The sequence below is a fragment of the Bacillus xiamenensis genome (genome assembly GCF_001857925.1).
GTDB lineage: Bacteria > Bacillota > Bacilli > Bacillales > Bacillaceae > Bacillus > Bacillus xiamenensis.
In genome coordinates this window covers 403701-519043 of the sequence record NZ_CP017786.1, presented here as the reverse complement: position 1 = coordinate 519043, position 115343 = coordinate 403701, and the positions used below count along the sequence as shown (strand labels likewise).

The following is a 115343-nucleotide window of genomic DNA, read 5'->3' as shown; positions in this document are numbered from 1 at the left end:
GATGACCGCAATACGGCTGTCTTGTTTGGAGATGGAGCAGGCGCTGCCGTACTAGGACCAGTGAGCGAAGGAAAAGGAATTCTATCATTTGAGCTTGGAGCCGATGGAAGCGGCGGGAAGCACTTGTACTTAGATGAAAAAGATCATACAATCATGAATGGACGAGAAGTATTTAAATTTGCTGTGAGACAAATGGGTGAATCAAGTGTAAACGTCATCGAAAAAGCTGGACTCTCTAAAGAAGACGTTGACTTCTTAATCCCTCACCAAGCAAATATTCGCATTATGGAAGCAGCACGTGAACGCTTAGAGCTGCCAGTTGAAAAAATGTCGAAGACTGTCCATAAATATGGAAACACATCAGCAGCATCCATTCCAATTTCACTATGTGAAGAAATCGAAGCCGGAAAAATTCATGACGGCGATGTGATTGTAATGGTTGGTTTTGGTGGTGGATTAACGTGGGGCGCAATCGCTATGCGATGGGGCCGATAAAAGAGTGAGGTGCACAAATTAATGGATAAGAAACGGGTAGTTGTTACAGGATTAGGTGCTTTGACACCTCTTGGCAACGATGTAGAGACAACATGGAAAAATGCTGTAGCGGGTGTATCAGGTGTTGGCCCGATTACACGTGTCGATTCAAGCGAATATACCGCAAAAGTAGCTGCAGAACTAAAAGATTTTAACATCGAAGATTACATGGAGAAAAAAGAAGCGAGAAAAATGGCGCGCTTCACACAATATGCAGTCGTTGCTGCTCAAAAGGCTCTAGAAGATTCACGCCTTGAAATTACCGATGAAATCGCACCGCGTGTTGGCGTGTGGGTTGGATCTGGTATTGGCGGACTTGAAACATTTGAAGAGCAGTTCGAAGTGTATTCAAATAAAGGGGCAAGACGCGTAAGTCCTTTCTTTGTCCCAATGATGATTCCAGATATGGCGACAGGCCAAATCTCCATTGCACTTGGCGCAAAAGGGGTTAACTCTTGTACAGTCACAGCGTGTGCAACAGGAACAAACTCCATTGGTGACGCATTTAAAGTCATTCAGCGCGGAGATGCCGATGCGATGATTACAGGCGGAACAGAAGCGCCTTTAACGAAAATGTCGTTTGCTGGCTTTTGCGCGAACAAAGCTCTTTCGACAAATCCTGATCCAAATACAGCAAGCCGTCCATTTGATAAAAACCGTGACGGATTTGTCATGGGTGAGGGAGCGGGGATTGTGGTTCTCGAAGAATTAGAGCATGCGTTAAAACGCGGAGCGACGATTTATGCAGAAATCGTTGGATACGGTTCAACTGGAGACGCATACCATATTACAGCACCTGCTCCAAACGGAGAAGGCGGCGTCCGTGCGATGAAAGAAGCGATTCGTGATGCAGGCTTAAAAGTGGAAGAAATTGATTATATCAATGCCCACGGAACAAGCACGCCGTACAATGATAAATTTGAAACCATGGCGATTAAAGAAGTGTTCGGAGAGCATGCGAATCAGCTTGCGATCAGTTCGACAAAATCAATGACAGGTCACTTACTTGGTGCAGCAGGCGGAGTAGAAGCGATTTTCTCTGTTCTTGCGATCAAAGACAGTGTCATTCCGCCAACAATTAACCTTGAAACACCAGATGAAGAATGTGATCTTGATTATGTAGCAAATGAAGCACGTTCAAAAGAAGTACAAGTTGCTTTGAGTAACTCACTTGGCTTTGGCGGGCATAATGCGACAATTATTTTCAAAAAATACGAAGCGTAATATGCTCTGAGAAGGCGGCGATCTATAAACAGATCGCCGCCTTTTTGCATATGATGAAAATGGAGGTGTTCAGCGGTATGGGTCTGATCAATACACAATATCTCATTGAGCAATCATCATCTTTTCAAGAGCTGGCGGCACGTTTTGTCCCTTATTTTAAAGGAGCATCGAAAAAAGAATGGTCATCTATTCTCACTCATTTACAGCATCACGGGATGGTTCGGTCATGGAATGCCTGCCAGGAAATGATCGACAAGCTCAAAGAAACAGGGTACTTCAAGCTCGTGATGAAAGAATACAAAGCGCTGCAAAAAGAGTGGGAAGGTCCTGATGTTCCTGTCTTTATTTTACCTGTCAATGAGAGCAGTAAAGAGATCAGAGAACAATTTTACTACCAATCCGGTATGGCATTTGACGACAAAATCTTTCTTTTTTTATCCCCGCATACGCCGAAAGAGAGAATTGCTACATTGCTGACACATGAATATCACCATGTATGCAGGTTGCATTTTCTCACGAAAGAAGAAAAAGATTTTACATTCCTTGATACAATCATGATGGAGGGGCTCGCTGAATATGCTGTGTATCATAGGTATGGAGAAAGCTATACAGCAAAGTGGACGACTTTATATGACGAAGCGCAGCTTCAGCGCATGTACAAAAAATGGGTATCCAGTCACCTTGATAAGAAAGTTCAGGACGACGAAAGACTGATACAGAACCTCCTTTATGGAAAAGGGAACTACCCTAAAATGCTTGGGTACGCCACTGGGTTTTATATCGTGAAAAAGTATTTCAGTGAGCACAGAATCAGCGAGGAGTCTATGATTGCAGAGCCTGCCGAAACCTTTTTAAAAGCGATAGAGTCACAATGAGAATAATTCACATAAAAAGTGACATATTACAATTTTACTAAATACTTCTTGATTTCGTCATGACGATGTAATAATATACAAATATAAATTTTGATCATTCTTTCTATTCTGAAAAGGCGGAATCTTTTGATTCGGTTCATTTGATCTATGAAGAAAGGGGCGAATGCATGAGCACACTGCTTGAAGTGCAAAACTTAAAAACATACTTTTTTCGAAAAAAGGAACCAATACCTGCTGTTGATGGCGTTGATTTTCGTATTAAAAAAGGAGAAACAGTCGCCTTAGTCGGTGAGTCTGGGTCTGGTAAAAGTATTACGTCTTTATCCATCATGGGTCTGATTAATGGGACTGGTGGGAAGATTATGGATGGTTCCATTAAGCTTGATGGAAAAGACCTTGTTACATATAGTGAAAAGGAATTGTGCAGTATTCGGGGTAATGATGTATCCATGATTTTTCAGGAACCCATGACCTCACTTAATCCCGTCTTAACCATCGGGGAACAAATAACAGAAATCCTCATTTACCACAAAAAACTTTCAAAAAAAGAAGCGACCAAAAAAGCGATTGACTTGCTGAAGCTTGTAGGTTTTTCCAGGCCAGAACAAATCATCAAAGATTATCCGCACCGTTTATCCGGTGGTATGCGTCAACGAGTAATGATTGCCATTGCGCTAAGCTGTGATCCGAAGCTCCTCATTGCGGATGAACCGACTACTGCTCTTGATGTGACCATACAAGCCCAGGTGCTTACCTTAATGAAAGATTTATGTTCAACCTTTGGTACATCTATTCTTCTCATTACGCACGATTTAGGTGTTGTGTCGGAAGTAGCAGATCGGGTTATTGTCATGTACTGCGGACAGGTTGTTGAAAACGGAACTGTCGAAGAGTTGTTTGATCAGCCGCTTCATCCATACACAGAAGGACTGCTTGAATCCATTCCGGTCATTGACGGAGAGATTCAGCCATTAACGGCGATAAAAGGAAATGTCCCTGCGCCAGATCAGCTTCCGGCTGGCTGCCGCTTTGCTCCTAGATGTCCGAAAGTCATGGATCGTTGCAAAGAAGAATTGCCCAAGCTGAACACATTTGAAAATGGCAGAAGCGTCAGGTGTTTCTTATATGAGGAGGCAAGCCAAACATGACACTTGCTGAAAATCAACCATACATGACAAAACGATCCGAGAAAGAAACCATTCTGGAATTAAAAAATATACGAAAACACTTTCCGATCAAAGCTGGAGTGTTGCAAAAGAAAGTAGGAGCTGTCAAAGCGGTTGACGGCATAGATCTGAAAATTTATAAAGGCGAAACGTTAGGAATCGTTGGGGAGTCTGGATGCGGTAAATCCACATTAGGGCGCACAATGATTCGCTTATATCAGCCAACAGACGGACAAATCCTTTTTAAAGGGCAAGATATTTCACATGTATCTGAATCAAAACTCAGACAATCAACAAGGAAAAACATCCAAATGGTTTTTCAAGATCCCTTTGCATCACTCAACCCTAGAAAAACACTTCGAAGCATCATCAAAGAACCCTACAAAACACATCACTTATATTCCTTAAAAGAAAGAAATGAAAAAGTAGAACAGCTTTTATCCAAAGTTGGCCTTCACCCAAGTTTTGCGAATCGATACCCGCACGAATTCTCCGGCGGGCAAAGGCAGCGGATCGGCATCGCTCGAGCGCTTGCCATGAATCCCGAGATGATCATAGCGGATGAGCCTGTTTCAGCACTTGATGTCTCCATTCAGGCTCAGGTCATTAATTTGATGGAAGAGCTTCAGGAGGAATTTGACCTGACCTATCTATTTATCTCTCACGATCTAAGTGTCGTTCGGCATATTAGCGATAGAGTCGGCGTCATGTATCTCGGCAAAATGATGGAGCTTGCGGATAAGCACAGCCTGTACGACGATCCGCTCCATCCATATACACAGGCGCTTCTATCTTCAGTTCCAGTCACCCGTAAAAAAGGCCAAGTGAAAAGAGAACGGATTATGCTGCAAGGGGATTTACCAAGCCCTGCGAATCCGCCAAAAGGCTGTGTATTTCACACAAGATGTCCGTATGCGAAAGGAGTCTGTAAAGAAAAAGTACCAGAATTTCAACAATTAAAGACGAATCACTTTGTTGCCTGTCACCTCTACGACGCTTAATCAGCTAGTATGATCTCAACTTTGAGAGGGGGGATGAAACGGGCTTCTGTCATCATTTTTAAACAAATAGGGGGAATTGTCTATGAAAGTAAGAAATAGAAAGTCCATTTTGGTCAGTTTACTGCTGATCTTTACACTGATCCTTACTGCTTGCTCTAGTGGAAATAAAACGTCAGGAGACAGTGAAAAGAAATCCACAGGTAAACCGGTACAAGGCGGGGATCTTGTCATCGGTTCAATTGCAGAGCCTACATTATTTAACTCGCTATATTCAACGGATGTAGCAAGTTCTGATATTGAAGAAAGAATTTACAGCTTCTTACTTCAAACAGACGGAAAGCTCAACCCGCAGCTATCGCTGGCAGAAGATATTAAAGAATCTGATGACGGCAAACAGTTTGATGTGACCATTAAAAAAGGCGTGAAGTTTCATGATGGCGAAGAACTGACTGCTGATGATGTTGTGTTTACATACAGCATTCCAATCCATAAGGATTACAATGGGGAGCGTGGATCAGGCTTTGAAGTATTAGAGTCTGTTAAAAAGACTGGAGATTACTCGATCGAATTCAAGCTGAATAAAAAAGATCCATATTTTTATAATGTCACCCTAGGAAGCTATGGCATTTTGCCAAAGCATATTTTAGGTGATGTGCCTGTGAAGGATCTTGGCGAAAATGAATTTAACCGAAAAAATCCAATCGGTTCAGGTCCATTTAAATTTGCCGAGTGGAAAGAAGGAGACTACGTCAAACTAGAAGCATTTGATGATTATTGGGATGGACGTCCTTATCTTGATACGGTCACCATTAAAACCATTCCTGATCAGAATGCAGCCATTGCCCAGCTGTCAGCAGGCGATATTGATTTCTTTGCTGTACCGGGATCAGAACTGCAAACAGTTGAAAAAATCAGCAACGTCAAAATCGAGTCTGATCTAGGATTGAATTATTCCTATATTGGCTGGAATCAGAAAAACGAACTTTTCAAAAGTAAAAAAGTCCGCCAAGCTCTTACACATGCCATTGATCGTCAAACGATTGTTGATCAAGTGTTAGAAGGAGACGGGAAAGTAGCCAACATTCCGGAAAGTCCGCTGTCATGGAACTATCCGAAAAATGAAAATGTCCCGGTTTTTGAATTTGATCAAGAAAAAGCGAAAAAGATGCTGAAAGAAGAAGGCTGGGAAGATACAGATGGGGATGGCTATCTTGATAAGGATGGCAAAAAATTCTCCTTTGTCTTGAAAACGAACCAAGGAAACAAGGTCCGTGAAGATATTGCTGTCGTTGTACAGCAGCAGCTCAAAGAAATTGGCATTGAAGCAAAGCCGCAAATTGTAGAGTTTAGTGCATTAATCGAACAAACCACACCGCCAAAATGGGATTATGATGCTCTATTACTTGGCTGGAGCTTAGCGACATTCCCTGACCAATACAGCATCTTCCATTCAAGTCAATCAGAAAAAGGCTTAAATAACATTTGGTATAAAAATGAAGAAGTCGATAAGCTGCTAGTTGATGCTAAGAACTTGAGTGATCGAAAAGAGTATTCGAAGGCGTATGAAAAAATTTATGAGCTGATTGCAGAGGATCAGCCCTACACGTTCCTTTATTATGCCAACTCACATCGCGCTATGCCATCTAATCTACAAGGCTACTCTTACCACCCAAAAGATGAGTATTACCAAATCGAAAAATGGTGGATTGAACAGTAGATGATGAGTGAAGAAGGGGAGGTTTCTCCCCTTTTTTCATCATAGTATAGCCATCCGATGAAAAAGGAGTTGTGCACATGGTTACATATATCATTAGAAGGACACTTCTTTCCATTCCCATTTTGTTTGGGATAACGATTTTGTCCTTTGCCATTATGAAAGCAGCACCAGGCGATCCGATGTCACTCATGATGGACCCGACTATTAGTGCCGCAGACCGGGAAGCCTTTATTGATAAGTACGGCTTGAATGATCCCGAATATGTGCAGTATATGAAATGGCTTGGCAATATGCTTCAAGGTGACTTTGGCACATCTATTGTAAAAAAAGGAACACCCGTGGCGGATTTGATTTTTGCCCGGCTGCCAAATACCCTCATCCTCATGATCTTTTCTACATTAGTTGCCCTGATTATTGCCATCCCATTTGGTGTTCTTTCAGCAAAACGTCCGTATACGAAGCTTGACTATGGCATTACAGTTACATCATTTATCGGACTGGCTATTCCAAATTTCTGGTTTGGCCTAATCCTCATTATGGTTTTATCTGTGAATCTAGGGTGGTTTCCGACCGGAGGTGTCTCTACCTTAAATGCAGATTTTAATCTATTTGACCGGCTTCATCATATTATTTTACCGGCCTTTGTTTTAGCAACGGCTGATATGGCCGGGCTTACACGTTATACAAGGTCAAGTATGCTTGATGTGATGCGGCAGGACTACATTCGCACGGCAAGAGCGAAAGGATTCAGAGAAAACAAAGTCATCTTCAAGCACGGACTAAGAAATGGTTTGATGCCTGTCATTACGATCTTCGGTCTCATGATTCCATCCTTTATTGGCGGCGCTGTGGTAGTGGAACAAATCTTCACATGGCCGGGTCTTGGAAAACTATTTATCGATTCTGCCTTTTCAAGAGATTACCCTGTGATTATGGCAATGACCGTGATTTCCGCAGTGCTCGTGGTTGTTGGAAACTTAATAGCGGATATTCTCTATGCGATCGTTGATCCGCGTATAGAATATTAGAAGGGAGCTGAAGCACAATTGGCACAACCTAATATGGGGACACCTCCTGTTGATCTCAAATTAAAAGAAGGCCTTCCGCCAAAACCAGAGACGATGCTTCGTTTATTTTGCGAGAAATTTTTCAAAAATAAATTGGCGGTTGTCGGCTCCGCTATTTTATTGGTCATTATCTTTTCGGCTATTTTCGCCCCAGTGATCGCACCTTACGCACCGGAACAGCAAGACTTATTGAAACGGCTACAGCCTCCAAGTGCAGAGCATTTTATGGGAACCGACAAGTTTGGCCGAGATATTTTTTCAAGGGTACTATACGGGGCGAGGGTGTCTTTATTGGTTGGTTTCGTCTCAGTAGTCGGAGCCATTACCATTGGTACCGTCGTTGGGGCGGTAGCGGGCTATTTTAAAGGCTTTGTCGATTCAGTGCTCATGAGAATGGTTGATGTGGTGTTGTCAATTCCAGATATTTTTCTTTTAATCACGCTAGTGACGATTTTTAAACCGGGTATTGATAAATTGATTTTAATCTTTGCATTGACCGGCTGGACAACAACGGCCAGGCTCATCCGCAGTGAGTTCTTATCACTTCGCACAAGAGAATTCGTACTCGCAGCAAGAACGATCGGAACGAAAAACCATGTCATCATCTTTTCGCATATTTTACCGAACTGTATCGGTCCCATTATTGTGTCTGCTACATTAAAAGTCGGTTCTGTCATTTTAGCTGAATCAACGCTTAGCTATCTAGGATTCGGCATCCAGCCTCCAACGGCGAGCTGGGGAAACATGCTTCAAGATGCACAAAATTTCTCCATAATGGTCCAAGCATGGTGGTATCCACTGTTCCCAGGGTTACTGATTCTACTTACCGTTTTATGCTTTAACTTCTTAGGTGATGGACTAAGAGATGCCCTAGATCCTAAAAAATTAAAATAATATGACATACTTAAGTAACAAAAAATGTATATTTATATCAAAAAAGGTTGAAAAAGGAAATTCAATATAGTACCATAGATTTAAAGTAAATAAGAGATTGAGAGGGGAGCTCCTTATTGTCTGCTAAAGTGGAAAAACCAATTTCAGATGATGGTACAAACTTTTTTGGTTTCCAGTATAAAGAGATTTACTCACGTCTTTTATCTCAAAATGTGAATGTGGAAATTGACTTCATTCAAAGAAAAATTCTGCAAAACTATAATCATCCACACATTTTAGATTTTTGTTGTGGACATGGAAGACACCTGCTTCAACTTTGGCAGGCAGGTTTTCAAATAGATGGACTGGATATTAATCAAGATTTTTTGGCGTATATTGAAAAAGAGTCAAATCACCAAGTGACAACATTTTTAGAAGATGGAAGAGACTTTCATCCCCCTAGAACGTATGATGTTGTGCTTAATATGGAAACATCAATTGTCTATATGTCAGATGATGAGAACATGAAAATGCTCAGGTCCATGTATTCATGTTTAAATGAAGGTGGGACATTACTTCTTCACCTTGCAAATCGAGAATTTATAATTAAGTATTTCCATCCACTTATCTGGTTTGGAGACGAAAAGACAGGCTATGCCTTAGAAAAAAGACAGTTAGATATAGTAAACAGCACTATTAAAATAGAACAAACAAGGATAGTGAATGACAAAACAACCAACCATGTCATCAAAATGAGGTTATATAGTGTAGCTGAAATTACAAATATGCTAAAAGATGTTGGTTTTATCGTCAAACATATTTATGGAGATTTTGAAGGTAATTCATATAACGTAGAAGCTCACAACACGATACTTTTATGCACAAAATGAAGCATTAAAGGGGGTGAGTCCTATGAAAACAAACGTTATCATCATCATCACAAAATAATTGACATTTATATTCATTCTGAGAAGTGCGTGTTCTATCACACGCACTTTCTTACGTAAATAGTTCAGAAGAGAAGATAGAGAGGTTGATTTTATTGATCGCTATCCTGAAGAAGCCACAATTCCTTATGTTTTGTATGGCACAATTAATTTCCCGTTTTGGGGACGGTCTTACAACTATTGTCATCCTTTATGTGGTTGGAACTACATCGAATGACCCGTTATTAATTGGATTTGTGTTATTTTGTCAATATTCACCAATGTTTTTCTTTGGCTTAATTGGTGGTGTTGCGGCAGACCGATTTCAAAAACATCATATTATGATTGCAGCCGATTTATTTCGGTCTTTCATATTAATAGGAATGATCTTTAGTTTAAACAATCCAGTGTATGTCATTACCCTCGTTTTTTTATCAGGTATAGGAAGTGCTTTTTTTTATCCAGCGCGCTCCTCGTATATTCCGGTTGTAGTGGGGGAAAAAAATATTTCAGAAGCGATGGGGGTTTCTCAAAGTATTTATTCCGTTATGCAAATTGCGGGTCCTGGAATTGCAGGCCTACTTCTTCTTTTCTTTTCACCGACAGCTCTACTCATTATTGATATTTTTACTTATAGTCTATCCGCATGTTTTATCTTGCTGACGGCTGTACTTGTGAGAAAGAACAATAAAGATGAGGAATCGAGTCCTTCAACTTCTAAAGAAAAACAGTGGACGGCGATCAAGCAAGGATTGAAAGTCGTATTTCAATCAGCACCACTTGCTTTTTTAATCCTTTTATTAACACAAGTCATGTTTATCGCAGGAATTTTTAATACCACATCTAACTCTATTTTGCTACAGGAGTTTCAAGTATCAGGTTTTCATTTTGGGATGATTGAAGCATTTTCGGGAATCGGAGCCGTCATAGGTTCCATTTTAGGTCCTTACTTGCTTGGAAAATTCAAACCTGGTTATATTTTAATGACAACGACGATCTTTATGGGAATTTGGATGATGGTCATCATACCGGTTGAGTTTCTAGAAGCACTGTTTGGGTTACCGCCAGTCTACCTTTGGGTTTTTGGTATCGGCTTAATGAATGCTTTCTTGAATGTGCCGATTAGCAGTTTATTTCTAGGGCTTACTCCAAATGCTTATAGAGGACGTGCAATGTCTATCTTACAAATGTTCTCTAACTTCGGTATCATACTTGGATTAATCATCGCCGGTATTTTTTCTAAATATATTGGTGTTATATGGATTACTGCCATTTCTGGCGGAGTATTGCTTGCTATCAGTTTATTGTCAATGAGGATGAAAGGTTTTGCGGCCTTATTAAATGTAACGAAAAAAAATAAAGACACTTCAACTGCAGCACAGCTTGAAGTTTAATAAAGTTGGAATAATTTCTCTATCCCTTGCCCATACTGTGGACAACAGTTTTTAAAAAGTGAGGGATTGGTTATGTTATTTCTTCATGACGTATGGGTGAATTGGTTTGAAGGGGAAGAGAATGGCTATAATGTATGCCATTTTCATGAGTGGCGCAAGGAGGACAGCGTGGAGCTGTTAGATCAAGTACCTTTACTTAAGGTGCAGAGTCCTTTGTTTGATTACATAGAGAATGATCTATCTGAGCTGCCGAAGACGCTGCTAGAATCTGTTTTTGAGAAATCATATATTCGCAAAAATCATGAACGGCGTAAATTAGAGTATTGCTTTGTGGTCACCGACGGCATTCGCATCATTGCAGTGGATACGATTGGGTATTCCATTCCTGTGAGAAAGAGCCGCTTAATCCCAAGGCAGGAGCAATTGGTGTATGAAATGGTGAAAGATGTGAAGGCGGAGGAATATGAATTTTCAACAGATCACCTTGAGTCGACGAAAGAGTATCATATTTTGTCATTGCCGCCGCAGCATATCAGCGGATTAACGAGAAAAGAAAGACAGCTGAAGCAGCTCATGTTTATGGCGCTTGATCAACTAAAGGGCCTTCAAAACCGGGCGGAAATTGCGTATTGGTATACGGAATGGAATCCGCGTATGTACAACCAGATCAAACGAATGTCTTTCGAGGAAATTTGGAACATGCTTTATAACGAAACCATTGATGGATGGTCAGAAAACCATTTAGCCTTTTGTGAAAAAATGATTAAAGGACAGCCATTTTTCGAAAAGCTTTGGGAAATGGAAAACGAATCAAAAGTCAATTAGGAAAAAGCTTGCAGCGTGTTCAGCTGCAAGCTTTCTTATTTGCGTTTTCTGCCAAGGCCCATCGCATTCTCCATTTTTTTCAGCATTTTGTTTGCCGCGCGGTTTGCTTTTTCAGCACCTTCGTCTAGAATACGGTCAAGCTCGTCTGACTCAATGAGTTCATAGTATCGATCTTGTATCGGTTTTAAAGCATCTATCACAACTTTCGCAAGATCTCCCTTAAACTCACCATAGCCTTTACCTTCGTATTTTTGCTCAAGCTCCGCAATTGATACGTTACCCAATACAGAATAAATTGTCAGCAAGTTGGCAATTCCAGGCTTGTTCTCTTTGTCATATTTGACGACGCCTTCTGAATCAGTCACAGCACTTTTAATTTTCTTTTCAAGCTGCTTTGGTTCATCTAATAAGGTAATGAAGGACTTTTGGTTCGGATCGGATTTGCTCATCTTTTTCGTTGGGTCTGTTAAAGACATAATCCGAGCGCCTTCTTTTGGAATTTTCACTTCAGGTACAGTAAAGATGTCGTTATACTTTCGGTTAAAGCGCTCAGCAAGCGTTCTTGTCAATTCCAGATGCTGCTTTTGATCCTCACCGACAGGGACTAAATCAGTACCGTATAATAAGATATCGCCAGCCATTAATGGCGGATACGTTAACAGACCTGAAACGACAGCTTCTTTCCCGGCGGATTTGTCCTTAAATTGAGTCATTCTTTCTAATTCCCCAATATAAGCGACACATTGAAGCATCCATCCTGCCTGGGCGTGGGCAGGTACCTCTGATTGGATAAACAATGTTGCTTTTTCTGGATCAAGTCCAACTGCCAAATAAAGTGCTGCTAAGCTTCTAATATTTTTGCGAAGGGCTAAGCGATCCTGACTTACTGTAATCGCATGCTGATCGACCACGCAAAAGTAGCCATGATAGTCATGTTGTAAATCAACAAACTGTTTCATTGCGCCAATGTAGTTCCCTAATGTCACAGAACCACTAGGCTGAATGCCTGAAAAAATCGTCTTCTTTGTCATACTAAAACCTCTTTTCTTCAATATAAAAAGGCCCACTCGTCACTTTTCAACAGAAAAGGGACGAATGAACCGCGGTACCACCCTTGTTATTTCAATCAGAAATCACTCAAGACGTTGATATCGGAGACTGCTCCGTCTAAGCCTACTAACTTTAGCAAGTGTTCGGTTAGCTGCTCCAAAGCCCATTCCATACATCCCATTATCTGCTTACACCAGCCGCAGACTCTCTGTAAATGGTGAATCTATGTACTCTTCTTTTTCATCGCAACAGTATGTCTATCTATTATAAAGGATGACCATGAAAAAGTCACGAAGCCTGTATGTGACCTTCTCATCATGTCGTTAGACACTTAAAATTTTAAATAAAAAAGTAACTATCTGTCAGAAATTTTTAAAAAAGGATGATTAATTATATGTATAAAACATTATTCCTGTTGAATTTGTTAAATTGTTTTAATCAATTTACGCTTTAATTTGTTGAAGTAATTGAGACTTTAGTTTATAAAAATCCCTCTTTATCCCCATTTACGTTTTTTAAAAATATGTGAAATTGATATTGCAATAAATTATTCTATTCATTATAATGAATTTGTTCACACGTTTGTGCTAGGCTCTTTACATAGTGAAAATTCAGAAAAAACAAAAGAAATAGAAAGTGAGCCTTTTAGGGACTTTTTTACGCTATTTCTTAAATCTGAATCTCATCTTCTATCGAGACCTTTGGACTAAAAACATATTATAAGGGGGAATACAGTTGAAAAAGCGTTGGTCAGTTGTTACTTTAATGCTTACTTTCACACTTGTATTAAGCGCTTGTGGTTTCAGCGGAAACAAATCAGGCGACAGCACGAGCAGTTCTGGAAAGGCTAAAACAACATTAAATGTGAATATCTCCACTGAGCCTTTTTCTCTACATCCGGGATTGGCAAATGATTCAACTTCAGGAAGTGTCATCCGTCAGACGTTTGAGGGATTAACAAGAATTAACGCTGAAGGTAAGCCAGAAAACGCAATGGCTTCTGATATCAAAACAAGTGCGGATGGTAAAACTTACACATTCACACTTCGTGATGCAAAATGGTCTAATGGTGACACTGTCACAGCAAAAGATTTCGAATATGCTTGGAAGTGGGCATTAGATCCTAAAAATGAATCTCAATATGCTTACCAGCTTTACTATATCAAAGGTGCTGAAGCAGCTAACAAAGGGGAAGCAAAAGTTTCTGATGTTGGCGTTAAAGCAAAAGACGACAAAACGCTTGTAGTTGAGCTAGAGAACCCAACACCGTTCTTTACTGAACTAACTGCATTCTATACGTATATGCCAATCAACCAAAAAGTGGCTGAAAAGAATAAAAACTGGTACACAAATGCTGGTGAAAACTACGTATCTAACGGACCATTCGTTCTTTCTAAATGGAAACATGGCGGTTCTATCACGCTTGAAAAGAACAATGAATACTGGGATAAAGATACTGTAAAACTGAAAAAGATTAACATGTCTATGATCAAAGATACAAACACTGAGCTTAGCATGTTCCAAAAAGGCGAGCTTGACTGGGCTGGTTCTCCAACAGGAAACCTTCCAACTGAGTCTTTACAAAAATTGAAAAAAGATGGCGGTCTTAAAATTCAAACGATCGCTGGTATCTATAACTACAAATTCAACACAGAAGTAAAACCTTTAAACAATGCAAACATCCGTAAGGCCCTTGCATACTCAATCAACCGTCAAGCGATCGTTGATAAAATTACGCAAGGTGAACAAGTTCCAGCGATGGCAATCGTTCCTCCAACAATGGACGGATTCACTGATAACAAAACAGGCTACTTCAAAGATCATGATGTAGCAACTGCTAAAAAACTTCTTGAAAAAGGTTTGAAAGAATTAGGTTATAAGTCAGTTTCTGATCTTCCAACATTGAAACTGTCTTACAACACAGATGAAGCCCACCAAAAGATTGCACAAGCCATTCAAGAAATGTGGAAAAAAGATTTAGGTGTAAAAGTTGAACTTGATAACTCTGAGTGGAACGTTTATATCGATAAACTTCACAGTGGAGATTACCAAATTGGACGTATGGGCTGGTTAGGTGACTTCAACGATCCAGTGAACTTCCTTGAGCTCTATAAAGATAAAGACGGTGGAAACAATGACACTGGATGGGAAAGCAAAGAGTACAAACAATTATTGAATGATTCTGCGAAAGAAACAGACAAAACGAAGCGTGAAGAATTGCTGAAAAAAGCAGAAGAAATCATCATCAACGATATGCCTGTAGCGCCAATCTACTTCTACACTCAGCTTTGGGTACAAGATCCAAAACTAAAAGGTGTAGTAGTATCTGGACTTGGTGATGTTCAATACAAATGGGCACATTTCGAAAAGTAAGAGTTATAGTGTAAGAGATCTACGGCAAGGATCTTAAGGTATATGGAGGATGTCTCTCCATATACCTTTCTTGCTGATTAGAGAAAATGTTGTAAAATCATGGAGGTGCAATTCCGTTGCTTAAATATATCGGTAAGCGATTAATATATATTTTAATCACACTGTTTGTTATTGTAACTGCAACTTTCTTTCTCATGCAGGCAGCACCTGGTGGTCCATTCTCTGGAGAGAAGAAACTTCCTGCTGAAATTGAAGCAAATCTAAACGAGCACTACGGATTGGACAAACCTTTATTTGTTCAATATGTAAGCTACTTAGGTTCAGTTGCAAAATTAGATTTTGGTCCCTCATTTAAATATAAAGGACAAACCGTAAATGACTTAATCAGTTCTGGATTCCCCGTTTCCTTTACCCTCGGAATTGAGGCAATTCTCCTCGCATTAGCATTTGGTGTATTGTTTGGGGTCCTTGCAGCGCTCTATCATAACAAGTGGCAAGACTATACAATTGCCATTTTAACGATCTTTGGAATTTCAGTTCCAAGTTTCATTTTAGCGGCGCTACTACAATATGTTTTTGCATCTGAGGCAAGCTTTTTAGCGATTTTCCCAGTTGCAGGATGGGAGTCTTGGGCAAGCACCGTACTACCTTCTATTGCACTTTCCTTCATGCCAATGGCATTTATCGCTAGACTTGCACGGTCAAGTATGCTTGAAGTACTAAACAGTGACTACATTAGAACGGCTAGAGCAAAAGGTTTAACGAAATCAGCTGTTACGATCAAACACGCCATTCGAAACGCATTGTTACCTGTTATTACATACATGGGACCAATGGCAGCTTCAGTGTTGACAGGTAGTTTTGTCGTGGAGAAGATTTTTGGTATTCCTGGTCTAGGCTCTCACTTTGTTACAAGCATTACAAACCGTGACTACACCGTCATCATGGGTGTCACAGTCTTCTACAGTATTATTCTATTAGTCAGTATTCTAGTCGTTGACGTCCTCTATGGTATTATCGATCCTAGAATTAAACTGACGAAGGCGAAGAAAGGGGTCTAACACATGGAAGAGTTGAAAAAAGATCTATTTGTGCCTGCGACAGCTAACGCAGCGGAATCTGAAAAAATTTCTAAACCTAGTCTATCTTTATGGAAGGATGCCATGCTTCGCTTCCGTGCAAATAAACTTGCAATGGTTGGGCTCGCAATCATCTTGATCATTGTGATTCTGGCGATTTTAGTTCCTATATTCTCCAAATATGATTATTCGACGACTGATTTGCTTAATGCAGACCAGCCGCCTTCAAAAGAACATTGGTTTGGTACTGATGATTTAGGACGAGATATGTTTGTTCGTACATGGGTAGGGGCGAGAATTTCGATCTTTATTGGTCTTGCTGCAGCTGTTCTTGACGTCATCATCGGTATTATTTGGGGAAGTATCGCTGCATTCAAAGGCGGCCGTACAGATGAAGTCATGATGCGTATTGCGGATGTTTTATGGGCAATTCCAACACTATTAATGGTGATTTTAATGATGGTTGTTCTGCCAAAAGGATTATTAACGATTATTCTCGCCATGACAGTCGTAGGCTGGATTAACATGGCACGTATTGTTCGGGGACAAGTTTTACAATTGAAGAGCCAAGAATACGTTCTTGCAGCACAAACATTAGGTGCGAAAACATCTAGACTTTTATTTAAACACTTGATTCCAAACTCAATGGGACCAATTCTTGTCACAATGACATTAACGATTCCTTCTGCTATTTTCACGGAAGCATTCTTAAGCTATCTAGGACTTGGTGTACCAGCTCCCTTAGCCAGCTGGGGAACAATGGCTTCTGACGGAATTCCGGCCATGACGTATTATCCGTGGAGATTATGGTTCCCAGCCGCATTTATCTGTATTACAATGTTTGGTTTTAACGTGGTTGGAGACGGACTAAGAGACGCTTTAGATCCGAAGTTGCGTAAATAAGGAGTGATTAGGATGGAACGTGAACGTATTCTAGAGGTGAAAGACCTTGCAATCTCATTTAAAACATATGGTGGAGAGGTTCAAGCCATTCGTGGTGTGAACTTCCACTTAAATAAAGGCGAAACACTTGCTATTGTAGGTGAATCTGGTTCTGGTAAAAGTGTAACATCACAGGCGATTATGAGATTAATTCCGATGCCGCCAGGATATTTCAAACGTGGAGAAATCTTGTTTGATGGGCAGGATATTGTCAAGAAAACCGAAAAACAAATGCAAACCATTCGAGGAAAAGACATCTCAATGATCTTCCAAGATCCGATGACTTCTTTGAACCCAACCATGAAGGTCGGGAAACAAATTACAGAAGTGCTTTTCAAGCATGAACAAATCTCAAAAGAAGCGGCTGAAAAAAGAGCGATCGAACTTTTAGAGCTTGTTGGGATTCCAATGCCTGAAAAAAGAATCAAACAATACCCGCATGAATTTAGTGGCGGAATGAGACAAAGGGTTGTTATCGCGATGGCACTAGCGGCAGATCCAAAGCTGTTAATTGCTGATGAGCCAACGACTGCGCTTGATGTGACGATCCAGGCGCAAATCTTAGAATTAATGAAAGAAATTCAGCAAAAAGTCGAAACATCCATTATCTTTATTACCCACGATCTAGGTGTTGTGGCCAATGTGGCTGATCGTGTAGCCGTTATGTATGCAGGACAGATTGTGGAGACAGGGACTGTTGATGAAATTTTCTACAATCCAAAGCATCCGTATACATGGGGACTTTTAGCATCTATGCCAAGCCTAGACACAGATGGAGGAGCTGAAGGGAAACTAACAGCGATTCCAGGAACACCACCAGATTTAACAAACCCGCCGAAAGGAGATGCATTTGCACTCCGGAGCGATTATGCAATGAAAATTGACTTTGAACAAGAACCACCAATGTTCAAAGTATCAGATACGCATTATGTGAAATCATGGCTACTTCATCCGAATGCCCCTAAAGTTGAACCGCCTGCTTCTGTAAAGGCGAGAATGCGTGAACTAGAAGGTAGCTACGAAAAACCTGTATTAGTAAAAGAGGGTGAATAGCATGGCAGAAAAACTGTTAGAAATTAAAAATTTAAAGCAGCATTTCCATACAGCAAGAGGAACTGTAAAAGCAGTTGATGGTGTCTCATTCGATATTTACAAAGGTGAAACACTTGGACTTGTAGGGGAATCTGGATGTGGTAAGTCTACAACCGGCCGTTCGATCATCAGGCTTTATGATGCGACAGATGGCGAAGTTCTCTATAAAGGAGAAAGCGTACACGGAAAGAAATCAAGACAAAAAATGCTTGAGTTTAACCGCCAAATGCAGATGATTTTCCAAGACCCTTATGCCTCACTTAACCCTAGAATGACAGTTCTTGATATCATCGCAGAGGGCATTGACATTCATGGTCTTGCGAAAACAAAACAAGCACGTAAAGAGCGTGTGTATCAATTGCTTGAAACGGTTGGTTTGAACAAAGAGCATGCGAATAGATACCCGCATGAATTTTCAGGCGGTCAAAGACAGCGTATTGGAATTGCTCGTGCATTAGCTGTTGAGCCGGATTTCATCATTGCCGATGAGCCAATCTCTGCACTAGATGTGTCCATCCAAGCGCAGGTTGTCAACTTAATGAAAGAACTGCAAGTAGAAAAAGGCTTAACGTATTTATTCATTGCGCATGACCTTTCCATGGTGAAATACATTAGCGATCGTATCGGTGTGATGTATTTTGGGAAATTGGTTGAGCTGGCACCAGCAAATGAATTATACGAAAACCCACTTCATCCTTATACAAAATCATTACTATCTGCGATTCCGCTTCCAGATCCTGATTATGAGCGTAACCGCAAACGGATTAAATACGATCCATCTGTTCATAAAGGAACAAATACGGAATTTCGTGAAGTCAAGCCAGGTCACTTTGTCAGCTGTACTGAGGAAGAATTCAAAGAGATCAAAGCAAAACAATAAGAACAGAGAAGAAGCACTGCGAGGTCAGTGCTTCTTTTTTTATTTTACAAAAAAATAAGTTGATGGTGATTTTTATGTAAAATGAGTAAATCAGGAGGAAATCAAATGTTGTGATGGAAGACGTCTCGCTATTCATGCTTTCACTTTTTTATCGTCACTATGCTTTTTTTCAATGTCTTTTTTAACAAAACCAAACGGAGGAAAGTGGATGATCGAATTTTTGTGCTCATTTGAATCATTTCGTTTTCGGTTGAATTTGCTGTATATCGGCGCACGAATAAACAGAAGGAAGAAGTCCGGCGTATGAAATACCTTTATTTCATCATGTTTCAAATCGCAATGACACTTCTTTTGTTTGTTTGCTTTCAAATGCTCATGAATCGTTCGATATAAAACTTTTTTTGTTTTGTTTGAAAAAAAGTGAAACCACCTATGACATTGCTGCGTCTTACTAGTACAGGCGTTTAAATAGCAGGAAATCGGGAATATCTAAGGAAGTGGTTCTTAACTATATGATAAGGAGCGGATCCATGAATTGGTATGAAAAGCTCAGTGAATACTTCCCGATAGAAGAAATGAAGTCAAAAGAGCATATGGAGGCTTTATTAAAGGAAAGAAGTGATATTTATCATAAGGAAGAAGGACCTCATCATGTGATGATGTACGCTGAATTTGATTCTTTCATCTTTATTGATTATTTATTTGTTTCCAAAGATGCGAGGGGTGAAGGCCTCGGCTCAAAGCTCATTCATAAGCTAAAGCAAAAAAAGAAACCGATCTTACTTGAGGTCGAGCCTGTAGATGATGATGATGCAGATACAGCAAAACGCCTAAAGTTTTACCAAAGAGAGCACTTCAAGCATGCAGAATCAATCGGTTATAAACGAAGGTCACTTGCAACAAATGAAGTGAACCGCATGGAAATTCTTTATTGGTCACCTCTTACAGATAACGAAGAAGAAATGATGGAGGCCATGAGGAAGACGTACGAAAGAATCCATACGTATAAAGATGAAAAATGGTATGGACAATCGTATGAGGATGTTGATGATGTATTGAAGGTCATTGAAAATAGAAAACAAAAAAATATTTTCGATCATCTCGACTAAATGAGAATGTTCAGACATCAAACAGCACCGCAAAATGAATGAAATTGTCTAGTTTTTGTCACAAAAATTGCAAGAAAAACTGTTCACACTTACTTTTTTATAGTATAATCACTATAAAGATTACTTATTTAGAACAATTTTAATTTGAGAATACAGATCAATATTCATTCTACAAATTGAGGAGTGAAGATTTATGGTAACATTATACACATCACCAAGCTGTACATCATGTAGAAAAGCAAGAGCGTGGTTAGAAGAGCACAATATCCCGTATCAAGAGAGAAACATTTTTTCTGAGCCTCTTTCAATCGATGAAATCAAAGAAATTCTTCGAATGACAGAAGACGGTACAGATGAAATTATCTCAACACGTTCGAAAGTATTCCAAAAACTAAATGTCAATGTTGAGACAATGCCGCTTCAACAATTGTATAAACTAATCAATGAGCATCCAGGTCTTTTAAGACGTCCAATTATCTTGGATGAAAAAAGACTGCAAGTTGGGTACAACGAAGATGAAATTAGACGCTTCCTTCCTAGAACGGTTCGTACATTCCAACTTCGAGAAGCTCAGCGACTTGCTAACTAATAGACAAAACGAAAAGCTGCCGATCATTTGGCAGCTTTTTTTATTTGTTTTCAGCGGTTTGTTCATAAAAGAGGCTGGCTAAAATGACGGTCGCTACGGTTAAAAAGGGGAGCAAAAATTCAAGTGTTGCATGCTGAGTCATAAATTCATTCAGTTTCACATCACGGACAATCATTTCTCCACCAGTAAAAGCTAACAGGGCGCTGCCTCCATATAAAAGAAACGGACATTTGATTAGTGCTGCATGAATCAGCTTACTTCCCCAAATAATAATGGGTACTGAAATCATTAAGCCAAAAGCGGTGAGCACCATGTTCCCTTTAGCGGCGCCTGCAACAGCAATCACATTATCAAGTGACATAAAAAGATCGGCAATGACAATGGTTTGAACAGCACGCCAAAGGGAGCCGCTGCTTTTAATCCGAATGGATTCTTTCTTTTGTTCAATTAACAAATTGTATCCTATATAAAGGAGAAAGAGACCGCCGATAAATTGCAAATAAGGGATGGTCAATAAATAAACAGCAGCACCAGTCATCGTAATTCTCATCAGCACTGCCAAAAGTGTGCCGATCCATATCGCTTTATTTCGTTTTTCATTTGATAAGCTTCGACTGGCCATCGCAATGATCAGCGCATTATCTCCACCTAATATGAGGTCTATGCCAATAATCATCAGTAAGGATACGATCCACTCTGCTTCCATCCAGTTCACCTCATTTCACTAAAAGAGCTCGTACCACCAATATATGAGGACAATTCAAATATATGTTTCTGCAAGTTTTCTCTGCAAAAAATGCGTTTTTATTTCTTTTATTCATGTTTTATCATAAAATAGACAGTACAAAGCAATACCTCAATTCTTTAAATGGTTAACATGTAGACGGAACGGGTAAAGTGTAGTAAAGTACTATTAATTGGGAGCTTGTATGTCCCTTCAACATCTTATATAGAAGGGAAGGTTGGCAAAATGGAAATCGAAAGAATAAATGAACATACAGTGAAATTTTATATTTCCTATGGTGATATTGAAGATCGCGGTTTTGACCGTGAAGAGATTTGGTATAATCGCGAGCGCAGTGAAGAGCTGTTTTGGGAAGTAATGGACGAAGTGCACGAAGAAGAAGAATTTGCAGTAGAGGGACCGCTTTGGATTCAAGTACAGGCACTTGATAAAGGTCTTGAAATTGTCGTGACAAAAGCCCAACTTTCTAAAGATGGACAAAAGCTCGAATTGCCGATTCCAGAAGATAAAAAAGATCAAACAGATGAAGAAAGCTTAGACGCACTGCTTGATGATTTTCATAAAGAAGAGCAGGATCAAGAAGAACATAATGAGAAGGATAAAAAACTTCAACTTCAATTCGTGTTGAAAATGGATGATTTTGAAGATTTAATTGCACTTTCTCAATTAAATATGCAGGATTTTACCACAAGTTTATATTCGTTTGAAAACCGTTATTATCTATATGTTGACTTCCACGAGGATTTGTCAGATGAGCAAGTGGAGAATAAGCTTAGCATTTTGCTTGAATATGCTCATGAATCAGTCGTCAGCATCTACAGACTGCAAGAATACGGTCAGCTGATTGTCAAAGAGAATGCGCTTGAAACAATTCAAAAGCACTTCTCGTAACAACAAAAAGTCGATTTCTATAGAGGAATCGACTTTTTTATCTGAATGAATAGGTAAACAAAGTGATCGGCAAGGAGAAAATGAAATGAGAAATGTAGTCAAAGTTCTATTTTTTCTTATCATTACGATAGGTGCTTATTTGATTATCCAAATTTTTGCCGGTGATCTAGCGGTAAGTGTATTAAGTTTCGTCAGTGTTCTATTCACTTTATCGATTATCTTCATCGGATTTGTCATTTTCTTAGAGAACAGGAATCCATCTCAAACGATTACGTGGCTTGTCCTGCTTGGCAGCTTTCCGCTTTTCGGATTTTTATTCTATATCTTCTTTGGACGCAATATTAAAAAGCGCCGCTTGTTTGAAAAGAAAGCGGCATTAGACGAACAGCTTATCCAGGAAGATGAACGTATTCACAGAGAAGCGATTGAAAAAATGACTCATATGGGTGACCATCAGCAGCTTTTATTTAAGCTGGCCCACAGACTTGGACATACCCCTATTACGTATCGTACATCCTCTAAAGTCCTGACCAATGGAGAAGAAACGTTCTCTCATATTTTTGAAGAGATCAAAAAAGCAACTCATCACATTCACCTGGAATATTATATTCTCCGCCATGATGACCTAGGTCAAGAATTAAAGGACATTTTAATCGACAAAGCCAAAAATGGTGTGATTGTCCGCTTTTTATATGACGATGTCGGTAGTTTAAAACTCTCTCGTCAATATATTGCTGACTTAGAAAAAGCGGGCGTTCAGATTGTACCTTTTTTACCGGTAAGACTACCGTTATTAAATAATAAAATCAATTTCCGAAATCACCGGAAAATTGTAGTGATTGATGGAGAAGTAGGCTTTGTTGGCGGGCTTAACATTGGGGACGAATATATGGGCAGAAGCAGACAATATGGATTCTGGCGTGATACCCACCTCATGATTAAAGGGGAGGCCGTTCGCGATTTGCAGCAGATTTTTATGCAAGATTGGTATTATATGACCAATGAAAGATGCTCAGGCGTGGATTATTTTAAAGATTTCAGTCATTTGGAGAGTAGAGCAGAAGGCGTACAAATGATTGCCGGCGGTCCTGATAAACAGTGGGAAGTCATTAAAAATCTCTTTTTCTCCATGATTATCTCTGCCAAAAAGTCAATCTGGATTGCTTCACCTTATTTTGTCCCTGATGATGATATTTTGTCAGCACTAAAAATTGCTGCTTTGAGCGGAGTAGATGTGCGAATTATTGCACCGAAGAATCCAGATAAGCGCATCGTATTCCATGCGTCTCGGTCATATTTCCCTGAACTTCTGGAAGCAGGTGCGAAAATATACGAGTATGATCAAGGCTTCATGCATAGCAAGTTTATTATTGTGGATAGTGAACTAGCGTCAATTGGTACGGCAAACATGGATATGAGAAGTTTTCATCTAAACTTTGAAGTGAATGCATTCCTCTATAAAACAAAAAGTACAGAGAAGCTGGTCAACGACTTCTTAGGTGATTTGGAGCAGTCACATGAAATTGTCCCTGAAGAATTTGCTAAGAGACCTTTGAGGGTGAGGCTGTTTGAATCAACCGCTAGATTATTATCACCACTTTTATAAAAATTGTAAAAATTGTATGATCCCCCTTTCCTAATAGGGGGATTTTTCATTTTCATAAGGAAAAGCTGGTTAATATCAAGTTTTGACATGATAAAATCCCATTTTCGATATTCGCTTTCCTGTAATAGAAAAAGCTATAATACGGTCATCAAATAGCAGGGGGCGAAATAGATGAACGCAGCGATCATGGAAAATGGGAAGCTGATCCGAATTACACATCACCTAACGAAAAGGCGTCTACAGCATGTGAGAGCTACGTGCAAATTTTATTGTCCTGAATGCAGGCAGGAGGTTCAATTAAAGCTTGGTGAACATCGTGTCTATCACTTTGCACATATACAGCTGACAGCGTGTTCTTTAGCTGCTTCAGGCGAAACGGCGTATCATCAGGCGGGGAAGGCTAGGATGAAGGCGTGGCTCATACAGATTGGACTTGATCCGGTATTAGAGAAGTATGTTTCAGAAGTTCAGCAGCGCCCAGATGTGACCGTAACGGAGGGGGATATAAATTATGCAATGGAATTTCAATGTGCGAATATCTCCCAGCAAGAGCTGCATAAAAGAACAGAAGGTCTAAAGAGAGCAGGGTTATATCCCATATGGATCATAGGGGCGAATCGCTTCAAACGGTTGTCCAGCCAGCTTTTTTCTTTCTCCTCCATACATTGGGGGATTTTAAGGCAATCACAGAAAAATAAATTGATTTTTTACTGTCCGATACAACATAGGTTCATCCATCTTGACCAAATTGTCGTGTTTCAGCCAACGAAGATTTGTGCTGCAATAACCGTTAGACCGGCTTCAGCCTATCGTCACCTTACAGCACTCCTGACCGCATCTTCAAGCAAGGATTTATTACATAACCAATGGCTGAGATGCATTCAGCAGTTTAGGCAGAGACCTCCACGCATTTTATCAAATGAGAGCAAGCGTTTGAGACACATTTTTTATGAGCATCATCAAACAGCATTTCCATTTTTACCGGCGGCATTATTTATTCCTCTGACAGAAGCGTATATCTTTGCAAGTCCCGTTTATGTGTGGCAGGGATATCTGTATGATTGGATGATTCGAAAAAAAGGAACAGGCCCAGTGACCATTCAACGTCTAATCAAAGAAATCAATCGTTGTGTGCAGACGAAGGAAGTGAAGCTAAGGTATGCCAATGTCACCATAGAAGAAATCAAAGAAGTGATCATCTCATATGTAAATGGACTTGTGAAGCTAGGGTTTTTATACATGACGAAAGAGGGGCATTATCAAGTAACAGCGAATCAAAAGCCTATACGAACAGCAGCTGAAGCGTTAAAACGAGATGCTTTCTTATTTCATTAGCATGTTTCATGTCCACTTTGATCATGATAAGAAAAAGGTGGTGCTGCTATTGAATAGAAAGAAACGATTTTTTTTGATTTTTTTAGTCTGTTTGGTATTTATTTCTGCATATGATTTGACAAATATAGTTCAAAACAAAGAAGATAAATACAACACCAATTTTTTTCACTTTCCGAAAGGTTGGTTCAACACAACTCATGCAAGGGGGATTCATATGACTTCACAAAGCAAAAACAATCACTTACCAGACAGAAGCGAAGTAAAAGAAGAAAACAAATGGCGTCTCGAAGATATTTTTGAAAGCGTCGATTCATGGAACAAGGAATTCGAAGCTGTAAAAAAAGAGATTCCTAAGCTAGCCCAATTTAAAGGCAAGCTGGCCCACTCCGCTGATGTCCTGTATGAAGCCCTGACATTTCAGGATCAACTTTCTGAAAAACTTGGCAAGCTTTATACATATGCGCACATGAAATATGATGAAGATACCACAAATTCATCGTTTCAGGCTTTAAATGATAAAGCGTCCAATTTATTTACACAATTGTCTAGTACATCTGCTTATATTGTGCCAGAGATTTTATCTATTCAAGAAGATAAGCTGCAACAATTTATTTTAGAAAAAGAAGAACTAAAACTTTATTCTCATGCTCTCGAAGAAATCAATAAAGAGCGTCCACATATTTTGAGTGAGGAGCAAGAAGCTTTATTAGCCGAAGCCTCTGAACCATTATCATCATCATCCACTACGTTTAGTATGTTTAATAATGCAGATATTTCGTTCCCTTCTGTTAAGGATGAAAACGGGGAAGAAAAGAAGATTACGCACGGCAACTTCATCACATTTTTAAACAGTGATGATCGAGAAGTGAGAAAGAATGCCTTTAAAGCTGTTTATAAAACGTATGATCAGTATAAAAACACTCTGGCTTCTACACTTAGCGGCTCGATTAAAAAGGATAATTTTTATGCGAAAGTACGTAATTACAAATCGGCTAGAGAAGCGGCTCTATCACGAAATAGTATTCCTGAGGAAGTGTATGACAATCTAATTGATACAGTTCATCAATATTTACCGTTACTGCACCGCTATATTGAATTGCGTAAAAAGGTATTAAAGCTTGATGAAGTGCACAATTATGACTTGTACACACCGTTAGTAAAAGATGCTGGCATGAAGCTGACTTACGATGAAGCAAAGGATTATATGCTGAAAGGGTTAGCACCATTAGGAGAAGAATATGTTTCAATTTTAAAAGAAGGACTCGACAACCGCTGGGTAGACGTTTATGAGAATAAAGGGAAACGAAGCGGCGCATATTCTTCTGGAAGCTATGGAACAAATCCTTATATCTTAATGAACTGGCAAAATAATATTGATAATTTATTTACATTGGCTCATGAATTTGGTCACTCTGTTCATAGCTACTATACAAGAAAGCATCAGCCATATCCGTACGGAAACTACAGTATTTTTGTAGCTGAAGTGGCTTCTACAACAAATGAAGCGTTACTAGGCGAATACTTGCTCAATAACTTAGAGGATAAAAAGCAACGCTTGTATGTGTTAAATCACTTGTTAGAAGGGTTTAGAGGGACAGTATTCAGACAAACGATGTTTGCTGAGTTTGAGCATCTGATTCATGTGAAAGCGCAAGAAGGGGAAGCATTAACGCCAGAGTTTATGACGAACCTTTATTATGACCTGAATAAGAAGTATTTTGGCGATGGTATGGTTGTGGATAAGGAAATTGGATTAGAATGGACGAGAATCCCTCATTTCTATTACAACTATTATGTGTATCAATATGCGACAGGCTACAGTGCGGCGCAGGCATTAAGCAAGCAAATATTAGAGGAAGGTAAACCTGCGGTGGAGCGTTATACAGACTTCCTGAAAGCAGGCAGCTCCGACTATCCAATCAATGTGCTGAAAAAAGCAGGTGTTGATATGGCATCAAAAGAACCAATTGAGGCAGCATGTCAATTGTTCGAAGAAAAACTAAAAGAAATGGAAGAGCTCATCTCCAAAACTGGTGAGTAACGAGAAGACTTCTGTCAGACGTGTGAGTGTATAGGCTCACCTTTTGGCAGGAGTTTTTTCTTTTCATTAAAAAGTCCCCGCCTGAATTGGCGAGGTTGTACATTCAATGATCAACCTTTAAATCCTTTAAAGGTTTTTCGGTGGTTCATTCGATAAAGTGTAAAGAGAATGGAAGCAAATAAGAGTGGAGACGTCAGATAAAGAGGCAGCATTTTCATTAAGCCTAATAGATTTAAACAAAAACATAAGCCAATGGCAACAAGTCCAATGGTTGTGCTGCGCATGTAGATCCCTCCATTTTTTCGTTACTTTCACTATATGAAAGAGACTGTCCTCTTATGTTTTGTGACAAAAATATGAACATATAGCATATCGGTTGTCATAAGTCGACAAAATTTGATATACTACAGATGTGAAATTAATCACATACAAACATTACCCCTTTGTTTGACCGTGAAAAATTTCTCCCATCCCCTTTGTTGTCGTTAAGACATAGTGAAACCGCGCTTATCCCGGCGCGGTTTCTTCGTACGTAAAAACAGAACAAATGTTCTTTTTAGAGATAAAGAAAAAACATGGGTCAGCACCCATGTTCATTCTCACAGCGGTAAACATCAAAATCTGATTGGTTTTCTCCTTCTTTATAACGCCAAAACATTTCCTGATGTACTTGTACACGTTCTACCTTTTTAGCAAATGCCAGCTTTTTCATTTCTCGTTCAACTTCTTCAAGCGTGAGGTCATATACAACGGCAATTTCCTTTGCTGATGCAAATTGAAAGTAAGCGATAAACCATTCAATTGGTGGTCGTTCTGAAGGTGTTGGTTTTTCGCCAATCATTTCAAAAAGAATTTCCTCGTATATATCATACGAATATGCACCTGAAATCTTTAATCCTTCATCACCATTTACCGTATTAAAAAAGGCGAAAGTGGGAAGCTCAGACACATCCATTTCTGCTGCGATTTTCATATCACATTGGAGCGCTTTGACAGCACTTTGAGAATGGATATCTCGCTGGAACTCCTCGATGTCCAGTCCAGCCGTTTTTGCATTTTCCAGCAAGACTTGTTCATTTGTGACATCCTGCTGATGACAAAAAAGCGATTCTTGAATGAGTCGTAAAAATTTCATTCCGCATTTTCTGCCCTGAAGTTCAGCTGCTTTTAATGCAAGAGAGGCGAGATAAGGTGACGTCACAATTTGTTCAGACAGCATTTGTTCTTTTTTGGTCTGAGTTTTCGTGGCAAATTTCCCCCATGCTTCTGTCAGTAAATGTTTTTTTCTTTTCCGATTCAAGGCATTAATACTAGAACTTGTGACCGTTCGTAAAGTGAAAAAACGGCCATACTTCATTTTTAACTTTTTGATTGATGGCTCTAATAACCAGCAGTCTGGGCTGAGAGGATCAATGAATACATAGATTTCAATCGGTTTTTGAGGATGTCCGTGACAATGTGAGAAATATTGATCGTGCGGATTGCAGCTCAAGATCGTCCATCCTTTTCAGGTGTTTGGTTGACCATATGACGAGCCGTCAAAGAAAGCCGCTCAAATAAAAAGTCACGAATATCGCCGGTTAGTCCTACTTGATCCATTGCATCCTCCATGCATTCAAGCCATGCGTCAGCCCGCTCCTCAGTAATCGGAAAAGGGAGATGTCTCGCCCGTAGCATTGGGTGACCATGCTCCTCCGTATAAAGCGGTGGTCCGCCTAAATATTGAGTTAAGAACTGTTTTTGTTTTCTTGCTGTTTCTTTTAAGTCATCCGGGAAAATAGGATGAAGCAAAGGATGACACTTTACATTTTCATAAAAAGTATCAACAAGTTGCGATAGAAGTTCTTCTCCAACCGCTTCGTAAGGTGCGTTAAACGATTGTACCATGTTGACTACTCCTTTAACTCGTAGCTAATAGGATGGATGACCCTATTGCGAATTTCATTTATTTCAAAAGTGATATTCAGTTTGTTCTATTTTGTTGTTTCTATTCTTGTATATTTATTTTAACAACCTCTACTCAATTCCACAAACAAACCGCTTTGGTCCTTTGGGAATAGTGAGAGGGACAGGTTCCGTGTTCAATTGACCATATCATAACATATTCGGTCAAAAAAGGGTGAAAAGCGACATACAAAAAACCGAAGAGGTTATTCTCTTCGGTTTAAGCGTAATATTGAGCTGTGATTTTCTTTACATAATTCTGTGTTTCTTTAAATGGAGGGATGCCTCCGTATTTATCTACATTTCCTGAGCCTGCGTTATAAGCGGCTAAGGCGAGTGAGACATTTCCGTTATATTTTTGAAGCATTTGTTTTAAATACTTCGTTCCGCCTTCAATGTTTTGGGCCGCATCTAAGGCGTTGTTTACGCCAAGTGATTTAGCAGTAGACGGCATCAGCTGCATCAGTCCAAGTGCACCTGCATGGCTGACAGCATTCGTGCGATAGCCGGATTCTTGCTTGATCACCGCGTGAATCAGCTTCTCCGGAACGCCGTGTTTTTGAGCCATTTGTGACACGATCTGATTAATCTCTTTTGATGAAGAGCCTGAAACAGCTTCTTGAAGCGGCGACGTATAGCTGTTATTTATGACGTTTCCAATACCATTTGCTGTACTCAATTGAGCGTCACTTGCATATAGAGACTGAGCTTGCAGCTGTTCACTGCCTTCCATGGCCGCTAGATATGGGTTTGTGCGTGCATATTGCGTGCTCGGAGTCGTTGCTGTGTCCGTACCCATGAGAGCAGAAATGGAGAGCGGAAGACGAGATAATTCTGATCCGCCTAAAAAATCTTGCAACAGCGATTGGAATGAAGCCTCAGCGCTTGATTCTTGCCCAGTCTGCTGTTGGGTTTGTCCACTATCCGATTGTAACGTTTTGAGTGCTTGCAGCTGCATAAAGGATTGAAGTTGATTGACGTTCATCATGTTCCTCCTTCAAGGAATTCATCTATTCTTTTGTTTTCATTTTTTCTTCATAAAAACGAACGACTTTGTTTTTCGTGTGTCGTACAGGGATCTGAAATTGATGGAGCAACGCTGTGAATGCGGCTTGTCCAATGTCTAAATCGCTCACTTCAAATTCAAGTTCATAGTCCTCTACTGTTAAATATCGGCTGTGATCCAAAACAATTAAGCCCTCTTTGATCATTTTTTCTGCTCTTGACGTTTCAAGTGAACCAAAATACACGATTTGATCCTTTTGAATGTGCAGGTGTTCTAATCTGTCTGCCACTTCACCTTCTGGCAGTTGGAAATGTTCAAGACTAGCGGGAGGTGCAATCGTTTGGTGGGTTTCTAAAAGACCGTTTTCATGCGGTTCCTTTAATGTGAGGACCCACTGCCCGCCTTTTTCTCTCATTCGTAAAGCAGCGAATTTGGATTTTATATCAAATTGTGGTGTATCAAAATAATAGTTGGTTTGAGTGTGGAAATCCTCGTCCTTCAATTGAAAATATTGTTTTAGCTGTTCAAATTCTTCTTTCGTTAATAGTTGCTTGAGTTCTATTTCAATTTCCTGTGCCATTTAGATATCAACCTTTCATTTAGAGGAAATATGATTATTGTACATGAAAAGCTTGTTTTTTTCTTATTTATTCCTTAAAAAGGAGTTAATATGGATGCTGAATGAGGCAAAATGATCAATGAAAAGGAGAAAAACGGTTTTTCTCAAAAAGTTCGGTTTATCAATATTGAACTTGATATGATAAAATAAAGCTGTACTTTGTTGTAAAGGAGATCATGATGCAAAACAGAATTGAAATCACAGAAGCAACTTTAAAAGAAGACAGGCTGATCTTGACGGTTCAGTCAGATGAGCAAATTCAAAAAGCAAAAGCATCAGGGCAAATGCTTGTTGATTCTGATCACTTTGCGTTTGTTTACATACTTGAGACAGAGGAGTCTTTTACGTATCTTATCTTAGGAGAACATACATGGTCTCCATTAAAAGAAGCAATGAATCGTGATATCCCTGTCTATTTGACGGCGGAAGAACAATCGCTGGAGCTCATTCAACTTCATCAGGAATTAAACTATTTAATCGACAATATTAAAGACAATGCCAATTACGGAGATATGGAAGAGAAAGTGAAGAGCACATTCCTCTGAAATAATTAGGTATTTGGAATTGGGGGAAGTTTCATGGACAAAAAACAATGGGATCAATTCCTCGCACCATATAAGCAAGCAGTCGAAGAATTAAAAGTGAAACTAAAAGGCATTCGGAAGCTGTATGAATTTGAGGATGACCATTCACCAGTAGAATTTGTCACAGGCCGAGTGAAACCCGTTGCCAGCATATTAGAAAAGGCAAAGCGTAAAAACATTCCGATGCATGAGATTGAAACGATGCAGGATATTGCTGGGCTTCGCATTATGTGCCAGTTTGTAGAAGATATACAAGTTGTGAAGAAAATGCTTCAATCACGAAAAGACTTTGTGGTTGTAGATAAACGCGACTATATAGCAGAACATAAAGAAAGCGGATACCGCTCGTACCACCTTGTTGTGTTATATCCGCTGCAAACGATTAACGGAGAGAAGCAGCTCCTCGTCGAAATCCAAATCCGTACATTAGCCATGAACTTTTGGGCGACCATCGAGCATTCTCTGAATTATAAATATAGCGGGAATATCCCGGAGAAAGTGAAGCTGCGCCTTCAAAGAGCTTCTGAAGCAGCATCTCGTCTTGACGATGAGATGTCTGAAATTAGAGGCGAAATTCAGGAAGCGCAAGTGGCATTCTCTCGGAAAAAGAAAAATGATGCGTGAGCCTGAGCTAAAACAAATATGATGCTGCCTTCTCATAGCAGCAAGGTGAAAAAGGAGAAGAATTCATGAAATTTGCAGTTTCTTCAAAAGGGAATTCTGTATCTGACACACTCAAAAATAAAATTCAGACCTACCTATTAGATTTTGGGATGGAATTAAATGAAGAGGAACCCGATCTTGTCATTACGGTAGGCGGAGACGGAACCCTTTTATATGCTTTTCACCGGTATAGCAACCGTCTGAATGAAACAGCTTTTGTCGGCGTACATACAGGGCATCTTGGATTTTATGCGGACTGGGTACCGAGTGAAATTGAAAAGCTTGTGTTAGCCATTGCAAAAACACCTTATCATATTGTGGAATATCCGATTCTTGAAGTCATCGTCAGATACAACGATGGCGGCCGGGAAGAAAAATATTTAGCGATGAATGAATGTACGATTAAAAGTATGGAAGGTACGCTTGTGGCAGATGTTGAGATTAGGGGTCAACTTTTTGAAACATTCAGAGGTGACGGTCTTTGTTTGTCTACGCCATCTGGCAGTACGGCTTATAATAAAGCGCTTGGCGGCGCGATTATTCATCCTTCCATTAGAGCCATTCAGCTTGCAGAAATGGCCTCAATCAACAACAGAGTGTTCAGAACGGTTGGCTCACCGCTTATTTTGCCAGACCATCATACGTGTGTGATCAAACCGATTAATGATGTGGATTTTCAGGTGACAATAGATCATTTGTCGCTACTACATAAAGATGTGAAATCCATTCAATGCCGAGTGGCAGACGAGAATGTCCGTTTTGCCCGTTTTAGACCATTTCCTTTTTGGAAAAGGGTGCAAGATTCCTTTATCGGCAAAGGAGAATAAGAAAGAGGTTGTTCTCGCTGGAATACTTTAAGATAAACAAAACCATGACAGCCAAAGAAGAAGGCCGTCTGTTGAAGGACTACTTAATTGATCTTGGCATTTCAAAAAGAATGCTGACAGATATTAAATTTGATGGCGGTGACCTCCTGATTAATGGAGCGCATGTTACCGTGAGATATGAACTGCGGGAGGGCGAGAAGCTCACTATTTTATTTCCTGAGGAAAAAGTGAGTGAAGGGCTAAAGCCCGCGCCGATTCCGCTTGATATTTTATTTGAGGATGAGCATGTGCTTGTGCTGAATAAAAAGCCATATATCCCATCGATTCCTTCTAGAGAGCACCCTGAGCATAGTATTGCGAATGGGCTGCTGCATCATTATGCTAAGCAGTCTGTCCGGCTGACTGTCCATTTGGTGAGCCGACTAGATCGGGATACCTCTGGTGTCATGTTAGTCGCTAAACATCGCTTTGCACACAGCCTTTTATCAAAGGCGCAGAAAAAAGGGGAAGTCAAGCGAACGTACAGAGCGTTTACACATGGCATGATCACGCAAAAGCAAGGGACGATTCGAGCAAAAATTGCTCGAAAAGGGGACAGTATGATTGAACGAATGGTTGATGAGTCTGGTCAGGAGGCCGTGACACATTATACAGTGCGGGCGGTAGACACTCATTTAGACATGTCTGATGTGTCTCTTACCCTTGAGACGGGAAGAACCCATCAAATTCGTGTGCATATGCAATTCCTTGGTCATCCTCTCATTGGAGATACGCTATATGGCGGATCGAGCGAGCGGATAGACAGGCAGGCGCTGCATAGTGAAACCCTTGTCTTTCCGCATCCGATCACAGGGGAGTCCATGACATTTTCGGCTCCTTTGCCAGATGATATGACATCATTGCTTCAGTAAACAAGTAAACCCGGTCACCTGTAATGGTGGACCGGGTTTTTTATGGTGTGAAATGCTGGAACCTTGTTTCATCATAAGGCATAGATGAAGGGACAGAGACAGTCTCAAGCTCAGGATATCTTAGAGCGGATAGCCGGTGGCCAAAGACGCAGCCTGTATCGATGTTAACTGTTCTGCCAACAAACCGGGGTTCTTTTACGGGTGTATGCCCGTATACAATCCAAGGTTTCCCGTGATACTCCTTTGCCCAGTCCTTCCTGACAGGACGCCCATCTGGCCAAGTTTCTCCTGTGACAGCTCCAAATAAAAGATAGGATCGCGTCTGTTTATTCGGTTTTCTTCCAATATCCTTTTCCCTCATCGCTGCGTGTGCAATGATTAGCTCATCTTGAATCAGCACATCATAAAGCGGCGCCTTCTCAAATAACTGCTTAAATTCATGTGATAATTTGGTCTGTTCATGGAGCGGCAGGTTTTTGATTTCGCTTACCGTTGTTTCAATGCCATGCAGTAATTTAACGGGATTTCCTTTCAAATAGCGATAAAGTTTAAAACAATGGTTGCCTGGCACGTAGCGGATCGCTCCCTTGGAATAGGCTTGTATGACAAATCGCATCACGTCTACTGATTGAGGACCTCGGTCTGTTAAATCACCAACAAGGGCTAGTGTTCTCTTATCAGGGTGGACAGGTAGTCCATGTTTGAATTTGTATCCTAGTTTGTGTATGAGGGTAAGCAGCTCTTCGTAGCAGCCGTGGATATCGCCGATGATATCGAATTTCATAAAGGTTCCTCCTGATTTTTTCATCCATTTATCGGATATAAAGAAGTTTGAATTTTAGAAAATATAACGAATGGCTTTCATTTCGTTTGGGCAATTGTTAGAATCAATGCTTTAACGTAAAACTTAAAAATTAAACATGAATGTTAGGAGGCTTTAGCCAATGGAGCATACATCTGTTTCATCACTCGTTGTCGTTATTATTGTAGCCTTTTTCACCCCTATTTTATTGCACCGGTTTAAGCTGACCATTCCGGTCGTTGTCGCCGAAATTATCATGGGGCTCATCATTGGAAAAAGCGGTCTTCAACTAGTTGTTGAACATGACGCATGGCTAGATACATTATCCATGCTAGGGTTTATTTTTCTTATGTTTTTAAGCGGACTTGAAATAGATTTTTCTTCTTTTGAATCTAAGAAGAAAGCACGAGAACTGCCCAATGGTTTAAAAGAACCAAATACATTTAAAGCAGCGACCATTATTTTTCTTGGCGTATTTTGTATTTCCTTTATCCTGTCCTATGCGTTTGTGCTTGCAGGTTTTATCCAAAATGCCTTTTTAATGACGCTTATTATTTCCACGATTTCATTAGGTGTAGTGGTTCCAACTTTAAAAGAGGAAAAGCTGATGCAGACAAATATTGGTCAAATCATTTTGCTTGTGGCTGTCATTGCTGATTTGGTGACGATGATTTTACTTGCTGTGTTTTCCTCCATTTATGGCGATGGAACAGGGAACATGTGGCTGCTCTTATTATTATTTGCTGCGGGTATTCTTCTTTATTTATTTGGCCGAGTATTTAAGACAAAATCCATTTTTCAGTCCATGTCAAAAGGAACGGTGCAAATTGGGACTAGAGCTATCTTTACTCTCATTATAGTCTTAGTTGCCTTATCTGAATCACTCGGTGCTGAAAATATTCTGGGCGCATTTTTAGCTGGTGTGCTTGTGTCTCTTCTTTCGCCTAATAAAGAGATCGTTCAGCAGCTGGACTCATTTGGATACGGATTTTTGATCCCAATCTTTTTTGTGATGGTCGGTGTGGACCTGAATATATGGGCACTCTTTAAAGATCCAACCATTTTGATCATGATTCCACTGCTGTTTATGGCATTATTGCTTAGTAAGCTCGTCCCGATTCTTTATTTGAAAAAATGGTATGACATGAAAAAGGTCGTCGGCGCTGGTTTTTTATTAACCTCGACATTATCTCTTGTCATTGCAGCTGCGACGATTGGTGAGCGGCTTGGTGTCATTGATCATAAAATGTCAGGAGCGCTTATTTTAGTTGCTGTGTTGACGAGTATTTTCACCCCTGTTTGGTTTAAGGCACTATTTAAACAAGAACGTGAAACCAATCATAAAAAGCGTGTGACTTTTATTGGGGCTAATCAGCTGACCTTACCAGTGACACTTGATTTGCATCAGGATGAATATGACATTCGTATTTTGCATGTCTTTCAAGAAAATAAAGAAGCCCTTCTTGCTGACTCGATCTTTGAAGTTGAAGCGATTGAACAATATGACGATGAGACGCTGAGACAGGCAGGGATTGGCCAAGAAGATGTGCTCGTTGTGGCAACAGGCAGTGAAACGAAAAATAAGGAAATTGCTTTATTTGCAAAAGAAGCAGGTGCCAAACAAGTCATTGCCAGTGTGAACAAAGCGGAGACAGAGCTGACATTAAAGGAAGCAGGCATTGATACGTTTTCTAACTTTCTTTCATCTAAAACGGTGCTAAGGGCATTGATTGAAGCACCTGATGCGATTCGTTTGTTAACGAATGAGGATTCTTCTTTGTATCAAATTCAAATGAACAATCATCGGTATCATAATGTCATGCTGAGGGAATTTCCTTTTACCGGCGATTTGGTGTTTGTCCGTATTTTTAGAGGAGTAGACAGTTTAGTACCGCATGGTGATACAACGCTTAGAAGCGGTGACCGCGTGCTTGTGTCGGGCTCTCGGGAGTATGTGGCAGGACTTAGAGCGCAGTTAGAGTTGCAATGAGCCCTTGACCGATGAACAATTCCTGATTAAGATAGAGGTACAACATGATAAGTTTGATCCACTAGGGGAGTCCTTTAAAAGGGCTGAGATAAAAGTGTCGACTTTTAGACCCTCATTACCTGAACAGGTTCATACCTGCGTAGGGAAGTGGTGCGGTGTTTGACTATGCTTTTTACAAATTCCAAACCACTTTCCACGCGGAAAGTGGTTTTTTTATATGGAAAAACAGGAGGAGAGGAACATGACATTTTCAAATGAATGTAAAGAGACAGCAGCGACTTGGTGGAATGGAAGCTTTACACATCCTTTTGTAAAAGGGATCGGAGATGGCACACTTTCACTCGATCGTTTCACCTATTATGTGATGCAGGATTCGTATTATTTAACTCATTTCGCAAAAGTACAGTCGTATGGAGCGGCCATTAGTGAGGACTTACATACGACAGGCAGAATGGCGTATCATGCACAAGGCACGTATGAAGCAGAGCTATCGCTGCATAGAAAATTTACAGAACTGCTTCAGATCTCTGATGAAGCACTCGCCAGCTTTAAGCCTTCTCCAACTGCTTATGCATATACCTCTCATATGTATCGTTCTGTGAAAAGCGGCCGCTTTGAAGAAGTTTTAGCCGCGTTACTGCCGTGTTACTGGCTATATTATGAGGTGGGGGAAAAGCTGAAACAAACAACACCTGACCATCCGATTTATCAAGAGTGGATTTTGACATACGGAGGGGATTGGTTTAAAGAGCTTGTGTTTGAACAGGTCAACCGCTTTGATGAACTCGCGGAAAGAGCGCCAGAACATGTACGGGCCAATATGAAAGAAAATTTTGTGATTTCAAGCTATTACGAGTACCATTTTTGGGAGATGGCGTATGAAAAAGAAACGTGGCAAACAGCATGCTTAGATGGGGTTGGTGCAAATGGAACTCCACGCAGTGACAAATGATTCACTTTCTGTGAGCGAGCTGATCAATCAAATAAAAGCCGTTGAGCCTGAAGTAGACTTTATTCATATACGGGAACGGTCTAAAACAGCAAGTGAGCTTGTTCATCTCGTGAAACAACTCCTTGCAGAAGGCGTTCCGAAAGAGAAGCTTATCATCAATGACCGAGTCGACGTTGCACTGCTCACCAATATTCACCGTGTGCACCTTCCAGGCCACAGCTTTTCGCCAAAGGAATTGAGACAAAAATTTCCTCACTTGCATGCGGGGGTGTCTGTTCATTCGATAGAAGAAGCCAAAGCAGCCGAGAAGAACGGGGCAGAGTATGTCATATTTGGGCACGTATATGCTACCGCATGTAAACCCGGACGAAAGGCGAGAGGCATCAAGCTTGTGGAAGAATTGACTTCTGCGCTGTCCATTCCGGTGGTCGTGATTGGTGGCATAACGCCTGATCGACTGCCAGAATTGATGCATATTGATTTAAAAGGAATAGCGGTCATGTCCGGTATTTTTACTCATCCTCAGCCGCGCAAGATGGCACAAGCATTTTCTCAAAAGCGAAAGGAGAATCCTTATGAACAAGCATTATGACGTTGTGATTATTGGTGGTGGAATCATAGGGATGTCAATCGCCTATCATCTTGCAAAAGCAGGAAAGAAAGCCCTTTTACTTGAGGCAAATGAGGTAGGAAAGCAAACAACGAGTGCGGCCGCTGGTATGCTGGGTGCACATGCTGAAGGAGAAGGTGATGAGGATATTTTCTTTCAAGTAGGGAGAAGAAGTCAGGCTCTATATAAAAAATTAAAAGTCGATCTTCAGCATGAATCGGGCATTGATATACGGGCATCAGCGGGCGGCATTATGAAGGTGGCTTTTACAGAACACGAAAAGCGTGCACTTTGCCGAATGCAGCATCTGCCCACATTTGAATGGCTTGAAGCAAGCAGCGTAAAAAAACGCATCCCTCAAATCACAGATGACATCATAGGAGCAGGCTTGATTGAAGATGATGTGCATGTGGAACCGTATGCGGTATGCAGGGCATTATGGCAGGCGGCTGTTCGGTACGGGGCAGATGTGAAGGAGTTTACGCCTGTTATCGAAGTGAAGACGGGCAAAGAAGCATTGACTGTTAGAACAGCTGGAGGCACATTCACATGTGATCATCTGACTGTAGCAAGTGGTGTATGGTCTGGCCGTTTTTTTGAGGAAATGGGATTCTCGCATTCTCTCTATCCAGTAAAAGGAGAATGCGTGTCTGTGTGGAATAACGGTCCAGCACTTGCACACACCATTTATCATGATCATTGTTATATCGTTCAAAGAGATAGCGGCAAGCTGATCATTGGTGCAACGATGAAGCCGAATGACTGGCAGGCGATTCCGACACTTGGCGGCATTGAAACTGTTATCAAAAAAGCGTCTCAGCTAATGCCATCCATTCAGGAGATGCCAATTGATCAATGCTGGGCAGGTCTTCGTCCAGCGACAAGCGACCGGCATCCCTATATCGGAAGACACCCAGAAGATGAGCGTATTCTTTTTGCGGCTGGACATTACCGAAATGGCATTTTACTTGCGCCCATTACCGGTGAAATCATTCGCGATCTGATAGTAGGCGAGCCTGTCAATGAAGAATGGCTTCATGCGTTTCGTATTGGCCGAAAGGAGGCATTGTTCGTATGAAAATTCAATTGAATGGTAGAATCGTTGACTTTGATAAAGAAAATGGAACGATCTTTGATCTGCTATCAGCCTATCAGCTTGAAAACCGTGTGGTGATCGTCGAAAAGAACCAAGAAATTATAGATAAAGAAGCCTTTCAACAAGTAGAAATTCAACCAAATGATACGATTGAAATCGTTCATTTTGTAGGAGGAGGATGACACAATGCTACACATTGGCGGAAAAACATTCACATCAAGACTATTACTTGGTACAGGAAAGTATCCATCATTTGAGGTTCAAAAAGAAGCGGTCAACGTATCAGAAGCTGAAATTTTGACCTTTGCTGTACGAAGAATGAACATATTTGAACCATCACAGCCCAATTTCTTAGAGCAGCTTGATTTATCAAAATATACATTGCTGCCGAATACAGCAGGGGCAAGTACAGCGGAAGAAGCGGTACGTATTGCCCGTTTAGCGAAGGCTTCTGGATTGTGTGACATGATCAAGGTAGAGGTGATTGGCTGTTCAAGGTCTCTTCTACCAGATCCAGTCGAAACGTTAAAAGCTTCTGAAATGCTATTAGAAGAAGGTTTTATCGTGCTGCCATATACGTCAGATGATGTGGTGCTGGCACGGAAATTAGAAGAACTCGGTGTCCATGCCATTATGCCAGGTGCTTCTCCGATCGGTTCAGGTCAAGGGCTGCTAAACCCTCTGAATCTCTCGTTCATTATCGAGCAGGCGAAGGTGCCAGTCATTATTGATGCTGGTGTAGGCTCTCCGAAGGATGCTGCTTATGCGATGGAATTAGGGGCTGATGCTGTCTTGCTGAATACTGCCGTGTCTGGCGCAAAGGACCCGGTGAAAATGGCAAAAGCGATGAAGCTGGCGATTGAATCGGGAAGACTCGGTTTCGAGGCAGGCCGTATCCCGTTCAAAAACTATGGGACAGCCAGCAGTCCTCAGGAAGGAATGCCAGCGTTTTGAGCACACGTTATTCACGCCAAGAGCTTTTTAGACCGATTGGAACAGATGGGCAAAAGCGGCTAAACGCCTCAAAGGCTGTCATTATTGGCGCAGGGGCACTTGGAACAGCAAGTGCCGAAATGCTCGTTCGTGCCGGCGTAGGATCTGTCACCATTTTGGATAGAGATTATATTGAATGGAGCAACCTGCAGCGTCAGCAGCTTTACACAGAGCAAGATGTTCAAGATCGGCTGCCAAAGGCTGTGGCGGCTGAAAAAAGACTCAAGCAGGTGAACAGTGACGTCCAGGTAAGAGGAATCGTCATCGATGTGACCGCTCAAAATATGGAAAAACTTGTGAGCGGGGCATCCATCATCGTGGACGCAGCGGATAATTTTGAGGTGCGAATGATTGCAAATGATGCGGCCATCAAACAACAAATTCCCTTCCTTTATGGAGCCTGTGTAGCCAGCTATGGTATTCAATTCACTGTTATTCCTGGTGAAACACCATGTTTACACTGCTTGCTTGAGCATTTACCTGCACAAGGCATGACTTGTGATACAGCAGGAATTATTAGTCCAGTTGTGCAGCAGGTGGCGGCATATCAAGTGGCAGATGCACTGAAGTTGTTAACAGGACACGAAATGACTCCGATATTAAGATCGTTTGATTTATGGACAAATGAGCGAGCTGATATACGCTCCGCTGCGTCTTTAAAAAAAGAACAATGTCCAAGCTGCGGTCTTAAGACATATCCATTTCTCTCATATGATCAGAGAGCAAAAGCAGACGTATTATGTGGACGTAATACGGTGCAAATTCGCAGTGCAGCAGGGACACCTCCAGTTTTACATGAAGTAGCCCGTCAGTTAAAGAAAGCAGGAATGGATGTACTAGAAAATCCGTATTTGCTATCCTGTCAAAAGGATGAGTACAAGCTCGTCTTATTCAAAGATGGCAGAGCGCTTGTACATGGTACAAGTGATATTGCCAAAGCGAGAACGATTTACCATCAATGGATTGGCTAATGAGAGGGTGTGATGAAATGACGATTAAAAAGGCGTTAACCATCGCGGGTTCTGATTCTGGCGGCGGTGCAGGCATTCAAGCAGACTTGAAAACCTTTCAGGAGCTCGGTGTGTACGGAATGTCTGCGATCACAGCGATTACAGCGCAAAACACACTTGGCGTTCACGGTATTTATCCACTTTCAACCGAGGCGCTCACAAGTCAAATTGATGCAGTGGCAGAAGACTTATTGCCGGATGCCGTCAAAACAGGGATGCTGTGGAGTGCTGAAATGATCAGCGCCGTCGCTGAAAAAACGGTGCAATATGAGTTCAAGCTGATTGTAGATCCAGTCATGATTGCAAAAGGCGGGGCCTCTTTATTAAATGAAGATGCTGTCTCCGCCATGAAAACACATTTACTGCCTGTCAGTTATGCTGTAACGCCGAATCTTCCTGAGGCAGAAATACTGACAGGCATGCGTATTCAGACGAAAGAGGATCGCTACCGAGCAGCACAACTTCTTTATGAGCTTGGCACGAAATATGTCGTGATCAAAGGCGGTCACGCTCCTTCAGGCGGCCTCATTACAGACCTGTTGTACGATGGAAAAGGCTTTATTGAAGTCACAAATGAACATATTGATACCAAGCATACACACGGCACAGGCTGTACGTTTGCGGCGGCATTAACAGCTGAAATAGCAAAAGGGCGTTCGATGAAGGAAGCCTTTGAAACAGCAGAAACCTTTGTCCATGAGGCAATCAAATATCCTTTGCATATTGGCGCAGGACATGGGCCAACCAACCATTTTGCTTATCAGAAAAACAGGCGTAACACATAAAAGGGGACCGTCTTTACTTGTGAGGACGGTCTCATCGTGTAGACAAACCCTCACATTCGCCCGCAGTCCTGCGCGCTGGTTGCGCACGAAGGTCAAATTCGCTCCGCAAAAGTAGCGGCTATTCCTAGATTTCAAGGGCTTTCACTCACGATGAAAAGAAGACAAAGGGCTAAAAAGAAACTTTCTTTAAGCGGAAATTGTCAATATCTCATGATTTGTGATAAGATTATGATCAGGTACTAATACTATGTCTTGAAAAAATAGGAGGCTTTAATACATATGAAATTTTCTTTAGAAGGCCGTAATATCGTGGTCATGGGTGTTGCTAATAAACGAAGCATTGCATGGGGGATTGCTCGTTCACTTCACGAAGCAGGAGCTCGTTTGATTTTTACTTATGTTGGAGACCGTCTTGCAGAATCTGTTAAAGAGCTTGCAAGCACACTTGAGCGTGATGATTCCATTATTCTTCCTTGTGATGTAACAAGTGATGAAGAGATTGAAAAATGTTTTGCAACGATTAAAGAAAAAGTACAAGTCATCCATGGTGTTGCACATGCGATTGCATTTGCAAACAAAGAAGAGCTTGTTGGTGAATACTTGAATACGAACCGTGAAGGTTTCCTTTTGGCGCACAACATTAGTGCATATTCATTAACAGCTGTTGCAAAAGCAGCACGTCCGTTAATGACAGAAGGCGGAAGCATTGTCACACTTACTTACTTAGGCGGAGAACGTGTCGTATCTAACTACAATGTCATGGGTGTTGCAAAAGCAGCACTTGAAGCAAGTGTGAAATATTTAGCAGCTGATCTAGGAGCAGAAGGTATCCGTGTGAACAGCATTTCTGCTGGTCCGATTCGTACATTATCTGCAAAAGGAATCAGCGGATTTAATACAATCCTTAAGGATATTGAAGAGCGTGCACCGCTTCGCCGTACAACGACTCCAGAGGAAGTCGGCGATACAGCATTGTTCTTATTCAGTGACCTATCCCGCGGCATGACAGGTGAGAATCTTCATGTTGATTCTGGCTTCCATATCATTGCCCGCTAAACGAATACATGACTTGCAGCATACCGATGACGGGTATGCTGTTTTTTTATTTTTCTTCTGATTTGAGGGGTCCGCTCATATATATAAGGAATGAATCATTCGGGAGGGATCAGTATGTCAAATAAAGGTGATGAGAATCAAAAGCCGCTTATGTATATTGTGCAGCCGAGCTATGATGAATCGGCGCCGGCCATGCAAAATATTGTGAGAAAACGAAAGAAGTCAGAAAAACCGCCAGAAAGCAAAAAAAGCACTAAAGAGGAAGCAAGTGAAGAAAGCAGGCAGGAACCTTTATCTCAAGAAGTAGAGCAGAAAAAAGAAGAGCCGCCTGCACCTGAACGACAGGTCATACAGGAATCAGAGCTCTCACAAGAGCGAGAGTCAGTACAAGAACAAGAAAAGCCGCCAGAAGGCGTATTTCATGAATCAAAAGAAGAACCAAAAAGAAAACGAGTGAAAAAACCTTTAAGTCAAATGAACATAGAGGAGAAGGTCGATTTTCTGACAAGTTTGCCGCATAATATGCCAAGAGCCCTTTGTCTGATTGAAGCCGATGGAAAGACATACAGAGGGATTATCATAGAGAGAAAAGACAATACGGTGGTCATCCGTACAGCAGGCGGCGGAAATCCAGTGGAATTAGCGATGGATGATATCTCTTCTATTCATCCGCTTGGTTTTTAATGAACATCAAAAAAGTCCCATAAAGGGACTTTTTTGTTAGCAGCTACGGTTGATGAGACGTGGATTTAAGCACTCGATTGCGCAGAAGCAGTCAAGGTCCACTTCGATGCAATACTTTGATTTTTCTAATCGGAACACATCACATACGGAATCTTTATCTGTAAAATCTAAAATATGACGGTCTTTGTCAAATGCAATAAGCAAGCTGAGTGTTGCGCAGTGATCAGAGATGTGTTCGACTCTGAAAAATGCAGTGCTGAAGCAAGGGCCAGCATCTACTTCTCCGACGTTTCCGAATGCGACAAATGGTTTTGATTTTGATGTAAATAGAACAAACGGGACAGTGTCACCTAATGAATGTGATGGAGAAAGGAGATTGCTGTAACAGCTAGTCGGGCAATCTTCTTCGACGGCATTTTGTAAGTCGTCTATGTTTTCAACAGCCTCTGCTACACAGTTCCATGAATGTTTGCGGCTCATATTCAACCCTCCTATACAAGGAATTTTGTTTGAGTGTTTGAGCACTATCATCATCTACAAGCTTTATTATGTGACTCGCCGGTTTGAAGCATCTAGTTTCAATCAATGCGGAAGCGTCCGCTTTTTTTGGCTGACTGCTCCGCATGATTGATTGTCATTCTTTGAGGAAGGGGATGCTTTCATTCATGACAAGTTAGGTCAACGGACGAGCTGTTTAGCCGTGATGATGATGTTTTTTATCTTTTGTTGGCAGCACTCTGTCTACAAGTTCTGGGTTTAAACATTGGATCGCGCAGAAGCAGTTCAAATCAACCTCGATACAAAAGTCCGTTTTTTCTAACCCAAAGAAGTCAGGGTCGCAAGGGTGACAAACGCTTAACGTATGTCCGTGTACATCGACAGGTCTTAACACAGATAATGTGGCACAGCAGTCATTTAATTTTTCAACCCGGAAGAAGATGGATTCGAAGCATTGGGAATCGTCAACAAATCCTCCAATGTTTCCGAAAGTAGAGAACAATCCGCCCTTTTTATCAAAAAGTAAAAACGGAATCGTATCTTTTCCAGAAACTGTTGGGCTTAATAAATTACTGTAGCAGCTCGTAGGACATTTATCTTCTACAGCTTCCTGCTCTGCTAAAATCTTATCAACCGCATCGCATACACAGTTTTCATCATGTCGGCCATGGTGTTTTCCGCAGCTCATGGATTTCAGCTCCTTTAACAAGGTATTTGACTTTAGTCCTTAACAACATATGTATGCGCCCTCTAGTTGGTGTGGGTAAATGACTATTTATCTTTGTTGTATTTTTATAAAAGGAAAAGCAGAGCTTTTCGCTCTGCTTTTTTTCATTAGAGGATACCGATTGCAATGATCAATGCAGCTAAAACTTGCACGAGTGTTTGAACTGCAACTGCGACATCTGCATCAACTGTAGAAACAACTACATCTCGAGAGTTTTCAATGACAAGTTTTTGACGATTTGCTTGTTTAGTGGTTGTTAATTGTACGAGATCTTGTGCTATTTGATCAGCTAAGTCATTGTCAGCGATTGATAAATTAATAATGGCTACTAAAGCCAGTTGCACCGCTGTTTGAACAGAAACTGCGACTTGAGCATCAACTGAAGAAACGTTGATATCGCAAGAATCTCTAATAATGATGACTTCTTCTGAAATTTGCTTATTTTGCGAAGCTTGCTCTCCACTTTGAAGAACGTTTTCATCGTGATCATAATAATTGTCACCACATACAGGCTTTCTATCATAGTGATTGTGGTGTTCTTGATGAGTACAGTTACGATCAAGAGCTACCCATGAATAAGGTTTTGAATCCATATTTTTTCCTCCTCTCGTTTACTTTATTAAATGCGAAATATCAATTTTGGTTTGAGACAAATATCCTGATATGAGAACCCATTTTTATTAATTGTTGTTTTGCTCAGACTCTCTTCGTTGATGAATACGATGTCTTAATGTGGTTCTTTTTCCACGATTGGCTTTAGAATGAGTTTCTTCTGATTGTTGAGCAGTTTGAGTTTCTTCTTGACGTTTTTTTTCTTTTTGTGATTCAACAAAATCATTTGCTTTCTTTTGAAGATCTTCAACTAACTTCAAAATATTTCTTTTTTGTTCATCATTTAAAGGTCGTCTATTTTCTGCTGTAATGTTGTACTTATTTAAAACATCACTGACAAGCAAACTTGTTAAAGGGTCTACATTTGTATCAATATTGTAATCTTGCTTTTTATTATCTTCAGACAAATTATTTCACCTCTTTCATACGTAATGTTAGAAAAAGAAAGGGTCAAAGAATGCCGGCTTCAATTAAAAGTACATTCAGTGTTTGAGTGAGAATTTGGACGGAGTTCATAATGGATGCATCAGATAATGTAATCGTGACGTTATAACAATTGATGATTTGAATCACTGTTTTCTTTTGAACTGTCACTTGTTGTGCAGCTAAAAGCTGTTCTGTGATGTCTGCAGCCAATTCATCATCTGGTACAAGAATTTGAATTAAAAGAGTAATGATTGTCGTTACGGTCGCTTGAAGGGAGAGTGCGGCTGTTACATCTGTTTTATCAATCGTGACATTTTCGGAATCCTTGATCACAATGAAATCATCATAATTCCTGATTAATTCGTTTAACAGTTGTGTGTATAATAAATCAGCACTTTCTTCAATAGACAATACTTTCACTCCTTTCTTATCTATACATTATTTAATGCAGCAGAGGCTCAAGGTGGAATCAGAAAGCGTGAAAAAGTACAACCCAATTTTATTTCCACTCGATTCATCATGGCGGTCGTTCTTTTTGCATATATAAAGAAAGGACAGAAAAAAGAAGCAAGAAGGAGGTGGAGGTTCACTGAGCGGTGCTATGTCATTTGTGATATTTGCCCTCGCATCCTTTAGGCTGACGAGATTGATCGTGTTTGATACGATTACAGCCCCTTTTCGCCGCCTATTTCATGAAGAGCAAGAAGAGGTAAACGAACAAGGCGAAGTCGAGACCTATATTATCATCAAAGGAAAAGGGCTGCGGTCTTGGATAGGAGAGCTGTTAAGTTGTTATTGGTGTACGGGTATGTGGTGCACTGCTGCTTTACTTGTTATATACATACTTTTTCCTGTCATCAGCGTGTGGCTTCAATTACTATTAGCGATTGCCGCAGCAGCAGGCATTATTGAAGCGGTCGTGTCGAAGCTTGTGAAATAAACAGGCATTCTGATCAGACACGCTTTTAAAAAATGCATATACTAACATGGAATAGGAAAGGAAGGGTTGCGATGAAACCAACTGAAACGCCGTCACATATGCTCCAAGGGTATCCAGCGCAGTCAAACCAACAATCTGTATATACGAAGAAAATCAAGAAGACTGGCTGCGGGTGTGGAAAGAAAAAGAAATATCAATAGTAGAAAAAACAAAAGCCGGATTTATCCGGTTTTTTTGTTGCCCTTTTTTCTAGTTCTGCATATGAAAGAGAGAAGGGGTGACCAGAATGGACGCATTCGAACAATTAATCGGCTCATTGTTCACTAACCCTCATGATGGGAAAGAACAAGCGCACGAAAAGGTTGAAATGGATCTAGCTGATAAAGCCAATGATCTTGAACAGCATTTAAAGGCATTTGGCGACAAGATGGATGCGTTTGCGAAAGAAACAGAGGCATTCATGATGCGTCATGGAGATGCAGCTTACGTCTTTAAACAGCAGAAATGAAAATTCCGCACTTTTTTATGTGATCGTCCAAACCATTTCTTGTATTTTTCATATTTTGAAAGGGAGAAGAGGAGGTGCTTAAATATGAGTTGTTACGGTTACGGTGGCGGTTATTGCGGAGGTTATGGCGGCGGCTACGGCGGCGGTTATGGTTCAACTTTTGTTCTTGTTGTCGTGCTTTTCATCCTTCTAATCATCGTTGGTGCTTCTTTCTTTAACTAAACAGTAAGAAGGTGAGGGAAGCAATGGGGGAGCCTTTTGCTTTCCTTTCTCTTTGATTGAACAACGCGGTAGGATAGGCACATATCTCGCCTATTTTCATATAGTAAGGTGATTACTCCACAACGAGGAGGCAAATGAATGGATAATAAATTTTTTAAAAGCGTGGAAAATAAAACTGGTGTGAATATGAATGACGTCTTTAAGCTTGCAGGATCTTTACAAAATGCTAATTTTAAAGACGAAGCGACCGTTCGAGGTGTCATTAAAAAAGTAGCGCAGCTTGCAAACAAACGTGTACCTAAAGAAATGGAAGACAAAATCGTTCAATCCATTACAAGTGGAAAAGAAAAGCTTGATTTCAATACAATCGCTAAAATGATGAATAACAAAAAATAAACAACAGGCTCTCCACTCAAAGGGGGGCCTGTTGTTTTTGTGCGAATAATTCACGATTTTTCTTTAGAAGAGGGTACAAAAAGCGAGAACGGTGAGCGGTTTTTCCTCTTCTAAAAGATGGAACAGATAGATAGAGGGATTGTTCTGCTCTTGTCATGGCGACGTATAATAAGCGCCGCTCTTCTTCAATGGCTTCTTCATTGCCATTTCTCAGTTCATCAAGCGCAAAATCATGAGGCAAAGCTCCGTCAACCACACTAGTGATGTACACCGTTTGGAATTCAAGTCCCTTTGCGCGGTGGATCGTCATGAGCTGAACGCCGGGTTCCCCTGCTTTTTCCTTTTCAGCAGCTTTCATATGTTCGGCATGTGCGAGAAAGGCTTCAATCGTTTCAAAGCGTTTCGCCGCTGTTTTCACATCACGTACATCATCTGCACCTTTTTCAAGCACATTCGTATCATTGACACGTTTTTTCAAATAATCACCGAGTCCCATCTTTTGTTCAATAAACGCCACAGCTTCAGCCGGTTTTAACGTTCGTAAAGTTTGGAACAAAGGAATGATTGATTGTAGTTTTTTCTGCTGAAACGGCTGGATGTCTGTTAGTTTCCCAAGTGCGTCTACCATCGAACAATCCTCCGTAATAGTCAGCGCCTTCAGTGTATTTAGTGTTTGCTGCTTTAAAAAGAAAACCGGCAGCAGCTGTTTTATTGCAGCGACATCATCTGCATCTTGACTTAGGGAAAGAAAGGCGAGCAGTACCCGAACCATTCGTCTACTATAAAAGGCTCTCACGCCAGCATCGGTCTCATACGGAATCGCCGATTGATGAAGCCTCTCATAAATGGCGCGGCCTCCCGTATTGGTTCTAAACAGGACACAAATATCATTTGGCTTTGCACCGTTTTGCATTTTCTCCTGAATATCTGCCACGATCATGGTCGCTTCCTCTTCCTCGTCATATGGATAAAAGAGCGTCGGAGGAATTTGCTCCACGCGAACGGCTTTTAACGTTTTCTCGTAACGATGCTGGTTCTTTTTAATAATGGCATCTGCACTTGCGACAATCGTATGATGAGAACGGTAATTCGCATGTAAATGGACGATCTCGGCCGAAGGGTAGTCCTGTTTGAAATCAAGAATAAAAGCGGGATGACTTCCTCTAAAGGCATAAATGGCTTGATCATCGTCACCTACACAAAATAGCTGCTCTGATTTTCCGGCCAAAAGCTGGATCAATTGATATTGGACGGGATTAATGTCCTGAAATTCATCAACTAAAATATACTTGAATCGTTCTTGATACCGCTTCAGCAGTTCAGGCTGCTTATTCAGCATGTGTAAGCAGGCGATCGCCATGTCATCAAAGTCAAATTGTTGATTGTCCCTTTTTTGCTGTTCATACGACTGATAGATCGTCCACATGTGCTTTTCCTTTTCATCTTTCAGCTCAGGAAATTCGCCCGGTAAAAAGGCATTTTTCCAATAGCCGATGGATTGCAGCACTTGATCGGTTGGGTAGTCTTTTTCATCCAGTCCTTCATTCATCATCGCTTTCCGAATGTACTGTTCCTTTTGCCAGTCAAACTTGATGAGATGCTGTCCGTTCCATTTGTTCGGATCATCGTGAAGCAGCATTTTATAAAAAAGGCTGTGAAACGTACCTGTCACCACTTGACCCGCCTGTGATGGATGAAGCTGGTACTGCATGCGCAGTCTTTCTTTCATTTCACTGCTTGCTTTTGTGGTGAAGGTCACAAGTAAGATATGGTGAGCTGGAATTTGATGGTGTGAAATCAAATAAGCTGCTCTAGCCGTCAGCACCCTTGTTTTCCCGCTGCCAGCACCAGCCAGCACAAGCATTGGTCCATCTTTGTGTGTGACAGCTTGCAGCTGCGGCGCGCTAAAGGTGATGTGCGGAAAGAGGTCGATGGTATGTACTTGTTCATTCTCTTCTAAATGTAAGGCTTCGCCAAATTGAATAGACCTCGGTTCCTGCCAGTCAAACGTTTCCTTTGTTTCCGAGATGATCTGTTTGCCGGTTGGAAAACGGAAGCCGCCAAGTTCTTTGTAGGATGCATGTTCATCTCGTTCTGCCGGTTGCTTTTCCTCTTGTTGTTCTGCTTTTTCACACAGCTCTTGCTGAGATGTCTGTTTATGAATAAAGGCAGGCTCTTCATGTATATTTAATCTGAAAAAGACGGGTTGTCCGCAATATGGGCAAGATAAGTGCCCTTTTTTTCCCTCATCATGGAGGAATTGATAATGTTCTCTCGAATACGTATGTAATGAGATCGTTCGATCATGTCGTCGTGCGCATTTCAAAGCTAGTCCTCCAGTAGTCAATCAATCTTAAAAAGAAACACAACTAATCATATCAAATGAGGCGTGTTTCAAACAGTCATAATTAGGGAATAGTAGAATAGAAGAGAAGCAAAGGAGGCGTTCTTGATGGGATATATAGCACCGATTCAGCCGGATCTGTATTTTCAATATATCAACCGTCCTGCTCCTCAGGATAAAGAAGACTATGCGAAAGTGACAAAGGTCACGCGCACCTTTCATGACAAGGTATACAGAGAGCTGGAGAAAAAAGAGGACTTAGTGACAGAAGCAGAGACGAAAGTACAGCAAAAAAAGCGGGAACGCTTTGTACGAGATATGTTTATGGAAGAAGGCAAGGGCATTCATATCAATGTCTATATATAAATGACTGCGCTTTCTTCACTAATCGAACGATAATGAATAAAGAAACAGCCAGGACTATGATGCTCTGGCTGTTTCTTTTCGTTAAGCGGATAGCGTTTTTGTCATTTTTACATGTGTGATACCTGCTTCTTCAAACGGTTCAGAAACGACTTTGTAGCCTTTCTTTTCGTAGAAAGGAAGAGCCTGGATTTGTGCATGCATGACAGCTTCTTTCGCTCCATTGGCAATGGCTTCAGATTCTAGTGCTTCTAATAGTTGGTGGCCGAGGCCGAAAGATCGCGCCTCTTTTAATACACAAATCCGTTCAAGCTTTGCCTTAGGACCGTCAATCATCCGCAGTCTAGCAGCAGCCTGCGGCTTATCGTCATCGTTATAAATGACAAAATGAATGGCATCGTCCTCTAATTCATCGATTTCGATCTCTAATGGGACTTCTTGTTCTTTCACGAAAACTTCTTTTCGAACGTAATAGGCATCTTCTCGTTGTGTTTGTGCTTTTGCGATGACTGTATTCAAATGTCTTTAACCCTCTTCTCCTAAAATAAATGTTTCATAAACGGTCCAAGATCCATTTTCTAGCTGATATAACAGGTGGAAGCGGTCAACCGTTTCTTCATGATCAATCTTTCTCAGCTTTAATGTACCAAGTACGTCTGAATGCTCATCATCTGATAATTTTTGAGCCACTGTTACATGCGGAACAAATGCATATTCAGGTTTACCAGCCAGTGGTTCAGTATACAATTTTTCATTTAGAGCCATTAATTCCTCGTTCGGTTCTACTTTCATATAAATGACGTTGTTTACAGGAGCGAATGAACTGAATTTTTTGATACGTAACGTAATAGGAGAAGCATTTTTGGCATACTCACGCAAGGTGGAGACGACCTCAGCTGCTTCTAGATCCGTTAATTCAAAAGGTGTTCTTAATGTTAAATGCGGCGGTATGAGTGCATAGTTCGGATCATAACGTTTCCGATAAGAGTTCGCAATATCTTGCAATTTTTTTGATGGAAATAAAACAACTCCGTATTTCATCATGTTCCCTCCTGATTAAGAAAGTATTTATTATTGTTTATTATAACAAAATTCAGTTGATGAACGAATATGGGAGCATTCTTTTTAACGAAGGTGCAATGAGCGGCTGCCAAAATGTCCATTTATGGTCCCCTTCGAATGTCTCAAATAAATAATCCGCACCAGACTGTTCAAGAAGAGCCTTCAGTTCTTCGTTCGGCTGAATAAAATCAAGCACTTGGCCATCTGTTGTTTTCACAGCCGTTTCTTCTAACCCAATTTGATGGATAATGGCATAATGAGAAAGTGATGCTGATTGTTTGACCGCTTGTAAGACCGACTCATCAACGTAAGGGGACTGCAAAATCAGTCCGCCAAATAACGAAGGATAATCAATGGCTGTCATGAGTGAGATGGTAGCACCGAGTGAATCACCAATAAACGTACGCCCCGATCCGATTTGATACGTTGGAAAGTGTTCATCAATATAAGGGACAAGTTCATTTGCTAAAAAGCGTTTATACGCCTCGAACTTTGTGCCATCTGGATGATACGTATTTCGTCTTTCGGTGACATTTTCATAGGGAACACCAATGATAATCGCGCGTTCCATTTCTTTGTTTTGCATGAGTTCTTCCGCCTGTCTGCCTATTTTACCTAAGCGGAAATAATCATGACCATCTTGGGCAATGATGACATGATATGTATAAAGGGGCGAGTAATTGACTGGTAAATAAATCAGAACGGTCATGTCCGTCCCAAGTTCTTTTGAGTGTAAGGTTTCTTCTTGAATCATTCCTGTTTTCTTCACCATAATCCATTCCTCCAGCTAACCAAATTCATCATAAGTGAAACGTTTCCATTCATTGTAACACGAAAAACAGCGTTGTTCCTATATGCTAACATGCAATCAAATCGGCTGACATTCAATCTAGTGCAAAATACAGAAAATTTTAATTAATCGTTACATTTCCCCTTGAAAAATGAGTTTTAATGCGTTACAGTATTAAGAATTAGAACAGACAGACAACACATTCTTATCGTGAGAGGTGGAGGGACTGGCCCTTTGAAACCTCAGCAACCGGTATGCATCACATGATGTGATGTACCAAGGTGCTAAATCCAGCAAGCAGTTTTTTTGCTTGGAAGATAAGAGGAAGCGATTAAACCCCTTCTTCTTATGAAGAAGGGGTTTTCTGTTTTGAAATCAGATTTTTACTTAGGATGGTGTCAAATGACAGAACATGTGGAAACGAAATTAGCGCAAATTGGAAACCGTAGCGATGAGGCGACTGGCACTGTCAGTCCTCCAGTTTATCTTTCAACAGCATACAGACATAGAGGTATTGGTGAATCAACAGGGTTTGATTATATTCGGACGAAAAACCCAACAAGACAGCTTGTAGAAGATGCGATTGCTTCACTCGAAGAAGGGACGGCCGGTTTTGCCTTCAGTTCGGGAATGGCTGCTATCCAAACGATCATGGCTCTATTTGAAAGCGGAGATGAACTGATTGTGTCATCAGATTTATATGGCGGTACATACCGTTTGTTCGAGAACGAATGGAAAAAGTATGGCCTGCGTTTTCTTTACGATGATTTTTCAGATGAAGACTGTTTACGCTCTAAAATGACGCCAAACACAAAAGCCGTCTTTATTGAAACCCCGACAAATCCACTCATGCAGGAAGCGGATATTCAAAAGGTTGCGAAGATCGCAAAAGAGCATGGCGCTTTGGTCATTGTCGATAACACCTTTTACACACCAGTGTTGCAAAAGCCGATTACGCTTGGAGCGGATATTGTCATTCATAGCGCAACCAAATATTTAGGCGGACATAATGACGTCCTTGCTGGTCTCGTGGTCACAAAAGGAGAGCAGCTTTCTGAAGATATGTTCCAGCATCAAAATGCCATCGGAGCGGTTTTATCTCCATTTGACTCTTGGCTTTTAATGAGAGGAATGAAAACGCTGGCTCTTAGAATGCGCCAGCACGAGGCAAATGCGAAGGAATTAGCTGACTTTCTAAAGCAGCAGCCGGAAATCCAAGATGTTCTTTACCCAGGTAAGGGTGGGATGCTGTCATTCCGTGTTGCCAAAGAGGACTGGGTCAACCCATTTTTAAAGCAGCTGAAAACGATTTGTTTTGCGGAAAGCCTTGGCGGAATTGAAAGCTTTATTACGTATCCAGCGACGCAAACGCACATGGACATCCCAGAAGAGATTCGCATCGCAAACGGTGTGTGTAACAAACTGCTCCGTTTCTCTGTTGGGATTGAGCATGTGGATGACCTGAAAGCAGACCTGAAGCAGGCACTATCAAAAGTGAAAGAGGAGGTACACACGAAATGACCACACACGATTGGACACTCGAAACACAACTCGTTCATAATGCGTTTAAAACAGACCGCTCAACAGGTGCAGTCAGTGTACCGATTCAACATGCATCGACATTTCACCAAAGCAGCTTCGATGAATTTGGTCAATATGACTACTCTCGATCAGGCACTCCTACACGTCAGGCGCTAGAGGATACGATTGCAGCGCTAGAAGGAGGAACGAGAGGGCTTGCCTTTGCGTCAGGTATGGCAGCCATTTCAACTGCTTTTCTTCTGTTATCAAAAGGGGATCATGTTCTTGTCACAAGAGATGTGTACGGGGGAACATTCAGGATGATCACCCAAGTTCTTTCGAGATTTGGCATTGAGCATACCTTTGTGGACATGACAGATTTAAACGAAGTCAAACAAGGCATTCAATCGAATACGAAAGTCATTTACATGGAAACACCGTCAAACCCCACACTAGGGATTACGGATATTGCAGGCGTTGTCCAGCTTGCGAAAGAGCATGACTGTCTAACCTTCTTAGATAATACGTTCTTAACGCCTGCGCTTCAGCGTCCGCTGGATCTTGGTGTTGATATTGTGCTGCACAGTGCAACGAAATTTTTGAGCGGTCACAGTGATGTATTGTCTGGCTTAGCCGTGGTCAAAGACGAGAAGCTGGGAGAAGAACTTTATTCACTGCAAAATTCATTCGGTGCGGTTCTTGGCGTTCAGGATTGCTGGCTTGTGTTAAGGGGATTAAAAACACTTCAAGTCAGATTAGAAAAAGCAAGTCAAACCGCTTTAGAACTGGCTACATTCCTAAAAGAACATCCTGCGGTCAAAAAAGTATATTATCCAGGATTAGATGATCACCCAGGGGCAGACATTCAGCGGAAACAGGCGAGCGGTGCAGGTGCTGTTCTTTCATTTGAACTAGAAAACCAAGCGGCTGTCAAAGAATTGGTCGATGGCGTCACATTACCTGTATTCGCCGTCAGCCTTGGCGCGGTTGAATCCATTCTGTCCTACCCAGCCAAAATGTCCCATGCCGCTATGCCAAAAGAAGAAAGAGAAAAAAGAGGCATTACAGATGGGTTGCTTCGATTAAGTGTAGGCGTCGAAAACGGAGCAGACCTCAAACGGGACTTCAAACAAGCACTCGATCAACTAAAGCCAGCTCTTGTGAACCAGTCATAAAAGTGATTGAAAAGCCGGTACAGATACCGGCTTCAGCGTGTAGACAAACCCTCGCATTCTTTGTCAGTCCTGCGTGCCGGTGCTCACGAATGTCAAATTCGCTCCGCGCCGGTACTCGTCCTTCCTAGATTGCAAAGGTTTTCAGATCACGCTGAAAAGAAGACAAAGGGCTAAAATAAAGATCATTTTAGCCCTTTGTCAACAATCTGAAGCCGCTACAGATACCGCCTTTTCGCTTTTTTGAACAAAACCATTGACGCTCCACCATGATGGTTATATAATAGAGACTGTCAGTAAAAGAAAGCCCAGAACTGATACATAACCCGATTCCGTAGCTCAGCTGGGAGAGCGCTACCTTGACAGGGTAGAGGTCGCTGGTTCGAGCCCAGTCGGAATCATATAAAAAGTCGTTGATACAGAGCCATTCTTGAGATAATCGAGAGTGGCTTTTGTATTTCTAAAAACAAAGAGGTAACAAAAAGGTAACATTGCCATAATAAAATTCACACTGAAAATATAGTGTGGTCAGTCTAAAATTCCATCCATTTGATCAGCTATTTGTTGGCTTGTTGAAGGTAGTTACATGAGCATAAGTTTGAAGTGTTGAAATTAGGGGGATACAAGTGAAGGTTCTTAGATTTGAATATGAGAAAAATAGATTTAAATTACACGCAATGTTTATGGACGATATTTCAGGCATGAGAGATGATGATATTCAAAGAGATATGTTGTTTAAGAGTAAAAATATAGTTAAAGCTGCTTTGGGATTTGATGGTTATTTGGAACAAGAACATTCTTCAACATACGAAGAAACCAATTCAGTGTATTGCTCATATACGTTTTGAAAGGATAACAAGTTAAGAAGGGATTAGAACCTCAGTTAGATGGAGCTAAGAATATGGATTAAGATGAATTAATTAGGGATTTGAAAAGAACCCATGTTATAATAGAAGAAAATGGATGTTGGGGGATTGTCAGTAAATGCTCAAATCAAAGTTAGTTGTTTGGACGTTTATCGTTGTGACTGGATTCTATATGCTGGTGAGTATATGGAACATTGCTGTATTTCCAGATAAGACATGGACAGATTATGCAGGACAGATTCTGATTGTCGTTTTTGGGAGTATGGTGAATGGTTTAATCGCTGCTTTCTTTATGTACGCAGCAGCTATGTTAGTGAAATATATTAATGGTGATAAAGCTTAAATTTGTGGACAGAAATCAGTTTAAAACAGGCGTATAAAAAGGTAACATTTTTTTCGATTTTTAAAAAATACGAAGGAACACCAGAGGATACAGAAGGGTAAATAAAGCTTATACATCAAGGTTTTTTTGTTTTTCTAACAAGGAATCTTTATTCTATTTTTATTTTGGGGCCGAATGGGGGCCGAACTTTTATCCGCCAGGTCGTTTTTGAGTATTTTTGCAGTGTAATCTTCATTTGTTTGTGACATGACCACCAATATCTAATATCTACAGAGGAAGCCTATTTACTGCCAATATTTACGTTAGGCAAATTTAAGAAGAAAAAAGAAAAAAATATCCTGCCAGTCGCCATTCAAGTACATCATGCTGTTTGTGATGGCTTATAGAACATTGTGAAGAGTGGTTAAACGATTCATTGTATATGTCCTGAATGTCAGGAGCGATTTGCAAAAGTTGTTCCCATGAAATTTTAGAAGATAGCATAAAGCAGACTTAAACGAGTCTGCTTTTTTTGTTTTGTGATGAGAATTTAAACGTGTTAAGGAGCTATTCGTGTGTAAATAAGGCATCATGCTTTGTTTCTCAATTATTTTTGCGGTTTCTTTTCGGTGATTCATAAATTCCAATATGTAATAATAAATGTAATATAAGTAAATATATGTAATTAAGGGAGTTTCAGCTTTTAGATCAATTAATTATAGGTGATGAACTACGGAATAATCTTGACCCTTATCAAAAGAGCGGGGCAGACTCTAATGGAGGAAACCAGTGATATTGTCGAATATCCAAAAATGTATACTCATTCAAACTTGATACCATTATATTGAATTAAATGTATATGTATTTACTCTAAAAATGGATTAAAGGTGGTTTACATTATGAAAAAAAGCAATACATTATTACTGTCTTCAATATTTTTAGCTAGCACGATATTCCCTGCAACTGTTTCAGCAACGAATATTGATAAAAATGAAACTGAATGGATAACGATTGCAGAGGATTCTGCCACTGATTCCGTATCACATTCAACTAACAAAACTTTGGCCAAAGCTGACTATGTTACGAATTGGAAACTAAGAAAAACTGGCGGATTGATTGGTGAAATATTTCAATGTAACTACAGCATGTTAACGACAGCGAAATCAAAAGGGAAAATTGATTATATTGAAGCAAAATCACGACTATATGGGGGAGATGGCGGACTTTCCAAAAGCAAAACCGATTCTGCGAAGAAATCTAACTATGCTGGAGCAAATGCTGCCGGTGGCGTAGACGGAGGTTGGGGATGTAAAGGCAAAGCAATCGGAAACTCATTATATAAAGATAGTGGTTATAAAACGGTTAGTCGCCAAAAGACTTTTAACATTTAATAGTGATGATGAGACGTAGAACAAACTTATTCATAACAACTATTATAGTATTACTAGTGACATTTATTTTATTTATCAGACAAGAAAAAATTTCTGATGATAAAGACTATAATGATGAAATGATGGATGTTACTGGTCCAGGAACGGATACCGTTTCATATGGTCTGTATGAACCCGAAGGAAAACTGCTTGATACATTAGATATCGGATTCATTGAAAATAACCAGATGACCAAAGTCCTTTCTTTCTCACATTATATAGACGCAGATAGAAAGTACACGTTACTCTTACTAGCAAATTTTAAGCAGATAGAATTCTCGGCAGATGATCATAGACCAGCTAAATCATACACATTTAAGATGACTAAAGATCAGGTGATTACATTACCAATCAAAGCTGCATTACCAAAAAAGGTTGGGGAAATCGCATTTGTGATCGTTCCTGAAGCAAAGTATCATTTGAAAGACAAAGATATAGATATAGCCACAGGCTTACAAGAAAACTTTATTATGCGATATATCACAAAAAATGCCTCGTCTTACAAGATTGACAGTGAACAACCTCCAACATATAAAACGGATGAATTAACTGGAGAGGAAATTTTCATGGCTTCAGGCAAAATGTCAAATAAAGTGCTATATACTTCTAAAAGCCAAATGCCTGTCTATCTCCAAGTGGATAATTCGAGAGAAAAGAAAATGAATTATGCTTTAGTCGCATTTTCGGAACACGAACAACAAAAAATTGATGGGAAACATGTGCTGCATGTATCTGTAGAAAATGAAAAAACAAATGTTTATAAAATAAAATTGCCAAGAGTTGAAAAGGAGAAAAATTTTCAAGTAATCGCTTTTCCTGCACCTTTTGATCACAGTGCTACATTTGAAGAAGTGAATTTTAGAGGCTATTCTTCTATTAGAACTTTAATCCAACCATAAGAGGCAATTTTGTGTGGATGATTAATTATATTGATTGGGTTTACGGGGAACATTGTGTCGATGCGGCTCCTTTAAAGGAGCTCTTTTTGTTCTTTTTGCGGTATCTTTTCGGTGCTTTGTCAATCCCTGCATGTGATAATAAATGTCATATAAGGGAATTGAGTGGAAGGGGATTAAGTGATGGAGAAAGTTCTTTCTTCACATGTCGGTGTGAAAATAAATGAATGGTATAAGATGATTCGGCAATTTAGTGTTCCAGATGCAGAGATTTTGAAAGCTGAGGTAGAACAAGAAATTGAACGAATGGAAGAAGATCAGGATTTACTCATTTACTATCAATTGATGTGCTTTCGCCATCAGCTTATGCTTGATTATATTAAACCCTCAGAGAAGCGATCTTTATCCATTGCAGACCTAGTCGATAAAATTGAAAATTCAAATCATCAACTTTCTGGAATGTTGCAATACTATAATGCTTTCTTTAGGGGCATGTATGATTTCAGCAGGAAAGAGTACGTACAGGCTATTCAATATTACAAGATTGCTGAAAAGCAACTTGCACTGGTAGTAGACGATATTGAGCAAGCAGAGTTTCATTTCAAAGTGGCCGAAGCATACTACATTATGAAACAAACGCATGTGTCAATGCATCATATTATGAAGGCCTTAGACATCTATAAGCAGCATGAGCAATATAAAGTTCGCCAAATTCAATGCTTAATTGTGATTGCAGGGAATTATGATGATTTCAAGCGATATGAAAAATCATTAGAGCATCTAAATACAGCTTATTCTATAGCTGAAGAGCTAGCCGATAACATGTTAATTGCCAAAATACTCTTAAACATAGGAAATACATATGATCGACAACAAGAGTACGCTGAAGCAATCAAACACTACAGAGAAGTGTTAGACATTATTGCATCACAAAATACTGAGATAAAACCAATCACTTTATTTAGTTTGAGTTGGTCGTTATACAAGTCTAGTCAGCCTGCTGAAGCAGCTTCGCTCGTGGAAGATGGTCTTATGTGCTCCTTAGAGGCAAATGATTGGCTGTGTGTGATGTTATTTAAAGCTTTAAAAGCGATTTACATAGATTCTAATGAGGAAGTTATTCAAGAAGTGCTGGATGCTTTTGAAGAAAAGAAGCTATATGTCTATGTCGAGGCATTTGCTCAAAGTATAGGATTATATTATGAAAAAAAGGGGGACTTTGAAAAAGCTGCCGAATATTATAGAAAGGCCCTTAAAGTTCAAAATGATATTCAAAAAGGAGAGTGTCTGTATGATTATTAAAAGATTACTAGTGATTGTATCCATTTTATTATTGAGTGTTTCAACAGCAGAAACATTGGACATCATTGAAACAAAATCAATTCGAAATACAACAATGGAAGAACATCAAAAAATTGATCGAAATACGACGATGATCGATCGAAATGCAACATCTCAAAATATATAGGCAAAATGAAAACAGACCTTAAGGGGTCTGTTTTTTTATGGAGACGGATTTTTGGTCGCCAGAATGTGGTTAATGTTTAAAGGTTTGGAGGCTTACATTCTAGTCATATGTTAATTGATCATCAACAATACGATACTAATGTCATTGATTGGTCCGAGATAGGAATTGGCAAGATGCTTTAATTCATAAAAAAAGTCCTTCGTTTGTCATTTTCTTTTGTAAAACTCCACTATAAGCTCATTCAAAAAATTTCGATGAGAATAGACTGTACGGAATAGAAAAAATTAAAAAGAAGGAGGCATTTTCTTGGGAAATATCACACAGGATTTATCGGCTCTTGGTTTAAACATCTCGCAAAGTGTAGGTTTTGGACGTAACCAATCATCAAACCCTACTGCAAATTCATCAAAATTTAATAGGCTTTTTGCCGGACTTACACCAGGTACCGCTCTCGATATCGTTGGTGATTCAGGTTATTTGTATGGACCGGGTAGTTTTGTCACTTATGACCAAACGGCGGGCATTGTATTTTTTAATGACCCAACTTCGGCTGGAGGTACTGCAACTAGTCTAATAGATGTGAACAAAATTGAAAGTGTAACATTCACTAGTTAAATATAAAAGACATTCGGTCATGTGTGGATGATTGCCACGGTCATCATCAATTGTTGCAATGAAGCTGCAACACCCTATTTATTTGAGCATGTACAGAACATGTTATCATCATTGAAGAAAAAACATCATTCAGCCTTTTACTGAGTGATGTTTTTTCTTCTATTAATAAACAGTTTAAAAAACATGGGGTTAAGTGTTTTTTACTAAAAGAACAGACTGTTGTCAGTAGAATCAAAGCTTGATACCGTTTCTTCTTCATCACTTCATTCATCAGAATGTCCCCATGCTGTACTTTGACCAGATCAATTTGTAAATGAAGGGTCATGATAGGGGGAGTATTGTGTTATTTATCAAAGGTATCGAGATCACTTTCTTAGATTTTACTGTTCTAATAGATGTAGGTAATGGCTGGGAGACTGCTTTTAGTATCATTGATGCGATAATCATTTTACTCATAACGGGCAGTCTTCCCATTTTCTTTGACATATAAAATGAACTGCTGATAATGGTTATCCAGTCATTGCGGTTGAATGTTTTTCTCAAAAATGAATAAAGATAGACTAGACGCGAATGTGAACATTGATATCAGAATCACTTATGATATGAGGAGGAGCAATTAATGAAAAATCTCTGCCGGGAAGTCTGGATTGAAGTCAATCTTGACGCAATAAAAAGAAATATTGAAGCGATTCAAGCGCATATTCCAAGAAAAAGTAAGATTATGGCTGTAGTGAAAGCGAATGCCTATGGGCATGGTTCAGTGGAGGTAGCTCGCCAAGCATTGGAAAGTGGTGCGACAGAGCTGGCTGTGGCCAGTTTGGAAGAAGGAATTGTATTGCGAAGAGCGAAAGTTGAAGCCCCTATTCTCGTCCTTGGATTTACACCACTAGACTGTGTGAAAAAAGCTGCGGCCTGGAAAATTGATTTATCCGGTCTTCGTGCTGACTGGATCAAACAAGCAAATGAGATCTTAGAGGAAGAAGAAAGTCAGAATCAGCTTGGAATTCATGTCAATGTCGACACAGGGATGGGGCGACTAGGTGTACGAACGAAGGAAGAGCTTTTGGCCGTCGTGGAGGCGCTTGAAAAGAGTGAAAAGCTCAGATGGGATGGAATCTTTACACATTTCTCCAGTGCAGATGAGCCTGACTCCGATTTTACGTTGCTTCAGCATAGCATATTCATTGATTTTCTTCGGTTCTTGAAAAAACAAGGAATCACGCTGCCGACCGTACATATGAACAATACCGCTGCTGCTATTGCGTTTCCTGAATTTAGCGCCGATATGATCCGGCTTGGAATCGGACTTTATGGACTTTATCCCTCGCCGTATATCCAAAGCTTAGACGCTGTTCAATTGGAGCCGGCTCTAAGCTTAAAGGCGAGAATTGCTTTCGTGAAGGAAATGGTCACAGAGCCTCGAACGGTCAGCTATGGCGCTACCTATGTGGCAAAGCCTGATGAAGTGATTGCGACGATACCAATTGGCTACGCGGATGGATACTCACGTGCTTTATCGAACCGAGGATTTATGCTTTTCTGCGGAGAACGAGTGCCGATTGCGGGCCGAGTCACAATGGATATGACCATGATCAGTTTAGGCGACATGAAGGCAAAGCAGGGAGAGGAAGTCGTCATTTACGGCCGTCAAAAAGGCGGAGAAATTTCTGTCGATGAAATTGCCGAAATGCTCAATACGATTAACTATGAAGTCGTCGCCACATTAAGCCGCCGCGTTCCAAGGTTTTACCGCCGAGGTGGACAGATGATTAAAATATCGACACCGGTGATGTATGTGTGAAGGTAAGACCAGCGTGAAAACCCAAAGAGCCCCCTTTATATGGGGTCAGTCCCATAGATCAGTAGCTTTTTATATTTTCACTTAATTGTTAAATTTAGGATGAATGTCATAAAAAACAAGATATTTTTTTGAAAATCTGCTAAACATCCCATAACTACGTCCGATAATAGAATTGTCAGGGTTGATAAGCCCTAGAATAAAGGACTTTTTTCAGACAAGGACGTCTGTCAGGTCCCACATACATGGAGGTAATAGGAAATGAGAATTAACCACAATATCGCAGCACTTAACACATTAAATCGTTTGTCTGCAAACAACAGTGCTAGCCAAAAGAACATGGAGAAACTTTCTTCTGGTCTTAAAATCAACCGTGCAGGAGATGACGCAGCTGGTCTTGCCATCTCTGAAAAAATGCGTGGACAAATCCGCGGATTAGAAATGGCTTCTAAAAACGCACAAGACGGTATCTCTCTTATTCAAACAGCTGAAGGTGCATTGACTGAAACTCATGCAATCCTTCAACGTATGCGTGAACTAACTGTTCAAGCAGGTAACACCGGTACTCAACAAACTGAAGATTTAACTGCTATTAAAGATGAAATGGATGCACTTGTTGAAGAAATTGATGGTATTTCTAATCGTACTGAATTTAACGGAAAAAAATTATTAGATGGTACTGAAACAACTGGATTTACATTCCAAATTGGTGCTAACGCAACTCAAAATATCAATGTTAGTATTAATAGCATGGATGCAACTACTTTAGGCGTAAATAATATTGATGTTGCTGCTGCTGGTTTCAGTTTTGACACAGAAATCGCAAAAATTGATACAGCAATTAAAAGTGTATCATCAGAGCGTTCTAAACTTGGTGCAGTTCAAAACCGTCTAGAGCACACAATCAACAACCTTGGTGCTTCTGGTGAAAACTTAACAGCTGCTGAGTCTCGTATCCGTGACGTTGACATGGCGAAAGAAATGAGTGAGTTCACGAAGAACAACATTCTTTCTCAAGCGTCTCAAGCAATGCTTGCACAAGCGAACCAACAGCCACAAAACGTACTTCAATTACTACGTTAATGAAAGGCCCCTTGATGGGGCTTTTTTTTATGCTGTTTTTTCTTCGCATTTTCTCCAGCTTTATGATTCTTAAATCCCTCTGGTAAATCATGAAAAATGACCTTTAAATTTGGCATACTCTAGCGAAATGATCATAATGAATAAGTCTTTTTCCTTATTTATCCCTTTTTTGTTAAACATATTCCATTAAGGTTCGATAAATGGATTGTAAGGCTTACAAAAAAATTCTAATTCAGAACTTTTGGACATGGATGTCTAATTGGTTCAAACACATGGAGGTCATTTAATATGAGAATTAACCACAATATCGCAGCACTTAACACACTAAACCGTTTGTCTGCAAACAATGGGGCAGGACAAAAGAACATGGAGAAGCTTTCTTCTGGACTTCGTATCAACCGTGCAGGAGATGACGCAGCAGGTCTTGCAATTTCTGAAAAAATGCGTGGACAAATCCGCGGATTAGAAATGGCATCTAAAAACGCACAAGATGGTATTTCTCTTATTCAAACAGCTGAAGGTGCATTAACTGAAACTCATGCGATTCTTCAACGTATGCGTGAATTGACAGTTCAAGCAGGTAACGTTGGTACACAGCAGACTGAGGATTTAACGGCGATTCAAGAAGAACTTACTGCTTTGGTTGATGAAATTGATGGGATTTCTCAGCGTACAGCATTTAACGGAAAGAATCTATTAGATGGTAGTGTAGAGGATGGATTCCAATTCCAAATTGGAGCGAACATTGAGCAAAATATCAACGTAAAGATCGGCAAAATGGACGCTGAAACATTGACTGTCAAAGATATTAAAGTGAATGAAGATGGTTTTGACTTTGACGTTGAAGTAGCAAAAATCGATGCGGCAATCGGAGCAGTATCTAAACAACGTTCAGCACTTGGTGCAGTCCAAAACCGTCTAGAGCACACAATCAACAACCTTGGCGCTTCTGCTGAAAACTTAACAGCTGCTGAGTCTCGTATTCGTGACGTTGACATGGCAAAAGAAATGAGTGAGTTCACGAAGAACAACATTCTTTCTCAAGCGTCTCAAGCCATGCTTGCTCAAGCAAACCAACAGCCACAAAACGTACTTCAATTATTACGTTAATCGAAAAGCCCTTTAGGGGGCTTTTTTTATGTCAATTTGATTTCAGCAACTGGTGTAAATGAAAGTCAGGAACAGCTTCATGGAAGAAAGCTCGATTGAATTCATCATTCTCTTGATCCCACCTCTGCCACCAGCGGGCGATTTCACCAGTGACGTCAGCTTGAATCATGTCTTGCAGCTGCTCTAGGTTGATGATTTTTCTCGGTTCTATTAAGAAAGAATGCATACTGTGATATGCCTGAAGACGTTCAGGCTGTTTTGTTTGAATGGTATATTGTACATAATGATTTAAAAATTCTTGTACAAATGTCAAATGGGGAATAGGTTTTCCTTTTAACTCGACTCCTTCCCATGCCATATCAGCAATTGCACAAAGCCACCAGCCAAGTTCATTGGCATGCTGCATTTGTTGTAAAGTGTTTCTTTCGAAAGAAAAAGACTTATTTTCTTGTGTTTGTTTGAGCATACGCTCAAGTATGTGTGCTTCAAGCGCTGCTTTTGTCATTCCCTGCCCATGAATGGGATCTAATGTACACAAGGCATCACCCATGACCAATAAACCACTTGGCCAATCTTCCATTTGTTCATAGTGGTTTCTCACACAAGCCGGTACTCTAAATCCTTTTGGCTTCGTATAGGGAATTAAATGAGTGATGGCTTCTGCTATAGAAGGGTGGGTGAGTGCAGCGGTCTCTAAATCAAACTGATCCGCGTCCGTTGACGGATAATGTGAGCCGCCAGCTGCCGAGAGAAGAACAGCTGCTAAATCTTGATCTACTCGTTCAAACAGTCCTGTTGGAATCCGCTTATCTGGCTGTCCAACTACGACCATTGGTTCCAGATTCGGTGCCTCAGGTGGTATTTGGTAGTATCTTGTGCTATACCCAAGAGACACGTTTAACTCATCTGTCTGCGGCAAGGTCAGTCCTGCGCTTTTCAACCATTTTGGCAATTTAGACATTCTTCCAGACGTATCTATGACTAAGTCTGCTTTCATTTCATGAATAATTCCTGGTTTTACGCTCCGGTCTTTGACCTGTATTCCTATGACTTGATTCGTTTCTTCCTCAAATTGAAGGGAGATCGCTTCATGTTTTTCTAAAAACTGAACACGTTCCTCACGTAACATTCTTTGCATGAGCACCCACTCTAACATGGCGCGTCTCGTAACAGCGGTTTCTTCTGTATCGGTGAGCGCTAATTCTCCATTTTTAGTAATAAATCGAGATGTTTGATGCAGTGTGTTGAACCCGCCCATTTCAAGTAACTCTTTTGTATAACCGGGAAATAAGCGTTCAAATATTTGCTTGCCTAATGGCAGCATTCTATGTGGATGAAAGGCTTGAGGGGTGCCATGACGATTCTCAGGAGAGTCTGGCAGTTCATCCTTTTCAATGATCAATACTTGAACATAAAACGTTGATAAAACCTTCGCAGCGAGCATTCCTGTCATGCCTCCACCAATGACAATTGCCCGCTCATACTTCATGGATTGTGTCACAACATGCGCCTCCAATGAATACGTAAAATGGTTACATGACCATTTCATCATATGTTGATTCTTTAATTATAGCAAATTTGCGTTTTTTTGAATACAGAAAGGAAATGACATACTTTTTACTCGTAAATATGAAATTTTTTTAAAAAACAGTGATTAAATCAAGAGTAAAGACCGATAAAAATAGTAAGGGGGTAGGTAGAGTGGATATACTACAGAGCATTGTAACAGCAGCACCATATATGATGAAAATATTAAAGAATGAAGTGACGATTGGTATCATTGATCGAGAGAAATTTTTGCTGTATTTGCCATCGAAAGATATTGATTTTCAAATACGTGCAGGAGACCCTATTAAACCAGATGATCAGAATATGAAAAAAGCGCTAAGAGGTGAAACATCAAGTATGTTTGTACCTGAATCGGTGTATGGGACGCCATTAAATGCAATGGGTTTGCCGATTTTTGATGAAAATCAACAAGTCATCGGCGCACTTGCTTTAGGTTTTCCGCTCAAAAATCAATTAGAACTGGAAGCGTATATGCAGTCATTGAATGAGATCATTCAAAGTATTCAAGAAAAGGTACATGTGGTGGCGGCGCATTCAGAGGAGCTCTCTGCTACAAGTGAGGAAATGACCTTACAAACGCAGCAAACACTTGAAAGCTCGAAAAAGACATCAGATATTACAAAAATGATCAAAGGCATCTCTAAACAAACAAGTCTGCTAGGATTGAATGCGTCAATTGAGGCAGCTCGAGCAGGAAAAGAGGGTGCTGGTTTTAGTGTTGTAGCAAGTGAGGTTCAGAAGCTATCAAGTGAAACCTCACGTGCAACAGAAAACATTGAAAGCTCGTTGCAAGGGATTTCCTCTAATATACATACATTACTTGAGAGTATGGACCATATGAAAGGATCATCTTCAGAACAAGCTTTACTTGTGACGGAGTTTAGAGAAATTGTCGATCGATTGACTATGGTTAGCAAAGAAATGAAAGAATTTATGCAAAAGGTGATGTCAACGTAAAAAACGAATCCATAAAGGGTTCGTTTTTTTGATGGCTCGTTATTTTCTGTTTTTCTTGTCAAAGCGATAATCGTATGTTTCACCTTTGACAACGTTTAAAAACTCATGTCCAATTTGAACTAGCTGTGCATTTTTCCATTGGATAAGAGGATCTTTATCAGGGTACTTCCAGTAGATTGTTTTCTTGCGATGGGTTCGTTTGTTTTCAATTTCTGCTCTTACTGCATTCTCCTTTAGCTTTCCTCCACTATGTCGATAAGTGTTAATGACATAGGTTCCATCGGGTGATGACATAGAGCGGATGAATGTTCCATGAGACACGCCTTGAAGAGAGAAGCATTTCCAGTAAATGATTCCAGCGAAGCTAATACATAAGATCATAAGGATGATGGTGGTTTTCTTTTTAAACATGAATTCCTCCAGATATAGGTCGCAATATTTCTAATATATGAGAGAGAATACAACAAGATTCATATAGTCCGAAAGTTCCATTCATTTCAATTATCGGTTATTTTTTCTCGGAATTCAACAGCATAGCCGTAAAAATAAGGAAAATTTAAGGATGCTTTCATAAGGGATAGATGCTTCGAAAACACTTTACAAAAGAATTTGGGATCAGTAGACTTATGCTCATATAGAGGAATGGGGCAGATGAAATGAATCAAATCATAGATACGTATCAAAATTATGAAGAGCTTTCCGCTCATGAAAGAAAAGGGGTGGATTATCAGATTCTTCATGAACGGAAGGGGGACCAGCTTCTGGTCTTGTCACCTCATGCCGGAGGAATTGAATCTGGTGTGAGTGAGCTCATATACGAATTAGCAAGTGATTATTCTATGTATTTATTCGAGGGTCTTAAAGTGAAAGGCAATCATGTCCTTCATATTACGAGCACTCGTTTTGATGAGCCGATTTGTCTTTCACAAGTGCATACACACCATTATACGTTTGCGCTTCACGGCTATGGAGAAACAGACGTGCTTCAAACATTAGTTGGCGGTACTGACAGAGAAAAAGCTGCGGAAACCGTGAGGCGTCTCACAGAAAATGGCTTTCATGCATTGCTTTTATCTGAATCTGATCGTTTTTCTGGAACTCATCCGCAAAATATTAATAATCAATGCCTCACAGGAAAAAGCGTACAAATTGAAATCAGCCAAGCTCAGAGAAGAGCATTCTTTCAAGACTTTAGAAGGAGTCGTCGGCGCGATACACAAAACGAACAATTTTATCAATACACAAATGTACTGAAACAAGTGCTGCGCCTCTATGAATAAACCTCTGATGTCTCGTGTGCTGCCTCCTTTGTTTGATACACGATTTCTTTTTCTGCGACCTTGTCCGCTCTCATTAAATAAGAAGTAAATTCTTTTTGAAATCGAATGCCTGCTCTTCGCTGTTCAAATAGGGCAAGCCGTTTTTCAGCAAAAGCCCACGTGACATGAAATGTTTGGGCGATTTGCAAAGTGGCTTGCTGCCTAAGGTTTGGAAGCTTCATTTGCAGCAGCATAAAAGTTGGAACACAAAAGTGATACATGAATTGTTTTGCTTGAAACTCTTGCAATTCTCGAAAGAGCTTGTGCATTTTGAAGTGATTCCCTGTATGCTTCAGCACATGACAAAGCTCATGGGCAAAATCCTGCCACTGTTCTTCTGGTGATAAGGCTCTGTTTAAAATAATACTGTAGAGACCTTGATGTTTGACCATCATGCTGCCAGTATCCTCGTAGTGTACCCATACATGAAATTCAGCTGCGATCCTATGCATGTCTACATAGGCAGGACCGCTTATTTGCAGTTGAGCGTATAACCGTTTAATATCTTCTTCTAAATGGGTTAAAAAATAAGTCATGTAAAAACCTCCATGCAAACGTATGTTCTATTTTTGCCGTAAAAGAAAAGTCCATATAGGACTAAATGGCTAATAAAGCTATCGCTTACTTTTTATATCGGCTTGTTTTTAACAATTTTAACATAAAATCAAGGAGAATTGGAAGTATTTCCTGTTTTTTTGTTCTCTGCTGTGATAAAACGTCGATTGAATTCAAATTTTACCATAGACTTTTCACGAAAACAAACAAATTTGTCTTACGTTTGCCACCGATTGATGAGCAAGATCAAACATCAATTTAGCAAAAAGGAGTGCAAAGCATGGTACAAATTTATCAAGATTTTATTCCAGTTGGAAACGGAAATCGTCCAGGATACGCCATGACACCGGTGTATGTGACTGTGCATAACACAGCCAATACATCAAAGGGGGCTGACGCAAAAAGTCATGCGGCATATGTCAAACGTTCAACGACAGAGGTGAGCTGGCATTTTACAGTGGATGACCATGAAATTTTTCAGCATCTGCCTTTAAATGAAAATGGCTGGCATGCTGGGGATGGACATGGAGATGGTAATCGGAAATCTATTGGAATTGAAATTTGTGAAAATGAAGATGGAAACTTTCAGCAAGCTGTCAAACATGCCCAATGGCTCATTCAAAAGCTATTAAAAGAACATCATATTCCACTAGCCAATGTGGTCACGCATCAGCATTGGTCAGGAAAAACATGTCCACGCCTGCTGCTGGCTACATGGGATGAATTTAAAAAAGGAATCGAGACTGCAGGTGATCCGGAGACGGTCTTGACGTATGTCGTCAAAAGCGGAGATACGTTAACGAGTATTGCAAAAGCACATGGTGTCACGGTTAGTGATTTGCAGAAATGGAATAACATTAGTGATCCGAACATGATTCGAGTTGGACAGGTTCTCAACATTTATCGAACAGAGGAAAAGCTTACGTACGAACTGCCGGATGGGGTGTTAAAGGTAACATCGCCTCTGACGAAGGGGGAGCATGTACGTCTCGTCCAAAAAGCGCTGGCTGCTTTGTACTTTTATCCTGATAAAACAGCTGTAGATAAAGGAATTGATGGCGTTTATGGGGAAAAAACAGCCAATGCCGTCGCGCGTTTTCAGCTGGTGAATGGTCTGACAAGTGATGGGGTATACGGCCCAAAAACAAAGGAGAAGCTGCTTAAACTGTTAAATCAGTGAGTTTTTCTTTTTGGCTGCTTGAATAACGGCTTCACTTTTTTCATGTAATCGGCTGACGTAGGGGGATGGCTGAAATTCAGCAAACTGAACATATCTCAATTGTTTGATTTTCTTTTTCATGTTGGCACCTCAATCGTTGCAGCAGTTGATTTTATTGTATGCAAGTAGATGTGAAAATGGAATTAGGACGCGGATGAAGTTCCGCGTCCTTTAGTGTGATCAAGCTTTTTTATTTTTATACTCATCTAAGAGCTGTTCATTCTTTTTGAAAATACGCTCAGTATGGGGACTTACCTTGTAATCAGCCATACTAATATGGCGCTTCTTCTTTAAAATCTTAAAAGGGTTTTTCTTGCGATTGTTATTATCCCCTTGAAGTGCGTGGTCCATCTTCATCACCTTCCTCTTCGTCAGGCAAGATTAGGTCATAAATCGTTGTAAGTGAAGTCATTAATAAATAGTCGAATTCAGTGACAATCTCCTCAGAGGTCAGCTTGATCACATAGTGTGCATCTGCTACTGAAAAAGGGATGAGCACCAATTTGCCAAAATCATCGTAATATACTTCCTGTCTGTCAAGCTTTGCTTGAATGAGCGCTCTTTGATCAAGTGTCCTCAGCAGGTCATCCTTTTGCTCCTGCGTATTATATGGACAAAGAACGGCTTGGATATTCATTTTTTCTGCAAAAGAATAGATCAGTCGTTCAATTCCCTCTATATATGCTTCTATACTTCCATAATATACATGGATCGGTTCGTTTTTCAATAGGTATTGGTACGTTTTTAGTTTATTAAGGTAAGAATGAAGAAGATCGTTATTTTGTTCAAGGAGTTGATGAGTGTCCGTCTCAAGTTCATGATTTCCGAGTTTTTTAATATAAGAGCTGAGGAAAATGAAGGCATCAGTTAATGCGAAAAAAACAGCAATAATCAGGTAATGCATCCAATCGGTGAAGATTGAAGAAGGGTCATTCGTCCAGTACACAACGGCACCCGCTACATAAATCCAATACCACGTTTTACGAATGGCAAACATCTTTTCTTTTACTTTTTGCTCAAAGCGCCATACCGCAAATACATACACAGCAAGAGCACCAAGCAATAACCAAACAGTTAATTGAAAAAATAATAGCATGTTCTTCTCTCCCATAGACAGATGAATACTTATTTACTTCTATGGATATGTTTGGAAACCCTGCTTCATGAAAAAACTGTCTATCAGAAAAGGAGCAGACAAATAAAAAAAGACCTGTTAGACAGGTCTTTCAGCGTGTAGACAAACCCTCGCATTCTCCCGCAGTCCTGCGTGCCGGTGCTCACGAATGTCAAATTCGCTCCGCGCCGGTACTCGTCCTTCCTAGACTGCAAAGGTTTTCATGTCACGCTGAAAAGAAGACAAAGGGCTAAAATAAAGATCATTTTAGCCCTTTGTCAACAATCTGAAAAGACCTGTTAGACAGGTCTTTGACATTTACATTAGAGAATCGCGTTTAATACAAAGTATACAAGAGCACCTAGTGTCCCTGAAATCGGTAAAGTAATGACCCAGGTGACAAGCATACGTTTTGCTGTACCCCAGTTCACACCTTTTACTCTGTGCGCAGAACCTACGCCTAGAATAGAAGAGGAGATAACGTGTGTTGTACTAACTGGTAAATGGATAAACGTTGCACCGAAAATAATCGCTGCACCAGTTAAGTCCGCTGATACTCCGTTTACTGGACGAATTTTCATGATTTTTCCGCCGACTGTTTTTATAATCTTCCAGCCGCCAACAGAAGTACCAAGTCCCATTGCAAGTGCACAAGAGAATTGTACCCAGAATGGAATGTCGTCTGTTGTATGAAGATTAGCTGCAATTAAAGCCATCGTGATAATCCCCATTGCTTTTTGCGCATCGTTTGTACCATGGGTATACGATTGAAGTGCAGCAGTTAAAATTTGAACACGTCGGAATTGTTTATTTGTTTTTGCAAGATTGTTGTCTCTGAATATGATTTTAATAATGGTATACACGATATATCCCAATACAAAAGCCAGGATAGGTGAAAGCAAAAGTGCTTGAATGATTTTAATGAATCCCGAATAGTTTAAAGCGCTAAACCCTGCAGAGGCAATAACGGCCCCCGCAATTGAACCGATCAGTGCGTGTGAAGAACTACTCGGAATCCCGTAATACCAAGTAAGCAAGTTCCAAGTAATGGCCGCGATTAAAGCAGCCAAAATGACAACAGAACCGTTTTGAAGTGTAAATGGATCTGCGATGTCCTTTGTAATGGACTTTGCCACACCTGTAAATGTCATTGCTCCTATGAAGTTCATGAACGCTGCCATGATAATAGCATGTCTAGGCTTTAAAGCCTTCGTTGAAACAGAAGTAGCAATGGCATTTGCTGTATCGTGGAATCCGTTAATGAAATCAAAAGCAAGTGCACAAATAACAATAAGTATGGTGAGGATAAGTAAAATGTCCATGTTTAACTAACCCCGTTACGCATTCTTCATAATGATTGTTTCTAGATTGTTGGCAACACTTTGACAGGAATCAGCGATTTCTTCAAGTGTTTCGTATATTTCTTTGTATTGAATGACCTTAATTGGATCTGTTTCTTTTCCAAACAAGTTCTTTAGTGATTTACGATGAAGATTGTCACAATTATGTTCAATCTCTTTGATCTTGATTGCGTGCGGATGAATATCTTTCAAGCGATTATCAGCCAGTAATTCAATTGTGGTTAAAATTTCTTTCGCGCATTCTCTGATGTAGTGGCTGAATTTGTCGATATGTTCGTCAGAGCTTGTAATTGAATAAATTTCTAACGTTGCTGAAAAATGCTCAATTCCATCTAAAACATCATCGAGACTATTCGTCAATTGAAGAATGTCTTCACGTTCAATCGGTGTAATAAAGGCTTTATTCAGCTCTTTGATCATGGTATGAACATGATGATCACCTTTTGTCTCATATTCCTTCAATGTGTCAGAAAATTCTTTCAGAGTGGTTTGATTTGTTACTTTATAGCTAACAAAATACTCAGCAGTTTCATCTAAATTTTTAGCAATCTCCGTTAACAAGACGGAAAACTTGTCTTTTTTCCTTTTTAACATGTAAAAACCCTCCATTGTATAAATGAGACAATGCACACATCAAATAATTATATATTCTTTTGTCGAAAAAAAACAGGTGTAGTCGAAAATTTCTTCACTTTTTCTATTTGATCTTATTCTGACCTAAAGATGACATCTCAACACACCTTTTTCAAAAAGGGAAAAAAGGTGGCTTGTATTCGGCGCCGCTTAAAGCGTTACGAAGCTGAATAAATCAATTTGAAACGTTCGCACACAAGCAGCATATCCTCTTGAAAATCTAATTCATACGGTTTAAGTGCTTCTGTGAAGAATTCTTTATGGACTCTGTACCAATAGTCATAGGATAGATCCCCTTCACCTTCTGCTCTTGCGAATGTTTCAGGGACTTTGTTCATTGGCATCACATCTACAGCTGTGATCTCGATGATGGCTTTTGGTTCTTCCTGACTGTCGAGAATGATTGCGTATTGTCCAGCCTGTGGAAGCGACTCCTGCTCTTTTTCGTAAAAAATATGTCCTGAACAAGTGGCTGTTTTTTTCCCTTGCTGTACAAGCTCAAGCAAGTGATCTGGATCTGCGCCAAATGCCCAAGCGGAAACAGAGGCGTGATCAGGGGCTTTTCCTGATTTTTCTTCCCAATAAGACTCCCAAAATAATGTGCTTTTGTGGTTCATTCTTTTTCCCCCTTTGTGATGAGATTATTATATCGTGGAGTTTCACGATTGGAAATGATATGCCTTTATTCCTACATATTGCGCATGTCATATGATTTGGAAAAATGTATTTCGTTTAGCGAATATAGGATGATAGGATGAAAATTTTTGAAATTTTAGAATAATCTATTGTATTCTGGTCAAGAAGTCGGTAAGGTCAAAGTAAGAATATGGAAGGGGTGTTGTTCGTGAAACGCATTTCTCTAACTGTTTTGTCCATATGTCTGTTTGTTTTCTCGTTTTTCCTGCCGGTCAGCCAAGTCACTGCAAATGAAACTCATGGGAATAAAGTAGCTGTTGGTAAAGATGGAATGGTGGCTACTGCTCATCCGCTGGCATCGGAAATTGGTGCTGATGTGTTGAAAAAAGGTGGGAACGCAGTGGATGCTGCAGTAGCCATCCAATATGCACTGAACGTCACAGAGCCAATGATGTCTGGAATTGGCGGCGGAGGATTTATGATGGTGTATGATGGTAAGACAAAAGAAACATCCATCATCAATAGTAGAGAACGAGCACCACAGGGCGCAACACCTGACATGTTTTTAACAGATGAAGGGAAAGTGATTCCATTTGCTGAGCGGTCCACACATGGGAATGCTGTTGGTGTTCCTGGGACAGTAAAAGGTCTCGAAGCGGCTTTAGATAAGTGGGGTACTCGTTCTATGAAGGAATTGATTGAGCCTTCCATTCAGCTTGCAGAGGATGGATTTGAAATTGATTCTGTTCTGGCAAAAGCGATTGATGATCACCAAGGGAAATTGAAAAAAACGGCCGCAGCGCCAATTTTCCTTCCAAATGATCAGCCGCTCGAAGAAGGAGACCTGCTTGTCCAGCCAGGTCTTGCAAAAACATTTAAACTCATTGCAAAAAAAGGAAGCAAAGCGTTTTATGAAGGAAAAGTAGCAAAAGCACTTGCACATACAGTCCAAGATTTTGGTGGTACGATGACTTCACAAGACATCAAACGTTATGAGGTCGAGACTGACAAGCCAATCTGGGGAGACTATAAAGGATACCAGCTTGCAAGCATGCCTCCACCAAGCTCGGGCGGGGTGTTTATGCTACAAATACTCAAAATACTTGACCACTTTAACCTATCTCAGTATGACCCCAAATCATTCGAAAAATATCATCTGCTTGCTGAAACGATGCACCTCTCCTATGCTGACCGCGCGGCATATGCCGGCGACCCCGAATTCGTAGATGTTCCACTAAAAGGACTATTAGACGACGACTACATTTCAGAAAGAGCCTCTCTCATTCAATTAGATCAAATGAATCGCGACCCGAAAGAAGGAGATCCTTGGGCATATGAGGATGAAAAAAATCCATCCCCAATTGTTCCTCAGCCAGAAGATAAAACCATTGGTGAGACGACCCATTTTACTGTTGCAGATCAGTGGGGAAATGTTGTGTCATTCACAACAACCATTGAACAGTTATTTGGTACAGGGATTCTCGTCCCAGAGTATGGATTTTTCTTAAACAATGAACTAACTGATTTTGATGCAAGACCTGGCGGCGCAAATGAAGTGCAGCCGAATAAACGACCATTATCAAGTATGACACCGACGATCATATTTAAAGATGGAGAGCCTGTTATGACTGTTGGATCACCTGGAGGAACTACCATTATTGCTTCTGTTTCACAAACCATCCTGAATTTGCTTGAATATGACATGGAGCTTCAGGATGCGGTGGAAGAGCCAAGAATTTATACAAACAGCTTAACTTCTTACCGGTATGAAGTAGGTGTCCCTCTCGATGTGAGAACAAAGCTAAATGATTTGGGTCATCAGTTTGGCAGTTCACCTATTGATATAGGAAATGTGCAAGCTTTACTGATTGATCGAAAAGCAGGTACATTTACTGGAGTAGCTGACTCAACGAGAAACGGAACCGCTGTTGGTGTCAATTTAAAGCTGTCTGCAGATCAATAACATTTCCCGGGAAAAGAAGCGCCTCATGATGAGGGCGTTTCTTTTTGCTTGAATAAAAATAAAAACACAGTTGACACCTGTGAATAGTTTGAATAATATATAGACTAACATCAATCATACATAGCTGATCGGACAACCGAAGGCTCTTGGCATTGAAGTACAGGACTACTATGTTCTTCAATTGCTGAGGGCCTTTTTTGCGTATGGAACTTAAAACGGCAAGGTTGGTGTCACATTATTTGAAGGGGAGAGGGATAACGTGAAAAAGTGGAAATGGGTCTTTATCGTGACCACCCTATTCATCATCACGAGTGCTGCATGCTCAAATGCAAATGAAGCCTCAAATCAAAAGGGAAAGATTGAGCTGTTAAATGTGTCATATGATCCTACACGTGAATTGTATCAAGAATACAATCAAGCATTTCAGACTTATTGGAAGGACAAAACCGGTGAGGATGTGACGATTCAGCAGTCTCACGGAGGATCAGGTAAGCAGGGGAGATCCATTATTGATGGACTGGAGGCAGATGTGGCCACACTTGCTCTTGGGTATGACATTGATGCGATTGCAGATCGTGGACTGCTTTCAAAGGATTGGCAAAAGGAATTTCCAAACCAGTCTACACCCTATACGTCTACCATTGTATTTCTTGTGAAAAAAGGGAATCCAAAGAACATCAAAGACTGGGATGACTTAATTAAGCCAGGCGTGTCCATTATTACGCCTAATCCAAAAACGTCAGGCGGTGCAAGATGGAATTATTTAGCCGCATGGGCATATGCCGATAAAACCTTTCATGGAGATGAAGAAAAAACAAAGGATTTTGTGAAAAAGTTATATGAACATGTTGAGGTCCTTGATTCAGGTGCCCGTGGAGCCACCACTACCTTTGTTGAACGCGGCCTTGGTGATGTGTTAATTGCATGGGAAAATGAAGCGTATTTGACGCTGCATGAATTAGGCAAAGACAAATTTGAGATTGTCAGTCCTTCCATTAGTATTCTAGCAGAGCCGCCCGTTGCTGTTGTCGATCAAAATGTGAAACGAAAAGGAACTGAGAAAGTGGCAAAGGCTTATCTGGATTATTTGTATTCTAAAAAAGGGCAGGAAATTGCAGCGAAAAACTATTACCGGCCTAGAAATCAAGAAGTGTTAAACAAATATAAAGACCAGTTTAAAGAGATTGATATGGTGACAATTGATGAAGCCTTTGGCGGTTGGCGAAAGGCGCAGAAAAGATTTTTTGATGATGGCGGATTATTTGATCAAATATATAGCGGACAAAAATAGGGGGCGACGTGATGAAGAAAGCACATGCTGCCGCCAATAAAAGAAAACGTGTATTGCCTGGATTCGGGCTGAGTCTCGGGGTGACACTTGTCTATGTAAGTGCGATTGTCGTGATTCCTTTATCTATGGTATTTATTTGGACGGCTTCATTAGGAGCAGAAGGCATTTGGAACGTCTTTAGTGATGCGCGGGTGCTAAAGTCACTGCAGCTGACGGTTACGACTTCTTTTGCAGCTGCACTCATCAATGCAGGATTCGGTGTACTGATCGCATGGGTTCTCGCGCGGTACTCGTTTCCAGGAAAGAAAATTTTGGATGCATTCATTGACTTGCCGTTTGCACTACCAACGGCAGTTGCTGGTATTGCTCTGACAACTCTTTATTCTCCGAATGGGTGGATCGGTCAATTTTTGCATATGAAGGTGGCGTACACCCCTTTGGGGATTATTTTGGCACTAATTTTTATTGGCATTCCATTTGTCATTAGAACGGTTCAGCCGGTCATAGAGGGGCTTCAGCAGGAGGTGGAAGAGGCTGCGGCCATTCTTGGTGCAACAAGGAAACAGACCTTTTTTCATATACTTTTGCCGGCATTGTTTCCAGCGGTGATGACAGGATTTTCTCTTGCATTTGCAAGAGCCCTCGGTGAATATGGCTCCGTTGTGTTTATTGCTGGAAATATTCCGTTTAAGACTGAAATTACACCACTGATGATCATGTCAAAGCTTGAGCAGTATGATTACCATGGTGCAGCAGCGATTGCTTGTTTGATGCTGCTCCTATCTTTTTTCATCCTGTTATTGATTCATGGTGTGCAGTGGTATGTAGAGCGGAAAAAACAAGTGGAAGTGAGGTGAGTTGATTGGAGAGAGAGCTTAGTAAACAGCAACACATCAAATTTAAAAGCCCTGTGACCGAATCAAAAGCGGTGAAGATCATTTTTGTTGCCATTGTGTATGCCTTTTTGCTGTTGTTTTTACTCATGCCGCTGATTGCCGTGTTTTCAAAGGCTTTTGAGAAAGGGTGGAATTCTTATCTTTTTGCCATTTCACATCCAGATACACTCGCAGCCATTAAATTGACGGTCTTCATTGTGGTCGTCACCTTGCCGCTTCAAATCATTTTTGGGGTTAGTGCTGCATGGCTCATCACAAAATTTAACTTTCGCGGAAAACGGCTGTTAACGACTGTGATCGACCTCCCGTTTGCTGTATCACCTGTTATTGCCGGACTTGTATTTGTGCTTTTATTTGGTTCGAATGGACTGTTAGGACCATGGCTTTTAGCAAACGGATGGAAAGTGATTTACTCTGTGCCAGGCATGATTCTTGCGACCATCTTCGTCACATTTCCTTTTATTGCAAGAGAGTTAATTCCGTTTATGCAAACGGAAGGCATTCATGAGGAGGAAGCATCGCTTACGCTTGGTGCGAACGGGTGGAAGACCTTTTTTCTTGTGACACTTCCGAATATCAAATGGGCCCTTTTTTATGGCGTCATTTTAGCAGGGGCAAGGGCAATTGGTGAGTTTGGTGCAGTGTCGGTTGTTTCAGGTCATATTCGCGGGATGACGAATACGATGCCGCTTCATATAGAAATTTTATACAACGAGTATCAATTTCAAGCTGCTTTTGCCGTAGCTTCGCTCATGGCGTTTGTGGCGGTCATCACATTAATCATCAAACAAATCATTCAGCAGATGGATCACCGGCTTGGCAAGCGTTCAAAATAAATGGAGGGATTAGCCTTGGGGATTACAGCGAAACAAATTTCAAAACGGTTTGGTCAAACGAAGGTCCTGCAAGACGTAGACTTATCAATCGGAAGTGGCGAATTGATTTCTTTATTAGGACCATCGGGATCAGGTAAGACGACTTTATTAAGAATTATTGCAGGCCTTGATTATGCAAATAACGGACAGATTTTATTTGGAGAACAGGATTATACACATATTCCAGTACGGAAGCGGCAGATCGGGTTTGTGTTTCAGCAATATGCTCTTTTTCGAAATATGACGGTATTTGATAATGTTGCATATGGTCTTAAGGTGAAGCCTAGAGGAGAAAGGCTGTCTAAAAAAGACATCAAAGAGCGGGTGCAAGAGCTTCTGAAAGTCGTTCAGTTAACGCAGTATGAGCACCGTTATCCAGAGCAGCTATCAGGCGGACAGAAGCAGCGTGTAGCACTCGCGCGTGCACTTGCCGTCAAACCGAAGGCCCTTCTATTAGATGAACCTTTTGGCGCCTTGGATACAAAGGTAAGAAAAGAATTGAGACATTGGCTGAAAAAAGTTCATCAAGAATTTCAAATGACCACGATTTTTGTCACACATGATCAAGAGGAGGCGTTTGATATTGCTGATCGTGTTGTAGTAATGAATGAAGGCAGAATTGAAAAGATCGGCACAAAGCAAGAAATGGCTGAGCAGACAGACAACCTTTTTGTATCTGAATTTTTAGATATTGGAAGCCATATTTAACAGGAGGATTAGAAGATTTGAAGAAGAGGATGCAGCCATGTCTGCGTCTTTTTTTATAAAAATTTTCCTAGGAACATTGACTTATAATTTCGAATATTATAATATCTTTACAAAGGTAACAGTATTGAACATTTTAAATAACATATATTTGTAAGTGCTTTAAAAAAGGTTCTGTTTTAAAATGTTTTTTCTGTTTGTTACATGTGTTCATGATCATACCAAATGAAAGAGGTGGTTGTTTGAACAGCTTATTTGAGTTAGATAAGCAGCTGATTGAGCTGCAGTACGAAGCGTCGTCTAGAGAGGAGGTGACCACATATTTAGCAAAACGGTTAGAAGCTGAAGGATATATTAAATCAAGCTTTTTACCAGCAGTGCTAGAAAGAGAAAAAACATATCCTACTGGCCTGCCCCTTGCGACCTTTGGCGTGGCAATTCCCCATACAGACCCTGAACATGTGCACAAACCGGCGATCAGTGTTGCGACTTTAAAGGAACCTGTCATTTTTCATAAGATGGGAAGCCCTGATGAGACAGTCCAAGCCAAAATAGTATTCGTCCTTGCAATCTCTGAACCTAGTAAGCAGCTTGTGATGTTGGAGAAACTCATGACACTTTTTCGCAAGGAAGAAGTGATGAGCAGGCTTTCTCATCTGACATCGTATGAAGAAGCCGTTGATTTACTTCAACAAGAATTAAATCAATAGAAAAATGTAAGCGCTTTATCTGAAAAATTCAGGAGGTGGATGTATGATCAAGCAAGCCGTCGATTTTATATTAGACCTTGGACCAACTATTATGCTCCCAATTATTATGACGATTTTCGGTGTAATTTTAAGGCAAGGCTTTAAAAAATCCTTCCGAGCAGGTATTACAATTGGAATTGGCTTTGTCGGGGTCAATCTTGTCATTAATTTACTTGTGAGCGGTCTTGGACCAGCAGCAAAAGCCATGGTCAACTCTCTTGGGTTAAAGCTCGATATTTTGGATGTTGGCTGGCCGATTGGGGCCGCCATTTCATTTGGTACACCTGTTGCTCCTTTGATGATTCCTCTTGTGCTTTTATTAAATGTCATCTTGTTGTCCGTTAATTTCACGAAAACACTGAATGTGGATATTTGGAATTTCTGGCATTTGATTTTCGCAGCCTCTGTTACTTACTATGCTTATCATAATATGTTCTTGGCCCTTGCCGTTGGCTTGATCGTCTCTGCGATAACGCTTAAATTAGCCGACTGGACGGCGCCGACAATTGAACACCATTTCGGCTTAAAAGGTGTATCCATGGCTCATGCTGAAACGGTCAACTTCGCGCCGCTTATGTATGCGTCAAACCGCGTCATTGATAAAATCCCTGGTTTAAACAAAATTCATGCTGATCCAGAAACATTGAAAAAACGCTTTGGCATTTTTGGTGAACCGCTTGTGATGGGTCTTATACTTGGTATCATTATTGGTCTTCTTGGCGGCTATGACGCGAAAGGTGTCATGACCCTTGGGATTCAAATGGCGGCAGTTCTTGTGTTAATGCCAAGAATGGTTGCTTTATTAATGGAAGGACTCATTCCAATCTCGGAGGGCGCTCGTTCTTATATTCAAAAGCGTTTCCCTGGGAAAAACGTCTATATTGGCTTAGATACAGCGATTGTCATTGGTCATCCAGCCAATATGGCTGTCGCTCTGTTGATGGTGCCGATCACCATTTTGCTCGCAGTTGTGCTTCCTTACAATGGTATGCTGCCGTTTGCCGACTTATCGGTTCTGCCATTTACAGTTGTATGGGCAGTAGCAGCCGCTCGTGGAAATATTATTCGCGGTCTCATTAACAGTATTTTTACATTGATGATCGTCTTCTTTATCGCAACGAATCTCGCACCACTTGCGACAACAATGGGGAAAGCCGTCGGTTTTGATTTCCCAGAAGGGGCCAACATGATTTCTGGTATTGATCTTGGTTCTCACGTCATTCCTTGGATCATGGTGAGACTTCTTGATCCGAGCAACCCTTACTTCATTGCAGCGATTGTTAGTGCACTGGCTTATGCGCTTCTTTGGTACTGGGTGCGAAATGATATTAAAAAGCAGTATGCAAAAGAAATGGGTTTAGATCAGAAAGAACAATAAACGAGCTGGAGGGATTCTGATGGCTAAAAAAATATTGGTATCGTGCGGAACAGCAGTTGCGACGTCAACGGTGGTGGCGAAAAAGGTAGAAGAGACGTTAAAGGAAAAAGGGTACGATGTCGTCGTTGAACAATGTAAGGCATCTGAGGTTCCGCAAAAAGCGGAGGGCGCTGATTTAATTGTGACGACAACGCCTGTGAGTGATACAAAAGGGACGCCTGTGATTCAAACGTTATCCTTTTTAACCGGATTTGGCATTGAAGAAGATATTGAAAAAATTATCGATCATATTAAGTAAACGATGTGTGCGTGGAGGAGCTGTCATGGCTCCTTCCATGTCATTTGAAAGGAGGAGCGCTCATGCAGCAGCATGCTTACAGCCGTACGTCTGCGATGTTTTCTATTTTTCTTCCGGCTTTGTTAATATGTCTGTTTTTTCTGTGGTCTCTTTATACGTTATTGTCATCAGGACCTGAACCATTAGCTGTGTTAGGTGTTTATACGCTGCCTATCCTGATGCTATCTAGCATCACGGGACTGAATCAGCCAACGAATGTCATCATTAGTGAAGATGAGCTGAAAATAGGTGCTTTTGGCAGATGGCACACATATGCTGTTTCCGATATTAAAGGAAAACTGTTTTTAAAGCCATATCCGCATATTGGGAAAGTCTATGTCAGAGTGGGACCGGCGCGAATATTCGGCGGACGCTACTGGATTTCAAGTGAGATGAGTGAATACAAGCAGCTTGTTCAAACCTTACAGGATTTTGCGAAGTGCGATGAAAAGGAGGATGCAGCAATATGAAATCAGCTGTCTTTTATTCTTCAGAGGACATTCGTTATGAGGAGCGGAAGCGGCCTGTCATTGATGATGATGAAGTGTTGTTAAGGATGCGTGCGTGCGGCTTATGCGGGACGGACATTTACAAAGCGACACATGAGACGGTACCTCCTGGGACGGTGCTGGGACATGAAATTGCTGGTGATATTGTCGAAACGGGCCGTCACGTCACACATGTTCAAAAGGGAGACAGGGTGTATGTAGCGCATCATGTCCCTTGCTTCACCTGTGACTTTTGTCAAAAAGGATTTTATACCATGTGCCCGCAATTTGCAGCAACAAATGTAGAGCCGGGCGGGTTTTCAGAATATATTCGTGTTCCTGCTTTACATGTCAAGCATACAATGGGCAAGCTCCCGCATGATGTTTCATATGAACAAGGGGCGATGGTCGAACCGGTCGCCTGTTGTCTGCACGGATTTGAACGAGCGCCTGTTCATCCAGGAGATTCTGTCTTGATTCTTGGAGCGGGGCAAATTGGCTGTATCCAATTACAGCTCGCCAAATATTATTTGGCTGGAAAAGTGATGATCACGGATGTGAATGAAAACCGGCTGCTCCAAGCGAGAAATTTAGGTGCAGACGTCGCTTTTCACCCAGCATCTGATCCAGTAGAAAACCGGGTTATGAAAGAAACCGATGGAAAGGGAGCAGATCTTGTGATCATTTCTGTTGGGAGCAGTGCACTCTTAAAAGAGGCGTTTCAAGCTGTAGCGCGAGGCGGGACGATTTTAGTGTTTGCTCATTTTCCGAAGGGGGATGTCTCCATTCCGGCTGAGCGGTTTTTCCATGATGAAGTGAAAGTAGTGGGAGCTTATTCTTCGCACCCATATCACTATCGTGAAGCGCTTGAGCTGCTGAAGGCGAAGGTGGTTCACACAGAAAAGATGGTGACGCACCGTTATCCGTTAAGTCAGCTGCTGCAGGCGATAGAATGTGCAAGGCATCCAGAAGGTGAGAGCGTCAAAATCATGATGTATCCTGATGAATGAGAATGCACGAGATGGAGAGAAAGAGAAGGTCTTTGGGAAAGGGCTTTCTCTTTTTTTTCTGACAAATGGTGAAAACGCTTAAAAAATAAACGGAAATGCTTGACTTCAATGAGAGTTAAACGTATGATAATTACAAATGTAACATACAAGAACAAATGTAAAGGGGAGAGAAGAAATGCAAAAACAAATCACTTTGCCTGAACAGATTAGTCATGAGAAATTAGCAGATTTATATAAACAAATGTGGTTAGTGAGATATTTTGATGAGAAGGTCGATCAGTTTTTTGCAAAAGGATTAATCCACGGAACAACCCATTTATGTGTTGGACAGGAAGCGTCGGCAGTTGGATCTATTGCTGTGTTAAAGGATGAAGATAAGATTGTTAGCACACACCGCGGACATGGTCACTGTATTGCAAAAGGTGCAGAGGTCAATAAAATGATGGCTGAGCTGTTTGGACGTGAAACCGGCTATTGCAAAGGAAAAGGCGGCTCAATGCATATTGCCGACTTAGAAAAAGGGAACCTTGGGGCTAATGGAATTGTTGGCGGAGGAATTCCGCTTGCAACGGGCGCAGCGCTCACTTCTAAAATGAAGCAGGAAGGCTTTGTTGTCCTTTGTTTCTTCGGAGATGGTGCGACAAATGAAGGCAGCTTCCATGAAGCGCTAAACCTTGCATCTATTTGGGATTTACCTGTTGTGTTCATTTGTGAAAACAACCAATACGGCATGTCTGGCCCAGTGAAAGAAATGATCAAAATCGAAGACATTTCAACAAGAGCCGTGAGTTACGGAATGCCAGGAAAAACGGTCGATGGAAATGACATGGTCGAGATCATGAATACAGTAGATGAAGCTGTGAGCCGAGCAAGAGCTGGAGAAGGGCCATCACTTATTGAAATGAAAACGTATCGGTGGAAGGGTCACTCAAAGAGTGATGCGAAAAAATACCGTACACGTGAAGAAGAGACAGAATGGAGACAAAAAGATGGAATTAAACGCTTTAAGTCTCTCTTGATTGATCTCAATGTTTTGACAGAAGAACAGGCTGCTATTTTACAAGAAGAAGCGAAGCAGGAGATTGAGGCATCTGTTGAATTTGCGAAAAACAGTAAAGAACCGTCAATTGACACACTATTAGAGGATGTATACGCCTAATTAGGAGGGGAATCACGTGACAAAAACAACAGTGAGAGAGATTTCATATTTAGAAGCCGTTCGAGAAGCTATGAGTCAGGAAATGAGAGAAAACCAGGATGTTTTCATTTTAGGTGAGGATATCGGCGTATACGGTGGCGCATTTGGCGTCACGCGCGGCATGATTGAAGAATTTGGTCCAGAGCGCGTACGCAATACACCAATTTCAGAGGCTGCCATCGCAGGGGGCGCAGTCGGAGCGGCTTTGACAGGCATGCGTCCAATTTTAGAACTTCAATTCTCTGACTTTATTACGATCGCAATGGATCAGCTTGTCAACCAAGCAGCCAAAACACGTTACATGTTTGGCGGAAAAGGGAAGGTGCCGCTAGTTGTGAGAACACCAGCAGGCTCTGGAACAGGTGCCGCAGCGCAGCACTCACAAAGTTTAGAAGCGTGGATGGCTCATATCCCAGGACTAAAGGTTGTCCAGCCTTCAACGGCTTATGATGCAAAAGGACTTTTAAAAGCGGCAATAGATGATGACAACCCTGTCATTTTCTACGAGCATAAGCTTTTATATAAAACAATCGGTGAAGTGCCAGAAGAGCAGTATTCGATTCCTTTAGGGAAAGCGGATGTGAAAAGAAGCGGGAAGGACGTCACGATTGTAGCAACAGCCATTATGGTGCACAAAGCTTTGGAAGCGGCGAAGGAATTAGAAGCAGAAGGAATTGATGTCGAAATCATCGACCCAAGAACACTTGTCCCTTTAGATGAGGAAACGATTATCGAATCTGTGAAGAAAACGGGCAAATGTATCGTGGTTCATGAGGCAGTGAAACGAGGTGGCTACGGCGGAGAGATTGCGAGTATGATAGCGGAAAGTGACGCCTTCGACTATTTAGATGCACCTATTAAACGACTTGGCGGTCTTCCAGTACCAATACCTTATAATCCAACGCTGGAAAAAGCAGTCATTCCACAAGTACCAGATATTATTGAAGCAGCAAAAGAGCTCGTGCGCTCTTAAATAAAGGGGAGAAGATCATGCCAAAAGAGATATTTATGCCGAAGCTGAGCAGTACGATGGAGGTCGGCACCTTGCTTCAATGGTTTAAAGAAGAAGGAGATTCGGTTGAAATCGGTGAGCCTCTTTTTGAAATTATGACAGACAAGATTAATATCGAAGTTGAAGCCTACGATGATGGCATTTTTTTAAAGAAATACTATGAAGCAGATGATCAAATTCCGGTCAATGCTGTCATTGGGTATATCGGAGAGGCAAATGAACAGGTGCCGAGTGAGCCGCCTGCACAGGCAGATGAAGCATCCCCTGATGACAGCGGGGCATCATCACAATCTGTTTCATCTGTTTCTGCTGAAGTTGAACCAGCAACTGATGAGAAAGTACGTGCAACGCCTGCGGCGAGAAAAACGGCAAAAGATCACCATGTGGCGATTCACGAGGTATCTGGCACAGGTCCAAAAGGCAGAATTCAAAAACGGGATGTCGAAGCGGTCCTTCATACGAGCGAGAAAGGCCAGCGCATATCACCACTTGCAGGAAAAGTGGCTGCTCGTGAAGGGATCGACTTAGCAAATGTGGCTGGTTCTGGCGCTCACGGGAAAATCATGAAGAGTGATGTGAAAGCAGCAGGGGCACAAAAAGCAGACGCTGCTCCAGTGAAAACACAAAAATTAGCGGGTATGAGAAAAGTGATCGCAGATCGCATGTCTCAAAGTGCCTTTACAGCGCCGCACGTCACGTTAACAAGTGAAATCGATATGACAAAAGCGAAAGAAGTGCGCAAGCAGCTATTGCCAGCGATTGAAAAAGAGACAGGCTACAGATTATCGTTTACTGAAATCATCATTCATGCGGTTAGCAGTGTTCTCACGCGCCACCCGCAAATCAATATGACGTTTGAACAAAATGAGCTCCATTTCCATGAGGATGTGCACATTGGTCTTGCTGTTGCTGTGAAAGACGGCTTAATGGTTCCAGTTATTTCTCATGCGAATCAAAAAGGGCTAAAACAGCTGACAAAAGAGGCAAAAGAAATCGGCCAAAACGCACGTGATCAAAAACTGCTGCCAGATCAGCTGAAAGGGTCCACATTTACCATTAGTAACTTAGGTATGTATGCCATTGATACCTTTACCCCAATCATTAACCAGCCAGAAGTGGCGATTTTAGGTGTTGGACGTATTCAAGAAAAACCTGTAGTGGTAGATGGAGAAATTCAGGTGCGGCCAATGATGGGCGTCAGCTTATCATTTGATCACCGCGTGGTAGATGGTGCACCAGCGGCTGCCTTTTTAACAGACCTCAAAAAAGTGCTTGAACAACCATTTGAATTGCTAATGTAGGAGATGAATCGGATGACAAAAACGTATGATCTGACAGTCATTGGCGGAGGGCCTGGCGGGTATACCGCCGCCCTTCAAGCAGCTGAGCGCGGACGCAAGGTTGCCTTGATTGAAGAAGATTTTCTAGGCGGTACGTGTTTAAATCGAGGCTGTATCCCATCAAAGACACTGCTCAAACATGCAGAAGTCATTGAATCAATTGAGAAGGCAAAAAGCTGGGGAATCGAAACAGGTGAGATGGTTCTTTCCTTTGATAAAATGAGAAAGCGTAAAGATGATGTCATTGAAAAACTCAGGGGCGGAATTGCCTTTTTATTAAAGCAAGGGAAGATTGATGTATTCAGCGGCAGAGGCACAGCTGTCACAAAGCATCGCATTGACATTGAAAAACAAGATGGGTCAGAAACGATTGAAACAAAAGAGCTGATCATTGCCACCGGATCTTCACCTGCTATTCCACCTATTCCGGGGCTCAAAGAGATTCAATTTGACACAAGTGATACGATCTTTGACATCCCAGATATTCCTTCATCTGTTGTCATCATTGGCGGAGGTGTCATTGGTCTTGAGCTAGCATGCATTTTCCAAAGTCTTCAATCAAAGGTCACCATTATTGAAGCGGCCCCGTCCATTATTCCGCAAGAGGATGAAGAGGCATCGAAACTGCTAGAAAAAGAATTGAAGAAAAAAGGCATTCATATCGCAAAGAAAACAACTGTGACAGAGGTAACAGAAAGCGAAGGAGTCAAAGCGGTTCATGCAACGGATGATAAAGGGGAAACGCACATCTTTACGGCTGAAAGACTCCTTGTTTGTGTAGGAAGAAGACCGAATGTATCAGCTGTCACCCAGCTTGATCTTCAGCTGGATGGTCCTTTTATCAAAGTAAACGACCAGATGCAGACAAGTGCTGAAGGTGTATATGCAATTGGAGATGTAGCCGGCGGCTATCAGCTCGCTCATGCGGCGATGGCAGAGGCAGCCGTTGCGGTCAGCAATATATGTGGCGAATTTGAAAAGATGAATAACGATATCGTCCCTAGATGTATTTATACATTGCCGGAGGTAGCGAGTGTAGGGCTTACAGAGAAAGAGGCAAAAGGAAAAGGGCTTAACGTGCAGACGGAGCGATTCGATTTAGCAGCAAGCGGAAAAGCGTTGGCAGCTGGTGTTCAAACAGGCTTTATTAAACTCGTATACGATACAGCATATGGTGAAGTCATTGGCGCAACGATGGTTGGTCCGCACGTCACAGAGATGATATCAGAAGCTTCCTCATTTATGTACTTAGAAGGAACTGCTGAAGAGATGGCTAAGATGATTCATCCGCATCCAACTATCTCAGAAGGCTTTTATGAAGCAGCCCTTGATATTGTAAGTAAGCTGAGAAAATAAATGACAAACAAGGGATAGGGAGGAGATCCATGTGCACGTCCAGCTTCAACAGAAAGCTGCACTTGTGACAGGTAGCACAGATGGATTTGGAGAAGCCATCTGTCTGGCTTTAGCCCAGGCAGGTGCACATGTTTTTATCCACACTTTTCATGATGAATCAAAGGCAAAATCCATTCGTGAAGATATTCAAAAAATGGGTGGTAAGGCGAGTATTATCATGAATCCGCTTCAGACACCGCATGATGCCAAGTTCATGATGAGGCAAGTAATTGATACATGCGGCAAGCTTGATATTTTGGTCAATCAAGTTGAGCAGAGAGCGGACGCGGTGCTTACCGGTGTAAGCCCTGATAAATGGGTCGATGAAGTGGAAGGAACCGTGAATACAGTTTTTCTTTCTAGTCAAGCCGCTGTCTGGCATATGGTGGACCAGAAGCAAGGCTGCATCATTAATATATCCTCATCAGGGAGCATCACAGGTGATGGCGGGATGTCACATGCGACATCGAATAGTATGTTGAATGCCATGACAAAAGGGTTAGCGCGAGAATTTAAAGACAAAGGCATCCGGGTGCTGGCATTATTACCGCCTCCTCTCCATTTGCTTCCTGACAAAGAGCAAATCAAGGAGACGGTGGCCCATATGACGGTATTCTTAAGTACATCGTATGGCGCATTTACAGATGGATCAGCGATTATGCTCGACGGGGGTGAGAGCGCTGGCTAATCACCAAAAAACAGTTCTCATCGTTGGTGGTGCCCAAGGGATCGGGAAAGAAATTGCCGAACGCTTTTTAAAAGAAGGGCATCGTGTGGCTGTGTCCGACATAGATGAACAGGGGCTTTTGCTCTTAAAAAAACAGCATCCTCAGCTGCTGACGTTTCAAGTTGACGTTTCATCGTGGGAAAGTGTTCAGCGGATGATGTCAGCAGCCGAAAGGGATCTGAATGGTATCGGTCATCTAGTGTATTCTGCGGGGATGACGAAATCACTTCCCTTTTTAGAAGTTGATTTTTCGCTTTGGAAAAAGACACTGGCCGTCAATTTATATGGTCTTTTTTATTGCATCAAAGCGTTGGCACCCTATCTATGTGAGCGGCAAGAAGGCAGTGTGGTCATCATTGGATCGGGGTCTGCGATAACAGGCTCTGGCGGCGGTATTCAGTACTACGCCTCAAAAGCAGGTGCTTTTGGCTTGATGCGTTCACTCGTAAAGGAATTAGGCGCCCATCATGTACGCATCAATGTGATTGCCCCCCGCGTGATTGAATCTCAGATGCTTGATACGCTTTATCCCGCTGAGGAGGAGAAAAGACAGCTTCAATCACTTATTCCCATTGGGAGATTAGGAAAACCTGAAGATATCGCAGGACTCACTTTATTTCTCGCAAGTGACGAGGGAAGCTATTTGCACGGCCAGATTATCCTGTTGGATGGCGGGAGAACGTATCAGCCAAAATATACGGAGGGAAAAAGAGCGGAGCGTTGATCGCTCTTTTTGTCATTTTCATAACAATTGTTCCAATTAGAAACGAATGTTTGGTATACTGGTAATCATAGTATATTAAAAGGATGATGTCACATGCTGAATTGGGAAGAAAGACGACAGCTCGTCAAGGTTGCTCATCTTTATTATACAGACGGGTGGACGCAGCAGGAGATTGCAAAGAAGTTAAATGTCTCAAGACCAGTCATTTCAAAGCTCTTGCAAAAAGCAAAAGATGTGGGAATCGTTGAAGTGTACATCAAAGATGAAAGTATTCATACAGTGGAACTTGAAAAGCAACTAGAAACGACCTTTCAATTAACAGATGCTGTCGTTGTCCCAAGTGTCGGGACAATGTCTGAGTTAGTTAAGCGGGCAGTCGGTCAGGCAGGCGCCTATTATCTGTCTAAAAACATGAAAGATGCTGAGAAAATCGGCATTTCTTGGGGGACGACACTCGCTGAGCTTGTGAAGGAATATCCATTTGAACGAAGAAGCAATGTCAAAGTGATTCCTTTAGAGGGCGGAATGGGCAGGCAGGCAGTCGACATTCATGCCAATCAGCTCGCATATGAGCTGGCAAAGAAGATGAATGGCACGTGTTCCTATTTATATGCACCTGCGATCTTAGAAACGGAAGAACTAAAAGAGCGGCTTATGGCGATGCAGGACATAGAAGCTGTGCTTGAAGAAGGCAGAAATGTCGATATTGCCCTCATCGGTATTGGGAATCCGCATAAAGGCTCGACATTAAAAACTGTCGGTTATTTAAAGGAAGAGGATTTATCTGGGTTAAGACAATCAGGAGCTGTTGGTGATATTGGCTTTCGCTTCTTTGATAGTGAAGGGAAACCTGTCCAAGATGAACTGAACCAAAAGGTCATTGGGTTATCGTTAGAACAATTAAAGAATGTTAAAAAAGTCATTGCAGTTGTGGAAGGAACCCATAAAGCCGAAAGTATTCTAGGAGCTTTAAATGGCGGCTTCATTCAAGTGCTGGTGACCGATGAATTGACTGCGGCAGCCATTTTAAAGGAAGCATCAGTCCAATAAACGGCTGACGGTCATCGTATTGTATAAAAAGAGCAACATCAAACGAGAAAGGAGCTGTGTATCTTGAAGAAAACCGAAATGGAAGCAAACCTACACTGTACTCGGTGCCAAGAAGAGACCCTCCACAGCATCGTTTATGTGAATGATCAGATGAAAAGCGTTGAGTGTACAGAATGTCATCAGAAGATCAGTGTGCAAGTCGACATCATGAAGGAATTTTACAAAGAAGTATACGAAAAAATTGCCACAAAACCGAAGCGGATGACGCAGGAATATAAGGCGAATTTGAATGGATTTATCTCAAGACTTCCTATCCGCGTTCTAAGCAAGCCTTACCGGCTCATGAGATATTTAAACGAATCGTATAAGGTGATCAAGCAATATAAAAAATAAAGCAGAGGCTGTTTAGCGCTCTGCTTCAGCGTGCAGACAAACCCTCGCATTCGTTGTCAGGTCTGTGCTCCGGTGCTCGTCCTTCCTAGACTTCAAAGGTTTTCTAGCACGCTGAAAAGAAGACAAAGGATTAAAATAAAGCAGAGGCTATTTAGCGCTCTGCTTTATTTTGTGTTTTTTTCATATAGTAATAAATCGGCAGTCCGGCTATTCCGATCAGCATGGAGATCAGGCAGCTTTTCCAATCTGTGATCATGGTGCTGATTAAGACGAATAAAGAGCCGATAATCGCGATGATCGGTGTCAGCGGGTAAAGTGGTACGCTATAAGCGCGCTGCATGCCGCTGTTTTGTTTTCTTAGCTTAAATACAGCGAAAAAAGCCATTACATAAAAGATATAAATCATGAAAATCGAAACCTCTGACAGCTTCTCTGGATTACTCACTATCATAAATACAATGGCAATTAATATTTGTACAAATACAGCGATCCAAGGTGTTTGAAAGGTGGGGTGAATACGTGAGATGGCTTTTGCAAACGGAATCTGCTTGCGTTCTGCCATCGCAAAAATCACACGCGGGAACGAAAGAACTTTCCCATTCAAACAGCCAAAGATACTAATGATGATCCCAATACTAATCATTTTACCGCCAATTGGACCAAAGAGCATTGTAGCAGCCGTACTTGTCGCATTTTCACCTAGCTGGACGATTTGATCAGCTGGTAACACGTGCAAAAGGGCAACGTTAATAAAGAGATAACAAGCCGTGACAATTAAAATACCGCCAGCCATTGCACGAGGAAGGAGCTTCTCTGGATTTTTCATTTCACCGCCAAGCGCTGCAAGCAAAATCCAGCCATCATAGGCAAATAGCGTAGCCAAAATCGCTGCACCGAAGTTCATCTGAGTGATACTTTCATTGATGGCTGTGAAGATATCTTCATTTCCCTTCCACAAGCCAAACACAATAATAGCCGCAATTGGAACAAGCTTTCCGATGGTGGTCAGCCCTTGGACAAACCCGCCGTATTTCGTTCCCATCACGTTGATTACACATAAAAAAAGAACGGTGATAATACCGATGGTTGTAGACCATAAAGAAGAAAGAGAAAATAAATTGGCCAATAATGAACCAAAATAAAGACCAAGAGCACCAATAATGGCAGGCCCGTAAATAATAATTTGCACCCAGCCGCATAAGTAGCCCCAAAATTCACCGTACACTTCTTCAAGATAGGCATATAAACCGCCAGTACGCGGAATTTGTGTACCAATTTCAGCAACAGTTAGTCCGCCTGTGAGGGTTAAGATTCCGCCTAACAGCCAAGCAAATAATGCGACGCCTGAGCTTCCTGAATAAGAAAGGACGTTGCCTGGCTTCATAAATACGCCGGACCCAATAATGGTCCCGATGACAAGAGAAAGGGCAAAAAATAAGCCGATGTCTTGTTTTAACGCTGGTTGTTCTTTGTTCATTACACACGACCTCCTGCATCACTTTCGTACGTTACTGTGACATGTATTTTGTTCATTGTAATACGATTTTAGGAAAACAAGAATTAAAAAAATTTTCTGATTTTCGTATTTATATTTAAAAGTGTTTGTTTATTGGAGATATTAGGATGAATGTTATCTTAAAAGCGAACAATGGAAGATTATTGTTGATTTAATGTTAATTTAAAAGGCGAAAACCGAACAACCAGTAAAAGTGCAGCCAAATGGTTGACTTTTCTTAAAAAATGGCCTATTTTATTCATAAGGATATTATCTTGAATTCGAGATATTTTAAAATAGGAGTGAGAAAGATGAAAGTAAATGGAATTCACCACGTATCAGCATTAACAGCAAATGCTCAGAAAAATGTTGATTTCTACCGCCAAATCCTTGGCTTGAAACTTGTCAAGAAAACAGTCAATCAGGATGACCCTTCAATGTATCATTTGTTTTATGGAGATGAGGTCGCCTCACCAGGAACGGAGTTGACATTCTTTGAAATTCCAATGCTGGCCCGCCGTTTGGAGGGAACAAATGCGATCACACGCACAGGTCTTCTTGTTTCTTCAAAAGAGGCTCTTGCCTTTTGGGAAAAGCGGTTTGAAGAAAAAGGTGTGAAGCAAGAAACAGCTTCCTTAAGAGCCGGCAGACCTGCCTTGAAATTTACAGATCCAGAAGGGCAGCAGATGTTTTTGACAGTTGAACCACGTGTAAAGGATGCTGGCTCACCGCCAGTGCATGATGATATTCCTGCAGATTATGCGATTAGAGGTTTAGGCCCAGTGGAATTGACCGTTGCAAAAGCAGAAAAAACGATCCGTGTTTTAACGGACATCCTCGGCTTCACAGAAAAGGCACGTGAACAATCGAATGATGGTGAAATGGTAACCATCTTTGAATCAGGAAAAGGCGGAGCGGGAACAGAGATTCATGTGATTGAAAAAGCAGAAGGACCCTTTGAGCGTTCAGGCAGAGGAAGTGTTCATCACGTGGCCTTTCGTGTAGAAGATGCAGAGGAGCTTGAAAAATGGCATGACAAAATATCAAAAGCAGGCTTCACGAACTCTGGTGTCGTGGAACGCTTCTACTTCAAAGCTCTTTACTTTAGAGAGCCAAACGGTATTTTGTTTGAAATTTCAACAGATGGTCCTGGGTTTACAGTGGACGAAGGTGTGGATGAGCTTGGCGATCAGTTAGCACTTCCACCATTTCTAGAGCACAAACGAGCAGAAATTGAACAAAGATTAGCCCCAATTTCATCAACATAACAAAAGCAGCTCATAATTGAGCTGCTTTTATCGTTTAGGAGCTGACTTGCTTTGATTCAGATTCCGTTAAGGTGACTTGTTTTGTTTCTTCTTTACCGTTGCGAACGAGTGTGATTTTCACTGTATCTCCTACTTTTGCATTCGTGTAAAGCTCGTGACGTAATTCACTGCCTGTGGTTACTTTTTCGCCGTTGATGGCGGTAATAACATCCTCTGCCTTCAATCCAGCTTTTGCAGCAGGTGAGCCAGATGCGACTTCTTTTACGTACACACCTTTATCCAGCTGACTACTTGTGAGTCCTAAGGTTTCCTTCTGATAAGCGTCTGGGACCTGTTCAAGATCCAGCATGCTGATCCCAATATAAGGACGCTCAATTTTTCCTTTTGAGAGAAGCTGTTCTGCAATTGGTTTGACATCGTTGATTGGGAGCGCAAAGCCAATACCTTCAACGCCAGTTTCAGAAATTTTCATACTTGTGATTCCCACAACCTTTCCGTCTGTTGTGAGAAGTGGTCCGCCGCTGTTGCCTGGGTTAATCGCTGCATCTGTTTGAATGACATTCACACTGCTTTCGCCAGCTGATGTTTCCATAGAGACTGTTCGATCGACACCGCTGACAATTCCTTGTGTGACCGTTCTTGATAAATCTTCACCAAGCGGGTTTCCGATGGCGATCACAGTTTCTCCAGCTCGAAGCGATGAGGAGTCGCCAAGCTCAGCAACTTTTGTGACGTTGCTGCTGCTAATTTCTACAACAGCTAGATCAGTCAGTGAGTCAGAACCGACCAGTTTTCCTTCAACGGTCTTGCCATTGTGCAAGGAGACTGTTAGTTTAGTTGCTCCTTCAATGACATGGTTGTTTGTTAAGACATAGGCTTTACTGCCAGATTTTTTGAAAATCACGCCAGAGCCTGTACCGGTTTCTTCCTCTTGACTGCTATTGTTTTGATTTTGCTGTGATTCATCATAAGGTGTATTGGTATCGCCAAAGTCTGTCGTTGTTTGACTTTGCGTTTGATAGTTTGTAATGCCAACAATGGCTGGTGAGACATTTTCGACCATATTGGAAATGGTGCTGGACGAATTCGATGTCTGTACCGCTGTGGTATTTGACGTATTGGTACTTGTATCATTTTGAGAGACAGCTTCTGTTTTCGTTGATGACGAATCATTTGCTGTACTGCTCTCTGAGTGATGAGCGTATGGGGTGAGAACGTATACACCTAACGCTAACGTACCGCCTGCAATACCGCTTACAAATGGTCTGAACCAGCCACCTGGCTTCTTCTTCTGTTTTTTCGGCTGTTCAATTGTTATTAATTCATAGGAAGTTTGTTTTTCATCATTGTGATTTGTCATCTTGATCACTCTCTTTCATTAATTTTTTCATGTATGTTTTCAGGATGTTTTACTTGTATGTGGTGGAAGCTGACTTTATCTTAAGAAAAAAGTGTGGGATAAAAATGAAAACATTGTGGGAAATTGTTAAAATAAGTAGTGAATCTAAGCAAAACAGAGGAGATTAAACTGTGGAGACAATTGGAATTATTGGATATGGAAGCATGGCTGATATGATGGTACAAAAATGGCTGGAAAGAGGAGTGCTGCATGCCCGTCAGTTGATGATTCATACAAGAAGTGACACAGAGCGTCTGCATCAGCTCAAAGAGACGTACCAAGATGTAAACATCTGTTCATTAGACGACATTTCTGCGTCATGTGATGTCGTGTTTGTGTGTGTGCCGCCACTTGCTGTACTTGACGTGTTGGATCAGCTGCGCCCGGCAAAGAAAGCTTTACATATTGTATCAGTGGCAGCGGCTGTCACGTTAGAAAAATTAATGCAGCATACGAATCAGCCGGTCTCCAGATACATCCCCACTTTGACCTCAGCCGTAGGTACTGGTGTATCTCTTGTTGCGCATGGTGAAACGGCCGGACAGGAGGCGCGAGAACGTCTGCACCGTCTCCTTTCAGCTTTTAGTATCGTCCGGGAAGTGGAGGAAAACCGGTTTGACACGGCGAGTAATTTGACAAGCTCATCTCCGGGCTTTATTGCGGCGATATTTGAAGAAATGGCGAGAGCCGCTGTAAGAAATAGTGAGCTTTCCTTAGATGAAGCATATGAATGTTTAACTTATGCGCTGTTAGGAACAGGCAAGTTACTTGTGGAACGCGGTCTAACATTCGCTGAAACGGTCGAAAGGGTGGCGACAAAAGGTGGAATTACCGGGGAAGGAGCCGCAGTCATTCAACAACAGGCACCCCAGATGTTTGATGATTTATTTACACAAACGATGAAGAAATATGATCAGCTGAAATCGCAGATCGACGAAGCAGACAAACACCACTAAAGACATCGTTAGTGGTGTTTTATTTGTTAAAAAAATCCTTTAATGATTATTCCTTTGACCCGTAGTATCTGAGTCTAATTTCCTTATTTTCAGACATTGTATTGAAAAATCAATCAAGTTCTCATATAATTTTTTAGAAAATTTAGAAAAATATACACAAATTTTAAGTTTAATTAAAGGGGGATGGGGATGAAGCTCTATGTATCAGTCGATATGGAGGGAATTACTGGTCTAGCTGATCATACATTTGTTGATAGCCGCCAGCACAATTATGAGCGCGGGAGAAAAATCATGACAGGTGAAGTGAACGCCTGTGTAGAAGCTCTTCTTGGTCATGGGGCGACCGATATTTTGGTCAATGACAGTCATTCTAAAATGAATAATCTTTTGATCGAAGAATTGCATGAGGAGGCATCACTCATATCAGGTGATGTGAAACCTTATTCAATGGTACAAGGATTAGATCAAACGTATGATGCGGCTGTTTTTTTAGGCTATCATGCGAGGGCATCGATGAAAGGTGTGATGTCCCACAGTATGATTTTTGGTGTTAGACATTTTTACATAAATGATCATCCAATTGGTGAAATGGGCTTTAATGCGTATGTCGCAGGCTATTATGGTGTTCCGGTGATTCTTGTATGCGGAGATGATCAAGCCGCCCTTGAAGCAGAAGAGCTGATGCCCGGCGTGAAAACAGTTGCAGTGAAAGAAACCATTTCAAGATCTGCTGTGAAATGTTTAACACCAGCCAAAGTAAACAGGCAAATCACTCAGCAAGTGGAAGCTGCAATGAAACAGATTCATCAAATCAAGCCGCTGACGCCTCCTGAACAGCCGCTGCTCAAGATCGAGTTTGCCAACTATGGACAAGCTGAATGGGCGAATTTAATGCCGGGTACTGCCATCGAAGAAGGGACAACGACGGTGATGTATCAAGCAGACAATATATTAGAAGCCTACCAAGCGATGCTTGTCATGACAGAGCTTGCCACACGTACAACATTTTGTTAAGCAAGGGGGAGACAGCAGATGGCCAGCTTTTTGCTCAAGCGTTTTATTGCGATGATTGCCACGATTTTAACCATTACCACTTTAACGTTTATTTTGATGAAGGTCATCCCGGGATCGCCCTTCAATGAAGAACGGAATACAAATGAAACCGTTCAGCGAAACCTCGAAAGCTACTATCACTTAGACGAACCACTTTATGTTCAATATGTCATTTATTTAAAATCCATCGTTACTTTTGATTTTGGTCCTTCCATTAAAAAGCCTTCTGAAAGTGTCAATGATTTATTGGCGAGAGGTTTTCCAGTCTCTTTAGAGCTTGGTCTGATCTCAATTTTGATTGCTGTTATCTCCGGCATCCTGCTAGGGGTTATGGCTGCCCTCCGGCATAATGGCTTGATTGATTATATCGCCATGACCATTGCTGTTTTCGGTATATCCATACCAAACTTTATCTTTGCTACCTTATTAATTCAGCAGCTTGCTGTGAATGTAAAGCTCTTTCCTACAGCGATGTGGACAAGCCCAATGCACATGGTCCTTCCGACAATCGCACTGGCTGTAGGGCCAATGGCCATTATTGCCAGGTTAACAAGATCGAGCATGATTGAAGTGCTGACGCAGGATTACATTCGCACCGCAAAAGCGAAAGGACTTTCTCCTTTTAAAATTGTGTTTAAACATGCCCTTCGAAATGCACTTTTACCCGTTGTCACAATCCTTGGGACGCTTGTTGCAAGTATTTTAACAGGAAGTTTTGTTATTGAGAAAATATTTGCGATCCCTGGAATGGGTAAATACTTTGTCGAGAGTATTAACAACCGTGATTATCCTGTGATTATGGGAACCACTGTCTTTTACAGCATCATCTTAATTACACTTCTTTTCATTGTAGATGTGACGTATCGTCTGCTTGATCCAAGAATTCAGCTGCATCAGAAAGGAGGAAAGGCATGAGCATACACCTTCAGCATGATCAAACGAATCAAGCACATGAAGTGCCGGATGAGTGGTTTTCTCCGAGAGAACAGAGGAAGAACGAAGCCCATGCCATTAAAAGACCTTCATTGTCGTATTGGGCAGACGCATGGAGGCGTTTGAAGCAAAATAAGCTGGCCATGTTTAGTTTGTCGATGTTGATTTTTCTGTTTGTCATGGCGGTGTTAGGTCCACTGCTTGCACCAAATAGTGTGACAGAACAGCGCCTTTCCATGCAAAACATGCCGCCGTCGGCTGCTCACTGGTTTGGAACAGATGAGCTTGGACGGGATGTGTTTACGCGTACATGGTACGGGGCCCGCATTTCGTTATTTGTAGGCGTAATGGCAGCTCTCATTGATTTTGCGATCGGTGTCATTTATGGCGGTATTGCTGGCTATAAGGGCGGGAGATATGACCATGTCATGATGCGAATCGTCGAGGTGCTCTACGGTCTGCCCTATTTACTCGTTGTGATTTTATTGATGGTGCTTATGGGTCCAGGGCTCGTCACCATTATTGTAGCGCTCACCGTCACAGGCTGGATTGGGATGGCGAGAATTGTGAGAGGTCAGGTGCTCCAGCTGAAAAGCCAAGAATATGTCCTTGCCTCGAAAACCTTTGGTGCAAAAAGCCTGCGCATCATCCGCAAGAACTTACTGCCAAATACGATGGGGCCGATTATTGTCCAGATGACTTTGACTGTGCCGACAGCCATCTTTGCAGAAGTCTTCTTAAGTTTTCTCGGTTTAGGCATTCAAGCGCCGTTTGCAAGCTGGGGTGTGATGGCCAATGACGCCTTGCCGACGGTGCTGTCGGATAATGGTCACTGGTGGCGTTTATTCTTTCCAGCATTTTTTATTTCACTGACGATGTTTTGTTTTAACAATTTAGGTGATGGCTTGCAAGATGCACTTGATCCAAAGATGAAGAGGTGATGGCGCTTTGAAAAAGATTCTTCAGATTATCGATCTGCATGTCAGCTTTCGGACATATGGCGGTTCGGTTCAAGCGGTACGCGGAGTAAATGTGGATGTGTATGAAAAAGAAACGCTCGCCATTGTCGGAGAATCGGGCTGCGGGAAAAGTGTGACATCACAAAGTATCATGCGGCTTTTACCTGCATACAGCGCTCAAGTCGATCAGGGGGAAATTTGGTTTCGTGACCGAAACTTGCTGTCATTATCTGAAAAAGACATGCGCGCCATCCGTGGTGTCGATATCTCCATGATTTTTCAAGACCCAATGACGGCACTTAACCCGACGCTGACAATTGGAGATCAGCTGATGGAGGCCGCGAAAGTGCATCAGAAGCTGACAAAAAAAGAAGTGAAAGAAGCGGCTCTTCGTATGCTTGATTTGGTTGGTATTCCGCAGCCGAAAGAAAGGCTGAAGCAATATCCGCATCAGTTCAGCGGAGGAATGAGACAGCGGCTCATGATTGCGATGGCCCTCATTTGCGAGCCAAAGGTGCTGATCGCAGATGAACCGACAACTGCTCTAGATGTCACCATACAGGCACAGATTTTAGAATTATTTAAAGAGATTCAGAGAAAAACAGGTGTCACGATTATTTTAATCACACACGACTTAGGCGTCGTCGCGCAAGTCGCAGATCGAGTGGCGGTGATGTACGGAGGGAAAATAGTGGAGACCGGGACAAGACGAGAGATCTTTTACAGTCCGCAGCATCCTTACACAAAGGGTCTGTTGCAATCCGTGCCAAGGCTGGATATGAAAGACGAACTCATTCCTATTGAAGGAAGTCCGCCTGATTTATTTGCCCCGCCGAAAGGCTGTCCGTACACAGATCGCTGCCCATCAGCCATGAAAGTATGTGATCATATCATGCCGCACGAAACGAAGCGTTCACCTACACATACAGTGCATTGCTGGCTTCAGGATGAACGAGCGAAGCAAGCCATTTTATCTTCAACACAAAGGGGGAGTTTTTTATGAGAAAAACAGGTTGGATCGTCAGTGTATGCCTGCTCGCGATCATGCTGCTCGCAGGGTGTACAGCCAATGAGCAAGCAGGCAAAGGATCGTCAAGCAATAAGGGTGAAGAGAAAGTGTTAACATTAAATAACGAAAACGAACCGACATCATTTGATCCGCCAATTGGTTTTAATAACGTATCGTGGCAAGGATTGAACAACTTAATGGAAGGGTTAACAAGACTGAATGAAAAGCACGAACCGTCTCCTGCAATGGCGGAAAAATGGGAGATTTCAGAGGATGGAAAAACGTACACGTTCCATTTAAGGGACGGAATTAAGTGGTCGAATGGTGACCCAGTCAAAGCGAGTGACTTTGAATATGCATGGAAGCGGCTGTTAGATCCGAAAACAGGATCTTCTGCGTCATTCTTAGCTTATATGATTGAAGGAGGCGAGGCATTTAACAGCGGAAAAGGGAAGAAAGAAGACGTAAAAGTCAGTGCTGTAAATGACAAAACGCTAGAAGTCACACTAGCGTACCCGCAGAAATCCTTCTTACATTTGACGGCAAACCCTGCCTTTTTCCCGGTGAATGAGAAGGTAGTTGAAAAGGACCCAAACTGGGCAAAGGATGCCAAAACCTTTGTTGGAAATGGGCCGTTTAAGCTGACAGAGTGGAAGCATGACGAAAGCTTTACAATGGAAAAAAGTGACACGTATTGGGACAAACAAACGGTCAAGCTGGATCAAGTGAAGTGGCTCATGATCAGTGACCGAAACACAGATTATCAAATGTATCAATCAGGAGATTTAGACACTGCTTTTGTACCAGCAGAACAAAGTGAAGACCTTCTAAAAAGCAAAGAAGTACAAATTGAAGATCAGGCGGGACTGTTCTTTTATCGTCTGAATGTCAACATGGAGCCTTTTCAAAATAAGAACATTCGTAAAGCCTTTCAAATGGCTGTCAACCCGCAAGATATTGTGGATTATGTGACAAAAAACGAAGAGAAGCCAGCACGCGCTTTCGTTTCCCCGGGTATTTTAGATTCAAAGGGTGAAGATTTCAGAGAAGCTGGCGGCGATCTTGTCAAAAATGATCCGAGTGAAGCCGCAAAACTATTGCAAAAAGGCTTGAAAGAAGAGAACTATTCAAAGCTTCCGCCCGTCACATTAACCTATAGTACAAAGCCTGAAAACAAGAAAAAAGCAGAAGCCATTCAGCAGCAATTAAAAGAAGCACTCGGTGTCGATGTGAAGCTAGCGAACATGGAGGCGAATGTGTTTGCAGAGGATCAAAAGGCGCTTAAATTCCAATTCTCGCAAAGTTCGTTTCTAGCAGACTATGCAGATCCGATCAATTTCCTAGAGAGCTTCCAAACTGGGAATGCCATGAACCGGACAGGCTGGTCAAACGATACGTATGATCAACTAATGAAAAAAGCGGGCCAAGAAGCAGATGAACAAAAGAGAAATAGCATTTTGCATAAAGCAGAGGCACTTCTGATTGAAGAAGCACCGATCATTCCAATTCATTTTTATAACCAAGTCTATTTACAAAAAGAAGGCGTGAAGGGCATTGTCCGTCATCCTGTTGGTTATATTGACTTGAAATGGGCGCAAGTAGATGAATAAAATGAAATGCAGGGACGCTTTGAAAAAAGCGTCTGTTCCTTTATTCGTTCATGTTATGAAGAAGATACCCATAGATTGAAAGAAACAAAGAGAAAGAGGGGATTGGCATGAATCAGCTGCCAGTGGCACTTCAAACAGGGGATACGGTGGGAATTATTGCACCAGCAAGCCCGCCTGATGAGCGGAAATTAGCAAGAGGGATTTCCTTTTTAGAAAGCCTTGGGCTGAAGGTGAAGAAAGGGAAGTATATCGACTGCCGGTATGGTTATTTAGCAGGTCATGATCATGAACGAGTGGAAGATATTCATCACATGTTTCAAGATCCAGAAGTAAAGGCCATTATTTGTGCTTGCGGAGGATACGGGACTGGAAGAATTGCAGAAGCCATCGATTATGACTTGATTCGCCGGAACCCAAAAATCTTTTGGGGATATAGCGATATTACGTTTTTACATACAGCCATCCATCAGCAGACAGGGCTTGTGACCTTTCATGGTCCTATGCTCTCCTCTGATGTGGGGCTTGAGGAGGTTCATCCATATACGAAGGATACTTTTTTACAGCTATTCACACCAAAAACCTTTACGTATGCGAACCATCTATCACCTCTTCGGACCTTCTATCCAGGCACTGTTTCAGGCGAAATCACAGGAGGGAATCTTGCCCTGATCGTGACAACACTGGGTACACCCTTTGAGATCGATACGAAGGGGAAGCTTTTGCTCATTGAAGATATTGACGAAGAACCATATAAAATTGATCGCATGATGCAGCACCTAGCATCTGCAGGAAAATTGGATGATGCAGCTGGATTCATCATTGGGGATTTTCATCAATGTGAGCCGAAAAAGAAAGAACAGTCCTTAACGCTCGAGCAGTTATGGGAGACGTACATTGTGCCGCAAAAGAAACCTGCACTTGGTGGCTTTCGGATTGGCCATTCATCTCCAAACCTCGCCATTCCAATCGGTGTGCGGGCGTCATTAGATGCTACAGGAAAGAAACTGCATATTTCCCCGGGCGTTGCAGCGAAAGAGGCGATCAAATGAAAATCGTAGATGTTCGTACATGCAGAACGAGTGTACCGCTAAAGAAGCCTTTCAAAACCGCTTTAAGAACGGTGTATGACGCAGCATCTCTCATCGTGATCATTACCTATGATCAAGGTGACATCAGCTACGGTGAGGCAGTACCAACATCAGTGATTACAGGGGAAACGCTCGAAAGCATTGATTATGCGATCTGTGAAGTAATCAGGCCCATATTGCTCGGGGCTTCCTTGTCCCAATATGAACAGATTTTTTCAGCGATGAACCGCATGCTTGTAGGAAACACAAGTGCAAAGGCTGCCATTGATATGGCGATTTATGATGGCTTAGCAAAGCAGGCAGGGCTTCCGCTTTATCAATACCTTGGCGGTTACCGCAATCAGCTTGAAACGGATTATACGGTCAGTGTCAACCGGCCGCTAGAAATGGCAGAGGATGCGAAGCAGTACGTAGCGGAAGGCTTTCATACGTTAAAAATCAAAGTGGGGAAAGATGACATAGACACGGATATTCAGCGGATCAAGCGGATTCGAGAGAAAGTCGGGCCTGATATTCAAATCAGGCTTGATGCCAACCAAGGCTGGACGTGGAAGGAAGCAATTGTGGCCATTCGAAAAATGGAGGCGCTGAATATTGAACTAGTTGAGCAGCCAGTGCCAAAGGAAGACATCGAAGGCTTGCGGCGTGTAACGGAAGCAACAAATACGCTCATTATGGCAGATGAAAGCATTTTCGGTTTCCATGAGGCCATCAAGGTGTTAGAAACGAGAAGCTGTGATCTGATTAACCTAAAATTAATGAAATCAGGCGGTATAAAAGAAGCGCTGAAAATCAATAGTTTAGCAGAAGCGTACGGCGTAAAATGCATGGTTGGCAGTATGATAGAGTCAAAACTAGGGATTACCGCGGCGGCTCATCTTGCCGCAAGCCAGCCGAATGTGACACGCTACGATTTTGATGCGCCGCTTATGCTAAAAGAGGATTTCATCGACGGAGGAATCATATATCAAGGAAAGGATATGCTCTTTCCGCCGCATCATGGGTTAGGCATTCAAGGGGTGAAAGGAGTGTCGTGATGATATATGAATCAAAGGTGCCGGTTGCGAATGTATGGACAGCGCCGCAGTCGCCAAGAGAAATGGATCAAAAGGTTCTTCAGAGTACCATCCAGATAAAAGAGTGGATTGACCAGCAAACGTATGAAGAGAAATTGGCTTTATGCGAAGAAAACCTTATTCAATCCCAAGTGCTGCTCGGCGAACGAGTCATTGGGCTTGAGGAGACAGATGGCTGGATGAAAGTCGTCATCCCGCAGCAGGCAAGCCGTAAACATCCGCAAGGCTACCCTGGCTATATTCCTGTAGAGCAATTAACGCAAGTAACTGACAGTGAACCACCTGACCGAACCTTAATTGTTTGTCAGAAAAAAGCGGTTTTATATCAAAACGGAATACCAGATATGGAGGTTAGTTTTTTAACAGAACTAGCACCTGTTGAAGAAACGGACGATTATGTTCATGTCCTCACCCCATTAGGAAGACGAGAAATCAACAAAGAGGATGTGCGTTCGATTTCAGTCTCTTCCTTCATAACTGGCAAGGATGTCGTAGAAATAGGAAAGCAATTTATTGGACTTTCATATTTATGGGGCGGCATGAGCAGCTTTGGCTATGACTGTTCAGGCTTTGCTTACAGTATGTACAAAGCGTGTGGATATCTGCTACCAAGAGACGCAAGTGATCAAGCGGTGAGAGGAACCCCGGTCACAGCAGCCGATTTAGAACCAGGTGATCTCATATTTTTTGCTAATGACAATGGAAAGGGAGCAGTTCGTCATGTCGGGATATATGCTGGAGACGGCCTGATGCTCCACTCGCCTAAAACTGGCAGAGCCATTGAACTTCTTGCTTTATCTGGTTCTTCATATGAAAAGGAATGGGCAGGGGCAAGACGGTATTTGAACGCGGAGAGGGGGAGATGGGATGGGAAGTGAACCACTTTTGCAAGTCAACAACTTAAAAAAGCATTTTCATCTATCTAAAGGAAGAACGTTAAAAGCATTAGATGGTGTCACCTTTCAGCTGAAACAAGGCGAAACCTTTGGTCTTGTTGGCGAGTCAGGCTGCGGCAAATCCACGCTAGGGAAAGTGCTCATGCGGCTTTATGACCCGACAGAAGGTGAAGCCTTGTATGATGGGAAAAGTCTTCACCACTTGTCTAAAAGAGAATCATTTGAATTCAATAGACAAATTCAAATGGTGTTTCAAGATCCGTATTCTTCCTTAAACCCAAGGATCTCTGTAAAAGATATTATGCTGGAGCCGATGGAGATCCATGACCTGTATGGTAGTCAAAAGAAAAGAATGGCCCGCGTAAAAGAGCTGCTGGAAGCGGTGGGGCTAAGCTACGACTTCGCCACCCGCTATCCCCATGAATTTAGCGGAGGACAGAGGCAGAGAATAGGGATTGCAAGAGCACTTGCCTTAACGCCAAAGTTTATTGTAGCGGACGAGCCGATTTCTGCACTTGATGTATCCGTTCAAGCACAGGTCGTGAATTTGCTGAAAAAGCTGCAAAAAGAAGAAGGATTGACGTTTTTATTCATTGCGCATGATTTGTCGATGGTTAAATATATCAGCGATCGAATTGGTGTGATGTATTTAGGACATCTCGTGGAAATGACCAGCAGTGATGCTTTATATCAAACGCCGCTTCATCCATATACACAAGCCCTGCTGTCGGCTATCCCGATTCCAGATCCTGATGTGGAAGACAAGCGCAAAAGATTTATTTTAAAAGGAGAAATTCCAAGTCCAGTGAATACGCCAAGCGGCTGCGTGTTTCGGACAAGATGTCCTGCTGCGATGGATGTGTGTGCAGAAAAAAAACCAACATTACAAGCAGCGGAAGAAGGGCATGAAGTCGCCTGTCATCTATATACAAGGTGAAATAGGAAAAAAGCCAGCAAGTAGACAAGCTGTTCTACAAGCTGGCTTCATTATATTTATGAACGCCGAATCGGCAGTGTGCAGCATCTAAAGGAGCCGCCAGATTTAATGATTTCTGAAAAATCCACTTCAATGACAGTGTACCCGTGAGCGGTCAATGCAGCATTGGTTTCTTGATTGATCGGTAAGCTGATCACTTTTTTCTGCCCAATGGATAAAACATTTGGTCCAAGTGTGAACTGCTCTTGTTCAATGATTTCAATCAGATCATATTGGGTTTTGAGCATGTGAAGATCCTTTTCCGTAAAGGCTTCAGGATAGATCACTAACTCATGAGGAGAAAGAATGTTCATCACACAATCGAGATGCAAAATATGAGGAGGAAGATGAATAGGAATGATATCGTGTTCAGGTAATTCCTTTTTTAGCTGCTGGATGGCGGCTGGATTTGTTCTTTTGCTAATTCCAACAAATACGCGGGTTTGGTCTACAAGCACATCGCCGCCTTCAATGGTTCCATCTGTCAGGGTGACGGTTGTCCAACCTTTTGCCTGAGCCCATTCTTTTAACGATTGTTCCTCCCCTTGTCGAACCGGAGCTGCCATCTTTGAAACAAATAACGTCTGTCCAATCGTAAACCCAATATCCCGAGTGAAGACTTGCTCAGGGAAGCGGTCATTTGCAGGGAGCAGGATAGGCCGTACATGATGGTCTTTTAGCGTTTGAATCAATTGTTTATGCTGCGCGATGGCTTTGATTTGAGAAATATTTTCTCTCGCAAAATGCTTTTGGGTTTCATTGATGATTTGTTTGATTTCCATATAAATAGGACTGCACAAGAGGACTTCTTGTAAATCATCGTATTCACTCATACATTGCGGCGTTTTGTACACTTTCTCTGATTTCATAGAATCCATCAAAGGGCCTCCTTGTTTATCGATAGTTATATTATTCCTCCTTCTAGTAAATGTTGAAACATTTCCGAAAGAAAATCTCTCAAATGAGACTAAAGCAAAAAGTTTAGACAAACCTAATAGAATAGTGTTTAATAAAAGTCGTTCCGCATCACCGAAAACAGCAAGAAGGAGCTATGACGATGAGAGAAGAAAATTTCAAATACTGCAAGGAATCGAAAGTTGTGAAAACCAGCAGGGTATTCCCTCTCGATACGAATAACCACCAAACCTTATTTGGCGGGAAATTAATGAGTTATATAGATGACATTGCCTCCATCTCGGCAGCAAGACACAGCCGCAGTGAAACAGTCACAGCCTCGATGGATTCGGTTGATTTTTTAGAGCCGATTGGACAAAAAGAGTCAGTATGCTTAGAATCCTATGTCACATGGGTCGGTACATCTTCTATGGAAGTATTCGTCAAAGTGATCAAAGAAAACTTGATGTCCGGAGAGCGCAGACTTGCAGCGACTTCATTTCTTACATTTGTCTCATTAGATGAAAACGGGAAACCAAAACGAGTTCCGCAGGTCATGCCGGAAACAGAGGAAGAAATCATGCTGCATCAAACAGCGAAGCAGCGGGCAGAGGAAAGAAAAAGCCGCCGAAAGCATAGTAAAGCTTTGGCTGACGCACTTGGGACAGATAAACCTTGGGCGTAAAAATCACCCTTTCAGTGGTGATTTTTTTCTATAACAGTATCTTGCATGGCAAGGTAGTGTATGGTAGGATGAGGCTATCTTGCATAGCAAGGTACTGAAATCGGAGGAACGCTGATGACACAATCAACGCAAATGTTAAAAGGCATTTTAGAAGGCTGCTTGCTGTCGATTATTTCTGAAGGTGACATTTATGGGTATGAAATGACGAAGAAGCTCGCGCATTATGGGTTTGATCAAATTAGTGAAGGAAGTATTTATCCTATTCTTTTGCGTATGCAAAAAGAACAGCTGGTAAGCACTGTCACAAAAGCATCAACAAGCGGACCGAAAAGAAAATACTATATGCTCACTCAAGCGGGAGAACAAGCGCTGACCGATTTTATCGCACGCTGGGATGAGCTGTCAGAAAGTGTAGAGCGCTTATTACATAAAGGGAAGTGAGAAGATGGTAACAAAAGAAACAAGACACATATTATTAGAGCTGAAACTCTATCTGATATCAAGGGGGAAAAATCAGGACGAAATTGACGAGGTGATGGATGAACTAACGGCACACGCTGTTGATGCAGAGAAAGATGGGAAAACAGGTGAGGAGGTGTTTGGCAAAGATCCGCGGGGCTTTGCTGATGAACTGGCAAAAGAGCTGACTGGGCATCATAAAGACTGGGTTCCATTTGTGAGTGCCTTTTTGATTGGATCGCTCTTTTACATGATCTTATCAGACGCAATCAGTCAAAGCTTATCGTATTCTTGGTATGCACTGATTGGTTATCCGCTCATTTTAGTGGCCAATCTCATCATGACGATTGTGATGTTTAGAGCATCTGCATTTCAAACAAGCCGCCGGGCATTTTTCTATTTTTGGATTTTAGGAATCTGTCAGCTGACGGCCATGATCACAGTGAAATTATTGGACCAAAAGCTCGGTACGCCATTACTTGTGCTTACCTCAAGTCAAAGATGGGGCGTCATTCTTCTGTTGTTGCTTTGTATCGTCGTATTTAATGCCATCTTAAAGGCACATGTTGTTTCGCTGATTCCGGTAATTTTCTTCGGACCGCAGCTTATATTCGAATGGATTGGGTGGACGTCGCCTATGATGCTTCTTTTCACAAGTCTGCTATCCATTGTGTTGATAGTTTTGCTTACAATCGCTGCTTTACGAAAAACAAACAAAAAACAGGAGAATACGTTGTAAACAGAGTACATCTCATGAGGTGTGCTCTTCTTTTTTCTAAAAAAATGTAGTAATGGAAACATGATTTTCATTACAATGAGAAGAGGACAAAAATGAAAAGGGGTTCTGTTTTTGGATATGGTATGGGGGTATGTACTCGTTTTTGTATTGGCTGCTTTGCCTTTTTTTGAAGTGGTTGGTGTCGTTCCACTGGCGATTTTAAGTGGACTGCATCCTGTGACATCAGCGGTGATTGGATTCATCGGCAACTTTCTAACTGTTTTGCTTCTCATTGTCTTCGTGGACCGGATTAAAGCATGGCGCTTGAAGAAAAAAGAGGAAAAGCATGATGAAAAAGGGGAGAAAAAGCAAGAAAGGGCCAGAAAAATTTGGGAACGATATGGCCTTCCTGGATTAGCACTTGTCGGTCCTTTTATCATCGGCAGTCATTTAGCCGCCTTTATGTGTATGAGCTTTGGTACGAAAAGAAAACAAGTGGCCGTATGGATGACGGTCAGTTTAATGATGTGGACAGCATTAGCAGCTAGTTTAACGGGTGCGGGCTTCCATTACTTTGCTCCAGATTCAAATGGATTGTTCGGAGATCTTTTTAGAAGTAAATGAGGGGGAGGAGAATAAATGAAAGATCAAACGCGGATCGTGTTCGAAACAGAGCGCCTTAAACTTAGAACGATGGATGAACACGATGCGCCATTTTTATATGACATGCTGTTTCAAGATGAAGAAGTCATGAAGTATTACCCTTCTTTAAAGGATGAAAAGCAGACAAAAGAGTGGATTGCCTGGAATCAAAGGAATGACCGCACGTATCATACCTCGCTGTGGATCATTGAAGAGAAAGAAACGAAGGAACCACTCGGACAAAGCGGAATTGTTCTGCAAAACATCGAAGGACAAACCGAACTTGAAATTGGCTATATGCTAAAGAGAGCGGCGTGGGGAAAAGGATATGCAGCTGAGGCTGCTAAAGGCTGTCTGACATATGGTTTTGAAGACATGAAGGTGAGACGAATGGTCAGCTTGATTCGTCCTGAAAATGAAGCGTCAGTGAAGGTCGCTTTAAAAATGGGGATGAAAAAAGAAAAAACCATTTTAAAATGGGATCAAATGATGGATGTATATAGCATCAACCGTAACGGAGAAAACGGCTCGCATGAACAATAAGGAGAGCCGTTTTTTCTTTTATACACGCTGTTCTAGCTGGAGTAAATATTTCTTTCGTTCGACGCCCCCGCCGTATCCGCCAAGCTCGCCACTTGTTTGAATCACACGGTGGCATGGAACGATGATCGCCAGTTGATTGGCTCCATTTGCATTGCCAACCGCCCGAACCAAATGCGGGTCGCCAAGCATCGTGGCAAGCTCCTTATACGATCTCGTTTCGCCTGCTGGAATGCGTGAGAGCAGGTCCCACACCTTCATTTGAAAAGGGGTGCCATGTAAGGAAAGTGGCACAGTAAATTGCGTCAGTTTCTTTTCAAAATATAAATCCAATTCTTGAGCTAATTGCTGATGAACGTTTGTTTCTCCAACTAAAATGCGGGCATGATGTTTTTTTCTAATTGTTTCAATCTCTCTTTCTAATCCTCGCCTGTCCATAAATTCAAGTAAATATACATGCGCTGCATCTGTTATGCTGATCATTCGCCCAATCGGGGTGGAAATAAAATTAGCATGGAGAATGTTGACCTGCGCTTTTTTAGGTGGATTCCCCATAATTTTTGTAAAAGCATCATTGAAGGCACTGGAAGATTCATAGCCAAAAGAGACTTGCTGATCAATCACTTTTTTTCCGTTCAGAATTTCTTTAAAGGCTAGTCCCATACGTCGTGATCTAGCATATTGAACAAAGGTCATTCCATAGATTTCTTTAAATTTTCTTCGCGCTGTGGCAGAGTGAATCCCTAATTGGCGAAAATCTTCTTCTTTCCATCGTTTCTCAGGACTGCTTTCAACTGCTGACACGAGTGTTTTGACTTCTTCTGGAATGCTGTTAGGGTATGTTAAAGGCGTGCAGCGCTTGCAAGGCCGGTATCCTGCTAGTAGCGCCTCTTCTGCTGTTAAGAAAAACTCACAGTTTTCATATTTTGGTTTTCTGGCCGTGCATGTTGCGTGGCAGAAGATGCCGGTTGTTTTAATGCCAGCAAAAAATGTGCCATCATATTGCGGGTTCTTTTCAACAAGTGCTTGATAAAATTCATGTTTTTGTTCGTCTGTCATCATCATATGATCCACCTCTTGTTTTCCTATTTTTGCTGATACAGAACGGATCAGCTACTCGTTCGTAAAATGGACCTTGTTTCATTATATCAGCATATCAGCCATGTGCTAAAAGCAGTGTTTGAAATGAATGCGTCAGCTGATGATTTGAAGCTCGCTAGTCCGTTTCAACATTTCTCCTTCTATCATTTAGTATACTTTGGTTCAACACACTTTCTTTCGAAAAATGAACAAGTATATTTGAAAGGGGATGTAAACCGGTAGACCGGCATACCGGGGTGTGATACAATTTCCATACATACAGAATCTGCATGACGGCAGGTCTGTTTCATAATGAATTGGTTTTCTAGGGTTCCGTGCGGCATCGCAGTCTGGACCGAGAGAAAACACATAGGGTCTTTACAATAGACCATATGGACACGGAGGGATAAAAGCCCGGGAGATTTGATCAAATGATCGATTTCCGGGCTTTTTTTATTGCTTGGAATCGGTTAGAAAGGAAGAGATCGGATGAAATGGGGAAATGTATTCATTGCGGCTATATTTGAAGTCGGCTGGGTGATGGGGCTGAAATATGCGGACTCCGTACTGGAATGGATCGCAACCATCGTTTGTATTATTGTGAGCTTTTATTTACTCATGAAAGCCACGAATGTACTGCCAGTTGGCACACTTTATGCCGTTTTCACCGGACTTGGGACAGCAGGTACCGTCATCTTAGGCATGGTACTTGGTGAGCCGGTGCAGCTTGTCAAATTGCTGCTTATCATGGTGCTTTTGTGCGGTGTATTAGGATTAAAGCTGACAACTGGTGAACAGAAAGGAGAGGGTGAATCGTGAGCTGGCTTTTACTCATTGGGGCAGGTATTTTAGAAATGCTTTGTGTCACCATGATGAATCAATTCCAGAAAGACCGGCATCTAAAGTGGATTTTATTCATTGCAGCTGGCTTTTCGCTATCCTTTCTGATGCTGTCACTTGCAATGAACACAATTCCGATGGGAACGGCGTATGCCGTTTGGACAGGAATTGGAGCAGCTGGAGGGGCCATTGTTGGCATGCTGTTTTATGGAGAGTCAAAAGAGGCGAAACGTATTTTCTTTATTGCGCTGATTCTATCTGCGGCAGTCGGGTTAAAAATCATTGAATAAAACAAGGCTGGCACGTGTTTGCCAGCCTTGTTGTTACATCGAATGATGGTTGGAATCGTTTTCATTTTTTCGGTAAAGCTGACTCACAAGCAGAAAACATACACCAAATGTGAGCAAAGGAATGAGTCTTTCACCGGCTATAAAAAGATAAATACCCGAGATCAGACATACGATGCCGAGCCAAAAGCTCACTTTACCAAACAAAGTCATGCTTTTCATCTTCATCACTCCTTTTGTGATAAAAGGTCTACTCACATTATATCACGCCTGATGCAGAATTGAATGAATATTCAATGAAAAATACGACTCTCAATTGCTTTTTCACTTTCCAGTCCAGTATAATATTTCATTAGAATGAAAACGTAAAAGAGGTCATGAGACATGAGAACATTGATTACAGAGAAACTTGAATTACACAGACAAAAGCATGAGCAAAAAGGAAGATTGCTTGTCAGCTGCCCGGATCAGCCTGGTATTGTGTCAGCTGTTTCATCCTTTTTATTTGAACACGGAGCAAACATCATTGAATCCAGTCAATACACAACAAATCATGAAAGCGGCCGGTTCTTTTTAAGAATAGAATTTGATTGGAAAGACATCTCGGCTAACATGAATCAGCTGAAAAGCAGTTTTGAGCCAATTGCTGAATCATTCCAAATGACGTGGAGCATGTCACGAGCGAGTGAGCTGAAAAAGCTGGCGATCTTTGTATCAAAGGAGCTTCACTGTTTACATGAGCTTTTGTGGGAATGGCAGAGCGGAAATTTAATGGCTGAAATAGCGGTTGTCATCAGTAATCATGAAACGGCAAAAGATACAGTAGAGGCACTAGGGATTCCATTCCATTTTGTGAAGGCGAATAAAGACATTCGCCAAGATGCAGAAAAGCAACAGCTCGCATTATTAGAAAAGTACGACATTGATGCGGTTGTGCTTGCTAGATACATGCAAATTTTAACGCCTGCATTTATTGAAAAGCATCCGAATAAAATTATTAATATCCATCATTCCTTCCTCCCGGCATTTATCGGTGCAAACCCATACAAACGGGCGTATGAGCGTGGTGTTAAACTAATCGGTGCTACCTCTCACTATGTCACAAATGATTTAGACGAAGGGCCGATCATTGAACAGGATATTGAGCGTGTTGATCATAGAGATGATGCAGAGGCATTAAAGAATATTGGCCGCACAATTGAACGCAGTGTGCTGGCACGTGCCGTCAAATGGCATCTAGAAGATCGAATCATTGTGCATGAGAATAAAACGATTGTGTTTAATTGACCGCTTGACTTTTCTGAAGCAATTGGTGATAATATAAAAAAATTAACGAGCGTTGAGAAGGAATAGTAAGCAGGAACTGCTGTGTAAAGAGAGCAAATGACATGCTGAAACATTTGCCGCAGACAGCTGCTGAACCTACCCTTTGAGCCTTAGAGGAAAAATCTAAGCGCATGCCTGGCGTTACAGGAGTTGAGTGGAATAAGCATACACACGCTTATTCAATGAAGGTGGTACCACGGAAAATCCCTTTTTCGTCCTTTGCATAAGGAGAAAAAGGGATTTTTTTGTGGTGAAAGGTATAGCGGAGGGAATCAATGATGAAAAAGCAAAGGATTGTCATAAAAATTGGCAGCAGTTCATTAACAGAGCAAAAGGGAGCCATTGATGAACAAAAAATGTGGGATCATGTGAAAGCCATTGCAAAGCTGAAAGAGGCAGGGCATGAAATCATTCTTATTTCATCAGGAGCCGTTGCAGCGGGATTTGGCAGTTTAGGGTATCCGTCAAGACCTGTGACTTTAAAAGGAAAACAAGCTGCTGCTGCCGTTGGTCAAAGTTTATTAATGCAGAAATATACAGAACTATTTTCGCAGTTTCATATCACGCCGGCACAAATGCTTTTAACGCGTAATGACTTTTCAGATCGTACAAGATATCGAAATGCTTACGCAACGATGATGGAACTGCTCGAAAGAAAAATGTTACCGATCATTAATGAAAATGACTCTGTGTCAATCGAGGAGCTTACCTTTGGTGATAATGACATGCTGTCAGCACTGGTCAGTGGCTTAATTCATGCAGACCAATTGATCATTTTAACAGATATCAACGGAATTTATGATGCCAATCCAAGTGAAAATCCTGATGCGAAGCGGTTTGATGTGCTGACACACATTTCAGATGAATTGTTCTCCTATGCGAAAAGTACGGGTTCAAAGGTTGGAACAGGCGGGATGAAATCAAAGCTTTCTGCTGCACAAACCGCTCTTTCACTTGGCGTCAAAGTCTTCATTGGCACGGGGACAGGGGAAGACAAGCTTCTTCACATTCTCGCCGGTCAAGGGGACGGAACGTATATCGGTGAACAAGACTTATCATCGGTCAATAACCGCCGCCAATGGATTCAATTCCACTCACCAGTCTCTGGGAAGATTATGATTGACGCAGGAGCAGAGGCGGCCATTTTGCATAATGGAAAAAGCCTTCTTCCAGCAGGTGTGATTGATGTTGCCGGTCATTTTTCTAAAGGAGAGGTTGTCGAAGT

126 protein-coding genes, 1 tRNA gene, 1 pseudogene, 3 riboswitches and 2 other annotated features (2 of these 133 cut by a window edge) are annotated in these 115343 nt (G+C 41.4%); of the genes and pseudogenes, 97 read left to right on the top strand and 31 right to left on the bottom strand.

All coding sequences use genetic code 11. From position 1 onward, the window contains the following. The 11 genes from BK049_RS02600 to BK049_RS02550 all read left to right on the top strand — a co-directional run. On the top strand, window positions 1-495 hold the 3' portion of the coding sequence (locus BK049_RS02600) for a beta-ketoacyl-ACP synthase III (protein ID WP_071167787.1). The gene continues 444 nt to the left of window position 1, outside the view; 495 of the gene's 939 nt are visible here — the last part of the coding sequence; its start codon lies beyond the left edge, outside the window; the stop codon is at window positions 493-495. Between the two features lie 21 nt (window positions 496-516). After that, entirely contained in the window at window positions 517-1758 is a 1242-nt protein-coding gene (gene fabF, locus BK049_RS02595) for a beta-ketoacyl-ACP synthase II (RefSeq protein WP_071167786.1), read from the top strand. Window positions 1759-1835: 77 nt separating this feature from the next. Next, window positions 1836-2633 (top strand): DUF2268 domain-containing putative Zn-dependent protease, encoded by a 798-nt coding sequence (locus BK049_RS02590; RefSeq protein ID WP_008355281.1) that lies wholly within the window; start codon window positions 1836-1838, stop codon window positions 2631-2633. Window positions 2634-2800: 167 nt separating this feature from the next. Beyond that, entirely contained in the window at window positions 2801-3781 is a 981-nt protein-coding gene (locus tag BK049_RS02585; RefSeq protein ID WP_071167785.1) for an ABC transporter ATP-binding protein, read from the top strand. A gap of 23 nt (window positions 3782-3804) precedes the next feature. Continuing rightward, window positions 3805-4800 (top strand): ABC transporter ATP-binding protein, encoded by a 996-nt coding sequence (locus tag BK049_RS02580; protein WP_071169177.1) that lies wholly within the window; start codon window positions 3805-3807, stop codon window positions 4798-4800. A gap of 82 nt (window positions 4801-4882) precedes the next feature. Then, on the top strand, window positions 4883-6517 hold the full coding sequence (locus tag BK049_RS02575) for a peptide-binding protein (protein WP_008355287.1): 1635 nt from the start codon (window positions 4883-4885) through the stop codon (window positions 6515-6517). A 77-nt stretch (window positions 6518-6594) separates the two neighbouring features. Then, entirely contained in the window at window positions 6595-7545 is a 951-nt protein-coding gene (locus tag BK049_RS02570) for an ABC transporter permease (protein WP_007499031.1), read from the top strand. A 33-nt stretch (window positions 7546-7578) separates the two neighbouring features. Then, a complete protein-coding gene (opp4C, locus tag BK049_RS02565) occupies window positions 7579-8478 on the top strand; it encodes an oligopeptide ABC transporter permease (RefSeq protein WP_082194716.1) in 900 nt (299 codons plus the stop codon). A gap of 116 nt (window positions 8479-8594) precedes the next feature. After that, window positions 8595-9347 carry an SAM-dependent methyltransferase gene (locus BK049_RS02560; RefSeq protein ID WP_071167784.1) on the top strand — a complete coding sequence of 251 codons (753 nt, stop codon included), beginning with the start codon at window positions 8595-8597 and terminating at the stop codon, window positions 9345-9347. A 143-nt stretch (window positions 9348-9490) separates the two neighbouring features. After that, window positions 9491-10777, top strand: a complete 1287-nt coding sequence (locus BK049_RS02555) for an MFS transporter (RefSeq protein ID WP_242059633.1) — start codon at window positions 9491-9493, stop codon at window positions 10775-10777. Between the two features lie 72 nt (window positions 10778-10849). Further along, the gene (locus tag BK049_RS02550; protein ID WP_008355296.1) at window positions 10850-11602 is read left to right on the top strand and encodes a YjbA family protein; all 753 of its coding nucleotides are present in this window, start codon (window positions 10850-10852) and stop codon (window positions 11600-11602) included. Between the two features lie 35 nt (window positions 11603-11637). Here the strand turns inward: BK049_RS02550 and trpS are convergent, their stop codons facing one another. Then, window positions 11638-12633 carry a tryptophan--tRNA ligase gene (trpS, locus tag BK049_RS02545; protein ID WP_008355298.1) on the bottom strand — a complete coding sequence of 332 codons (996 nt, stop codon included), beginning with the start codon at window positions 12631-12633 and terminating at the stop codon, window positions 11638-11640. A gap of 53 nt (window positions 12634-12686) precedes the next feature. After that, window positions 12687-12905 (bottom strand) — a binding site (T-box leader). Between the two features lie 482 nt (window positions 12906-13387). Here trpS and BK049_RS02540 point away from each other — a divergent pair. From BK049_RS02540 to spxA, 7 genes are all read left to right on the top strand, one after another. Beyond that, window positions 13388-15025, top strand: coding sequence for a peptide ABC transporter substrate-binding protein (locus BK049_RS02540; RefSeq protein ID WP_071167783.1), 1638 nt, complete (start codon window positions 13388-13390; stop codon window positions 15023-15025). Window positions 15026-15141: 116 nt separating this feature from the next. Further along, window positions 15142-16086: an ABC transporter permease gene (locus tag BK049_RS02535; RefSeq protein WP_007499022.1), complete on the top strand. Its 945-nt coding sequence runs from the start codon at window positions 15142-15144 to the stop codon at window positions 16084-16086. Between the two features lie 3 nt (window positions 16087-16089). Further along, window positions 16090-17007 (top strand): ABC transporter permease, encoded by a 918-nt coding sequence (locus BK049_RS02530; RefSeq protein WP_071167782.1) that lies wholly within the window; start codon window positions 16090-16092, stop codon window positions 17005-17007. A gap of 12 nt (window positions 17008-17019) precedes the next feature. After that, window positions 17020-18099: an ABC transporter ATP-binding protein gene (locus tag BK049_RS02525; protein WP_007499018.1), complete on the top strand. Its 1080-nt coding sequence runs from the start codon at window positions 17020-17022 to the stop codon at window positions 18097-18099. 1 nt (window position 18100) lies between these two features. Then, the gene (locus tag BK049_RS02520) at window positions 18101-19018 is read left to right on the top strand and encodes an ABC transporter ATP-binding protein (RefSeq protein ID WP_071167781.1); all 918 of its coding nucleotides are present in this window, start codon (window positions 18101-18103) and stop codon (window positions 19016-19018) included. A 530-nt stretch (window positions 19019-19548) separates the two neighbouring features. Continuing rightward, window positions 19549-20127 (top strand): GNAT family N-acetyltransferase, encoded by a 579-nt coding sequence (locus BK049_RS02510; protein ID WP_008355315.1) that lies wholly within the window; start codon window positions 19549-19551, stop codon window positions 20125-20127. 193 nt (window positions 20128-20320) lie between these two features. After that, window positions 20321-20716, top strand: coding sequence for a transcriptional regulator SpxA (spxA, locus tag BK049_RS02505; RefSeq protein ID WP_003211421.1), 396 nt, complete (start codon window positions 20321-20323; stop codon window positions 20714-20716). Between the two features lie 40 nt (window positions 20717-20756). Here spxA and BK049_RS02500 read toward each other — a convergent pair whose 3' ends face one another. Next, window positions 20757-21422: a TerC family protein gene (locus BK049_RS02500; RefSeq protein WP_008355318.1), complete on the bottom strand. Its 666-nt coding sequence runs from the start codon at window positions 21420-21422 to the stop codon at window positions 20757-20759. A gap of 264 nt (window positions 21423-21686) precedes the next feature. Here BK049_RS02500 and mecA point away from each other — a divergent pair, with 264 nt between their 5' ends. From mecA to pepF, 4 genes are all read left to right on the top strand, one after another. Next, a complete protein-coding gene (gene mecA / locus BK049_RS02495) occupies window positions 21687-22352 on the top strand; it encodes an adaptor protein MecA (RefSeq protein ID WP_071167779.1) in 666 nt (221 codons plus the stop codon). 85 nt (window positions 22353-22437) lie between these two features. Beyond that, window positions 22438-23958, top strand: coding sequence for a cardiolipin synthase (gene cls / locus BK049_RS02490; protein ID WP_008355322.1), 1521 nt, complete (start codon window positions 22438-22440; stop codon window positions 23956-23958). A gap of 171 nt (window positions 23959-24129) precedes the next feature. Then, entirely contained in the window at window positions 24130-25293 is a 1164-nt protein-coding gene (locus BK049_RS02485; RefSeq protein WP_071167778.1) for a competence protein CoiA, read from the top strand. A 214-nt stretch (window positions 25294-25507) separates the two neighbouring features. After that, complete coding sequence (gene pepF / locus BK049_RS02480; RefSeq protein WP_326980820.1) at window positions 25508-27334, top strand: oligoendopeptidase F; 1827 nt, start codon at window positions 25508-25510, stop codon at window positions 27332-27334. Between the two features lie 110 nt (window positions 27335-27444). Here the strand turns inward: pepF and BK049_RS19460 are convergent, their stop codons facing one another. From BK049_RS19460 to BK049_RS02460, 5 genes are all read right to left on the bottom strand, one after another. Continuing rightward, entirely contained in the window at window positions 27445-27618 is a 174-nt protein-coding gene (locus BK049_RS19460; RefSeq protein WP_008355329.1) for a hypothetical protein, read from the bottom strand. 296 nt (window positions 27619-27914) lie between these two features. Beyond that, window positions 27915-28826, bottom strand: coding sequence for a ClpXP adapter SpxH family protein (locus BK049_RS02475; protein WP_008355332.1), 912 nt, complete (start codon window positions 28824-28826; stop codon window positions 27915-27917). Continuing rightward, on the bottom strand, window positions 28823-29221 hold the full coding sequence (locus tag BK049_RS02470; RefSeq protein ID WP_008355333.1) for a globin domain-containing protein: 399 nt from the start codon (window positions 29219-29221) through the stop codon (window positions 28823-28825). Before BK049_RS02470 ends, BK049_RS02475 begins: the two co-directional genes overlap by 4 nt. 277 nt (window positions 29222-29498) lie before the next feature. After that, window positions 29499-30263, bottom strand: a complete 765-nt coding sequence (locus BK049_RS02465) for a lytic transglycosylase domain-containing protein (RefSeq protein ID WP_008355335.1) — start codon at window positions 30261-30263, stop codon at window positions 29499-29501. 25 nt (window positions 30264-30288) lie between these two features. Then, window positions 30289-30864 (bottom strand): CYTH domain-containing protein, encoded by a 576-nt coding sequence (locus BK049_RS02460; protein ID WP_071167776.1) that lies wholly within the window; start codon window positions 30862-30864, stop codon window positions 30289-30291. Between the two features lie 218 nt (window positions 30865-31082). Here BK049_RS02460 and BK049_RS02455 point away from each other — a divergent pair, with 218 nt between their 5' ends. The 4 genes from BK049_RS02455 to BK049_RS02440 all read left to right on the top strand — a co-directional run bounded on the left by BK049_RS02455 (window position 31083) and on the right by BK049_RS02440 (window position 33888). Further along, a complete protein-coding gene (locus BK049_RS02455) occupies window positions 31083-31448 on the top strand; it encodes a UPF0738 family protein (RefSeq protein ID WP_008355339.1) in 366 nt (121 codons plus the stop codon). A 33-nt stretch (window positions 31449-31481) separates the two neighbouring features. Next, window positions 31482-32111 carry a GTP diphosphokinase gene (gene yjbM, locus BK049_RS02450; RefSeq protein WP_008355341.1) on the top strand — a complete coding sequence of 210 codons (630 nt, stop codon included), beginning with the start codon at window positions 31482-31484 and terminating at the stop codon, window positions 32109-32111. 65 nt (window positions 32112-32176) lie between these two features. After that, window positions 32177-32977, top strand: a complete 801-nt coding sequence (locus BK049_RS02445; RefSeq protein ID WP_008355343.1) for an NAD kinase — start codon at window positions 32177-32179, stop codon at window positions 32975-32977. A 44-nt stretch (window positions 32978-33021) separates the two neighbouring features. Beyond that, the gene (locus BK049_RS02440) at window positions 33022-33888 is read left to right on the top strand and encodes an RluA family pseudouridine synthase (RefSeq protein ID WP_071169176.1); all 867 of its coding nucleotides are present in this window, start codon (window positions 33022-33024) and stop codon (window positions 33886-33888) included. Window positions 33889-33928: 40 nt separating this feature from the next. Here the strand turns inward: BK049_RS02440 and prpE are convergent, their stop codons facing one another. Continuing rightward, a complete protein-coding gene (gene prpE, locus BK049_RS02435) occupies window positions 33929-34672 on the bottom strand; it encodes a bis(5'-nucleosyl)-tetraphosphatase PrpE (protein WP_071167775.1) in 744 nt (247 codons plus the stop codon). 160 nt (window positions 34673-34832) lie between these two features. On the opposite strand from prpE, the gene BK049_RS02430 reads away from it, so the two are divergent. The 10 genes from BK049_RS02430 (at window position 34833) to BK049_RS02385 (ending at window position 43866) form a co-directional block, all read left to right on the top strand. Beyond that, window positions 34833-36680: a monovalent cation:proton antiporter family protein gene (locus tag BK049_RS02430; RefSeq protein WP_008355350.1), complete on the top strand. Its 1848-nt coding sequence runs from the start codon at window positions 34833-34835 to the stop codon at window positions 36678-36680. A gap of 53 nt (window positions 36681-36733) precedes the next feature. Beyond that, window positions 36734-36843: riboswitch (TPP riboswitch) on the top strand. A 78-nt stretch (window positions 36844-36921) separates the two neighbouring features. Beyond that, complete coding sequence (gene tenA, locus BK049_RS02425; protein ID WP_071167774.1) at window positions 36922-37632, top strand: thiaminase II; 711 nt, start codon at window positions 36922-36924, stop codon at window positions 37630-37632. Beyond that, window positions 37607-38224 carry a thiazole tautomerase TenI gene (gene tenI / locus BK049_RS02420; protein WP_071167773.1) on the top strand — a complete coding sequence of 206 codons (618 nt, stop codon included), beginning with the start codon at window positions 37607-37609 and terminating at the stop codon, window positions 38222-38224. Before tenA ends, tenI begins: the two co-directional genes overlap by 26 nt. Then, complete coding sequence (gene thiO, locus BK049_RS02415; RefSeq protein ID WP_008355357.1) at window positions 38208-39320, top strand: glycine oxidase ThiO; 1113 nt, start codon at window positions 38208-38210, stop codon at window positions 39318-39320. Before tenI ends, thiO begins: the two co-directional genes overlap by 17 nt. Continuing rightward, entirely contained in the window at window positions 39317-39520 is a 204-nt protein-coding gene (gene thiS / locus BK049_RS02410) for a sulfur carrier protein ThiS (RefSeq protein ID WP_071167772.1), read from the top strand. Before thiO ends, thiS begins: the two co-directional genes overlap by 4 nt. 4 nt (window positions 39521-39524) lie before the next feature. After that, a complete protein-coding gene (locus BK049_RS02405; RefSeq protein ID WP_008355361.1) occupies window positions 39525-40292 on the top strand; it encodes a thiazole synthase in 768 nt (255 codons plus the stop codon). Then, entirely contained in the window at window positions 40289-41302 is a 1014-nt protein-coding gene (locus tag BK049_RS02400) for a thiazole biosynthesis adenylyltransferase ThiF (protein WP_008355363.1), read from the top strand. Before BK049_RS02405 ends, BK049_RS02400 begins: the two co-directional genes overlap by 4 nt. A 17-nt stretch (window positions 41303-41319) precedes the next feature. Beyond that, window positions 41320-42126 (top strand): bifunctional hydroxymethylpyrimidine kinase/phosphomethylpyrimidine kinase, encoded by an 807-nt coding sequence (thiD, locus tag BK049_RS02395; RefSeq protein ID WP_071167771.1) that lies wholly within the window; start codon window positions 41320-41322, stop codon window positions 42124-42126. A gap of 279 nt (window positions 42127-42405) precedes the next feature. Then, complete coding sequence (fabI, locus tag BK049_RS02390) at window positions 42406-43182, top strand: enoyl-ACP reductase FabI (protein ID WP_008355367.1); 777 nt, start codon at window positions 42406-42408, stop codon at window positions 43180-43182. Window positions 43183-43296: 114 nt separating this feature from the next. Continuing rightward, window positions 43297-43866 carry a CotO family spore coat protein gene (locus tag BK049_RS02385; protein ID WP_071167770.1) on the top strand — a complete coding sequence of 190 codons (570 nt, stop codon included), beginning with the start codon at window positions 43297-43299 and terminating at the stop codon, window positions 43864-43866. A gap of 36 nt (window positions 43867-43902) precedes the next feature. Here the strand turns inward: BK049_RS02385 and BK049_RS02380 are convergent, their stop codons facing one another. The 5 genes from BK049_RS02380 to BK049_RS02360 all read right to left on the bottom strand — a co-directional run bounded on the left by BK049_RS02380 (window position 43903) and on the right by BK049_RS02360 (window position 46549). After that, entirely contained in the window at window positions 43903-44346 is a 444-nt protein-coding gene (locus tag BK049_RS02380) for a CotY/CotZ family spore coat protein (RefSeq protein WP_008355371.1), read from the bottom strand. Window positions 44347-44560: 214 nt separating this feature from the next. After that, window positions 44561-45052 (bottom strand): CotY/CotZ family spore coat protein, encoded by a 492-nt coding sequence (locus BK049_RS02375; RefSeq protein ID WP_008355373.1) that lies wholly within the window; start codon window positions 45050-45052, stop codon window positions 44561-44563. Between the two features lie 146 nt (window positions 45053-45198). Further along, a complete protein-coding gene (locus BK049_RS02370; RefSeq protein WP_071167769.1) occupies window positions 45199-45684 on the bottom strand; it encodes a spore coat protein in 486 nt (161 codons plus the stop codon). Window positions 45685-45771: 87 nt separating this feature from the next. Continuing rightward, window positions 45772-46110 (bottom strand): spore coat protein, encoded by a 339-nt coding sequence (locus tag BK049_RS02365; RefSeq protein ID WP_071167768.1) that lies wholly within the window; start codon window positions 46108-46110, stop codon window positions 45772-45774. 43 nt (window positions 46111-46153) lie between these two features. Further along, a complete protein-coding gene (locus BK049_RS02360; protein WP_244887363.1) occupies window positions 46154-46549 on the bottom strand; it encodes a spore coat protein in 396 nt (131 codons plus the stop codon). Between the two features lie 181 nt (window positions 46550-46730). Between BK049_RS02360 and BK049_RS02355 the strand changes: the two genes are divergently transcribed. From BK049_RS02355 to spoVIF, 5 genes are all read left to right on the top strand, one after another. After that, window positions 46731-47069 (top strand): DUF1360 domain-containing protein, encoded by a 339-nt coding sequence (locus tag BK049_RS02355; protein WP_008355381.1) that lies wholly within the window; start codon window positions 46731-46733, stop codon window positions 47067-47069. Window positions 47070-47140: 71 nt separating this feature from the next. Continuing rightward, window positions 47141-47269 carry a hypothetical protein gene (locus BK049_RS19940; RefSeq protein ID WP_008355383.1) on the top strand — a complete coding sequence of 43 codons (129 nt, stop codon included), beginning with the start codon at window positions 47141-47143 and terminating at the stop codon, window positions 47267-47269. A gap of 86 nt (window positions 47270-47355) precedes the next feature. Next, window positions 47356-47577, top strand: coding sequence for a hypothetical protein (locus tag BK049_RS02350; protein WP_071167766.1), 222 nt, complete (start codon window positions 47356-47358; stop codon window positions 47575-47577). An 84-nt stretch (window positions 47578-47661) separates the two neighbouring features. Beyond that, window positions 47662-47799 carry a YjcZ family sporulation protein gene (locus tag BK049_RS02345; protein WP_008348419.1) on the top strand — a complete coding sequence of 46 codons (138 nt, stop codon included), beginning with the start codon at window positions 47662-47664 and terminating at the stop codon, window positions 47797-47799. Between the two features lie 138 nt (window positions 47800-47937). Beyond that, the gene (gene spoVIF, locus BK049_RS02340) at window positions 47938-48195 is read left to right on the top strand and encodes a sporulation-specific transcription regulator SpoVIF (protein ID WP_003212292.1); all 258 of its coding nucleotides are present in this window, start codon (window positions 47938-47940) and stop codon (window positions 48193-48195) included. Window positions 48196-48211: 16 nt separating this feature from the next. Here spoVIF and BK049_RS02335 read toward each other — a convergent pair whose 3' ends face one another. Next, window positions 48212-50521, bottom strand: a complete 2310-nt coding sequence (locus tag BK049_RS02335; RefSeq protein ID WP_071167765.1) for an ATP-dependent helicase — start codon at window positions 50519-50521, stop codon at window positions 48212-48214. 126 nt (window positions 50522-50647) lie between these two features. On the opposite strand from BK049_RS02335, the gene BK049_RS02330 reads away from it, so the two are divergent. Further along, window positions 50648-50905 (top strand): hypothetical protein, encoded by a 258-nt coding sequence (locus BK049_RS02330; RefSeq protein ID WP_008355389.1) that lies wholly within the window; start codon window positions 50648-50650, stop codon window positions 50903-50905. Between the two features lie 81 nt (window positions 50906-50986). On the opposite strand, the gene BK049_RS02325 is transcribed toward BK049_RS02330, so the two are convergent. The 3 genes from BK049_RS02325 to BK049_RS02315 are packed head-to-tail and all read right to left on the bottom strand — an operon-like array spanning window position 50987 to window position 52736. Next, the gene (locus tag BK049_RS02325; RefSeq protein WP_008355391.1) at window positions 50987-51421 is read right to left on the bottom strand and encodes a GNAT family N-acetyltransferase; all 435 of its coding nucleotides are present in this window, start codon (window positions 51419-51421) and stop codon (window positions 50987-50989) included. Window positions 51422-51427: 6 nt separating this feature from the next. After that, a complete protein-coding gene (locus tag BK049_RS02320) occupies window positions 51428-51943 on the bottom strand; it encodes a YjcG family protein (protein WP_008355393.1) in 516 nt (171 codons plus the stop codon). 52 nt (window positions 51944-51995) lie between these two features. Continuing rightward, window positions 51996-52736, bottom strand: a complete 741-nt coding sequence (locus BK049_RS02315; protein WP_008355396.1) for an esterase family protein — start codon at window positions 52734-52736, stop codon at window positions 51996-51998. A gap of 220 nt (window positions 52737-52956) precedes the next feature. Further along, a riboswitch (SAM riboswitch) is annotated at window positions 52957-53078 on the top strand. A gap of 78 nt (window positions 53079-53156) precedes the next feature. On the opposite strand from BK049_RS02315, the gene BK049_RS02310 reads away from it, so the two are divergent. The 14 genes and pseudogenes from BK049_RS02310 to hag (BK049_RS02250) all read left to right on the top strand — a co-directional run bounded on the left by BK049_RS02310 (window position 53157) and on the right by hag (BK049_RS02250) (window position 65035). After that, window positions 53157-54275 carry a methionine biosynthesis PLP-dependent protein gene (locus BK049_RS02310; protein WP_008355397.1) on the top strand — a complete coding sequence of 373 codons (1119 nt, stop codon included), beginning with the start codon at window positions 53157-53159 and terminating at the stop codon, window positions 54273-54275. Further along, on the top strand, window positions 54272-55450 hold the full coding sequence (gene metC, locus BK049_RS02305; RefSeq protein WP_071167764.1) for a cystathionine beta-lyase: 1179 nt from the start codon (window positions 54272-54274) through the stop codon (window positions 55448-55450). Before BK049_RS02310 ends, metC begins: the two co-directional genes overlap by 4 nt. A gap of 325 nt (window positions 55451-55775) precedes the next feature. Beyond that, window positions 55776-55848 (top strand) — tRNA-Val (locus tag BK049_RS02300). Window positions 55849-56073: 225 nt separating this feature from the next. Next, window positions 56074-56295: a hypothetical protein gene (locus BK049_RS02295; protein ID WP_071167763.1), complete on the top strand. Its 222-nt coding sequence runs from the start codon at window positions 56074-56076 to the stop codon at window positions 56293-56295. A gap of 136 nt (window positions 56296-56431) precedes the next feature. Next, a complete protein-coding gene (locus tag BK049_RS02290) occupies window positions 56432-56656 on the top strand; it encodes a hypothetical protein (protein ID WP_017359644.1) in 225 nt (74 codons plus the stop codon). Window positions 56657-56937: 281 nt separating this feature from the next. Continuing rightward, window positions 56938-57042: pseudogene (locus BK049_RS20065) on the top strand (CatA-like O-acetyltransferase); the annotation flags it as partial. A gap of 492 nt (window positions 57043-57534) precedes the next feature. Continuing rightward, window positions 57535-58026, top strand: a complete 492-nt coding sequence (locus BK049_RS02285; protein ID WP_071167762.1) for a hypothetical protein — start codon at window positions 57535-57537, stop codon at window positions 58024-58026. A 56-nt stretch (window positions 58027-58082) separates the two neighbouring features. Further along, entirely contained in the window at window positions 58083-58964 is an 882-nt protein-coding gene (locus tag BK049_RS02280; RefSeq protein WP_232532047.1) for a hypothetical protein, read from the top strand. A gap of 180 nt (window positions 58965-59144) precedes the next feature. Then, on the top strand, window positions 59145-60263 hold the full coding sequence (locus BK049_RS02275) for a Rap family tetratricopeptide repeat protein (RefSeq protein ID WP_008358826.1): 1119 nt from the start codon (window positions 59145-59147) through the stop codon (window positions 60261-60263). After that, window positions 60253-60429, top strand: a complete 177-nt coding sequence (locus tag BK049_RS02270) for a RapH phosphatase inhibitor (RefSeq protein ID WP_071167761.1) — start codon at window positions 60253-60255, stop codon at window positions 60427-60429. Before BK049_RS02275 ends, BK049_RS02270 begins: the two co-directional genes overlap by 11 nt. 306 nt (window positions 60430-60735) lie before the next feature. After that, on the top strand, window positions 60736-61044 hold the full coding sequence (locus BK049_RS02265; protein WP_008358831.1) for a hypothetical protein: 309 nt from the start codon (window positions 60736-60738) through the stop codon (window positions 61042-61044). 619 nt (window positions 61045-61663) lie between these two features. Then, the gene (gene alr / locus BK049_RS02260; protein ID WP_071167760.1) at window positions 61664-62845 is read left to right on the top strand and encodes an alanine racemase; all 1182 of its coding nucleotides are present in this window, start codon (window positions 61664-61666) and stop codon (window positions 62843-62845) included. 258 nt (window positions 62846-63103) lie between these two features. After that, the gene (hag, locus tag BK049_RS02255) at window positions 63104-63925 is read left to right on the top strand and encodes a flagellin Hag (protein WP_071167759.1); all 822 of its coding nucleotides are present in this window, start codon (window positions 63104-63106) and stop codon (window positions 63923-63925) included. A 288-nt stretch (window positions 63926-64213) separates the two neighbouring features. Then, complete coding sequence (gene hag, locus BK049_RS02250) at window positions 64214-65035, top strand: flagellin Hag (RefSeq protein ID WP_025207195.1); 822 nt, start codon at window positions 64214-64216, stop codon at window positions 65033-65035. 31 nt (window positions 65036-65066) lie between these two features. Here hag (BK049_RS02250) and BK049_RS02245 read toward each other — a convergent pair whose 3' ends face one another. After that, window positions 65067-66536: an NAD(P)/FAD-dependent oxidoreductase gene (locus BK049_RS02245; protein ID WP_071167758.1), complete on the bottom strand. Its 1470-nt coding sequence runs from the start codon at window positions 66534-66536 to the stop codon at window positions 65067-65069. Window positions 66537-66736: 200 nt separating this feature from the next. Here BK049_RS02245 and BK049_RS02240 point away from each other — a divergent pair, with 200 nt between their 5' ends. After that, window positions 66737-67561: a methyl-accepting chemotaxis protein gene (locus BK049_RS02240; RefSeq protein ID WP_071167757.1), complete on the top strand. Its 825-nt coding sequence runs from the start codon at window positions 66737-66739 to the stop codon at window positions 67559-67561. Between the two features lie 39 nt (window positions 67562-67600). Here BK049_RS02240 and BK049_RS02235 read toward each other — a convergent pair whose 3' ends face one another. Further along, on the bottom strand, window positions 67601-67972 hold the full coding sequence (locus BK049_RS02235) for a DUF5412 domain-containing protein (RefSeq protein WP_071167756.1): 372 nt from the start codon (window positions 67970-67972) through the stop codon (window positions 67601-67603). 245 nt (window positions 67973-68217) lie between these two features. On the opposite strand from BK049_RS02235, the gene BK049_RS02230 reads away from it, so the two are divergent. Further along, a complete protein-coding gene (locus BK049_RS02230) occupies window positions 68218-68841 on the top strand; it encodes a poly-gamma-glutamate hydrolase family protein (protein ID WP_071167755.1) in 624 nt (207 codons plus the stop codon). On the opposite strand, the gene BK049_RS02225 is transcribed toward BK049_RS02230, so the two are convergent. Further along, window positions 68832-69416 carry an ImmA/IrrE family metallo-endopeptidase gene (locus BK049_RS02225; RefSeq protein ID WP_071167754.1) on the bottom strand — a complete coding sequence of 195 codons (585 nt, stop codon included), beginning with the start codon at window positions 69414-69416 and terminating at the stop codon, window positions 68832-68834. The two genes, BK049_RS02230 and BK049_RS02225, sit on opposite strands and share 10 nt — an antisense overlap. A gap of 299 nt (window positions 69417-69715) precedes the next feature. Here BK049_RS02225 and BK049_RS02220 point away from each other — a divergent pair, with 299 nt between their 5' ends. Beyond that, window positions 69716-70615 (top strand): N-acetylmuramoyl-L-alanine amidase, encoded by a 900-nt coding sequence (locus BK049_RS02220; RefSeq protein WP_008358855.1) that lies wholly within the window; start codon window positions 69716-69718, stop codon window positions 70613-70615. Here the strand turns inward: BK049_RS02220 and BK049_RS19935 are convergent. The 6 genes from BK049_RS19935 to BK049_RS02195 form a co-directional block, all read right to left on the bottom strand. Further along, on the bottom strand, window positions 70604-70735 hold the full coding sequence (locus tag BK049_RS19935) for a hypothetical protein (RefSeq protein WP_008358857.1): 132 nt from the start codon (window positions 70733-70735) through the stop codon (window positions 70604-70606). The two genes, BK049_RS02220 and BK049_RS19935, sit on opposite strands and share 12 nt — an antisense overlap. A 99-nt stretch (window positions 70736-70834) precedes the next feature. Then, window positions 70835-71005: a type II toxin-antitoxin system SpoIISB family antitoxin gene (locus BK049_RS02215; protein WP_008358858.1), complete on the bottom strand. Its 171-nt coding sequence runs from the start codon at window positions 71003-71005 to the stop codon at window positions 70835-70837. After that, window positions 70980-71750, bottom strand: coding sequence for a type II toxin-antitoxin system SpoIISA family toxin (locus BK049_RS02210; protein WP_008358861.1), 771 nt, complete (start codon window positions 71748-71750; stop codon window positions 70980-70982). Before BK049_RS02210 ends, BK049_RS02215 begins: the two co-directional genes overlap by 26 nt. 341 nt (window positions 71751-72091) lie before the next feature. Beyond that, window positions 72092-73090 (bottom strand): inorganic phosphate transporter, encoded by a 999-nt coding sequence (locus tag BK049_RS02205; protein ID WP_008358863.1) that lies wholly within the window; start codon window positions 73088-73090, stop codon window positions 72092-72094. Window positions 73091-73105: 15 nt separating this feature from the next. Next, window positions 73106-73723 (bottom strand): DUF47 domain-containing protein, encoded by a 618-nt coding sequence (locus BK049_RS02200; RefSeq protein WP_008358866.1) that lies wholly within the window; start codon window positions 73721-73723, stop codon window positions 73106-73108. A gap of 197 nt (window positions 73724-73920) precedes the next feature. Further along, entirely contained in the window at window positions 73921-74379 is a 459-nt protein-coding gene (locus BK049_RS02195; RefSeq protein ID WP_071167753.1) for an ASCH domain-containing protein, read from the bottom strand. A 227-nt stretch (window positions 74380-74606) separates the two neighbouring features. On the opposite strand from BK049_RS02195, the gene ggt reads away from it, so the two are divergent. The 18 genes from ggt to BK049_RS02105 all read left to right on the top strand — a co-directional run bounded on the left by ggt (window position 74607) and on the right by BK049_RS02105 (window position 91929). Beyond that, window positions 74607-76361, top strand: a complete 1755-nt coding sequence (gene ggt, locus BK049_RS02190) for a gamma-glutamyltransferase (protein ID WP_008358871.1) — start codon at window positions 74607-74609, stop codon at window positions 76359-76361. 259 nt (window positions 76362-76620) lie between these two features. Further along, a complete protein-coding gene (locus BK049_RS02185) occupies window positions 76621-77652 on the top strand; it encodes a sulfate ABC transporter substrate-binding protein (protein ID WP_008358873.1) in 1032 nt (343 codons plus the stop codon). Window positions 77653-77663: 11 nt separating this feature from the next. After that, on the top strand, window positions 77664-78509 hold the full coding sequence (gene cysT, locus BK049_RS02180) for a sulfate ABC transporter permease subunit CysT (protein ID WP_071167752.1): 846 nt from the start codon (window positions 77664-77666) through the stop codon (window positions 78507-78509). 5 nt (window positions 78510-78514) lie between these two features. Beyond that, window positions 78515-79384 (top strand): sulfate ABC transporter permease subunit CysW, encoded by an 870-nt coding sequence (cysW, locus tag BK049_RS02175; RefSeq protein ID WP_008358879.1) that lies wholly within the window; start codon window positions 78515-78517, stop codon window positions 79382-79384. A 15-nt stretch (window positions 79385-79399) separates the two neighbouring features. Next, a complete protein-coding gene (locus BK049_RS02170) occupies window positions 79400-80131 on the top strand; it encodes a sulfate/molybdate ABC transporter ATP-binding protein (protein WP_008358881.1) in 732 nt (243 codons plus the stop codon). 239 nt (window positions 80132-80370) lie between these two features. Further along, the gene (locus BK049_RS02165; protein ID WP_008358883.1) at window positions 80371-80838 is read left to right on the top strand and encodes a PTS sugar transporter subunit IIA; all 468 of its coding nucleotides are present in this window, start codon (window positions 80371-80373) and stop codon (window positions 80836-80838) included. 43 nt (window positions 80839-80881) lie between these two features. Next, window positions 80882-82255 (top strand): PTS galactitol transporter subunit IIC, encoded by a 1374-nt coding sequence (locus BK049_RS02160; RefSeq protein WP_071167751.1) that lies wholly within the window; start codon window positions 80882-80884, stop codon window positions 82253-82255. A 19-nt stretch (window positions 82256-82274) separates the two neighbouring features. Beyond that, window positions 82275-82553 carry a PTS sugar transporter subunit IIB gene (locus BK049_RS02155; protein WP_008358887.1) on the top strand — a complete coding sequence of 93 codons (279 nt, stop codon included), beginning with the start codon at window positions 82275-82277 and terminating at the stop codon, window positions 82551-82553. A gap of 62 nt (window positions 82554-82615) precedes the next feature. Next, window positions 82616-83062 carry a hypothetical protein gene (locus tag BK049_RS02150; RefSeq protein ID WP_071167750.1) on the top strand — a complete coding sequence of 149 codons (447 nt, stop codon included), beginning with the start codon at window positions 82616-82618 and terminating at the stop codon, window positions 83060-83062. After that, window positions 83059-84090, top strand: coding sequence for an alcohol dehydrogenase catalytic domain-containing protein (locus BK049_RS02145; protein ID WP_071167749.1), 1032 nt, complete (start codon window positions 83059-83061; stop codon window positions 84088-84090). The genes BK049_RS02150 and BK049_RS02145 overlap by 4 nt, the downstream gene beginning before the upstream one ends. Before the next feature lie 175 nt (window positions 84091-84265). Then, complete coding sequence (locus BK049_RS02140) at window positions 84266-85249, top strand: thiamine pyrophosphate-dependent dehydrogenase E1 component subunit alpha (RefSeq protein WP_071167748.1); 984 nt, start codon at window positions 84266-84268, stop codon at window positions 85247-85249. A 31-nt stretch (window positions 85250-85280) separates the two neighbouring features. Then, window positions 85281-86261 carry an alpha-ketoacid dehydrogenase subunit beta gene (locus tag BK049_RS02135; RefSeq protein WP_071169174.1) on the top strand — a complete coding sequence of 327 codons (981 nt, stop codon included), beginning with the start codon at window positions 85281-85283 and terminating at the stop codon, window positions 86259-86261. Window positions 86262-86278: 17 nt separating this feature from the next. After that, the gene (locus BK049_RS02130) at window positions 86279-87601 is read left to right on the top strand and encodes a dihydrolipoamide acetyltransferase family protein (protein WP_071167747.1); all 1323 of its coding nucleotides are present in this window, start codon (window positions 86279-86281) and stop codon (window positions 87599-87601) included. A 12-nt stretch (window positions 87602-87613) separates the two neighbouring features. Next, window positions 87614-88996, top strand: coding sequence for a dihydrolipoyl dehydrogenase (gene lpdA, locus BK049_RS02125; RefSeq protein WP_071167746.1), 1383 nt, complete (start codon window positions 87614-87616; stop codon window positions 88994-88996). A 31-nt stretch (window positions 88997-89027) separates the two neighbouring features. Beyond that, complete coding sequence (locus BK049_RS02120; RefSeq protein ID WP_071167745.1) at window positions 89028-89723, top strand: SDR family NAD(P)-dependent oxidoreductase; 696 nt, start codon at window positions 89028-89030, stop codon at window positions 89721-89723. After that, on the top strand, window positions 89680-90486 hold the full coding sequence (locus BK049_RS02115; protein ID WP_071167744.1) for an SDR family NAD(P)-dependent oxidoreductase: 807 nt from the start codon (window positions 89680-89682) through the stop codon (window positions 90484-90486). Before BK049_RS02120 ends, BK049_RS02115 begins: the two co-directional genes overlap by 44 nt. 93 nt (window positions 90487-90579) lie before the next feature. Further along, entirely contained in the window at window positions 90580-91536 is a 957-nt protein-coding gene (locus tag BK049_RS02110) for a sugar-binding transcriptional regulator (protein WP_008358907.1), read from the top strand. A 63-nt stretch (window positions 91537-91599) separates the two neighbouring features. Beyond that, window positions 91600-91929: a hypothetical protein gene (locus BK049_RS02105; RefSeq protein ID WP_008358910.1), complete on the top strand. Its 330-nt coding sequence runs from the start codon at window positions 91600-91602 to the stop codon at window positions 91927-91929. A gap of 151 nt (window positions 91930-92080) precedes the next feature. Here BK049_RS02105 and BK049_RS02100 read toward each other — a convergent pair whose 3' ends face one another. Next, window positions 92081-93406 (bottom strand): APC family permease, encoded by a 1326-nt coding sequence (locus BK049_RS02100; RefSeq protein ID WP_008358913.1) that lies wholly within the window; start codon window positions 93404-93406, stop codon window positions 92081-92083. A gap of 329 nt (window positions 93407-93735) precedes the next feature. Here BK049_RS02100 and BK049_RS02095 point away from each other — a divergent pair, with 329 nt between their 5' ends. Beyond that, entirely contained in the window at window positions 93736-94692 is a 957-nt protein-coding gene (locus tag BK049_RS02095; protein WP_071167743.1) for a ring-cleaving dioxygenase, read from the top strand. Between the two features lie 34 nt (window positions 94693-94726). On the opposite strand, the gene BK049_RS02090 is transcribed toward BK049_RS02095, so the two are convergent. Next, complete coding sequence (locus BK049_RS02090; RefSeq protein ID WP_008359374.1) at window positions 94727-96052, bottom strand: S1C family serine protease; 1326 nt, start codon at window positions 96050-96052, stop codon at window positions 94727-94729. Between the two features lie 170 nt (window positions 96053-96222). On the opposite strand from BK049_RS02090, the gene proG reads away from it, so the two are divergent. From proG to BK049_RS02040, 10 genes are all read left to right on the top strand, one after another. After that, window positions 96223-97047: a pyrroline-5-carboxylate reductase ProG gene (gene proG / locus BK049_RS02085; RefSeq protein ID WP_071167742.1), complete on the top strand. Its 825-nt coding sequence runs from the start codon at window positions 96223-96225 to the stop codon at window positions 97045-97047. Between the two features lie 189 nt (window positions 97048-97236). After that, window positions 97237-98061, top strand: a complete 825-nt coding sequence (locus BK049_RS02080) for a M55 family metallopeptidase (protein ID WP_071167741.1) — start codon at window positions 97237-97239, stop codon at window positions 98059-98061. A gap of 18 nt (window positions 98062-98079) precedes the next feature. After that, window positions 98080-99015 carry an ABC transporter permease gene (locus BK049_RS02075; protein WP_008359382.1) on the top strand — a complete coding sequence of 312 codons (936 nt, stop codon included), beginning with the start codon at window positions 98080-98082 and terminating at the stop codon, window positions 99013-99015. Further along, window positions 99012-99974 (top strand): ABC transporter permease, encoded by a 963-nt coding sequence (locus BK049_RS02070; protein ID WP_071167740.1) that lies wholly within the window; start codon window positions 99012-99014, stop codon window positions 99972-99974. The genes BK049_RS02075 and BK049_RS02070 overlap by 4 nt, the downstream gene beginning before the upstream one ends. A gap of 7 nt (window positions 99975-99981) precedes the next feature. After that, window positions 99982-100995, top strand: a complete 1014-nt coding sequence (locus BK049_RS02065; protein ID WP_008359387.1) for an ABC transporter ATP-binding protein — start codon at window positions 99982-99984, stop codon at window positions 100993-100995. Continuing rightward, window positions 100992-102611 carry a peptide ABC transporter substrate-binding protein gene (locus BK049_RS02060; protein ID WP_008359389.1) on the top strand — a complete coding sequence of 540 codons (1620 nt, stop codon included), beginning with the start codon at window positions 100992-100994 and terminating at the stop codon, window positions 102609-102611. Before BK049_RS02065 ends, BK049_RS02060 begins: the two co-directional genes overlap by 4 nt. A 107-nt stretch (window positions 102612-102718) precedes the next feature. After that, on the top strand, window positions 102719-103660 hold the full coding sequence (locus BK049_RS02055; RefSeq protein ID WP_008359391.1) for a S66 peptidase family protein: 942 nt from the start codon (window positions 102719-102721) through the stop codon (window positions 103658-103660). Beyond that, on the top strand, window positions 103657-104736 hold the full coding sequence (locus BK049_RS02050; RefSeq protein ID WP_008359393.1) for a dipeptide epimerase: 1080 nt from the start codon (window positions 103657-103659) through the stop codon (window positions 104734-104736). The genes BK049_RS02055 and BK049_RS02050 overlap by 4 nt, the downstream gene beginning before the upstream one ends. Next, window positions 104736-105653, top strand: a complete 918-nt coding sequence (locus BK049_RS02045) for a C40 family peptidase (RefSeq protein WP_071167739.1) — start codon at window positions 104736-104738, stop codon at window positions 105651-105653. Before BK049_RS02050 ends, BK049_RS02045 begins: the two co-directional genes overlap by 1 nt. Beyond that, window positions 105643-106608 (top strand): ABC transporter ATP-binding protein, encoded by a 966-nt coding sequence (locus BK049_RS02040; protein ID WP_071167738.1) that lies wholly within the window; start codon window positions 105643-105645, stop codon window positions 106606-106608. Before BK049_RS02045 ends, BK049_RS02040 begins: the two co-directional genes overlap by 11 nt. 56 nt (window positions 106609-106664) lie before the next feature. Here the strand turns inward: BK049_RS02040 and BK049_RS02035 are convergent, their stop codons facing one another. Beyond that, window positions 106665-107525, bottom strand: a complete 861-nt coding sequence (locus tag BK049_RS02035) for a dimethylarginine dimethylaminohydrolase family protein (protein ID WP_071167737.1) — start codon at window positions 107523-107525, stop codon at window positions 106665-106667. Between the two features lie 179 nt (window positions 107526-107704). Here BK049_RS02035 and BK049_RS02030 point away from each other — a divergent pair, with 179 nt between their 5' ends. The 5 genes from BK049_RS02030 to BK049_RS02010 all read left to right on the top strand — a co-directional run bounded on the left by BK049_RS02030 (window position 107705) and on the right by BK049_RS02010 (window position 110588). Beyond that, a complete protein-coding gene (locus tag BK049_RS02030; RefSeq protein ID WP_008359401.1) occupies window positions 107705-108226 on the top strand; it encodes an acyl-CoA thioesterase in 522 nt (173 codons plus the stop codon). Window positions 108227-108340: 114 nt separating this feature from the next. Further along, window positions 108341-108667, top strand: coding sequence for a PadR family transcriptional regulator (locus tag BK049_RS02025; RefSeq protein WP_008359403.1), 327 nt, complete (start codon window positions 108341-108343; stop codon window positions 108665-108667). A 4-nt stretch (window positions 108668-108671) separates the two neighbouring features. Then, a complete protein-coding gene (locus tag BK049_RS02020) occupies window positions 108672-109424 on the top strand; it encodes an HAAS domain-containing protein (RefSeq protein ID WP_071167736.1) in 753 nt (250 codons plus the stop codon). A gap of 111 nt (window positions 109425-109535) precedes the next feature. Then, window positions 109536-110027, top strand: coding sequence for a small multi-drug export protein (locus BK049_RS02015; protein WP_008359407.1), 492 nt, complete (start codon window positions 109536-109538; stop codon window positions 110025-110027). A 15-nt stretch (window positions 110028-110042) separates the two neighbouring features. Next, window positions 110043-110588: a GNAT family N-acetyltransferase gene (locus BK049_RS02010; protein WP_071167735.1), complete on the top strand. Its 546-nt coding sequence runs from the start codon at window positions 110043-110045 to the stop codon at window positions 110586-110588. 18 nt (window positions 110589-110606) lie between these two features. On the opposite strand, the gene BK049_RS02005 is transcribed toward BK049_RS02010, so the two are convergent. After that, window positions 110607-111650 (bottom strand): bifunctional transcriptional activator/DNA repair enzyme AdaA, encoded by a 1044-nt coding sequence (locus BK049_RS02005; RefSeq protein ID WP_071167734.1) that lies wholly within the window; start codon window positions 111648-111650, stop codon window positions 110607-110609. 329 nt (window positions 111651-111979) lie between these two features. After that, window positions 111980-112088, top strand: a riboswitch (guanidine-I (ykkC/yxkD leader). Between the two features lie 66 nt (window positions 112089-112154). Between BK049_RS02005 and BK049_RS01995 the strand changes: the two genes are divergently transcribed. Both BK049_RS01995 and BK049_RS01990 read left to right on the top strand, forming a co-directional pair. Then, a complete protein-coding gene (locus BK049_RS01995) occupies window positions 112155-112484 on the top strand; it encodes a DMT family transporter (RefSeq protein ID WP_008359416.1) in 330 nt (109 codons plus the stop codon). After that, the gene (locus tag BK049_RS01990; protein ID WP_008359418.1) at window positions 112481-112795 is read left to right on the top strand and encodes a DMT family transporter; all 315 of its coding nucleotides are present in this window, start codon (window positions 112481-112483) and stop codon (window positions 112793-112795) included. The genes BK049_RS01995 and BK049_RS01990 overlap by 4 nt, the downstream gene beginning before the upstream one ends. Window positions 112796-112828: 33 nt before the next feature. On the opposite strand, the gene BK049_RS01985 is transcribed toward BK049_RS01990, so the two are convergent. Then, complete coding sequence (locus BK049_RS01985) at window positions 112829-113014, bottom strand: hypothetical protein (RefSeq protein WP_071167733.1); 186 nt, start codon at window positions 113012-113014, stop codon at window positions 112829-112831. A gap of 162 nt (window positions 113015-113176) precedes the next feature. Between BK049_RS01985 and purU the strand changes: the two genes are divergently transcribed. After that, on the top strand, window positions 113177-114079 hold the full coding sequence (gene purU, locus BK049_RS01980; protein ID WP_008359423.1) for a formyltetrahydrofolate deformylase: 903 nt from the start codon (window positions 113177-113179) through the stop codon (window positions 114077-114079). Window positions 114080-114122: 43 nt separating this feature from the next. Then, window positions 114123-114341, top strand: a binding site (T-box leader). Between the two features lie 55 nt (window positions 114342-114396). Then, a protein-coding gene (gene proB / locus BK049_RS01975; RefSeq protein ID WP_071169173.1) for a glutamate 5-kinase crosses the window boundary here: on the top strand, window positions 114397-115343 show its 5' portion. 151 nt of this gene lie beyond the right edge of the window; only the first 947 of its 1098 coding nucleotides appear in the window; its start codon is at window positions 114397-114399; its stop codon lies off the right edge, out of view.

What these genes read in the sequence shown, in the direction of transcription:
- fabF (WP_071167786.1), top strand. Translation starts at nt 517, where the DNA reads ATGGATAAGAAACGGGTAGTTGTTACAGGATTAGGTGCTTTGACACCT.
- BK049_RS02590 (WP_008355281.1), top strand. Translation starts at nt 1,836, where the DNA reads ATGGGTCTGATCAATACACAATATCTCATTGAGCAATCATCATCTTTT.
- BK049_RS02585 (WP_071167785.1), top strand. Translation starts at nt 2,801, where the DNA reads ATGAGCACACTGCTTGAAGTGCAAAACTTAAAAACATACTTTTTTCGA.
- BK049_RS02580 (WP_071169177.1), top strand. Translation starts at nt 3,805, where the DNA reads ATGACAAAACGATCCGAGAAAGAAACCATTCTGGAATTAAAAAATATA.
- BK049_RS02575 (WP_008355287.1), top strand. Translation starts at nt 4,883, where the DNA reads ATGAAAGTAAGAAATAGAAAGTCCATTTTGGTCAGTTTACTGCTGATC.
- BK049_RS02570 (WP_007499031.1), top strand. Translation starts at nt 6,595, where the DNA reads ATGGTTACATATATCATTAGAAGGACACTTCTTTCCATTCCCATTTTG.
- opp4C (WP_082194716.1), top strand. Translation starts at nt 7,579, where the DNA reads ATGGGGACACCTCCTGTTGATCTCAAATTAAAAGAAGGCCTTCCGCCA.
- BK049_RS02550 (WP_008355296.1), top strand. Translation starts at nt 10,850, where the DNA reads ATGTTATTTCTTCATGACGTATGGGTGAATTGGTTTGAAGGGGAAGAG.
- trpS (WP_008355298.1), bottom strand. Translation starts at nt 12,633, where the DNA reads ATGACAAAGAAGACGATTTTTTCAGGCATTCAGCCTAGTGGTTCTGTG.
- BK049_RS02530 (WP_071167782.1), top strand. Translation starts at nt 16,090, where the DNA reads ATGGAAGAGTTGAAAAAAGATCTATTTGTGCCTGCGACAGCTAACGCA.
- BK049_RS02525 (WP_007499018.1), top strand. Translation starts at nt 17,020, where the DNA reads ATGGAACGTGAACGTATTCTAGAGGTGAAAGACCTTGCAATCTCATTT.
- BK049_RS02520 (WP_071167781.1), top strand. Translation starts at nt 18,101, where the DNA reads ATGGCAGAAAAACTGTTAGAAATTAAAAATTTAAAGCAGCATTTCCAT.
- BK049_RS02510 (WP_008355315.1), top strand. Translation starts at nt 19,549, where the DNA reads ATGAATTGGTATGAAAAGCTCAGTGAATACTTCCCGATAGAAGAAATG.
- spxA (WP_003211421.1), top strand. Translation starts at nt 20,321, where the DNA reads ATGGTAACATTATACACATCACCAAGCTGTACATCATGTAGAAAAGCA.
- BK049_RS02500 (WP_008355318.1), bottom strand. Translation starts at nt 21,422, where the DNA reads ATGGAAGCAGAGTGGATCGTATCCTTACTGATGATTATTGGCATAGAC.
- mecA (WP_071167779.1), top strand. Translation starts at nt 21,687, where the DNA reads ATGGAAATCGAAAGAATAAATGAACATACAGTGAAATTTTATATTTCC.
- cls (WP_008355322.1), top strand. Translation starts at nt 22,438, where the DNA reads ATGAGAAATGTAGTCAAAGTTCTATTTTTTCTTATCATTACGATAGGT.
- BK049_RS02485 (WP_071167778.1), top strand. Translation starts at nt 24,130, where the DNA reads ATGAACGCAGCGATCATGGAAAATGGGAAGCTGATCCGAATTACACAT.
- pepF (WP_326980820.1), top strand. Translation starts at nt 25,508, where the DNA reads ATGACTTCACAAAGCAAAAACAATCACTTACCAGACAGAAGCGAAGTA.
- BK049_RS19460 (WP_008355329.1), bottom strand. Translation starts at nt 27,618, where the DNA reads ATGCGCAGCACAACCATTGGACTTGTTGCCATTGGCTTATGTTTTTGT.
- BK049_RS02470 (WP_008355333.1), bottom strand. Translation starts at nt 29,221, where the DNA reads ATGGTACAATCGTTTAACGCACCTTACGAAGCGGTTGGAGAAGAACTT.
- BK049_RS02465 (WP_008355335.1), bottom strand. Translation starts at nt 30,263, where the DNA reads ATGAACGTCAATCAACTTCAATCCTTTATGCAGCTGCAAGCACTCAAA.
- BK049_RS02460 (WP_071167776.1), bottom strand. Translation starts at nt 30,864, where the DNA reads ATGGCACAGGAAATTGAAATAGAACTCAAGCAACTATTAACGAAAGAA.
- BK049_RS02455 (WP_008355339.1), top strand. Translation starts at nt 31,083, where the DNA reads ATGCAAAACAGAATTGAAATCACAGAAGCAACTTTAAAAGAAGACAGG.
- yjbM (WP_008355341.1), top strand. Translation starts at nt 31,482, where the DNA reads ATGGACAAAAAACAATGGGATCAATTCCTCGCACCATATAAGCAAGCA.
- BK049_RS02445 (WP_008355343.1), top strand. Translation starts at nt 32,177, where the DNA reads ATGAAATTTGCAGTTTCTTCAAAAGGGAATTCTGTATCTGACACACTC.
- BK049_RS02440 (WP_071169176.1), top strand. Translation starts at nt 33,022, where the DNA reads ATGACAGCCAAAGAAGAAGGCCGTCTGTTGAAGGACTACTTAATTGAT.
- prpE (WP_071167775.1), bottom strand. Translation starts at nt 34,672, where the DNA reads ATGAAATTCGATATCATCGGCGATATCCACGGCTGCTACGAAGAGCTG.
- BK049_RS02430 (WP_008355350.1), top strand. Translation starts at nt 34,833, where the DNA reads ATGGAGCATACATCTGTTTCATCACTCGTTGTCGTTATTATTGTAGCC.
- tenA (WP_071167774.1), top strand. Translation starts at nt 36,922, where the DNA reads ATGACATTTTCAAATGAATGTAAAGAGACAGCAGCGACTTGGTGGAAT.
- tenI (WP_071167773.1), top strand. Translation starts at nt 37,607, where the DNA reads ATGGAACTCCACGCAGTGACAAATGATTCACTTTCTGTGAGCGAGCTG.
- thiO (WP_008355357.1), top strand. Translation starts at nt 38,208, where the DNA reads ATGAACAAGCATTATGACGTTGTGATTATTGGTGGTGGAATCATAGGG.
- thiS (WP_071167772.1), top strand. Translation starts at nt 39,317, where the DNA reads ATGAAAATTCAATTGAATGGTAGAATCGTTGACTTTGATAAAGAAAAT.
- BK049_RS02405 (WP_008355361.1), top strand. Translation starts at nt 39,525, where the DNA reads ATGCTACACATTGGCGGAAAAACATTCACATCAAGACTATTACTTGGT.
- thiD (WP_071167771.1), top strand. Translation starts at nt 41,320, where the DNA reads ATGACGATTAAAAAGGCGTTAACCATCGCGGGTTCTGATTCTGGCGGC.
- fabI (WP_008355367.1), top strand. Translation starts at nt 42,406, where the DNA reads ATGAAATTTTCTTTAGAAGGCCGTAATATCGTGGTCATGGGTGTTGCT.
- BK049_RS02385 (WP_071167770.1), top strand. Translation starts at nt 43,297, where the DNA reads ATGTCAAATAAAGGTGATGAGAATCAAAAGCCGCTTATGTATATTGTG.
- BK049_RS02380 (WP_008355371.1), bottom strand. Translation starts at nt 44,346, where the DNA reads ATGAGCCGCAAACATTCATGGAACTGTGTAGCAGAGGCTGTTGAAAAC.
- BK049_RS02375 (WP_008355373.1), bottom strand. Translation starts at nt 45,052, where the DNA reads ATGAGCTGCGGAAAACACCATGGCCGACATGATGAAAACTGTGTATGC.
- BK049_RS02370 (WP_071167769.1), bottom strand. Translation starts at nt 45,684, where the DNA reads ATGGATTCAAAACCTTATTCATGGGTAGCTCTTGATCGTAACTGTACT.
- BK049_RS02355 (WP_008355381.1), top strand. Translation starts at nt 46,731, where the DNA reads ATGTCATTTGTGATATTTGCCCTCGCATCCTTTAGGCTGACGAGATTG.
- BK049_RS19940 (WP_008355383.1), top strand. Translation starts at nt 47,141, where the DNA reads ATGAAACCAACTGAAACGCCGTCACATATGCTCCAAGGGTATCCAGCG.
- BK049_RS02350 (WP_071167766.1), top strand. Translation starts at nt 47,356, where the DNA reads ATGGACGCATTCGAACAATTAATCGGCTCATTGTTCACTAACCCTCAT.
- BK049_RS02345 (WP_008348419.1), top strand. Translation starts at nt 47,662, where the DNA reads ATGAGTTGTTACGGTTACGGTGGCGGTTATTGCGGAGGTTATGGCGGC.
- spoVIF (WP_003212292.1), top strand. Translation starts at nt 47,938, where the DNA reads ATGGATAATAAATTTTTTAAAAGCGTGGAAAATAAAACTGGTGTGAAT.
- BK049_RS02330 (WP_008355389.1), top strand. Translation starts at nt 50,648, where the DNA reads ATGGGATATATAGCACCGATTCAGCCGGATCTGTATTTTCAATATATC.
- BK049_RS02320 (WP_008355393.1), bottom strand. Translation starts at nt 51,943, where the DNA reads ATGAAATACGGAGTTGTTTTATTTCCATCAAAAAAATTGCAAGATATT.
- BK049_RS02315 (WP_008355396.1), bottom strand. Translation starts at nt 52,736, where the DNA reads ATGGTGAAGAAAACAGGAATGATTCAAGAAGAAACCTTACACTCAAAA.
- BK049_RS02310 (WP_008355397.1), top strand. Translation starts at nt 53,157, where the DNA reads ATGACAGAACATGTGGAAACGAAATTAGCGCAAATTGGAAACCGTAGC.
- metC (WP_071167764.1), top strand. Translation starts at nt 54,272, where the DNA reads ATGACCACACACGATTGGACACTCGAAACACAACTCGTTCATAATGCG.
- BK049_RS02290 (WP_017359644.1), top strand. Translation starts at nt 56,432, where the DNA reads ATGCTCAAATCAAAGTTAGTTGTTTGGACGTTTATCGTTGTGACTGGA.
- BK049_RS02285 (WP_071167762.1), top strand. Translation starts at nt 57,535, where the DNA reads ATGAAAAAAAGCAATACATTATTACTGTCTTCAATATTTTTAGCTAGC.
- BK049_RS02275 (WP_008358826.1), top strand. Translation starts at nt 59,145, where the DNA reads ATGGAGAAAGTTCTTTCTTCACATGTCGGTGTGAAAATAAATGAATGG.
- BK049_RS02270 (WP_071167761.1), top strand. Translation starts at nt 60,253, where the DNA reads ATGATTATTAAAAGATTACTAGTGATTGTATCCATTTTATTATTGAGT.
- alr (WP_071167760.1), top strand. Translation starts at nt 61,664, where the DNA reads ATGAAAAATCTCTGCCGGGAAGTCTGGATTGAAGTCAATCTTGACGCA.
- hag (WP_071167759.1), top strand. Translation starts at nt 63,104, where the DNA reads ATGAGAATTAACCACAATATCGCAGCACTTAACACATTAAATCGTTTG.
- hag (WP_025207195.1), top strand. Translation starts at nt 64,214, where the DNA reads ATGAGAATTAACCACAATATCGCAGCACTTAACACACTAAACCGTTTG.
- BK049_RS02235 (WP_071167756.1), bottom strand. Translation starts at nt 67,972, where the DNA reads ATGTTTAAAAAGAAAACCACCATCATCCTTATGATCTTATGTATTAGC.
- BK049_RS02230 (WP_071167755.1), top strand. Translation starts at nt 68,218, where the DNA reads ATGAATCAAATCATAGATACGTATCAAAATTATGAAGAGCTTTCCGCT.
- BK049_RS02225 (WP_071167754.1), bottom strand. Translation starts at nt 69,416, where the DNA reads ATGACTTATTTTTTAACCCATTTAGAAGAAGATATTAAACGGTTATAC.
- BK049_RS02220 (WP_008358855.1), top strand. Translation starts at nt 69,716, where the DNA reads ATGGTACAAATTTATCAAGATTTTATTCCAGTTGGAAACGGAAATCGT.
- BK049_RS19935 (WP_008358857.1), bottom strand. Translation starts at nt 70,735, where the DNA reads ATGAAAAAGAAAATCAAACAATTGAGATATGTTCAGTTTGCTGAATTT.
- BK049_RS02215 (WP_008358858.1), bottom strand. Translation starts at nt 71,005, where the DNA reads ATGGACCACGCACTTCAAGGGGATAATAACAATCGCAAGAAAAACCCT.
- BK049_RS02210 (WP_008358861.1), bottom strand. Translation starts at nt 71,750, where the DNA reads ATGCTATTATTTTTTCAATTAACTGTTTGGTTATTGCTTGGTGCTCTT.
- BK049_RS02205 (WP_008358863.1), bottom strand. Translation starts at nt 73,090, where the DNA reads ATGGACATTTTACTTATCCTCACCATACTTATTGTTATTTGTGCACTT.
- BK049_RS02200 (WP_008358866.1), bottom strand. Translation starts at nt 73,723, where the DNA reads ATGTTAAAAAGGAAAAAAGACAAGTTTTCCGTCTTGTTAACGGAGATT.
- BK049_RS02195 (WP_071167753.1), bottom strand. Translation starts at nt 74,379, where the DNA reads ATGAACCACAAAAGCACATTATTTTGGGAGTCTTATTGGGAAGAAAAA.
- cysT (WP_071167752.1), top strand. Translation starts at nt 77,664, where the DNA reads ATGAAGAAAGCACATGCTGCCGCCAATAAAAGAAAACGTGTATTGCCT.
- BK049_RS02160 (WP_071167751.1), top strand. Translation starts at nt 80,882, where the DNA reads ATGATCAAGCAAGCCGTCGATTTTATATTAGACCTTGGACCAACTATT.
- BK049_RS02155 (WP_008358887.1), top strand. Translation starts at nt 82,275, where the DNA reads ATGGCTAAAAAAATATTGGTATCGTGCGGAACAGCAGTTGCGACGTCA.
- BK049_RS02150 (WP_071167750.1), top strand. Translation starts at nt 82,616, where the DNA reads ATGCAGCAGCATGCTTACAGCCGTACGTCTGCGATGTTTTCTATTTTT.
- BK049_RS02145 (WP_071167749.1), top strand. Translation starts at nt 83,059, where the DNA reads ATGAAATCAGCTGTCTTTTATTCTTCAGAGGACATTCGTTATGAGGAG.
- BK049_RS02140 (WP_071167748.1), top strand. Translation starts at nt 84,266, where the DNA reads ATGCAAAAACAAATCACTTTGCCTGAACAGATTAGTCATGAGAAATTA.
- BK049_RS02130 (WP_071167747.1), top strand. Translation starts at nt 86,279, where the DNA reads ATGCCAAAAGAGATATTTATGCCGAAGCTGAGCAGTACGATGGAGGTC.
- lpdA (WP_071167746.1), top strand. Translation starts at nt 87,614, where the DNA reads ATGACAAAAACGTATGATCTGACAGTCATTGGCGGAGGGCCTGGCGGG.
- BK049_RS02115 (WP_071167744.1), top strand. Translation starts at nt 89,680, where the DNA reads ATGGATCAGCGATTATGCTCGACGGGGGTGAGAGCGCTGGCTAATCAC.
- BK049_RS02110 (WP_008358907.1), top strand. Translation starts at nt 90,580, where the DNA reads ATGCTGAATTGGGAAGAAAGACGACAGCTCGTCAAGGTTGCTCATCTT.
- BK049_RS02100 (WP_008358913.1), bottom strand. Translation starts at nt 93,406, where the DNA reads ATGAACAAAGAACAACCAGCGTTAAAACAAGACATCGGCTTATTTTTT.
- BK049_RS02095 (WP_071167743.1), top strand. Translation starts at nt 93,736, where the DNA reads ATGAAAGTAAATGGAATTCACCACGTATCAGCATTAACAGCAAATGCT.
- BK049_RS02090 (WP_008359374.1), bottom strand. Translation starts at nt 96,052, where the DNA reads ATGACAAATCACAATGATGAAAAACAAACTTCCTATGAATTAATAACA.
- BK049_RS02080 (WP_071167741.1), top strand. Translation starts at nt 97,237, where the DNA reads ATGAAGCTCTATGTATCAGTCGATATGGAGGGAATTACTGGTCTAGCT.
- BK049_RS02075 (WP_008359382.1), top strand. Translation starts at nt 98,080, where the DNA reads ATGGCCAGCTTTTTGCTCAAGCGTTTTATTGCGATGATTGCCACGATT.
- BK049_RS02070 (WP_071167740.1), top strand. Translation starts at nt 99,012, where the DNA reads ATGAGCATACACCTTCAGCATGATCAAACGAATCAAGCACATGAAGTG.
- BK049_RS02060 (WP_008359389.1), top strand. Translation starts at nt 100,992, where the DNA reads ATGAGAAAAACAGGTTGGATCGTCAGTGTATGCCTGCTCGCGATCATG.
- BK049_RS02055 (WP_008359391.1), top strand. Translation starts at nt 102,719, where the DNA reads ATGAATCAGCTGCCAGTGGCACTTCAAACAGGGGATACGGTGGGAATT.
- BK049_RS02050 (WP_008359393.1), top strand. Translation starts at nt 103,657, where the DNA reads ATGAAAATCGTAGATGTTCGTACATGCAGAACGAGTGTACCGCTAAAG.
- BK049_RS02045 (WP_071167739.1), top strand. Translation starts at nt 104,736, where the DNA reads ATGATATATGAATCAAAGGTGCCGGTTGCGAATGTATGGACAGCGCCG.
- BK049_RS02040 (WP_071167738.1), top strand. Translation starts at nt 105,643, where the DNA reads ATGGGAAGTGAACCACTTTTGCAAGTCAACAACTTAAAAAAGCATTTT.
- BK049_RS02035 (WP_071167737.1), bottom strand. Translation starts at nt 107,525, where the DNA reads ATGGATTCTATGAAATCAGAGAAAGTGTACAAAACGCCGCAATGTATG.
- BK049_RS02030 (WP_008359401.1), top strand. Translation starts at nt 107,705, where the DNA reads ATGAGAGAAGAAAATTTCAAATACTGCAAGGAATCGAAAGTTGTGAAA.
- BK049_RS02025 (WP_008359403.1), top strand. Translation starts at nt 108,341, where the DNA reads ATGACACAATCAACGCAAATGTTAAAAGGCATTTTAGAAGGCTGCTTG.
- BK049_RS02020 (WP_071167736.1), top strand. Translation starts at nt 108,672, where the DNA reads ATGGTAACAAAAGAAACAAGACACATATTATTAGAGCTGAAACTCTAT.
- BK049_RS02010 (WP_071167735.1), top strand. Translation starts at nt 110,043, where the DNA reads ATGAAAGATCAAACGCGGATCGTGTTCGAAACAGAGCGCCTTAAACTT.
- BK049_RS02005 (WP_071167734.1), bottom strand. Translation starts at nt 111,650, where the DNA reads ATGATGATGACAGACGAACAAAAACATGAATTTTATCAAGCACTTGTT.
- BK049_RS01995 (WP_008359416.1), top strand. Translation starts at nt 112,155, where the DNA reads ATGAAATGGGGAAATGTATTCATTGCGGCTATATTTGAAGTCGGCTGG.
- BK049_RS01985 (WP_071167733.1), bottom strand. Translation starts at nt 113,014, where the DNA reads ATGAAAAGCATGACTTTGTTTGGTAAAGTGAGCTTTTGGCTCGGCATC.
- purU (WP_008359423.1), top strand. Translation starts at nt 113,177, where the DNA reads ATGAGAACATTGATTACAGAGAAACTTGAATTACACAGACAAAAGCAT.